The following is a 112,208-nucleotide window of genomic DNA, read 5'->3' on the forward strand; positions in this document are numbered from 1 at the left end:
CATGCTCCACCGCAGCCAGATCGAGATGATCAACGCCGCGGACGGCGCGCAGGCGATCCTCGAGCAATGCCTCAAGTCGAGCCACACGCGCCTGCCGGTCTTTCGCGACGAGCCCGACAACATCGTGGGCGTGGTGCACGCCAAGGACCTGCTGCGCGCGATGTACAAGCTGGTGCAGGCGGGCGACGAGATGGGCAGCGCGCTGGACGGGTTCGATATCCTCAAGGTCGCCAAGAAGCCCTATTTCGTGCCCGAGACCACGACGCTCGACGACCAGATGCGGCAATTCCTGCGGATGCGCAGCCATTTCGCGCTTGTCGTCGATGAATACGGCACCTTGCAGGGACTCATCACGCTCGAGGACATCCTCGAGGAGATCGTGGGCGAGATCACCGACGAGTTCGACAGCGACGAGGAAGGAATGATCCGCCGCGCCGAGGACAACAACGTGGTGGTGGACGGGGCGATGACGATCCGCGACCTCAACCGTGCGACGGACTGGTCGCTGCCGGATGACGAGGCGAACACGGTGGCGGGCCTCGTCATTCACGAGGCACAGATGATCCCGAAGGAAAGCCAGGTGTTCATCTTCCACGGCTTCCGCTTCGAGGTGATCGAGCGGACCGACAACCGGATCACGCGGCTGAAGATCCGCAAGCTCGAATAAAGGGGGCGACCCGTGCCCCCCCTGTCCTGTCAGGCGCGGAGGCGTTCGCCCTTGGGGTCGAAGGGCGGATCCGCGAGGATCGTGGCCTTGTGCGGACGGCCCAGGATCATGACCTCGAGCGCGTCGCCGGGAGCGGCGGCGCCGGCCTTGATGTACCCTAGCGCGAGGCTCATCCCGACCGTGTAGCCGTAGGTGCCCGAGGTGACGCGCCCGATGCCCTGGCCGTCGCGGAAGATGGGCTCGCCCCCCGTGGCGTCCGCGTTCGAGGCGCTGGTGTCCTCCTCGTCCACGTGCAGCAGGACCAGCTCCTCGCGCTTGGGCTCGGACACAACCTTCTGGGCCTCCGCCTTGTGAAGGAATTCCTTGTCCATCTTGCACAGCATGTCGAGCCCCACCTCGTGCGGGAAATACTCGGGGCTGTATTCGCGGCTCCACGAGCCGTAGCCCTTCTCGACCCGCATCGACATGAGCGCGCGCGCGCCGACGGGACCCGCGTCGAACTCCTTGCCGGCCTCGAGCAGGGCCTCGTAGAGCTTTTTCTGATCCTCGGTCCGGCAATGGAGCTCCCATCCCAGATCGCCGGTGAAGCTGACCCGGAGGGCCAGGCAGCGGACACCCGCGATGTCGATCATCTTCGAGCGCATGAAGGGGAAGTCCTCGGTGGCGAGGCTTTCATTGGTGAGGCGCTGCAGAAGCTCGCGCGATTTCGGGCCCGCGACGTTGAAGCCGCACATGGCTTCGGTCATCGATTCGAAGGTTGTGCCTTCGGGCAGCGGCACCATGTCGAAGAAGCGCTTGTGATACCGCTCGGCCATGCCCGAGGAGACGACCCAGAATTCATCCTCGGCCACGCGCGTCACGGTCGCGTCACCCGCGATGCCGCCGCGCACCGAGATGAGCGGCGTGAGACAGGAGCGGCCCACGGATTTCGGCATGTTGTTGGCGAAGACCGAGTTGAGCCAGTCGGCCGCGCCCTCGCCCTTCACGCGGTACTTGGCGAAGTTCGAGATGTCGATGATGCCCGCGCGGTCGCGCAGCATCCGGCACTCCTCGCCCACCGGCTCCCACCAGTTCTGGCGGGTGAAACCGTTGGTGTCCTTCGCGCCCTTCTCGTCGGCGAACCACTGGGGATGTTCCCACCCGTAGTTGAGGCCGAAGACCGCGCCCATGTCCTTTTGCATCCCGTAGACGGGACGGGTGCGCAGCGGCCGGCCAGCCGCGCGTTCTTCGTTCGGGTAATGGATGGCGAAGCGGTGGGAATACACGTCCTCGACCTTGGCCTTGATGAAGTCGCGGTCGTTGGCCCAGAGACCGAAACGCGCGATGTCCCATGCGAACATGTCGTATTTCATCTCGCCCTCGATCATCCATTGCGCGCACATGAGGCCCATGCCCGCCGATTGCGAGAACCCCGGAATGATACCGCCGCACATGAAGTAGTTCCTGAGTTCCGGCACCGGCCCGAGGATCACGTTCGAATCGGGCGACCAGATCATCGGGCCGTTGATCACGCGCTTGACGCCCGCTTCGGCGGCGACCGGCACGCGGTCCATCGCGCGCATCACGTTCTCCATGATCCGCTCGAGATCGTCGGGGAAGAGATCATGGGCGAAGTCGAGCGGCGTGCCGTCCTCGGCCCAGAACCGCATGTCGCGCTCGTAGGCGCCGATCAGAAGACCCTTGCCTTCCTGGCGGAGGTAATACTCGCCATCGCGGTCGGCCACCGACGGCAGGCGGCGGTCCATGCCGTCGATCTCGGCGATGGTTTCGGTCACGAAATACTGGTGCTCGGTCGGCTGGAGCGGCACTTCGATCCCCGCCATTTTCGCCACCTCGCGGCCCCAGAGGCCGGCGGCGTTGACGACCCATTCGGTGTGGATGTCACCCTTGGGCGTGCGCACGATCCAGGTGCCGTCCTTCTGCTGTTCGGTGCCGGTGACGGGGGTGAAGCGGTGGATTTCCGCGCCCCGCTGGCGGGCGCCGACCGCGTAGGCGTTGGTCACGCCCGACGGGTCCACGTTGCCGCCATCGGGTTCCCACATGATGCAGCGGATGCCGTCGAAATTGACCAGCGGATGCAGTTCCTCGGCGCGGTCGCGGTCAATCTCGGAGAAGTTCATGCCGTAGAGCTTGGCCTTCGCGGCCTGGAGCTTGAGCTGGTGCTCGCGCGCCTCGGTCTGGGCGAGGTAGAGCGAGCCGGGCTGGAACACGCCGCAGCTCTGGCCGGTCTCGGCCTCAAGCTCGTTGTAGAGCGTCATCGTGTAGTGTTGCAGGCGGCTGATATTGGCGCTGTCATGCAGACCGTGGATGTTGGCCGCCGCGTGCCAGGTCGACCCGGATGTAAGCTCGTCGCGCTCGAGCAGCACGACATCGCTCCAGCCCAGTTTGGTCAGGTGGTAGAGAATCGAGCAGCCGATGACACCGCCCCCGATCACGACTGCCTTTGCGTGGGTTTTCATGGGTCTTCCCTGTTGGTTCGTCCGGGCGCATCCTGCGCGGTTTCGGCTCGGGGGATTGCCGGTTTGCGACGGGGCGCGTCGCCCCGGGACAACCGGGAGGCTCGGTGGTCCGTCCCGGCTGCGCAAAACCGCCACTGGTTTAGTTTTGGCTCATCAAATCCCCCTATTTCCAATCCAAACATGAACCAATGACAGCACCAGTTGTCAATGAAAAACGCGCGGCATTGTCCCGGGGCGTGGCAAGGCCGTAGCGGTTTCCCGACACGATCTGTCGCAAACGCACGTGAAGAGGTGCGCGGGCGCGCCATGCTGGGCGGGATGGCGCAAGGAGAAAGAGAATGCAGACCACAACCCGCGTGGCGGTGATCGGCGGCGGAGTCGTCGGGTGTTCGGTGCTGTATCACCTGACGAAACTCGGCTGGTCGGACGTGATGCTGATCGAGCGCTCGGACCTGACGAGCGGCAGCACGTGGCATGCGGCGGGCGGGTTCCACACGCTGAACGGCGACACGAACATGGCGGCGCTCCAGGGCTACACGATCCGGCTCTACAAGGAACTGGAAGAGCTGACGGGCATGTCCTGCGGCCTGCACCACGTGGGCGGCGTGACGCTCGCCGACGATCGCGACCGCTTCGACATGTTGCTCGCGGAGCGGGCCAAGCACCGTTACATGGGGCTCGATACGCATATCGTGACGCCTGACGAGATCCGCGAGATCGCGCCGATCACCAACACCGAGGGCATCATCGGCGCGCTCTACGATCCGCTGGACGGGCATCTGGATCCCTCGGGCACCACCCACGCCTATGCGAAGGCCGCACGGATGGGCGGGGCCACGATCGAGACGCATTGCATGGTGCGCGAGACCAGCCAGCGCGCGGACGGCACGTGGGACGTCGTGACCGACAAGGGAACGGTGCATGCCGAGCACGTGGTCAATGCGGGCGGGTTATGGGCGCGGGAGGTGGGGGCGATGGCGGGTGTCTACCTGCCGCTGCACCCGATGGAGCACCAGTATATCGTCACCGACGCCATCCCCGAGATATACGATCGCGACAGCGAGCACCCGCATGTCATGGATCCGGCCGGCGAGAGCTATCTGCGGCAGGAGGGCCGCGGTCTTTGCATCGGGTTCTATGAGCAACCCTGCAAACCCTGGGCGGTGGACGGCACCCCCTGGGATTTCGGTCACGAGCTTCTGCCCGACGATCTCGACAAGATCGAGGACAGCATCGCCTTTGCCTATCGCCGCTTCCCGGTGCTGGAACGTGCGGGTGTCAAGTCGGTCATTCACGGACCCTTCACCTTCGCCCCGGATGGCAACCCGCTGGTGGGGCCGGTGCCGGGACTGCGCAACTACTGGTCGGCCTGCGGCGTCATGGCCGGGTTCAGCCAGGGCGGCGGCGTGGGGCTGATGCTGGCACAGTGGATGACCGAGGGCGAGTGCGAGCGCGACGTGACGGCGATGGACGTGGCGCGCTTCGGCGACTGGATCACGCCGGGCTACACGCGGCCCAAGGTCGTCGAGAATTACCAGACACGTTTCAGCGTCGCCTACCCCAACGAGGAACTGCCGGCCGCGCGCCCGTTCCGGCAGACGCCGATGTATGACATCTTCGACCGCATGGGCGCGGTCTGGGGTCAGCAATTCGGGCTGGAGGTGGTGAACTACTTCGCCGAAGGAGACGAGCCGCGATACGAGACGCCCTCGTTCCGCCGCTCGAACGCGTTCGAGGCGACGGCGCGGGAGGTCGCGGCGGTGCGCGAGCGGGTGGGCATCAACGAGATCCACAATTTCGGCAAGTATCTCGTCACGGGCACGGGCGCACGCGCCTGGCTCGACAGGATCATGGCGGGGCGGATCCCGAGGCCCGGGCGGCTGGCACTCACGCCGATGCTCTCGCCCAAGGGCCGGCTCATCGGGGATTTCACCGTGTCGTGCCTTTCGGAGGAGGCATTTCAACTGACGGCGTCCTACGGCGCACAGGCGGTGCACATGCGCTGGTTCGAGCGCAACGAGGCCGAGGGCGTGAAGGTCGAGAACATCTCGGACCGGCTGAACGGCTTCCAGATCGCGGGACCGCGGGCGCGCGACGTGCTGGTCTCGGTCACGCGCGACAAGGTGGGCGACATGCGTTTCATGGACCTGCGGCACGTGACCATCGGGATGGTCGACTGCCTCGTGCAGCGGGTGAGCTATACGGGCGACCTGGGCTTCGAGATCTACTGCGATCCGATGGCGCAACGCGCGCTCTGGGCGACCCTCTGGGCCGCGGGGCAGGATTTCGGGATGCGCCCCTTCGGGATGCGCGCGATGATGTCGCTCAGGCTCGACAGGTTCTTCGGCTCGTGGCTGAGCGAGTTCTCGCCCGATTACACGCCGGGCGAGACGGGCATGGACAGGTTCATCCACTGGGCGAAGGACGCCGATTTCATCGGCCGGGCCGCCGCCGAGGCGGAGCGGCAGAGCGGCGCCGCGCGCCGGCTCGTGGCCTTCGAGGTCGAGGCGGCGGACGCGGACGCGCATGGATACGAGCCTGTCTGGATCGAGGGCGACGTGCAGGGTTTCGTCACCTCGGGCGGGTATTCGCACCATGCGGGCAAGTCGGTCGCGCTGGCCCTTGTCCCGGCCGGGATGGCCGAAGCCGGCCGGAAGGCCGAGATCGAGATCCTGGGCGAGATGCGGCCCGCGCGCCTTGTCACGGAGCCGCTCTTTGACGCCGAGGGCACGCGGATGCGGGGGTGACGCCGCGCCATGCCGAGTGCAAGGGGCTTGATTACCGCGCAAGGGCGGCTTAGGCCCCTGCCCCATGGACAGCGCTTTCCTCATCACCGCCTTCTTCACCTTCTTCGTGGTGATGGACCCGCCGGGCCTTGCCCCGCTATTCGCGGCGCTCACGCAGGGGATGGATCCGCATCGGCGGCGGGTGATCGCGCTCAGGGCCTGCGTGGTCGCGGCGGGTGTCCTCGTCGCCTTCGCGGGGTTCGGCGAGCAGCTTCTGGAGTTCATCGGGATCAGCATGCCCGCCTTCCGTATCGCGGGCGGCATCATGCTTTTCCTCATCGCGCTCGACATGCTCTTCGAGCGGCGCACCAAGCGGCGCGAGCACCAGGCCGAGGAGGACGATCACGACGACCCGTCGGTCTTTCCGCTGGCCATCCCGCTCATCGCCGGGCCGGGCACCATCGCCACGGTGATCCTCCTGACCGGGCAGGCACCGGGCTGGGGCGGGTTCGCCGCCGTGCTGGGGGTGATGTTCGGCGTGCTCGCACTCAACTACATCTGCCTGCTGGCGGCGGGGTTCATCGACCGGCTGCTGGGCCGCACGGGTGTCATCGTCCTGACGCGGCTCCTGGGGATGCTGCTGGCCGCGCTCTCCGTGCAGTTCGTGCTGGACGGGTTGAAGAGCTTCGGCTTCGCCGGGTGATCTTTTCGCAGGACTGCCCGATGCCTATCTTGGGCGTGTAGCCGAAAGGAACCTTCCATGCAGGATTTCGACACCGCGAACCTTGTCTATCTCATCGTGCTGGGAAGCGCGGTGGTGGTGTGGTTCGTGGCGGCGAACCGCCAGTCGCTTGGCAAGGTCACGCAGCAGGCGCTGCTCTGGGGGCTGATCTTTCTCGGGGTCATCGCCGGCGTGGGCATGTGGGACCACGTGCGCGACACGGTGCTGCCGCGCCAGAGCGTGAGTGCCGATGCGGGCCGGATCGAACTGCCGCGCGGGAATGACGGGCATTACTACCTCACCGCCGAGGTGAACGGCGCGCCCATCCGCTTCGTCGTGGATACCGGCGCGTCGGACGTGGTTCTGAGCCGGAAGGATGCCGAGAAGGCCGGCTTCGACCCCGATACGCTCAGCTTTCATGGCCGCGCGGTGACCGCGAATGGCAGCATCCGCACCGCACCGGTCCGGATCGACAGCCTCGACGCCGGCGGGATCGAGGAGCGCGACGTGCGCGCGGTGGTGAATGGCGGGGAGCTTGATACGTCGCTCCTCGGCATGTCCTATCTCGAACGGTTCGGGAGCATCGAGATCGGCGACGGGCGGCTCATCCTGACACGCTGAACGCAGGGTGGCACGCGCTACTTCTCGGCTTTCTTCTCCCAGCGGCCGCTTTCCTCGGACCAGTATTGCGCCGCGCAACCCGCGGAAGTGAGCGCCTTCCATTGCGCGCGCGCGGTCTCGAGCGCCGCCTCGTCGTTGCCATCGAAGACCACGCATACCCGTTCGAGCGTCTGCACCTCTTCGGGGGAGACGGGCGCGCCGTCGATCGTCATGAGGCAGCGCGCGCCGTTCGGCATCTCCTCGGCGGTGGTGAGCAGCACGGGCTGATCCGCGTCATGGTCGCCCCCTGCGAGACCGTGGGGAAGAAACGCGTCATCGGGCCCGCGCCAGAGCGCCTCGTCGAGGGCCGCCATCCGGTCGGGCGCGACCCCGCGCACCGCGACACGCCAGCCCGCGCCCAGGGCCTTCTCGAGCAGCATGGGCAGCGTCGCCTCGAGCGGGCGGCGCGTCAGATGGTAGAAATAGGCGGCGCCCATCGGCGTCAATCGCCCTCGAACTGGTCGGCGACGAGCCGGTTGAGCGCCATCACGCCCCATCCCGAGGCGCCCTTGGGGCCGTGCGGCGGGTCGGACTTGACCGACGCCACACCCGCGATGTCGAGATGGATCCAGGGGCATCCTTCCTTGACGAAACGCTGGAGGAACTGCGCCGCGGTGATCGAGCCCGCCGGCCGGCCGCCCACGTTCTTCATGTCGGCGATCTCGCTCTTGAGCATCTCGTCATAGGCTTCGCCCATGGGCATCCGCCACGCGCCTTCGCCCTCGGCCTCGGCGGCGCGCAGGAACTTGTTGCAAAGCGGATCGTCGTTCGAGAAGACGCCTGCCTTCTCGTGGCCGAGCCCGATGATGATCGCGCCGGTGAGCGTGGCGAGGTCGATCATGCCCGAAGGCTTGTAGGTCTCCTGCGCATACCACATCACGTCGGCGAGGACGAGCCGGCCCTCGGCGTCGGTGTTGATCACTTCGACGGTGTCGCCCTTCATCGAGGTCACCACGTCGCCGGGGCGCGTGGCGGTGCCCGACGGCATGTTCTCGACGAGGCCCACGAGGCCCACGACGTTGGCCTTCGCCTTGCGCTTGGCGAGCGCGCGCATGGTGCCCGCGACGACGCCTGCGCCCCCCATGTCCATCGTCATGTCCTCCATCCCCGAGGCCGGTTTCAGGCTGATCCCGCCGGTGTCGAAGACGACCCCCTTGCCGACGAGAGCAAGCGGCGCATCGCCCTCGGTGCCGCCCATCCACTCCATCACGGCGATCTTCGACGGGCTGGCCGACCCCTGCCCCACCGACAGAAGGCAGCCCATGCCGAGCTTTTCCATCTCGGCCTCCTCGAGTATCTTCACCTTGAGGCCGAGGCTTTCCATCTCCTTGATACGGCGGGCGAACTCGGTGGTGGTGAGGTGATTGGCGGGCTCGCTCACGAGGTCGCGGGTCATGAACACGCCCTCGGCCACGGCCAGAAGCGGCGCGGCTGTCTCGCGCGTGGCGTCGGGATCGGACACGGCGACCGTCACCTCGCCCGGTTCATCGGTCTTGGGCTTGCTCTTGCGCGCCTCGAACTCGTAGGCGCGCAGCACGATGCCCTGTGCCAGGTCGGCCGGGCGGCGCAGCTGCGAGGCGAGCACGAGCACCGGATCGCGTTCCTTGAGCTTGCCCAGTGCGACGCCGGCCTTGCGCGCGGTGAGCGCGTCGGCATTGCGTTCGAGACAGACCACGTCCAGCGCCTTGGCCTCGAGCCCGCCGGGCCAGGCAAGCGTCTTGACCTCGCCTTCCTTCATGTCCTTGAGCGCCCCCTCCTCGACCATGCGGGCGAGCGCGCCCTTGGTCAGGCGGTTGACGCGGCGCGCGGGCTTGTCGAGCTTGCCGTCGGGGGTCACGAACACGGCGACGCGCCCCTTGGCCCCGGCGATGGCGTCGAGATCGAGATCGGTGAAGCGAACGGGCGCGAGGGGCGTGGCGGGCGTGGTCATTCAGGCTCTCCTTCCAGATGTCGGCCAAGAGGTAACGCCGTGCGCGGCGATTGGCCAGAGCGCGCGGTCATGCCCAGCCGTGACCGGCGGCGGATTTGGAGTTTTCCCCGGCCGCGATCTGGTCTAGTTTCGCCGCAGACAGAGCGTGTCCGGGGGGAAGCAGAGTGGCCAGATTCGACAGATACATGCTGTCGCAATTGCTGGTGCTGTTCGGCTTCTTCGCGCTGGTGCTCGTCTCGATCTTCTGGATCAACAAGGCCGTGCGCATGTTCGACCGGCTGATCAGCGACGGTCAATCGGCCTTCGTCTTTCTCGAACTCACCGCCCTGACCCTGCCGGGCGTCATCGCCGTCGTCCTGCCGATCGCGGGTTTCGCGGGCGCCGTCTACGTCACCAACCGGCTCAGCACCGAGAGCGAGCTGACCGTCATGCAGGCCACCGGTTATTCCCCCTGGCGGCTGGCGCGGCCGGTGTTGTTCTACGGCCTGATCGTGGGCGCGATGATGTCGCTCCTGTCACACCTGCTGGTGCCGGTGAGCCTGCACCAACTCGAGATGCGGCGCATCGAGGTGTCGCGCAACGTCACCGCGAAGCTGCTGACCGAGGGGGAATTCCTGCATCCCGCCTCGGGTGTCACCTTTTACATCCGCGAGATCACGCCGGAGGGCGAGTTGCGGGACGTGTTCCTGTCGGACCGACGCGATCCCGATGCGCCGGTGACCTACACGTCGAAATCCGCCTATCTCGTGCAGGAGGGCGGCGGCACGAAGCTCGTGATGGTGCGCGGGCTGGCGCAGACGCTCAGGACCAACGGCAACCGCCTTTTCACGACGTTCTTCGACGATTTCTCTTATGATATCAGCAGCCTGGTGTCGCGCGACGTCATCGAGCTCACGCGTGTCAACTTCCAGCTCACCCCGGCGCTCATCGCCGCGCCCGAGGCCGTCGCGGAGACGGCAGGCATCAGCAAGGGCGCGGTGATGATCGAGCTTCACAACCGGTTCGCGCAGCCGATCCTCTGCGTGGTGGCCGCGCTCATCGGGTTCGCGACACTCCTTCTGGGCAATTACAGCCGCTTCGGCGTCTGGCGCCAGATCCTTCTGGCCTTCGTGCTGCTGGTGGGCGTGAAACTGGTCGAAAGCGCGGTGGCGGCCCCGGTCCTTGGCAATGCCGCGCTCTGGCCGATCCTCTATGCGCCGAGCGTCGTCGGCTTCGCCATCGTCGGCGCGCTCCTGTGGCTCGCGGGACGCCCCGGCCTTCTGGGCAGGCTCGTCCGCTTCCCCCGGTTGCGGGAGCGGACGGCATGATCCTGCATCTTTATTTCGCGCGGAAATTCCTCTGGACGTTTCTCGGCCTCGCGCTGACCTTCGCGGTGCTTCTGGGCCTCATCGACCTGGTGGACGAGGTGCAGGACAATCCCAACCTGCCCTTCGGCGAAGTGCTCGAGATCGTCCTTCTGAACATGCCGCACGCGAATTACGAGATCATGCCGCTGGTTCTCATACTGGCCTCCGTCGGGCTTTTCGTGCGCCTCGCGCGGTCGTCGGAGCTTGTGGTGGTGCGCGCGGCGGGGCGCTCGGCGCTGGCCGGCCTGGCCGGTCCGGCGACGGTGGCCGCGCTGATCGGCGTGCTGGCGATCACGATGTTCAACCCGATCGTCGCCGCCTCATCGAAACGCTACAGCGATCTCAACAACCGCATCGCGGGGGTGGGCGAGAACGTGCTTGCCATCTCGGCCGAGGGATTGTGGCTGCGCCAGGGAACGGCCGCCGGACAGACGGTCATCCATGCCGCGAGCGCGAGCCCCGATCTCAGCGTGCTCTACGACGCGACCTTCATAGGTTTCAGCCCCGCGGGCGACCCGGCCTCGCGGGTGACGGCCGCCACCGCCGAGCTTGGCGCGGGAGAGTGGACGCTTCGCGACGCGAAATACTGGGACCTCACGACCGGGTCGAACCCCGAGGCGGGCGCGCGGTTCGAAGCGGAAATGACGATGCCCGCATCGCTCACCCGCGAACGGATCGTCGAGAGTTTCGGCAAGCCGGAGTTCATCCCGATCTGGGATCTGCCGCGTTTCATCGCGCAGCTCGAGACCGCCGGGTTCTCGGCGCGCCGCTATGCCGTCTGGTTCCAGATGGAGCTTGCCCAGCCGCTGTTTCTCATCGCGCTGGTGGTGATCGGGGCGGCATTCACGATGCGCCACGCGCGGCTGGCCAATACGGGCACGTCGGTGCTGGCCGCGGTGATGCTGGGCTTCGGCCTGCACTACATCCGGAACTTCGCGCAGGTGCTGGGGGAAAACGGGCAGATCCCCGTGGCGCTTGCCGCCTGGGCACCGCCGGTGGCGTCGCTTCTGCTTGCCTTCGGCATCTTCCTGCAGCGAGAAGACGCGTGAGGGCGGTGCGCGCGATATGGGCCGCTCTTCTGGGCCTTGCCCTGGGGATGGGGCCGGTGTCGCCTCTCGCCGCGCAGAGCGCGGATGCGGATCCGGCGGTTCTCGTGGCCGATGACGTGACCATAACCTCGGATCGCCGGTTGGTCGCGAGCGGCAATGTCGAGGCGCTCTATGACGGGCGGCGCCTGACGGCGCGGTCGGTGACCTATGACCGCACGACCGAACGCCTCGTCATCGAGGGGCCGATCACGCTTTCGGATGGCGATTATACGACCGTTCTGGCCGATGCGGCAGAACTTGACCGGGACCTGCAGAACGGCATCCTGCGCGGCGCTCGGGTGGTGATGGACGACCAGCTTCAGATGGCGGCGGTTCAGGCCAACACGGTCAACGGTCGCTACACGCAGCTTTACAAGGCCGCGGTCACGTCCTGCCAGGTGTGCCACGACGGCGGGCTCCCGCTTTGGCAGATCCGGGCACGGCGGGTGATCCATGACCGCGAGGAGCGGCAGATCTACCTCGATGACGCGCAGTTTCGCGTGCTCGACACACCGATCATGTATATCCCGCGCCTGCGCCTGCCCGACCCCACGCTCGAGCGGGCGACGGGCTTCCTCGTGCCGTCGCTCAAGAATTCGACGCTCCTGGGCTTCGGGGCGAAGATACCCTATTTCGTGCGGCTGGGTGACGACAAGGACATCACCTTCACCCCCTACATCTCGACCGAGACGCGCACCCTCGAATGGCGCTACCGGCAGGCGTTCCGCAATGGCGGGATCGAGTTCGAGGGCGCGCTGTCGAAGGACGATATCGGGCGGCCGCGGTCCTTCCGCAACTACGTCGCGGGTGCCGGTGCCTTCGCGCTCAAGCGCGATTTCGTGCTGCGCTTCGACGTGGAACTGGTGAACGACGACACCTACTTGGTGGATTACGACTATTCCGGCAAGGACCGGCTCGACAGCGAAATATCGGTCGAGCGCGTGCGCCGCGACGAATGGGTGCACGCGGCGCTCACGCATTTCCGCTCGCTCCGCGCGGGCGAGGCGGACAGCACCCTGCCGACCGTGGTGGGCAACGCCGACTACGAGCGGCGCGTCTTTCCCGCGCGGATCGGGGGCGAGTTGCGCTTTGCCGCGGCGCTGCACAGCCATTACCGCAGTTCCGACGACACGACCGACGGGCCGGATCTCGACATCTATGCCGACGGGCGCGATGTCACGCGGCTCACGGGCAGCGCCGACTGGCTTCGGACCTGGACGCTGATGGGTGGCGTCCGGTCGAGCGTTCAGACCGGCCTTGCCTTCGATGCGACGCGCGTGCACCAGGCCGGCACGACGAGCGCCTCGCAGGCGGCCGAGCTTACGCCGAGCGCCGCCGTCACGCTCCGCTGGCCCTGGGCGCGGCGCAGTGCGGGGAGCGGTGTGACGAACGTGATCGAGCCTGTCATGCAGCTTGCCTGGGTGGGCGGAAGCGACCCGGATATTCCGAACGACGAAAGCACGCGCGTGGAGTTCGACGAGGGCAACCTCCTGTCGCTGTCGCGCTTTCCCGAAACCGACCGCCGGGAGCGCGGCGTGATCGCCGCCTACGGGCTTTCTTGGGCACGGATCAATCCCAACGGCCTGCAGACCCGGCTGAGTGTCGGGCAGGTCTGGCGCGACGCGCGGCAGCTCGAGCGCACCGGCGCGTCGAGCTTCTCCGACACCTCGGGGCAACAGGGGCATTACTCGGACGTGCTGGTCGCCGCGCAGGTCGCCACGCAAAACGGCCTCAGCCTCACGGCACGGGGTCTTTTCGACGACCAGTTCGATACCACCAAGGCCGAACTGCGCGGCACCTGGCAGAACGCGCGCACCGACCTGAGCGCCACCTATGTCTGGCTGGGCCGCGATCCGGCCGAGAATCGGCCCGGCACCATTTCGGAATGGGCGTTCGACGCCTCCTACCGGCTGTCGCGGCATTGGACCGGAAGCGCCGAGTGGCGCTATGACGTGGCCAGCGACGAGAGCGTCAAGGGCGGTGTCGGCCTGACCTATACGAATGAATGCGTGGATATTTCGCTTAAGGCCTCGCGCCGCTTCACCTCTTCCACTATCCTGACGCCGTCGACGGACATCAGCCTGACCGTCGGCCTGCGCGGATTTGCCACCCGGACCGCCGACAAGAGCTATGTCCGGACATGCAGGAAATGACCGAAACGAGCAGGACGAGACCGAGCATGAAGACGAAGTTTTGCATCACGACCCTTTGCAAGAGCGCCGCGCTGGCGCTCGCCCTTTTCGCGACGCAGGTGCCCGAGCGCGCCGCGGCGCAATCGCTTTTCGAAGCGGTGATCACCGTCAACGATGCACCCATCACGCGGTTCGAACTCGAGCAGCGCACGCGCATGCTCCAGTTGCTTCGCGCGCCGGGGGATCCCCGCAAGCTCGCGCGGGAGCAGTTGATCGAGGACCGGCTCAAGCTCCAGGCCGCGCGGCGCGACGGTATCGAGGTCTCCGAGGAGGAGGTGCAGGCGGGTATGGACCGCTTCGCCTCGCAGGGTGGTCTGACGGGTGAGGAACTCGCGCAGCGGTTCGAGGGCGCCGGTGTCTCGGAGGAATCCTTCCGCGCCTTCATCCGGGCGGGCGTCACCTGGGCCGAGCTGACCCGTGCCAAGTTCGGACCGCGCGTGTCCGTCACCGAGGAAGACATCGACCGCGCGCGCGAGGCGATCGGTCGCGGGGGCGGGGTCGAGGTGCTGATGTCCGAGATCATCATCCCCTACACGCCGCAAACGCAGGAGCAGGTCGAGGAGACCGCCCGGCGGATCGCCGAAGTGACGAGCGAAAGTGCCTTCTCGGCCGAGGCGCGCCGGTATTCCGCGACACGCACGAAGGGCAATGGCGGGCGCCTGCCCTGGACCCCGATCAGCGATCTGCCCCCGGCGCTGCAAGGCATCGTGCTGAGCCTCGCGCCCGGTGACGTGACCGATCCCCTGCCCCTCGAGGGGGCGATCGCGCTTTTCCAGTTGCGCGACATTCGCGAGACCGAGGTGCCCGAGCCGACCTACGCCGCGATCGAATATGCCGCCTATTACATCGCCGGCGGCCGGAGCAAGGCGGCGATCGCCCGTGCCCAGCGGATCGAGGCCGATACCGATACCTGCGACGATCTTTACGGCATCGCCCAGGGCCAGCCCGAAAGCGTTCTGGAGCGCGGCTCGAAAGCGCCGGGGGAGATTCCGCAGGATATCGCCTATGAGCTGTCGAAGCTCGATCCCGGCGAGGTGTCCTATGCGCTGACCCGCGCCAATGGCGAGACCCTCGTGCTCCTGATGCTCTGCGGCCGGTCCGAGACCATCGAGGATGAAGAGCCGGTTGTCACCGCCGAGGACGAGACGACTGCCGACAGCGAGGCGGGCGAGCAACAGGCGCTGAGCCTGTCGGAGACCGAGCGCCTGTCGCGCCAGATCGGCGACCAGCGCCTCAATTCCTATGCGCAAGGCTATCTCGCCGAACTCAAGGCGGATGCCCGGATCGTCGAGAAGTGAAGCCCGTCGCGCTCACCTCGGGTGAGCCGGCGGGGATCGGGCCGGAACTCGCCGCGAAGGCGTGGACCGTGCTGAGGGACCGCTTCGCCTTCTTCTGGATCGGCGATCCTTCGCACCTGCCGCGTGGCACGCGGGCGGTCGAGATCGCCGCGCCCGACGAGGCCGGCGCGGCGATGGAGCGCGGCCTGCCCGTGCTACCGCAGGAGTTCGACGGGCCGCTCACCCCCGGCACGCCGAATCCGCGCCATGCCGCCTGCGTCGTCTCGGCCATCGAGACCGCCGTGCGGCTGGTCCGGGTCGGCGAGGCCTCGGCGCTCTGCACGGCACCCATCCACAAGAAAGCGCTTCAGGATGGCGCGGGTTTCGCATTTCCGGGTCACACGGAGTTCCTGTCGCATCTCGCGGGCGGCGCTCGCGCCGTGATGATGCTGGCGAGCGATCAGTTGCGCGTGGTACCGGTGACGATCCACATGGCCCTGGCCAAGGTGCCCGGCGCACTCACCCCTGCCCTTCTGGACGAGACCATCCGCATCACCCACGCGGCCCTCATCCGCGATTTCGGCCTGCCCGCCCCGCGTCTGGCGGTCGCGGGTCTCAACCCCCATGCCGGTGAAGGGGGAAACATGGGACGCGAGGAGATCGAGATCATCGCGCCCGTGCTCGAGACGCTGCGCCGCGAAGGTATCGGGGTGACGGGGCCGATGTCGGCGGACACCATGTTCCATGCTGCCGCGCGGACGGGCTATGACGCGGCGATCGCGATGTATCACGACCAGGCGCTCATCCCCATCAAGACGCTCGATTTCGATCGCGGGGTCAACGTGACGCTGGGCCTGCCCTTCATCCGCACGTCGCCGGATCACGGCACCGCGCTCGACATCGCGGGCCAGGGGATCGCGAACCCCACATCGACCGTGGAGGCCCTCATGATGGCGGCGCGGATGGCGGCGGCGCGCGCGGCATGAGCGGGATCGACGCGCTTCCGCCGCTCAGGCAGGTGATCGCGGATCACGACCTTTCGGCGAAGAAGGCGCTTGGGCAGAACTTCCTGCTGGACCTGAACCTGACCGCCAAGATCGCGCGGCAGGCGGGCGACCTGAGCGGGGCCGACGTGCTCGAGATCGGTCCCGGCCCGGGGGGTCTGACCCGCGGCCTTCTGGCGGAGGGCGCGCGCCGCGTGCTGGCCGTGGAAAAGGATGCGCGGTGCCTGCCCGCGCTGGCCGAGATCGCCAAGGCCTATCCCGGCCGGCTCGAGGTGGTGAACGCCGATGCGCTCAAGCTCGATCCGCTGGCGCATCTCTCGCCGCCCGTTCGCGTGGTCGCCAACCTGCCCTACAACGTGGGCACCGAACTTCTCGTCCGCTGGCTCACCCCGGCGGAATGGCCGCCCTTCTGGCAGAGCCTGACGCTGATGTTCCAGCGCGAGGTGGCCGAGCGGATCGTGGCGGTGCCCGGCTCGAAAGCCTACGGGCGGCTTGCGATCCTCGCACAGTGGCGGGCCGACGCGCGCATCGTGATGAGCCTGCCACCCGAGGCGTTCACCCCGCCGCCCAAGGTGTCGAGCGCGGTCGTGCACCTGACCGCCCTTCCCGCGCCGCGCTACCCGGCGGATGCAAAGGTGCTCGAGCGGGTGGTGGCGCAGGCCTTCAACCAGCGGCGCAAGATGCTGCGGGCCGCGCTGAAGGGGCTGGCGCCCGATATCGAGGACCGGTTGCGCGCGGTGGGGATCGACCCCACGCGCCGCGCCGAAACCGTGACGCTCGAGGAGTTCTGCGCGCTGGCGCGTGACATCGGCGGATGAGAGAGCGAAGGCCCGGCGATAATCCGGGCCGGCAGGGCGCGACCCGTCGCGCGCGTCAGATCACCGGCAGGTCGGGACCGGCGAAACGCGACAGCCGCTCGGCCCCGGCATCGCGGATCACGATGTTTTCCTCGTGCACCATGAGCCGGCCGGGCCCCGTCTCGACCCCCGGCTCGAGGGTGAGCATCATGCCCGGCTCGATCACCGTCTCGTCGCGAGGCGACAGCGACAGGCCCTCGGTCAGTTGCATCCCGAGCCCGTGGCCGAGACGGCCCGCCCCCTCGCCCGTGCCGGTGATCGCTGCCATGGCGGCGAAGACGTCGCACGCACGCGCCCCGGGGCGTGCGGCGCGGAACCCCGCCTCGGTCGCCTCCATCAGGCGGGCATGGGCGTCCTGCGCGATGGCTGTCGCATGACCAACCGCGAAGTTGCGATCGAAATCGCAGAAATACCCGTCCACGACCGCGCCGGTGTCGAGCATCAGCACATCACCCCCGGCCAGCGGCGCGGACGTGGCGGGCGAGATCACGCAGCCATAGCCCCCGGGCCCGGCCCCACCCGCGAGATAGGGCACCCAGTCGGCCCCCTCCTCGAGCAGGAGCCGCTGAAACCCGCGAAACACCTCGTCGAGCGGCGTGCCCTCGCGCGCAATCTCGCCCACACGGTCGAAAGCGCGGTTCGCCACGGTGCAGGCGGCGCGGATCTTCTCGATCTCCGCCTCCGACTTGATCGCGCGCAGGCGGGCCGTGATCCCCCCGTCATCGCGAAATCTCAGGCCGCTCATGGTCTTCACCCGCGCGAAATCGGCGAGCGGCATGCGCAGCGCGGTTTCCGGTCCCGAGGGCACGCCCACCGGGCCGCCCGCCTCGCGAAGGGCGTCGCTCACGAGGCTCACCCCGTCATCCTGCGGATCGGGTGCGGCCCAGGTGCGGATATCCTCGACCCAGGTCTGGCCCATGAGCGCCGCGCCGATGGAGGGTATGACCGCGATCGGTTTCCCGTCCGCGGGCAGGACCAGGAACCACGGACGGCTCGGGCTTTCCCAGAAGCGCGTGAGGAACCCGGAGAAATAGCGAAATTCCGGCTCGGTCGTGATCAATATCGCGCCGATATCCGCCTTGCCCATCATGGCCTGCGCGCGCGAGAGGCGCCGCTCGAACTCGGCCACGGCAAAGCCGCGTTCCATCAGGCGGGGCCTTCGCTGAGAATCGCGAGCACGCGGGCGTCCGGCCCCGGCTCCAACTGTGCAAGGGCGGCGAGGCCCGCGCCGCCGGAGGTCGAGGTGGGCAGGCCGATGGCCTCAAGCGGTTCCAGCACCGCGAAGGCCTCCTCCTCGGAGATGAGCGCGAAGGCGTCGGCGTCGCGCGCCAGCCCCTTGAGCGCGATGAGCGACGGCTCCTTGCAGTCGAGCCGGCCCATGTCGGACGTGGCGCCTTCGGTCAAGACCGAGCGCCCCTCGCGGATACTGTGATGAAGCGCGGGTGCGCGGTCGGGCTCGACCACGACGATGCGCGGGTCGTCGCCCCAGACCTTGCGGAAATAGGCGGCCAACGCCCCGGCCAAACCGCCGACGCCGGCCTGAAGCAGGATGTGGGTGGGCGGCTCGGGGATCTGGCGCGCGGCCTCGGCGGCCATGACGAGATAGCCCTCCATCAAGCGATGGGGAAGCTCGGTATAGCCGCCCCAGGACGTGTCGAGCAGGAGCGTCCAGTCATTCTCGCGGGCGGCGCGTTGCGCGGCCTCCATGCTCGCGGCGTAGTCCCTGCCCTCGCGCACAACCTCGGCGCCCTCCGCCTCGAGCCGGCGGGCGAACCCCTCGGGCACCTCGTGCGAGAGATAGATCACCCCGCGCGCGCCGAAAACACGCGCCCCCGCCGCGACCGAAAGGCCGTGATTGCCCGCGCTCGAGGTCACGAAGGTGCGGCCGCGCAGCGCCCCGGTCATGGGGGTGGCGCCGGTTTCCCGCGCGAGATGCGCGATCACGTAGGCCGCGCCAAGCGCCTTGAACGAGCCGAGCCCCATGCGCCCGCTCTCGTCCTTGATCCAGGCGCGCGTGCCGAACAGTTCATGGGTCACGAGCGGCGTTTCGCGCGCTTCGGGACAACGCGCGATGAGGGCAAGCGGCGTCTCGGCATCGGTGGAGGGATACGGGATGCCGGCCAGGTCGGGATTGTCCAGCCCGGCACCGCGATACGGGTTGTTCAGAATGTCCATGGCGCCACCTCTTGCGATCGCTACGTCACCGGCATCGGGTGACTCACTCGGACTATGCAGCGATTTACGAGGAGTTGGAAACTTCCCGCGCGTGAAAGTCTCCAGCGGGGAGAAAAATAGTCCGAATCGATGAAAACGAAGGAACGCAGAACCCATTCGATCATTGACAGGACAGAACGCGCCGCCCCTCGGACGGAAACTGCAAGAACGAGGACCCTGGCGCGACAGACACAAGTGTATAAGTGAAGGAGTACAACATGTTTTATCGCAACCTCGCCTTGAGCACCGCAGTCGCTGCCATGACGGCCTTCGCCGCACCGATGGCGACAGCACAAAGCGTTCCGGTCGTGCAAAGTGAAGGAGTTCTTGTGGATGGATCGTCCGCAGGCTGGGAAGCCGTGATTGCCGACGATGTGCTCAAGTCTGATCTTGGGCCGAAGGAAGAGGCAAATACGGACGAGAACGACAATTACGAGAACATCCTCGCCCATGCCGAACCCGGCAAGGAAGTGCGCACTTCCGACAACGAGTTGATCGGCACTGTCGTCGAGACGCGTAACTATCCCGAGCTTGGGCCGGTTCTCATGGTCGATGTATCTGCGATGGGCGATCTGCCCGTGGAAATGATCGGTCTCACCTATGATGTCGTCAACGTGATGGAAAGCGGCGAGCTTCAGTATCATTCCGAGATGGAGTTCCTGCGCGCCAACGCGCTCGACAAGCTGTGAAGCGTCCTGCCCGAGTATGTTCCCACGGCCCGGCCCCAGCGGTCGGGCCGTTTCTCGTTTTGCGCCCCTTTTCCCCATCAAGCCTTTCGCCTAAGTAGGGCGCGTATCGCCAAGCTGGGGAATCGAAGCCAATGCAGGAACCCGAAATCACGCGCGATCTGATCGAGGCGCATGGCCTCAAGCCCGACGAATACGAGCGCATCCTCGAGATCATCGGGCGCGAGCCCAGCTTTACCGAGCTTGGCATCTTCTCGGCCATGTGGAACGAGCATTGTTCCTACAAGTCGTCGAAGAAATGGCTGCGCACCCTGCCGACGGAAGGCCCCCAGGTCATCTGTGGTCCCGGCGAGAACGCGGGCGTCGTCGATATCGGTGACGGGCAGGCCGTGGTCTTCAAGATGGAGAGCCACAACCATCCCTCCTATATCGAGCCATACCAGGGCGCGGCGACGGGCGTGGGCGGCATCCTGCGCGACGTCTTCACCATGGGCGCGCGGCCCATCGCGGCGATGAATTCGCTCAGCTTCGGCGAGGTGAGCCATCCCAAGACGCGGCAACTGGTCAATGGCGTCGTGCATGGTATCGGCGGTTATGGCAACGCCTTCGGCGTGCCTACCGTGGGCGGCGAGGTCCGGTTCGATCCGGCCTATAACGGCAACTGCCTCGTCAACGCCTTCGCGGCGGGGCTCGCGGATGCCGACAAGATCTTCTATTCCGCCGCGTCGGGTGTCGGGATGCCCGTGGTCTATCTCGGGGCGAAAACGGGGCGCGACGGGGTCGGTGGCGCGACGATGGCCAGCGCCGAGTTCGACGAGACCATCGAGGAAAAGCGCCCCACGGTTCAGGTGGGCGATCCGTTCACCGAGAAGCGGCTCATGGAAGCCACGCTCGAATTGATGGCGACGGGCGCGGTCATCTCGATCCAGGACATGGGGGCCGCGGGCCTTACCTGCTCGGCGGTGGAGATGGGAGACAAGGGCGGCCTCGGCGTGCGGCTCGACCTCGACGCCGTGCCGCAGCGCGAAGAGAACATGACCGCCTACGAGATGATGCTTTCGGAAAGCCAGGAGCGGATGCTCATGGTGCTCAAGCCCGAGCTAGAGGCCGAGGCGCGCGCCGTGTTCGAGAAATGGGACCTCGATTTCGCCATCGTGGGCGAGACGATCGAGGAGGACCGGTTCCTGATCATGCACGACGGGCAGATCATGGCCGATCTTCCGCTCTCGAAGCTTTCCTCCACCGCACCGGAATACGACCGTCCGTGGGAAGAGACGCCCCCTGCCCCGCCGATCAAGAGCAACCTGCCCGATACCGACCCGATCGAGGCGCTGAAACGCATCATCGGCTCGCCCAATCATTGCGGCAAGCAGTGGGTCTACGAGCAATATGACACGATGGTCATGGCCGATACGGTGCGCGGCCCCGGCCTCGGCGCGGGCCTCGTACGGGTGCACGGGACCGAGAAGCTGCTGGCTTTCACCTCGGACGTGACGCCACGCTACGTCAAGGCGAACCCGGTCGAGGGCGGCAAGCAGGCCGTCGCGGAAGCCTATCGCAACCTCACCGCCGTCGGGGCGAAGCCGCTCGCCACGACGGACAACATGAATTTCGGCAACCCCGAGAAGCCCGCGATCATGGGTCAGTTCGTAGGCGCCATCAAGGGCATCGGCGCGGCCGTCGAGGCGCTCGACATGCCGATCGTGTCGGGTAACGTCTCGCTCTACAACGAAACGGACGGACGCGCGATCCTGCCCACGCCGACGATCGGGGCGGTGGGCCTCATCCCGCATATCGACCAGGCGATCACCGGCACGGCAGCCGAGGGCGATGCCCTTCTGCTCCTGGGTGCAGAAGGTGCGCATATGGGGCAATCGACCTACCTGGCCGAGGTTCTGGAGATTGCCGAGGGCGATGCGCCTGCCGTCGATCTCGAGGCCGAGGCGCGGCACGGCGACTTCATCCGCGCGCATCATGCCCGGATCCGCGCCTGCACCGACCTGTCCGATGGTGGCCTCGCCCTCGCCGCGTTCGAGATGGCGGAGGCGGCGGGTGTCGGTGTCACGATCGAAACGGGCCGCATCCCCGAGCTCTATGGCGAGGACCAGGCGCGCTATCTCATCGCTTGCGACGATGAAGCGGCCAAGGCACTGATGGATGCGGCGTCGAACGCGGACATTCCGCTCGCCCGCGTGGGCCGTTTCGGGGGCGACGATGTCACGCTGGGCACGTCCTCGGCGCCGCTGACAGATCTGGCGGCGATTTTCCGCAGCACGTTCGGCAAGCTGTTCGACTAGGCCGTCCTACCACGAAAAATCCCGCCGGCGAGGCACCGGCGGGATCCACGCCATTGACGCGATGCGGGATGGTTCAGGCATTCGCCTCACGGATTTTCTCGGCGGCGTCCTTGTCGTAGGCCACGCCGTTCTCCTCGAGAAGCGTGTCGAGTTCGCCCGACAGCGTCATCTCGGTGATGATATCGCAGCCACCCACGAACTCGCCCTTCACGTAGAGCTGAGGGATGGTGGGCCAGTCGGAATAATCCTTGATCCCCTGCCGGATGTCCTCGTCGGCGAGCACGTTCACATCGGTGTAGTCGACCCCCATGTAATTGAGCACCCCCGCCACGCGGCTCGAGAAGCCGCATTGGGGCATCTCCTTGGTGCCCTTCATGTAGAGCACAACGTCGTTGGCCTTTACGGTCTCGTCGATCCGGGTTTTCGCGTCGGTCATATCCGTCTTTCCTTTCATCTGGGCGGCGGTGGCCCGCAAGCAGCACCGGCGCCGACACATCTGGAATGCGCCTAGGTCCTTTTGTCGTCATCGGCATTGGCGGCCCGCGGGTCGAACTCCGCGGGGTCATAGCCGTCTTCATCCTCCGGGATGGAGGTCACGTGGGTCGTGCCGGTCTCATCATCATATTGCAGTCCGTAATCGGCGCGGCCCTCGGATTTGAACCGAAGGTACTCATGAAACCCCGCATAGATGAACGCCACCAGGAAGGGCGACAACACCGCGGCGAGAATCAATCGAAGTTCCATCGTTCCTTTCTCTTCTTCCGGTCATCGGTCCGACCCAAGGCCGGAGCGGCTCCCGAACGGGACAACCGCATGACCCGAGACCCGTCAGTCAGGCGCCCGCGTGGTCAGCGCCAGCGCGTGCAATTCACCGTTCGAGCCGTCCATCTTGCCCTTGAGCGCGGCATAGACCGCGCGTTGCTGCTGCACGCGGTTCTTGCCGCGAAAGCTTTCGTCGATGACCTCGGCGGCGAAATGCGCGCCGTCATCGCCCTGCACGCTGATCTGCGCGTTGGGAAAGCTCTCGCGCAGCATCGCCTCGATGTCACTTGCAAGAATGGCCATTGGCACCCTCCGTCGTGTCTTGCCTTCGAGATAGAACCTGCGCGGCCCGGTTGCAAGCCGCGGATGCCCCTTGCGCCGCGCGGGCGCCGCCGCCATCCTGTCGCGGGGCAGGACGGGACGGATCAGGACCATGAGACCGGCAAAATGGGGGATCGTCTCGACGGTCAGGGCCGAAACGCGGCCCATACTCGATTTCGTCGCGCATCATCTGTCGATCGGAGCTCACCGCATCCACATCTATCTTGACGAGGACAATCCCGAGGCGCGCGCGGCACTGGCTACGCAACCTCGCGTCATGGTGATCGTCTGTGACGACGACTACTGGGAGAACCGAGGCGGACGCCCGGACAAGCATCAGGCGCGCCAGACCCGCAACGCGACCAAGCGCTATCGCCGCAGGCCGGGCGTGGAATGGCTCGCGCATATCGACGTGGACGAGTTTCTGTGGCCGGAGACACCCATCGGAGAGCAGCTGAACAGCCTCAAACCGGATGCCGAGGTGGCGCGGGTATGGCCGATCGAGGCGCTGGCGAACCCCGGACCGGACCCCGAGCCCGGCACGTGGTTCAAGAGCTACAGCCGCCAGCAGCGCGTGCGCCGCGAACAGACGGCGGCCATCTATCCCGAGTTCGGCATCCACCTGAACGGTGGCTTCCTTAGCCACGTCGCGGGCAAGGTCTTCGTGCGCACCGGCATCCCGAAGGTCAATTTCCGCATTCACAACGCCTTCATCCACGGCGTCCAGATGGACCGCGAGGACGTGCTGAAGGGCGTGAAGCTCTGCCATCTTCACGCACCCGATTTCGAGCACTGGCAACGCGCTTATCGCTACCGGCTCGAGAAGGGTTCCTATCGCGCCGACCTCAAGCCCGCACCGAGCCCGGACGGGGCGGGACTCAACATGAACGCGCTGTTCTCGATGCTCGAAGCCGACGGGGGCGAGGAGGCCTTGCGCCGGTTCTACGACGAGGTCTGCACGGCAACGCCAGGTCTGCGTACGCGGCTCGCGGAATTCGGGCTGCTCCAGCGGGTCGATCTCGACCTTGACCGGAAGCGCGCCGAGGTCTTTCCCGATCACGCCTGAACCGTTGCGGAATAAGCAACAATTCGTCGCGCCTGAGGTGCATTGTCGCTTCCATGTCTCAGGACATTGACCAGACCGGCAAAACCCGTGTAAAGGCGGGCCATTGGATCGATACCGCGATGGTGTGCGGGGGCCGGACGGGCCTGATCCGAATCGAGACGGCGGGCCGAAGCAGTGTCCGCACAAAGCGGATACACATGACAAAATTCTCCGATCTGAATCTGAATCCCAAAGTTCTCAAGGCCATCGACGAGGCCGGATACGAGACCCCAACCCCCATCCAGGCGGGTGCCATTCCGCCGGCGCTTGAAGGGCGCGACGTTCTGGGCATCGCCCAGACCGGCACCGGCAAGACCGCGAGCTTCACGCTTCCGATGCTGTCGATCCTCGCCCGCGGCCGCGCCCGCGCACGGATGCCGCGCAGCCTGGTGCTGTGCCCCACGCGGGAACTGGCCGCGCAGGTGGCCGAGAACTTCGACACCTATTCCAAGCATCTCAAACTAACCAAGGCGCTGCTGATCGGCGGGGTGAGCTTCAAGGAGCAGGAACAGATCATCGACAAGGGCGTCGATGTCCTGATCGCCACGCCGGGCCGCCTGCTCGATCATTTCGAGCGCGGCAAGCTGATCCTGTCGGACGTCAAGGTCATGGTCGTGGACGAGGCCGACCGGATGCTCGACATGGGATTCATCCCCGATATCGAGCGCATCTTCGGCCTCGTGCCCTTCACGCGCCAGACGCTTTTCTTCTCGGCCACCATGGCCTCGGAGATCGAGCGGATCACCAACACCTTCCTCAGCAATCCCGCCCGCATCGAGGTGGCCCGCCAGGCCACCGCGTCCGAGACGATCGAGCAGGGTGTGGTCATGTTCAAACCCTCGCGCCGCGACCGCGAGGCCAGCGAGAAGCGCAAGGTCCTGCGGCTGCTGATCGACGGCGAGGGCGAGAAATGCACGAACGCGATCATCTTCTGCAACCGCAAGACGGATGTGGATATCGTGGCGAAGAGCCTCAAGAAATATGGCTATGACGCCGCGCCGATTCATGGCGACCTGGACCAGAGCCAGCGCACGCGCACCCTCGACCAGTTCCGCAAGGGCGAGTTGAAGTTCCTCGTGGCGTCGGACGTGGCCGCGCGCGGCCTCGATGTGCCGGCGGTGAGCCACGTGTTCAACTTCGACGTGCCCAGCCATGCGGAGGATTACGTGCACCGCATCGGGCGGACGGGCCGTGCCGGGCGCCAGGGCAAGACGCTGATGATCTGCGTGCCGAAGGACGAGAAGAACATGGCCGCGATCGAGGCGCTGATCCAGAAGGACATCCCGCGCCTGCCGAATCCGCTGGGCGAGAGCGTCGAGGCGGCGCCGGAAGCCGAGACCGCCGATACTGCCCCCGCCAAGCCACGCCGCAGCCGCAGCCGCCGCAAACCCGCGGGAGAGAAGGCCACCGAGACCGCGCATGAGAGTGCGGCGCCGGAGGCAGCCGCGGAAACGAGCGCCTCCGCCGATCCCAAACCCGCGCGCGACGCGCAGAAGCGGGAGCCGCGCGACGAGCCCCGCCACGCCTCGGACGACGGCGAGCAGCAACAAGAGGGTAAATCCTCGCGCTCGCGCAGCCGCGGCGGACGTGGCCGCTCGGGCGGTGGCAACGGCGGCGGCGACAAGGTCGTCGGCATGGGCGATCACCTGCCCAGCTTCATCGCCCTCAGCTTCGAAGAGCGCAGGGCCGGCTGATCCGGCCGGATATTGCAATGCCCGCCGCCGCCTGGTCGGTGCGGGATCGAACGGTCGCGCGTCTGGTGCTGTCTCGTCAGCGGCAAGTCACTACACTGCGCACGATATTCGCGGCGATTGTGGGTTCGGGGAACTGGACCTGCACTTCGCGCTGTCCGTTTTCCGAAACATTGATCCGCTGCACCTTGGTGAAATCGCCCTCGTTGGTTTCGAGCCGCGCTTCGATCGTCACCTCGCGACCCCGCCCGTCAAGCGCGACAACCGCCCGCGTCACGATGCCGTAATCCAACTCACCGTTCACGATAAACGCGTCCTCGGAATTCTGCACCGAGATTACCTTACACGTGCTGCCGGCCCCGCCCATGATGTAACCCACAACTACCAGAACCGCGAATACGCCTGCCGCTCCACCGAGGATTTTGGCTATGGTGGTCCCCCAGTATCCCGTTCGCGATGGGTTACGCACCCCGCAATGAGGACAAGTTTCCGCAGCGTCGGAGACCTCTCTGTTGCATTCCCGGCAGGTTGTCAGGCCCATGATACTCTCCCTTCGTTTCTCCGAAGTGGACCGCAATTCATGTCACCTGACAAGTCCGCCGTGAATCCGGAGTTAGCTCAAACGGCTGATCACCACCGTCACCTCGGGTTTCTTGCCGATCTCGTTCTGCGCCGTCTGGCGCACGATGCGGCGCATCGCGTCCTCGAGCTTGTCGTCATCGGCGAGTGTCTTGTCGTCGGCCCGGCCCAGGAACTGGTTGAGGTCCTCCTCGAGCACGTCGACCAGCGGAGCGCGGCTCAGGCCCGTTTCCGCCAGTCCCCGTGCTTCGCACCACGGCTCGCCCAGCGGCTCGTCCTCCTCGTCGAGGATGATGTTCACCATCACGTGCCCGTTGAGCGCCATGCGGATGCGGTCGCGCACCACGCCATCGAGCGCGCCGTATTTCACCGTCCCGTCGAGATAGGTCCGCCCTGTCTCGACATACTCGGCGACCTGCGGCGGCTCGGCCGAAAGGTCGACCATCGTGCCGTTCACGGCGAGGACACCCCGGATCCTGCGCTGCCCGGCAAGCTTCACGTGTTCGCGCAGGTGCCGGTGCTCGCCGTGCATCGGCACGAGGATGTCGGGGCGCAGGATCTCGTGCATCTCCTCGAGGTCGGGGCGGTTGGCATGGCCCGAGACATGGTAGAGGCCCGAGCCATCGTCGATCACATCGACCCCTTTCTCGCTCAGGGCGTTGACGATGCGCAGCACGCCACGCTCGTTGCCGGGGATGGTCTTGGACGAGAAAAGGAACATGTCGCCCTCGGTCAGGGTGATTCCCTGGTATTTACCGTTGGCTAGCTGAGCGCTCGCGGCGCGGCGCTCGCCCTGGCTTCCGGTCACGATGAGCATCAGGTTCTCGCGCGGGACGTCGCGGGCCTCTTCCGGGCTGATGACGGGCGGGAAGGACTTGAGCACACCTGTCTCGACCGCCGCCTCGATCATCCGCCGCATCGCGCGTCCCAAAAGGCAGACCGACCGCCCTGCCCGCTCACCGGCTTCGGCGAGGGTAAGAACGCGCGCGACGTTGCTGGCGAAGGTGGTGGCCACGAAGACGCCCTTGGCCGTTCCGATCAGCCGCTCGATTTCGGGGCCGACGGTCGCCTCCGAGCGTCCCTGGTGCAGGCTCATCACGTTGGTGCTGTCGCAGACGAGCGCCCGCACGCCGGGCTTCGCGATCTCGGCCCAGAGATCACGGTCGAACGGTTCGCCCACCAGGGGGGTCATGTCGATCTTGAAATCGCCCGAATGCACCACGCGGCCTGCGGGCGTGTCTATCACGAGGCCCGAGCTTTCGGGGATGGAGTGCGAAATCGGCACGAAGCCCACCGAGAACGGTCCGGCCTGCGTCATCTCGGGCCAGGGCGACACGGTTTCGACCGCGCGGGGGGGATGGCCGTGCTCCTCCATCTTGCGCCGCGCGATGTTGGCGGTGAAGGCGCGGGCAAAGATCGGCGCGCCGAGACGGTCATAGAAATGCGCCACGGCGCCCACGTGGTCCTCGTGCGCGTGCGTGACGAAGATCGCGTCCAGCCGGTCGCGCCGCTCGGCCAGCCAGCTTATGTCGGGCAGGATGAGATCGACGCCGGGCGTCGTGTCCATGTCCGGAAAGGTCACGCCCAGGTCGACGAGGATCAGGCGTTCCTGCCCCGGCTTTCCGTATCCGTAAACATAGGCGTTCATGCCGATTTCGCCCGCACCGCCGAGGGGCAGATAGATCAGTCTTTCGCTGCTCATGTGGCTTTCAGCCTTTCATCTTGTTATGCGCATGGATCACCGTCAGCCCATGCATGGTCAGATCGTCTTCGATCACGTCAAATAGCAGCCCGCCCTGCGCGAACAAGGGGGCGAGTCCGCCGGTCCCGATCACCTGCATCGGCGCGCCATATTCGTCACGAATACGCTCCGAGATGCCGTTCACGAGCCCCACGTAGCCCCAGAAGACGCCCGATTGCATGCACGCGACGGTATTGGTGCCGATCACGCGCTCGGGCTTGGTCACGTCCACATGCGGCAGGGCGGCCGCCGCCTGGTGCAGCGCCTCGAGGCTGAGATTGACCCCGGGCGCGATGACGCCCCCCACATATGCGCCGTCCGAGGCGACCACGTCGAAGGTGGTCGCGGTGCCGAAATCGACCACGATCAGATCGCCGCCATGCCGATCGAAGGCCCCCGCCGTGTTGACGAGCCGGTCGGGCCCGACATTCGTGCCGGGGTCGACCCGCGGGTCGACGGGCAGCGCGCAATCGGGCTTGCCCACGACCATCGGGCGACAACCGAAGAAGCGGTCGGCGAAGACGCGCAGGTTGAAGACCACGCGCGGCACGGTCGAGGAGATGATGACATCGGTGATGTCGACCTCGATCCCGTAATGTTTCACCAGCGTCGAATACCAGGTGAAATAGGCATCCGCAGTGCGTGCGTGGTGGGTCGAGGTCCGCAGCGTGCAGAGAAACCGCGTGCCGTCCCAGATCGAGAAGACGGTATTGGTATTTCCGCAATCGATGGCCAGGAGCATGGGGCGCCCTCCGTCCTTTTTTACCTAGAAGAATATGTCGGCGGCGGGGATCGCGCGCCGCCCCTGCGGGGTGGATAGAACGAGATTCCCGTTGGCATCGACCGTGTCGAACGTGCCGGTGATCTCCTCGGTCATGGTCCGGGCAGTCACCGCCTCGCCCAGACGCGCCGCCCGGTCGAGCCACGCGTCGCGGATGGGCGGGAAACCGTAGGTCGTGAACTGCGCCTCGTAGCGCGCGTAGGCGGGCGCGAGAAGTGACAGGAACGTCTCGGGCGCCACGTCGGCACCCGTGGCCGACATGAGCGAGACCGCCCCGACCGCCCCCGGTTCGAGCGTCGCGGGATCGGGCGCGGCCACGAGGTTGACGCCGAAGCCGATGGCAAGATGAACCGGGCGCCCGCCCTGCCCGGCGCTTTCGAGCAGGATACCGGCCAGCTTGCCGCCGTTCAGCACCACATCGTTCGGCCATTTGAGCGCAAGCCCCGCCGCGCGCCCGGTGGCCGCGACCACGGCGTCGAACAGCGCCAGCGACGCCACGAAGGAGCGCAGCGCGAGCCTCTCGGGCGGCTCGCCCGGATGCAGGAGAAGCGTGGCCGCGAAATTGCCCTCGGGATCTGCCCAGGCCCGTCCGCGCCGCCCCCGTCCCGCCGTCTGTCGACGCGCGAGGATCCATTCGGGACCCCGGAGCTCGGGCGCGCGGCGCAGAGCCTCGGCATTTGTGCTGTCCACCTCGTCCAGCACGCGCCGGCCATATCCCTCGGGCCAGTCCTTCATCTTGCCGAAAATATCCCCGCCGGAGGCGGAGTGAGAAACCGGCGCGCCCCGAATGACGCGCCGGCGGGTTTCGGAGCGCATCCGGTCACTTGAGCAGCGTCGCCGCCGCCGCCTGCGCCACGCTTTCGATGCCGAACAGGAACACGATGCCCACGACCATCACCCCTGCGCTTGCCACGAGAAACCCCCAGAGCACCGGCGATTGCGGCCGGTCGAGCGGCTCGCGCTCCTGGCCGAAATACATGTAGAAGACGATGCGCAGGTAATAGAACGCGCCGATGACGGACGCGACGACACCGGCCACGGCAAGCCAGGCCAGCCCGCCCTCATAGGCCGCGCGCAGCACGTAGAACTTGGCGAAGAACCCGAGGAACGGTGGCACCCCGGCAAGGCTGAAGAGGAGGATCAGCATCGAGAGCGCCCGTGTGGGATTGTTGCGCGCATACATGTTGAGGCTCATGATGTCGGTCACGGGCTGCCCGTCGCGCTGCATCGACAGGATGAAGGCGAAGGCGCCCACGCTCATCGTGACGTAGATCGCCATGTAGATCAGCATCGCCTGCACGCCGAGCTCGGTCCCCGCCGCGAGCCCCATCAGCGCATAGCCCATATGCGCGATCGACGAATAGGCCATGAGGCGCTTGATGTCGGTCTGGCCGATCCCGGCGATCGCGCCCAGGAACATCGAGAGCACCGCCAAGAGCGCCACGATCTGCTGCCAGTCCTGCACCACTCCGCCGAACGCGTCGAAGACCACGCGGGCGAAAAGCGCCATGGCGGCCATCTTGGGCGCCGTGGCGAAGAAGGCGGTGACGGGCGTCGGCGCACCTTCGTAGACGTCCGGCGTCCACATGTGGAAGGGCACTGCCGAGATCTTGAAGGCCATGCCCGAGAGCACGAAGACGAGCCCAAGGAGCAGCCCGAGCGACGCCTGGCCCTCGGCCGCGGCGATGATGCCCGCGAAGGACGTCGTGCCGGTGTAGCCGTAGACCAGCGACGCACCATAGAGCAGCAGCCCCGAACTGAGCGAGCCCAGCACGAAATACTTGAGCCCCGCCTCGGTCGACTTGACGCTGTCACGGCGCAGCGCAGCCACGACGTAGAGCGCGAGCGACTGAAGCTCGAGCCCCACGTAGAGCGCCATGAGATCGCCCGCGCTGACCATCACCATCATCCCCACGGCGGCAAGCGTGACGATCATCGGGAACTCGAATTTCAGCAACCCGCGGCGCGCCATGTATTCCTGGCTCATGACGAGGATGGCGGCGGCGCTCAAAAGGACGGTGATCTTGGCGAAGCGGGCGAAGCCGTCATCGACGATCATGCCGTCGAAGGCGGTCCTCGTGCCGCCGAGGGACGAGATGTAGAAGGCGAGCGCCAGCATCAGCGCGGCGGTCAGCCAGACCAGCATCCCCGCCATCTTGTCGCGCCCGGTATAGACCGCGCCCAAGAGGCCCAGCATCGCATAGATCGCGAGGATTATCTCGGGCAGCATGACATTCAGATCGGCCTGGATCATCTTTGCGTTCCCTTATTGCGATGCGGCGGCGGCGGCATGTTGCGTCGCGGCCTCGGCGGCGGCGCGCGCCGTGTCGTAATTTGCGATGAGGTTCTCGACCGAGGGGCCGATGATGTCGGTCACCAAGCTGGGATAGACCCCGAGCAGGAGCGTCATCACGACGAGCGGTGCGAAGATCGCGCGCTCGCGCCCGCCCATGTCGGAGATCGACTTGAGGCTCTCCTTCAGAAGCTCGCCCATCACCACGCGGCGATAGAGCCAGAGCGCGTAGGCGGCGCTCAGGATGACGCCGGACGCGGCCACCACGGCCACCCAGGTGTTGACCTGGAAGATCCCCATCAGCGTCAGGAATTCCCCGATGAAGCCCGACGTGCCGGGCAGGCCCACATTGGCCATGGTGAACAGCATGAAGATGAGCGCATAGGCCGGCATCCGGTTCACGAGCCCGCCATAGGCGTCGATCTCGCGCGTGTGCATCCGGTCGTAGATCACGCCCACGCAGAGGAAGAGCGCGCCGGAGATGAAGCCGTGGCTGATCATCTGGAAGATGGCGCCGTCGATGCCCTGCTGGTTCGCGGCGAAGATACCCATGGTGACGTAGCCCATGTGAGCCACCGAGGAATAGGCGATGAGCTTCTTCATGTCCTCCTGCGCCAGTGCCACGAGCGAGGTGTAGACGATGGCGATGGCCGACATCCAGAGCACGAGCGGCGTCATCACGTCCGCGCCCACGGGGAACATCGGCAGCGAGAAGCGCAGGAAGCCGTAGCCGCCCATCTTGAGCAGGATCGCGGCCAGCACGACCGAGCCCGCCGTGGGCGCCTGCACATGCGCGTCCGGAAGCCAGGTATGGACCGGCCACATGGGCATCTTGACCGCGAAGCTGGCGAAGAAGGCGAGGAAGAGAAGCGTCTGCATCCCGCCCACGATCTGCACCCCCAGAAGCGGGAAGCTTTCGGCAGCGAATTGATGCTGCATGAGCAGCGTGATGTCGGTCGTGCCCGCATCCGCATACATCGCCACCATCGCCACCAGCATCAGCACCGAGCCGAGGAAGGTGTAGAGGAAAAACTTGAACGAGGCGTAGATCCGCTCCTTGCCGCCCCAGATGCCGATGATGAGGAACATCGGGATGAGCCCTGCCTCGAAGAAGAGGTAGAAGAGCACGAGATCGAGCGCCATGAACACGCCCAGCATCAGCGTCTCGAGCACCAGGAAGGCGATCATGTATTCCTTGACGCGGGTCTTCACGCCCCATGATGCGGCGATTGTCAGCGGCATCATGAAGGTGGTCAGCATCACGAAGAGGATCGAGATACCGTCGACGCCCATCTTGTACTTGATGTCGAGAAGCCACGCGGCCTCCTCGACCATCTGGAAGTCGGGATTCGCGGGATCGAACTGCACGAGGATCGCGATCGAGACGAGGAAGGTCAGCACCGTGGCGACGAGCGCCACCCATTTCGCGGCGCGCTGCGCGAATTCGTCCTCGCCGCGCAGGAAGACTGCGAGGATCGCTGCCGCAATGAGCGGAATGAACGTGGTGAGCGAGAGAACGTTCGACATCATTCGGCCCCCCCGCCGATCGTAACCCAGGTGATGAGAACCGCGATCCCGATCACCATGGCGAATGCGTAAGTGAAGATGTAGCCCGACTGTGCCCGGCCCGCGAGGCGGGTGAAGAAGGGCACGATGCCCATGGCCACCCCGTTGATGGTGCCGTCGATCACGCTGCCATCGCCACGGCGCCACAGGAGGCGGCCGAGACCCTTGGCGGATCGCACAAAGAGGACGTCATAGACCTCGTCGAAATACCACTTGTTGAGGAGGAAGTTGTAGAGCGGCCGCTGGTTCGCCGCGAGCCGACCGGGGATCGTCGGGTTCACGATATAGAAGACATAGGCCGTCACCAGCCCGATCAGCATCGCCACGAAGGGCGCGACCTTGACCCAGATCGGCGCGTGATGCGCGTCGTCCAGGACATGGTTGTCCGGTCCCATGAAGATGGCCCCCTGCGGCGCTTCGCCGCCGATGGTCGTCGCCTGGACGGCCTCGGCCTCGTCATGAGCCTCGCCCGCGCCGGTGGCCTCGTCACCCGTGACGACATCCTTGACGAGCGCGTCGCCCGCCGCCTCGAGATCGCCCTCGGCCAGTTCCTCGCCCGCCGCGACGACACCCTCGCCATGGCCGGCGTCGTCGGTTTGCGCCGCCTCGTCGGCGTGATCCGATGCCTCGGCATGGGTGGGGATGCCGAAGAAGGCGTTTACCCTGTTGTGATCCCCGAAGAAGCTGCCGTACCAGATCATGCCCGAGAAGATCGCGCCCAGTGCCAGCACGCCGAGCGGCACCAGCATCACCATCGGCGATTCATGCGCGTGCTCGTGGGTGTGCGCGTCGCCGCGCGGGCTTCCCCAGAAGGTCAGGAACATGAGCCGCCAGCTGTAGAACGAAGTGAGCAGCGCCGCGATGACGAGCATCCAGAAGGCATAGCCCCCTTGCGTCCCGGCCCAGGCGCTCTCGATCACGGCGTCCTTGGAAAGGAACCCCGCAAAGCCGATATGGGTCAGCGGAATGCCCACGCCGGTGATGGCCAGCGTGCCGATCAGCATGGCCCAGAAGGTATAGGGCATCTTCTTGCGCAAGCCGCCATAGTTCCGCATGTCCTGTTCGTGGTGCATCCCGTGGATGACCGAGCCTGCGCCGAGAAAGAGCATCGCCTTGAAGAACGCATGCGTCAGCAGGTGGAACATCGCCACCGAGTAGACACCGACGCCCGCCGCCACGAACATGTAGCCGAGCTGCGAACAGGTCGAATAGGCGATCACGCGTTTGATGTCGTTCTGCACGAGACCCACGGTCGCGGCGAAGAACGCGGTGGTGGCACCGATGAAGACGACCACGGCCATGGCCTCGGGCGCGTATTCCATGAGCGGCGACATGCGGCAGACGAGGAACACGCCGGCCGTGACCATCGTGGCCGCGTGGATGAGTGCCGACACCGGCGTCGGGCCTTCCATGGCGTCGGGAAGCCAGGTGTGCAGGAAAAGTTGCGCCGACTTGCCCATCGCGCCCACGAAGAGAAGGAAGGCGATGAGGTTCGCGGCGTTCCAGCTTGTCCAGAGGAAGGTGAGCTGCGTCTCGGCAAGCTCGGGGGCGGCCGCGAATATGTCGTCGAAGCGGATCGAATCCGTCAGGTAGAAGAGCGCGACAATGCCGAGGACAAAGCCGAAATCCCCCACCCTGTTCACGATGAAGGCCTTCATCGCCGCGGCGTTGGCCGAAGGTTTGCGGAAGTAGAACCCGATCAGCAGATACGAAGCGAGGCCCACGCCCTCCCATCCGAAGAACATCTGCGCGAGGTTGTCGGCCGTCACCAGCATCAGCATCGCGAAGGTAAAGAAGGACAGGTAGGCGAAGAAACGCGGCCGGTAGCTCTCGTTCTCGCCGAAATTCTCGTCATGCGCCATGTAACCCATCGAGTAGAGATGGACGAGCGCCGAGACGGTCGTGACGACGATGAGCATGATCGTGGTGAGCCGGTCCACGCGGATCGACCACGCGGTGTCGAGGCTGCCTGACTGGATCCAGGTCAGAACATGGACCGGGTCGTCCGACTGCGCGCCCTGGAGGAACACGACCCAGCTCAGCAGGCAGGCCAGGAAGAGCAGCCCCGTGCTGACCCATTGCGCGCCCTTGTCGCCGATGAGCCGCCAGCCGAAGCCCGCGATGATCGCCCCGATGAGAGGCGCGAAGAGGATCGTCTTGAAAATCATCTGGCTCAGCCTTTCATCACGTTCACGTCTTCGACCGCGATGGTGCCGCGGTTGCGGAAGAAACACACGAGGATCGCGAGGCCGACAGCGGCCTCGGCCGCGGCCACGGTCAGCACGAAGAGCGTGAAGACCTGACCCACCATGTCGTCGAGGTAGCTGGAGAACGCGACGAGGTTGATGTTGACCGAGAGCAGCATCAGTTCGATCGACATCAAGAGGATGATGACGTTCTTGCGGTTGAGAAAGAGCCCGAAGACACCGATGACGAAGAGCGCCGCCGCCACCGTCAGGTAATGTTCAAGTCCGATCATGTCGTCCGTCCCTCCGGGTCTGTAGCCCGACTTTCCTGGCATCGTGCCCCGCGTTCGACGCGGGGCCCCTTGGTTCATGTCGTCGCCCCCGCGGAGCGAGGTCCCGGATCACGTCCGGGACGCGTTTCAAAGCCCCTGCCCCGGCTTCACGTCCTTGAGCTCCATCGCCTTTGCCGGATCGCGATACATCTGCGCCAGCACGTTCTGGCGCTTGATGTCGGTGCGGTGACGCAGCGTGAGCGAGATGGCCCCCACCATCGCCACCAGCAGGATGAGACCCGCAAGCTGGAAGAGCAGGATATACTTGTCATAGAGCAGAAGGCCGAGCGCCGCCGTGTTGTGGCTGTCCTCCGGCCGGGGCGCGGCACGCGCCGCCTCGGCACCCTCGCCGAATTCCCACGCGCCATAGGCAAGCCCGAGCTGCATCAGGAGCACCACGCCGATCAGCAGCGCGAGCGGCATGTATTTCGCCATCTCCGCCTTCAGCTCGGCGAAATCCACGTCGAGCATCATCACGACGAAGAGGAAGAGAACCGCCACCGCGCCCACGTAGACGATGATGAGGAGCATGGCCACGAACTCGGCCCCCAGGAGCACGAAGAGGCCGGCCGCGCTCAGGAACGAGAGGATCAGCCACAGGACCGAGTGCACCGGGTTGCGGCTGATCACCGTGAAAAGCCCGCCGGTCACGACGCAGATCGCGAAGAGATAGAATGAGAATGCGAAGACGGTCATTTGTCATCTCCCTTCGTGTCCCGGTCGTCGAACACCTCACGCGCGTAATCCATGGCGCGGGTCATCGACGGGATGCCGGCGAACATCGCCATCTGGGCGATGGTCTCGGCGATTTCGTCCTCCGTCGCCCCCGCCTCGAGCGCGTGGCGCACGGTCATGCGCATCTGCGTGTCGCTCTGCGCGCCGAGCATGGTCAGCCCCGCGAGGGTCAACAACAGCCGCGTCTTGGCGTCAAGCCCATCCTTGCTCATCCCCTTGCCGAAGGACATTTCCATGACCTCTTTGGGCATGGTCGGCCACAGTTTCTCGAACCCCTTGGGCGAGAACGACTCGAGCGCGGGATTGAAGGCTTTCGCCATTTCCTGCGCCTGCGCCATCATCTGTTCGAACGGGTTTTTCGGATCGGTCATCTGTAGGGTGCGTCCATCTCGAGGTTGCGGGCGATCTCGGCCTCCCAGCGGTCGCCGTTGGCCAGGAGCTTGGCCTTGTCGTAAAACAACTCTTCCCGCGTTTCGGTCGCGAACTCGAAATTCGGGCCTTCGACGATCGCATCCACCGGGCACGCCTCCTGGCAGAAGCCGCAATAGATGCACTTGGTCATGTCGATGTCGTAGCGCGTGGTGCGGCGCGAGCCATCGTCGCGCGGCTCGGCGTCGATCGTGATGGCCTGCGCGGGGCAGATCGCCTCGCAGAGCTTGCAGGCGATGCACCGTTCCTCGCCATTGGGATAGCGCCTGAGCGCGTGCTCACCCCGGAAGCGGGGGGAAAGCGGCCCTTTCTCGTGCGGATAGTTCACGGTTTTCTTGGGCGCGAAGAAATACTTGAGACCAAGGCCCAAGCCTTTCCACACATCGCTGAGCAGGAAATATCCCACCGCGCGTCCGTAGTCGATATTCGCCATGGTCAGCCTCCAATCGCCCAGCGGGCCCAGAAGCCCCCGAGCACTTCGAATTTCGCGAGGAACGACACGATCACCACCCAGCCCAGCGACAGCGGCAGGAACACCTTCCAGCCGATGCGCATGAGCTGATCGTAGCGGTAGCGCGGCGTGATCGCCTTCACCATCGCGAAGAGGAAGAAGAAGAAGCCCATCTTCGCGATCATCCAGAACGCGCCGTCGGGCAGGCCCGGAATGGGGCTCAGCCAGCCGCCGAAGAACAGCAGCGACGTGAGCGCGCACATGAGCAGGATCGCGATGTACTCGCCCGCCATGAACAGCAGGAACGGGGTCGAGGAGTATTCCACCTGGTAGCCGGCCACCAGTTCCGATTCCGCTTCGGGCAGGTCGAAGGGCGGGCGGTTCGTCTCGGCCAGGCACGAGATGAAGAAGAGGAACACCATCGGGAGATGCGGCAGCCAATACCAGTTGAACATGCCCCAGTCGCCATCCTGCGCCGCGACGATATCGCCGAAATTGAGGCTTCCGGTCGAGATCACCACGCCGATGATGATGAGACCGATGGACACCTCGTAGGAGATCATCTGTGCCGCCGAGCGCAGCGAACCCAGAAAGGGATATTTCGAGTTCGACGCCCAGCCACCCATGATCACGCCGTAGACCTCGAGCGAGGACATGGCGAAGACATAGAGGATCGCCACGTTGATATCGGCCAGCACCCAGCCATCGGCGAACGGAATGACGGCCCAGGCGACGACGGCCAGCACGAAGCTCAGCATCGGCGCGAGCATGAAGACGGTGCGGTCGGCGCCCGCGGGAATCACGACCTCCTTGAGAACGTATTTCAACGCGTCGGCCACCGATTGCAGGATGCCCCAGGTGCCCACGACATTGGGCCCGCGGCGCATCTGCACGGCGGCCCAGATCTTGCGGTCGCCATAGACGAGGAACAGCAGGCTTATCATCACGAAGCCCAGCACCGCGAGACACTGCGCGAGGATGATCACGAATGTGCCGAGCGGCGTTGTCAGAAATTCTCCCATGAGTCCCTCATACCATCGGTATTCCCTGTTCCGCGCAGTCGGCGGCGACGACTTCGGCGTCGATTGTCTTCAGGCCGCGCGGAAGCGCCGCCGAGATCGTATAAACCGCATCACCGCGCCAGACGCCACCCTCTTCCTCGACATTCGTGCGCACATGACGCGCGAATCCGTAGCCGCGGATAAGAGCATATTGCGCCGCGGCACAGGCGGCGTAGCGGTCGATGTCACCCGTATCGCGTGCGCCGCGCATCTGCACGTGGAAATTCACCAGATCCCCGTCGAGCAGTCGCGTCTCGACACCCTCGTATTCGGGTGCGAACCGCGTCACCTCCTCGCCGCTTCCGGCCTCGCACGCGGAAAGCCCCGCCAGCGCGGCGAGAAACGATATGGTGTTTCTCACATTCACTCGCACACCCAGCTAGGCTTTTTGAAACCCACAACAATCCAGTCTTTGCCTTTTGGCTTTCCGAACAATGTATAAAGGCAGCTTTGGCTGTAGGGCACATAGTCCGTCGAAGTAGTAGTGACCGATGTCCAACCATTTGCACCGTAGAGACTGGTGGTCGATGGATTCGACATGGGGATATAACCACTCTCGTCAATGCGCCATTGGAACGCGCGACGGCCATCCGGCAAGTCGAACACCGATGTAGGTTTCCCGTAATCCAGCATAGGGGCAGTAATTGACTTGCCCACATAGCCTTCCATCACCTGCGAAGCACAGCCGGAAACCACAAGAATGGCAAACGCACCGAGTATTGATGAAGCGATAGTCTTCATCGTCATTCCGCCGCGACCGGCTTCTCGGTGCGGGCGCGGGCGTTGGCGCTGAGCTCGGCCATGAGCTGGCTCGCCCGGGCGATGGGGTTGGTGAGGTAGAAATCGGCGATCGCGTTGCGGAACGTGGCGCTGCCCTTGCCGAGCTTGCCGGGCGCGAGCGGCTGCCACTCGTTCTCGGGCACCTCGTTGATCCGGGCCAGGTGCGGCACCTCGGTCACGAGCGCCTGACGCAGCTGCGCGAGGCTGTCATAGGGCAGTGTCGCGTCCATTTCGCCCGAGAGCGCGCGGAGGATGGCCCAGTTCTCCTTGGCGTCGCCCGGCGCGAAGCTGGCGCGAAGGGCCAGTTGCGGGCGGCCCTCGGTATTGACGAACACGCCCTGCTCCTCGGTATAGGCCGCGCCGGGCAGGATCACGTCGGCGCGGTGCGCGCCGCGGTCGCCATGGCTGCCCTGGTAGATCACGAAGGGACCATCGCCGATATCGATCTCGTCCGCGCCGAGATTGTAGATGACATCCGCGCCCTCCATCGCGGCGTTCATGCCGCCCTCGGTGACGCAACCGGCATCCATCGCGCCGACACGGGACGCCGCCGTGTGGAGCACCAGAAGCTTCGAATCGGTCTCGGTGGCGAGCTTCATGGCCGCGGCGAGCACCGCTTCGCCATCCGCCTCGGTCAGCGCGCCCTGCCCCACGATCACGATGCTGGGCTTGTCCTTCACCTCGTCGTGGCTCATCCCGACGATGCTGTCGAGCGCGTCCCTGTCGGTCCCGACATGGGTGTAGTCATAGGTCAGGTCCACCGCCTCTCCGACGAGGCCCACCTGCGCGCCGCGGGTCCAGGCCTTGCGGATGCGGGCGTTCAGCACCGGCGCCTCGTCGCGCGGGTTCGAGCCGATGATCTGGATGAACATCGCGTCGTCGATCTCCTCGATCCGCGCGTTGCCCACATAGGCCGAGCGGTTGCCGGCCGGAAGCCGGGCGCCGTCGGTGCGGCATTCCACCACGCCGCCCTGGCCCTCGATCAGCTGCTTGAGCGCGAAGGCCGCCTCGACCGGGGCCAGGTCGCCCACGAGGCCCACGGGTTTCGACGCACCCTTCAGCGCCTCGGCGGTCCGCGCCAGCGCCTCGGGCCATGTCGCGGGTCGCAGCTTGCCGTTTTCGCGGATATAGGGCCGGTCGAGCCGTTGCCGGCGCAGGCCGTCCCAGACGAAGCGCGTCTTGTCGGAAATCCATTCCTCGTTCACACCGTCATGGTTCACCGGCAGGAAGCGCATGACCTCGCGGCCCTTGCAGTCCACCCGGATGCTCGACCCGAGCGCATCCATCACGTCGATCGACTCGGTCTTGGTCAATTCCCACGGCCGGGCGGTGAAGGCATATGGCTTCGAGACCAGCGCACCCACGGGGCAGAGGTCGATGATGTTGCCCTGCAGGTTCGAATCGAGCGTGCCCGAGAGATACGTCGTGATCTCGGCATCCTCGCCGCGGCCGGTCTGGCCCATCTGGTGAATACCCGCCACCTCGGTGGTGAAGCGCACGCAGCGCGTGCAGGAGATGCAGCGCGTCATGTGCGTCTCGACCAGCGGGCCGAGATCGAGATCCTCGACGGCGCGTTTCGGCTCGCGGTAGCGCGAGAAATCCACGCCGTAGGCCATCGCCTGGTCCTGGAGATCGCATTCGCCGCCCTGGTCGCAGATCGGGCAGTCGAGCGGGTGGTTGATGAGCAGGAACTCCATCACCCCCTCGCGCGCCTTCTTGACCATCGGGCTGTTGGTGCGGACCTGCGGGGGCTGTCCTTCGGGTCCGGGGCGCAGATCGCGGACCTGCATCGCGCAGCTTGCGGCCGGCTTCGGCGGGCCACCCACCACCTCGACCAGGCACATGCGGCAGTTGCCCGCGATCGAGAGGCGCTCGTGATAGCAGAAGCGGGGAATCTCGATCCCCGCCTCCTCACAAGCCTGGATCAGGGTCATCGCCCCGTCCACCTCGATTTCGTTGCCGTCGATGATGATCTTGCGCGTGTCGGACATTGGCATTCACTTCGCTTTGAGAAGAACCCCTATGGCGCTCTTCTTGGACATTTCCGCGCGGCCCAGCACGCACAGGCTCTGTGCGTCCAGGTTGCTCGCGCCCTTGGACTTGAAATAGGCGTTGCGGCGTTCCCGCATCGCCCGCTGGTTGGCCTTGCTGTTCACGTAGGCGTCGATCTCGGCATCGGTGTATCCACGCTCCTTGGCCATGGCCTTGAGCTGGTTGGCATAGGCACGGGCGGTGAAGAACCGGCCCCCGATGCTGTCGCATTCGCGGCGGATCTTGTCCGCGGCGGCCACGGCCAGAAGCCCCGCGTTGATGTCTTTCTCGTTCTGCAACCCCGCCTTGGCCGAAACGGCGCCCATGGACCCCGCGACGAGCGCGAGGCTGAGTGTGAAAGTCTGGATCATACGCATATCGGTCTCCTTTTACCCAAGCGTCGCGGGGCGACGCAATGCGCCCCCCCGTTGACCCACAGGTGGGGATCCGGCCTGCTGTTATGCAATAACAGGTGGGCCTTTCCGCCGATATGCCCTCGGGGTGCTACCATTTGTTGCAGACGCCCCGAAGAACCAGGTTGCCGTTCTGAGCGATGATCCGCGCCGCCGGATCGTCGGGCCCCGGGTTCCACGCGATGGTGGAGTCGCCGAAATGCTTGATGCAATAGGTCGTGCCTGCATAGCGTCCCGCCTCGCGCGCGCCCGGCAATCCCTGGTTCACACGGCGCACGGTGACGGTGAAGACATGCCGTTCGCCGGCCTTCTTGGCCTTGGCGGGATAGTAATTGCCGGCAAAGCGCACGCGGTCGCCGGTTTTCGCACAGGCCGAGATGGCGAGCACGGCGGCAAGGCCAAGGATGAAGCTGGTCTTTCTGAGCATCGTTGTTCCCCTCAGATCGCCGCGATGATCGCGGTCAGGGCCAGCAGCACGGACATGAGCCAGCCGAATACGTAGATGAAGGACCGCACGCTCATGTCGGGCTTGCCGATGCCGCGCACATGCACGACCGCGAGCACGATCCGGCTCAGCAGGTAGAGCGACGCGAGCCAGTTGACCCACGTGGCCCCGCCACCCGCCAGGATCGCGGCGGCGGTGACCAGCGCGAAGGTGCCGGTGCTTTCGGCCGCATTGCCATAGGCGCGGTGCCAGCGGTAGGTCGCGCTCGTGTAATCCGGCGCCGGTTCCGACCCGGGCGCCAGCCCCAGCCGCGACTTCTTCATCGCCGAGAGCGGGCTCATCACCAGGGTGAGAAGACCCATGCCGGCCATCGCCGCTATCGCGTGCGCATATGGGGCGAACGGCTCCATGCCCTACTCCGCTGCCACGGCGCTCACGCGGCCGGTGCGCTTGTGCTTGATGCGATCCTCGATCTCGTCGCGGAAGTTGCGGATGAGGCCCTGGATGGGCCACGCCGCCGCGTCACCCAGGGCACAGATCGTGTGGCCCTCGACCTGCTTCGTCACGTCGAAAAGCATGTCGATCTCCTCGACTTCGGCCTCGCCGCGCACCAGCCGCTCCATGACCCGCATCATCCAGCCCGTGCCCTCACGGCAGGGCGTGCACTGGCCACAGCTCTCGTGCTTGTAGAATTTCGACAGGCGCCAGATCGCCTTGATGATGTCGGTATCCTTGTCCATCACGATCACGGCGGCGGTACCGAGGCTCGACCCAACCTCCCGCAGCGCGTCGAAATCCATGATCGCGTCCTTCATCTTCTCGCCGCGCACGCAGGGCACCGAAGAGCCGCCGGGGATCACGGCCTTGAGGTTGTCCCACCCCCCGCGGATGCCGCCGCAATGTTTCTCGATCAACTCCTCGAAGGAGATCGACATCGCATCCTCGACCACGCAGGGATTGTTCACGTGACCCGAGATCGCGTAGATCTTCGTGCCTGCGTTGTTCTGCCGGCCGAAGCTCGCGAACCACTCGGCGCCGCGCCGCAGGATCGTCGGCACGACCGCGATCGACTCGACGTTGTTGACCGTGGTGGGGCAGCCGTAAAGGCCCGCGCCCGCCGGGAAGGGCGGCTTCATGCGCGGCATCCCCTTCTTGCCCTCGAGGCTTTCGAGAAGCGCCGTTTCCTCGCCGCAGATATAGGCGCCCGCGCCGTGCGTCAGGTAGAGGTCGAAATCCCAGCCCGACTTGCAGGCATTGCGGCCGATGAGGCCGGCGTCGTAGGCTTCGTCGATCGCCGCCTGGAGCGCCTCGCGCTCGCGGATATATTCGCCGCGGATATAGATGTAGCAGGCATGTGCATTCATCGCGAAGGAGGCGATCAGGCATCCCTCGATCAGGGTGTGCGGATCATGGCGCATGATCTCGCGGTCCTTGCAGGTGCCCGGCTCGGATTCGTCGGCATTGACCACGAGATACGAGGGCCGCCCGTCGCTTTCCTTCGGCATGAAGGACCATTTGAGGCCGGTGGGAAAGCCCGCGCCGCCGCGGCCGCGCAGACCGCTCGCCTTCATCTGCTCGATGATCCACTCGCGCCCCTTGGCGAGGATGCCGGCGGTGCCGTCCCAGTGCCCGCGCGATTTCGCGCCCTCGAGGCTCCGGTCATGCATCCCGTAGAGATTGGTAAAGATGCGGTCTTCGTCTTTCAGCATGACGTCATTACCCCTGATTGTCCCGGCGCAGGCGCCAGATTTGAAAGATGATCCAGAAGGCGAACACGAACCCCGCGAGCGCCGCGAGGTCGAAAAAGGCAAGCGTGCGCTGGCTCCAGCCATATTGCGCCCCGATCAGGCCCGCAAGCACCCAGGCCACCGCGGTGATCGCGATGACAAGCGCCGCCTGGCGCCCCTTGCGTGCCTGTGCCTTCTCGTTGCTCATGCCACACGCCCATCAATAGACATCGCCATCCCCGACGCGCTTCGAGAACTCGGTCTCGCCACCTTCGGCCAGCGTGGCCGCCTGCGCGACCCAGTTGTCGCGGCTGACCCGGCCCTTGAACCCCTTCAGGTTCTCGTCGACCCAGGCCACCTCGGCATCGTTCCACCTGGCGATCTGGTCGAAGTGATAGAAGCCCAGATCGTTGAGAAGCGCCTCGAGCTTGGGACCGACACCCTTGATCTTCTTGAGATCGTCGGCGCCGGAGCCCCGCGGACCGCTCAGCGCTTCGGGGCGGCTTCCGGGGCCGACCGCGGCGCTGCCGCCGATATCCCCCGGCTTCTCGGCGCTCGTCGTCTTGGCGGTCGGAGCGGGAATGGCGGCGCCCGCACCGGACGCCACGGCAGGTTTCGTGCCTCCGGACGCCGGCTTGCCGTTCGCGGCTTTCGTCCCGGACGCGGGGGGCTTCTTCGCCGACGCCGGGTCCGCCTTGTCAGCTTTGGCCGGCGACGCGACCTTGGCGGTCGATCCGGTCTCGGACGAGGATGCGGACGCAGGCGCGGGCGTCTCCCGCGTTTTCTCGTCGGCCTCGGCCTTGCGGGCGACATCCTGCGCCTTCTGCGCGACGGGGCGCAGCGCGCTCGGGGCGGCGCCGGCCTCGGTATCGGCTTGGGCGGGGGCGGCCCCCACGGGGGCTTTCCCCGCGTCTTCCTTGCCGGCCTGGCTCGTGGCCTCGCGCGGGCTGTCGCCCGTCACCGGCGCAGCGGCCGCCGGGCGCGGCGCGGCACAGAACAGTTGCGTCAGGGCAAGTGCCACGAGCACCCCGAGCACCACCGCCACGAGGATCGCGGCCAGCGCCCCGAAGGACGCCCAGGCGAAGTAGGCGCACAGCAGACCGACCAGGGCGGCGATGAGCCAGCACACGAATGTGCAGGTATTGGATGGCATGGAATTCGACATGTCCTAGTCCCCCTGATGCGCCCGACTGCCTGTGGTCAGTAGACGTCTCCCTTTTTCACCCGGGACGAGAACTCCGTCTCCTTGCCCTCGGCCAGCAACTTGGCCTGCTCGACCCAATTGTCGCGGCGCACGCGCCCGCGGAACCCTTCGAGATGGTCATCGACCCATGTCTTCTCGGCCTCGCTCCACTGGGCGATCTGGTCGAAATGATAGAATCCCAGGCTGTGCAGCATCGCTTCGAGCTTGGGCCCCACACCCTTGATCTTCTTGAGATCGTCGGGACCAGACCCGCGCGGCGCGGTCAACGTGTGCGGTTTCTGACCGGTCACCTGGTCGGTTTCCATGTCCTCGCCCGCGGGCACGTCCTCGTCCTTTTCCGCGGCTTTCGCCTTGTCGAGCCGGGCGGGCTCCTGCGCGGCCTTCTCCTCGTCCGTCGTCTCGGATTTGGAGGCGGGCCGGCCCATGCCCTTCTTCTCGAGCTTGCGCGCGGCCTCGTCCGAAACCTCGCGCTGCGGCTCTTCCTTGGCGGCGGGGGGTTCCTTGACGGCCTTCTCGACCTTGCGCTCGGCCGTGGCGGGCGCCTTGCCGGTCACGACGGGGGACGTCTCGCCCGGTTTCTCGGGCTGGTGGTTGGCCCCGTGATCGCGCCACGAGGTCAGAAGCGGCACCTCGCTGCCGTCGATCCGCCTGATCGTGTCGCCGAGATCCACCGCGCGCTGCACGCTGGCATTGTATTGCGTGTGGCCGCTGTCGAACTCGGTCAGCGTGGTGAGGCCAGAGGCCGGTTCCGACGCATATCGCCCCTGCTGCGGGCCGGGCACGGGCACGTCACCCGCGCGAAGGCTGTCTATGATCTCGCCCATGCGCTCGGCGGTCAAATCCTCGTAGTAATCCTTGCCGATCTGCGCCATCGGCGCGTTGGCGCAGGCGCCGAGGCATTCCACCTCTTCCCAGCTCAGCTTGCCATCGTCACTCAGCTCGTGCGGGTTGGCCGCGATCTTCTCGCGGCAGACGCCGATCAGGTCCTCGGCCCCGCAAATCATGCAGGAGGTCGTGCCGCAAACCTGGATATGTGCCACCGATCCAACGGGTTGCAGCTGGAACATGAAGTAGAAGGATGCCACTTCGAGCGCACGGATATAGGCCATGCCCAGCATGTCGGCCACGTGTTCGATCGCCGGACGGGTGAGCCACCCCTCCTGCTCCTGCGCGCGCCACAACAGAGGGATGATCGCGCTTGCCTGCCGACCTTCGGGAAACTTGGAAATCTGTCCCTCGGCCCAGGCCCTGTTGGCATCGGTGAAGGCGAAACTCTCGGGTTGATCGTGATACAGACGGCGAAGCATTAGGCGCAGTCTCCTGTGCGTGTCTTGAGCGGTGCGGATACGGGCGCGATCGCGCGGCCGGCTTGAGCGGGAGCCTTCACCTGTCGATCTCCCCGAACACCACGTCCATCGTCCCGATGATCGCGGCCACGTCGGCCAGTTGATGCCCGCCCGCGACGTGATCCATCGCCTGCAGATGCAGGTAGCCGGGCGCGCGCAGCTTGGCACGGTAGGGCCGGTTCGTGCCATCCGCCACGAGGTAGACGCCGAACTCGCCCTTTGGGGCCTCGACAGCGGCATAGACCTCGCCCGCGGGCACATGGAAACCCTCGGTATAGAGCTTGAAGTGATGGATGAGCGCCTCCATGGAGGTCTTCATGTCGCTGCGCGAGGGCGGCGTGATCTTTCCGCGGGCGAGGATGTCGCCCTGCCCCTCGGGCGCGCGCAACTTCTCGATCGCCTGGAGGATGATCTTCGTGCTTTCGCGCATCTCGGCCATGCGGCAGAGATAGCGGTCATAGCAATCGCCGTTCTTGCCCACCGGCACCTTGAACTCGAACTCGTCGTAGCACTCGTAGGGCTGCGCGCGGCGCAGGTCCCAGGCAAGGCCAGATCCGCGCACCATGACGCCCGAGAAGCCCCAGTCCTGGATATCCTTCTCGGTCACGACGCCGATATCTGCGTTGCGCTGCTTGAAGATGCGGTTCTCGGTCAGAAGCCCGTCGATGTCGTCGAGCACCGAGGGAAACTCGTGGGCCCAGGCCTCGATATCGTCGATCAGGTCGCCGGGAAGGTCCTGATGCACGCCGCCGGGGCGGAAATAGGCCGCGTGGAGGCGCGCGCCACAGGCCCGCTCGTAGAAGATCATCAGCTTCTCGCGCTCCTCGAAGCCCCAGAGCGGCGGCGTGAGCGCGCCCACGTCCATCGCCTGCGTCGTCACGTTGAGCAGGTGACTCAGGATGCGTCCGATCTCGGAATAGAGCACGCGGATGAGGCTTGCCCGGCGCGGCACCTCGACCCCGGTGAGCCGCTCGATCGCGAGGCACCAGGCATGCTCCTGGTTCATCGGTGCAACGTAGTCGAGCCGGTCCAGGTAGGGCAGGTTCTGAAGGTAGGTGCGGCTCTCCATCAGCTTCTCGGTACCGCGATGCAGCAGGCCGATATGCGGGTCGCACCTCTCGACGATCTCGCCGTCCAACTCGAGCACAAGACGAAGAACACCATGCGCCGCGGGGTGTTGCGGGCCGAAGTTGATGTTGAAATTGCGGATCTGCTGCTCGCCCGTCTCGTAATCGCGCGAGCCGTCATCGTAGGTGTTGTTGCGGATATCGCCATCCATCATGAAAATACCTCGGGCTTGGGCGCAGCGTCACGAAGACGCGGCCACGATACGAAGGCGATGATCCACCACAGGATGATCGTTCCCCACAGCGGCAGGATCTGGAATGCGTTCCACCATGGCGACATGCCCGCCCTGTTTGCGACCAGCGCGGTCGGAACCGCCATGATCAACCATCCGATGATCAGCGGTATCAATCCGGTGCCTGACATCATTTCGATGCACCCTCTTTTTCGTCGCCGGGCAGGATGTATTCCGCACCCTCCCAAGGCGACATGAAGTCGAACTGCCGGTATTCCTGCACGAGGCTCACCGGCTCATAGACCACGCGCTTTTTCGCCTCGTCGTAGCGCACCTCGGTATAGCCCGTGGTCGGGAAATCCTTGCGCAGCGGATGACCGCGGAAACCGTAGTCGGTGAGGATGCGGCGCAGGTCCGGGTGGCCAGAAAAGAGGATGCCGAACATGTCGAACACCTCGCGCTCGAACCAGTTGGCCGACGGGTGGATGCCGGTGATCGAGGGCACCATCTCGTCCTCGCGCACGGCGACCTTCAGGCGGATGCGGTGGTTCTGGTACATGCTGAGGAAATGGTAGACCACGTCGAACCGCTTGGCCCGCGCCGGATAGTCCACGGCGGTGATGTCCACCAGCGTCGAGAAGCGGCAGGTCTGATCCGTCTTGAGGAAATCCACCAGCCCCACGATATTGGCGAGCGCCACGTCGACGGTCAGCTCGTCCCGCTCGACCTGCCAGCCCAGCACGCAGTCGTTCCGCTTCGCATCGAGATAGCCGCCCAGTTCCTTCATGGCGTCGCTCATGTCGTCATTCCCTTCCGGCGCCCTCAGCGCACGATCGTCCCGGTGCGGCGGATGCGCCGCTGAAGCTGCATGATGCCGTAGAGCAGCGCCTCGGCCGTCGGCGGACAGCCCGGCACGTAGATGTCGACGGGCACGATCCGGTCGCACCCGCGCACCACCGAGTAGCTGTAGTGGTAATACCCGCCGCCATTGGCGCAGGACCCCATCGAGATCACGTAGCGCGGCTCGGGCATCTGGTCATAAACCTTCCTGAGCGCCGGGGCCATCTTGTTCGTGAGCGTGCCCGCCACGATCATCACGTCCGATTGCCGCGGGCTGGCCCGCGGGGCAAAGCCGAAACGTTCGGCGTCGTAGCGCGGCATGGCGGTGTGCATCATCTCGACCGCGCAGCAGGCCAGGCCGAAGGTCATCCAGTGCAGGCTGCCCGTCCGGGCCCAGTTGATGAGGTCGTCGGTCGTGGTCAGCAGGAAGCCCTTGTCCTGAAGATCGGCGTTGAGCTTCTGCGTCGCCACCTCGCGCTCGTAGCCGGGCGCGCGTACTTCGGCAGGTGCGCTGGCCGAGGGTCCGCTCTTGACGCGCGGGGACTGGGCGCCCTGGCTCTGGACCTCGGTCACCATGGCGGCGTCCTGATTTTTCACTCCCATTCCATCGCCCCTTTCTTCCACTCGTAGGCAAAGCCGGCGGTCAGGACGGCGAGGAACACCATCATCGACCAGAACGCCACCATGCTGATGTCCTTGAACGCGACGGCCCAAGGAAACAGCATCGCGATCTCGAGGTCGAAGATGATGAAGAGGATCGACACCAGGTAGAACCGCACGTCGAACTTCATCCGCGCGTCGTCGAACGCGTTGAACCCGCACTCGTAGGCGCTCACCTTCTCGGGGTCGGGATTGCGCACCGCCAGGATGACGGCTGCCAGGATCAGCACGATCCCGAGGCCGATGGCGACGGCCAGGAATACGAGGATCGGAAGGTATTCTCTCAGCATCTCGTCCAAGGTGTGGCTCCTTTCACGCGCGAGGGGATCTGCCCACGCCGTCAGATGGCTGCATGGTGCTTGCAAGCCGGTTTAGCGCTGGCCCCCGGCATGGTCAACCAAGGCGCGCGGTTTTGACGCCCGTCGGACCGCAGACCCCAGACGCAACTCCCTGCCACTATAATTCTGTATTCCGGCCTGCATATCGAAGACAACGCTTGGGCGAAAAGCCGTAGATCGCCATCAGATGCGCCCGTCAGAGGTGTTCTTAAATACGCTGAGGGCTTCAATTCCATGAGGAATCCGATACCTGGCGTAAATCCCTTTGGGCAACGCACGGGTTTCACGGGCGCATCTCGAACTTTGGATAGCGACACGAGCGGGAGATCAAGGGTATGGGCCTTTGAACCTCCAGCCTCATCGTGCACAAATCACGCACCGAATTTAGCAGCGCGGGCCCTAATTGCTCCACCACGGCTTGCGCTTGTCGAAAAAGGCGCCGATCCCCTCGCGCGCCTCGTCGCCGGCCCAGCACCGCGCCAGTTCGTCCATCGTATGCGCGATGGTGGTCTCGTCGATGCGTGGTCCGAGGCTGCGCAACAGCGCCTTCGCGCGGCCAACCGCCCCGGGCGCGCAGGACAGGTAGGGCGCGACCTCCGCCTCGACCGCCGCATCCAGATCGTCCTCCGGCACCGCGCGCGCCAGAAGCCCGAGCCGCACGGCCTCGGCGGCGTCGAAGCGACGACCCGACATGAAGACGCGCCGCGCATTGGCCTCGCCCATCCGCGCCGCGACATAGGGGCCGATGGTGGCGGGGATGAGGCCGAGGCGCGTTTCTGTGAGCGCCATCGTGATGCCCTTGGCGCCCACGGCCACGTCGCACACGCTGGCCAGCCCCACACCGCCGCCGAACGCATTGCCATGCAAGCGCCCAATCAGCGGTTTCGGCATCGTGTTGAGCGCTTGCAGCATGTAGGCGAGCTTCCCCGCCTCCCGCGTCCGCGTCTCGGGCTCGGCTTCGAACTGCTCGCGCATCCAGCCGAGGTCGCCCCCCGCGCAGAAGGTCTTGCCCCGCGCCGCCAGCACGACCACCCGCACGTCCGGATCCTTGCCAAGCTCTTGCGCGGCGGCGTGCAGCTCCTCGATCATCTGACCGGACATGGCGTTGTGTTTCTCGGCGCGGTCGAGCCAGAGCGTGGCCACCCCCCGCGCATCGCGTTCTATCGTGATCGTCTCGGTCATCTGTCGCCCCCATTCCGCATTCCGCGCGCCATATCCGCCGCGCGCGCCAGGATCTCCCGGTCGAGCCCGGTCTCGTATCCCAGCGCCGTCAGCCGGTCATGCACGGCTTCGGTCGCGACGTTTCCCGCTGCACCCGGCGCGTAGGGACAGCCACCGAGCCCGCCCACCGCCGCGTCGAACACGCGCAATCCGCGGCCGAGCGACGCCTCGATATTGTCCAGCGCGTGGCCTCCTGTTGCATGGTAGTGTCCGGCAAGCCTTTCGGCGGGAATGACATCGCAGACCGCTGCCAGCATCGCCTCGATCCCCTCGGGCGTGGCGCGTCCGATCGTGTCGCCGAGGCTGATCTCGTAGCATCCCATGTCGTGCAGCGAGCCGGCCACTTTCGCCACCTGCGCGGGCTCCACCGGCCCGTCATAGGGACATTCCACCACGCAGGAGACGTAGCCGCGCAGGCGGATCCCCGCCTCGCCGGCGGCCTGGGCCACCGGGCGGAACCGCTCGAGGCTTTCTTCTATCGTCGCGTTGATGTTGGCGCGGCTGAACCCTTCGGAGGCCGAGCCGAAGATCGCCACCTCGTCGGCGCCCGCCGCCCTCGCATCCTCGAAGCCGCGCATGTTGGGCGTGAGCGCGGCATAGGAGACGCCCGGCGCGCGGTCGATACGCGCCAGCACCTCGGCCGATCCGGCCATCTGCGGCACCCATTTGGGGCTCACGAAACTCGCCACCTCGATGCGCCGGAAACCGGCCCCACTCAGGCAGTCGATCAGCGCGACCTTCTCTTCCACGGGAATTTCCCGCGCCTCGTTCTGGAGGCCATCACGAGGGCCGACCTCGAAAATTTCAACGTAGTCAGACATCTACACCTCCGGCACCGGATAGAAATCACGATCGTAGAACTCCTGCCGCCCCTCCCGCGCCAGCGCGCGCCCGTAGGCCTCCCGCCCGGCGATCCGTTCGGCGTAGGCCCGCAAGGCCGGAAAGGGATCGAGCCGCACGAAGAACGGCGCGGCATAGAGGTTGAAGCCCATCATCACATCCGCGCCCGAGAATTGCCCACCCAAGAGGTAGTCGCGCCCCTCGAGCCGCGTCTCCAGCCCGCCCAGCGTCGCGCGCAGGCGCGCAGTGGTGAGCTTGATGACCACGGGCGACGCCTCGGACGGGTCGCGCAGGAAGACGTGCTGCACGTTCAGGAACTCGATCAGGCTCGCCATCGTCTCGGCATAGCCCAGCGCCTCGAGAAATGGCGCGCGATCCGGCTCGCCGGGGGCCGGCATGAGGTCCGCCTCGGGATGGCGCTCGCAGAGATATTGCACGATCGCGCCGCTTTCGCAGATCGCCCTGCCGTCGATCTCGAGCGCAGGCACCCGGCCCCCCGGGGATTTCTCCAGAACCTCGGGCGCGCGCAGCGATCCATCGCGGAGCGAGTAGGTCTCGATCTCGTAGTCGAGCCCCAGTTCCTCGAGCAGCCACAGGATACGAAAGGAGCGCGAATAGGGAACGTGATGAAGCCGGATCATGCCTTTTCCCTCGATGCCAGTGCGCCCAGATCGGGACGTGTCGCCGCGACTTCCGGGCGCGCCTGCGACGCCGCGAGCCAATGCGCCAGCGCCGGGCGCGCCGCGATCATGTCCGCCCCTTGGGGCACGTGCCCGAAATAGTCCAGCATCGGCAGGAGATGGCAATCCGCCAGCGTCAGCGCATCGCCCGAAAGGCAAAGCCCCTCTTCCGCGATCGCCTCCAGCGCATCAAGTGCACGGGGTGCCGCCGCGAACCCCTCGGCAAGCCGCGCCGCATCGGGTGTCGCACCCTCCAGCGGTCCGAAGATCGTCTCCGACACGGCCCCACGGATAAGCGGCCAATAGACGTAACTGTCGGTGATCGAGATCACCTGCCGCATCCGCACCATTGCCCGCAGGCCGGAGGGCAGGAGGGACGGACCCGACATGCCCGCCACAAGCTCGAGGCAGGCGGCGGTTTCGTAGATGCGAAACCCGTCATCTTCGAGCGCCGGAACCCGCCCGAAGGGATGCACCTTTCCCAGGGCCTCCGCATCCGCCGGATCGAACGGATCGCGCTCGACACAGTCATACGTCGCCCCCTTCACCGCCAGCGCGATGCGCAGCGCGCGCGTATAGACGCTGAAGCGGTATCCGGTGAGCGTGAGCGTCACCCCTCGTCCTCCAGCCGGACCAGGGGCGCGCCCGCCTCGACCTGCGCGCCCGTCTCGGCCAGCACCTCGGCCACCACCCCGTCGCGTGCGGCCAGCAGGCTGTGTTCCATCTTCATCGCCTCGAGCACGGCGAGCCGGTCGCCCTCCTTCACCTCCTGGCCCGGCTTGGCGAGCATCGCTTTCACGAGCCCCGGCATCGGCGCCTCGATCACGCTCGCATCGCCATAGGCGCCGCCCGCACGGGCCAGCGGGTCGATGATCTCGAACCCGATACCGTAGTCGCGGAAGACGGTCACGAGATCGCCGGTGACGGCCACTTCCGGCGCGACCTCGCCGTCAAGCTGCCAGCGCCCACCGACGCGGCGCGCTTCGACGGTCCGCTCGCCCAGCACCACGTCGACCGCATCCGCCGAGAGCACACGGAGGTTCATCGCGACCTCATCCTCGCCCCGGCGCAGCACCACCTCGCGGTTGAGCGGCGTCCAGAGCGTGAAGCCCGTGTCCCGTCCACCTTCGGCCAGAAGCCCCAGCGCGGCCAGACCGGCAAGCGCCATGTCCGACGCGGTCGGATCCGCCCGTTCGGTGAGCGCGTCGATGTCGCGCGCGATGAGGCCCGTGTCGACCTCGCCCCGCGCGAACCCCTCGTGCCGTGCCAGCGCGCCGAGGAAGGCGAGATTGGTGACGGTTCCCGACACCTCGGTGCGCCGCAGCGCCGCGTCGAGCTTGCGCAGCGCAACGTCCCGGGTGGGGCCATGCACAATGATCTTGGCGATCATCGGGTCGTACCACGGGCTGATCTCGTCGCCCGCCCGCACGCCGCTGTCGGCGCGCGCGTCCCCAGGGAAGCGCAAATGGCGCAGCCGTCCGGTCGCGGGCAGGAACCCCTTGGCCACGTCCTCGGCATAGAGCCGCGCCTCGAAGGCATGGCCGGTGATCGTGAGATCCTCCTGCCGCGCCGGCAGCGCCTCGCCGCTCGCCACGCGCAACTGCCATTCCACGAGGTCCACACCGGTGATCGCCTCGGTCACGGGATGCTCCACCTGGAGGCGCGTGTTCATCTCCATGAACCAGAACCCGTCCTCGCGCAGCCCGTCCGAGCCGTCGACGATGAACTCGACCGTGCCCGCACCGCTATAGCCGATGGCCTCGGCGGCGCGCACCGCGGCGGCGCCCATCGCGGCGCGGACATTGTCGGGCATCCCCGGCGCGGGCGCTTCCTCGATCACCTTCTGGTGGCGCCGCTGCAGCGAACAGTCCCGTTCGAAGAGATGCACCGCGCCGGTGCCGTCGCCGAAGACCTGCACCTCGATATGGCGTGGTTTCTGGATGTATTTCTCGATCAGCACCGCCTCGTTGCCGAAGGCGGTCGCGGCCTCGCCCTTCGCGCTTTCGAGGGCTTCGGCGAACCGATCGGCGCTTTCGACGAGGCGCATCCCCTTGCCGCCACCGCCGGCCACGGCCTTGATGAGCACCGGGTAACCGATCTCGCGCGCGCGCTCGGCGAGATGGTCGGGATCCTGGTCTTCGCCGTGATAGCCGGGCACCACGGGCACGCCCGCCTCTTCCATCAGCGCCTTGGCCGCGTCCTTGAGGCCCATCGCCCGGATCGCCTTGGCCGACGGCCCGATGAACGTGAGGCCCGCCGCCTCGACCGCCTCCACGAAATCGGGGTTCTCGCTCAGGAAGCCATAGCCGGGATGAATGGCCTGCGCGCCCGTGGCACGCGCGGCCTCGATGATCGCCTCGCCCCGCAGGTAACTTTCACCCGGAGCCGCGCCGCCGATATGCACCGCGCGGTCGGCCATCGCCACATGCTTCGCCGCGCGATCCGCGTCGGAATAGACCGCCACGGTGCGCACGCCCATGGCCTGCGCGCTCTCGATCACGCGGCAGGCGATCTCGCCCCGGTTCGCGATCAGGATAGTGTCGAACATCTCACCTCCCCTGCGGCACCAGCCGCTCGAAACGATATCTGAAGATTGCGCGGCGGGGGCGGCAACAACCCACGACAAACCAGCGGAACGGCCACGGGCGAGTGCCGCACCAGCGCATGTGCGATTGCGACACGGAGGCCCGATGCAACGCCAAGGTTGCCTCCGTTCCTAGTCATCACCGCTCCAGTCCCGCGCCAGCCGCGCCTCTGCCTCGGCGACGATTCCCTCGACGATGGCGGCCGCCGGTTCAATGGAGCGGATGAGCCCCGCCACCTCGCCGACGAAGGTATTGGCGACGTCGATATCGCCCTCCGCCCACGCCTTCGCGTATCGCGCGCTCTCGCGCTCCGCGACCTGCCGCAGCCCCTCGAGATCGTCGTGCCAGCGATCGGTGTAAGCGTTGCGCAGCACCCGCGCGGTATACCCCTCGGGCCAGTCGAGCCGTCGCGCCACGTCCATGACGCTGGTGCGGATCGTCGCATCCCCGTCGGCCGCCACCGCGGCGGCGTGCATGTCGGGATGCACCAGCGCCTCCTCGCTTGCCCAGAGACGCGAGCCGACGAGCACGCCCTCGGCCCCCAGCATGAGCGCCGCGGCAAGACCGCGGCCATCCGCGATGCCGCCCGCCGCCACGGGCACCACGTCGGGCGCGCGCTGCGCCAGCATGTCGGCCACTTCCGGCACGAGCGTCATCGTGGCGCGGCGGCGCCCGTGGCCGCCCGCCTCGGCGCCTTGGGCGACGATGATCCCGGCCCCTGCATCAACCGCCGATTTCGCATGTTCCAGCGTTTGCACCTGCGCGATGAGGATCGCGCCCGCGTCGTGGATCGCCTGCGACCATGGCGCGGGATCGCCGAAGGACAGCATGATCGCGCGGGGCGCACGATCCAAAGCGGCCTCCAGTACCGCGCGCTCGAGGTTCCAGGTGATGAAACCGCATCCGACGGCGGCGTTGCCCGCCGCGTCGAACTCGCGACGCACCCAGTCGGCCTCGCCATAGCCGCCGCCGATGAGGCCAAGCCCCCCTGCCCCGCTCACCGCCGCGGCAAGGCGTCCGCCCGCCGCAAAGGCCATGGGCGCCGAGATGACCGGATGCGTACAACCCAGAAGCCGCGTCAGTCGTGTCGAGATGGTCATCCGCTCACCCTTCCTTCTTGCTCAATGCCCGGCGGTGTTGTTCCGCGCTTTCCTCCGAGAAGCAGCACAAGATGACGCGCTTGAGGTTCTCGCATCCCTCCAGCGCCTCCCGCAGCGCAGCCACGGCCACCCGCGCGGCTCGGTCCGGCGGGAACCCGTAGACCCCGGTCGAGATCGCGGGAAAGGCGAGGCTCTCGCAGCCCAAACCCTCCGCCTTCTCGACCGCCACGCGGTAGCATGAGGCCAGAAGGCGATCCTTCTCCTCCTTGTCGCCGCCCCAGACGGGCCCCACCGCGTGGATGACCCACGAGGCCGGCAACTCATGCCCGCCGGTCACCTTCGCATCGCCCGTCTCGCAGCCATTGAGCCGCTTGCATTCTTCCAGAAGCCCCGGTCCCGCCGCACGGTGGATTGCCCCATCCACCCCGCCGCCGCCCTTGAGCTGCTTGTTCGCCGCGTTGACGATGGCGTCGACCTCGAGTTCGGTGATGTCCGCCACGGTCACGTTGATCTTCGCTGTCATCTTGTCTCCCGCCCGCCGATCTTCTTCATGGCAGAAATAGTCATCAGGCGCCCGCCACCGCCACCGTCCTTCATCCTACATGCGGAACACGCCAAACCGCGTCTCCTCGATCGGGGCGTTGAGCGCGGCGCGCAACGACAGTGCCAGCACATTGCGGCTTTTTCGCGGGTCCACGATCCCGTCATCCCAGAGCCGTGCGCTGGCGTAGAGCGGGTGGCTCTGGCGTTCGAACATCTCGACGGTGGGGCGTTTGAACTCCGCTTCTTCCTCGGCGCTCCATTCGCCCCCCTTCCGCTCGATGGCGTCGCGCTTCACGGTGGCCAGGACTCCGGCCGCCTGCTCACCGCCCATGACGCTGATCCGGCTGTTGGGCCATGTCCACATGAAGCGCGGCTGGTAGGCGCGGCCGGCCATGCCGTAGTTCCCGGCCCCGAAGCTGCCGCCCACCACCATGGTGATCTTGGGCACGCTCGTCGTGGCCACCGCCGTCACCATCTTGGCCCCATGCCGCGCGATGCCCTCATTCTCGTATTTGCGCCCGACCATGAAGCCCGTGATGTTCTGCAGGAAGACAAGCGGCACCTTGCGCTGACTGCACAACTCGACGAAATGCGCGCCTTTCTGTGCCGCCTCGCTGAACAGGACGCCGTTATTGGCGACGATTCCCACGGGCATCCCCTCGACATGCGCGAAGCCTGTCACCAGGGTCTCGCCGAAGCGTGCCTTGAACTCGTCGAAGCGCGAGCCGTCGACGATGCGCGCGATCACCTCGCGGATGTCGTAGGGCGTCCGCAGATCCGCGGGCACGGCGCCGAGAAGCTCTTCGGGATCGTAGGCGGGCTCCTCTGGCGTCTCGACCGCCAAACCGGGCATCGGCCCGACACCGAGGTTCGACACCGCGCGCCGCGCGAGTGCCAGCGCATGCGCATCATCCTCGGCCAGGTAGTCCGCGACGCCCGAAAGCCGCGTATGAACGTCTCCGCCGCCCAGGTCCTCGGCGGTCACCACCTCGCCCGTCGCGGCCTTCACGAGCGGCGGCCCGGCGAGGAAGATCGTACCCTGCTCGCGCACGATGATCGTCACGTCCGACATGGAGGGCACGTAGGCGCCGCCCGCGGTGCACGACCCCATTACCACCGCGATCTGGGCGATTCCCCGCGCGCTCATCCGCGCCTGGTTGTAGAAGATGCGTCCGAAATGATCGCGGTCCGGGAACACCTCGTCCTGGTTGGGCAGGTTGGCGCCGCCCGAATCGACCAGGTAGATGCAGGGCAGATGACATTCCTCGGCGATCTCCTGTGCGCGCAGGTGCTTCTTGACGGTCATCGGATAATAGGTGCCGCCCTTCACCGTGGCATCGTTGCACACGACCATCACGTCGCGGCCATGCACGCGCCCCACGCCCGCGATGACGCCAGCGGCAGGTGCAGCATCGTCGTAGAGCCCATGCGCCGCGGTCGCCCCGATCTCGAGAAACGGGCTGCCGGGGTCGAGCAGGTTCGCCACGCGCCGGCGCGGCAGCATCTTGCCACGCCCCACATGCCGCTCACGCGCGGCCTCGCCTCCACCGGCGGCGGCGCGTTTCGCCGCGTCCTCGACCACTCGCAACGCTTCCAGATGCGCGGCGCGGTTCGCGGCGAATTCCTCGGACCCGGTGAGTATCCTGCTTTCGATCTTCATTGGACAGCAACCTTTCGGAACGGGGAGACCGGCCTTCGCGCCGCGAAAATGCCGCAACGCAGAATTTCCGGAGAAAACTGATTTATATCAAGGAATCGCCGGTGCGCACGGCGCAGAACGCGATCGAGCCACACACCAAGAAGGGACATCAGATGAAAACGCTCACGCTCCTCGCCTGCGGCGCCGCAATGGCGGCCCTCGGCGCCCCGGCCTTGGCCCAGTCCAAGGGCGACATGACGCTCGGTTTCGGCGTGCATTCCGTCATGCCGCGCTCGTCCAGCAGCACCACGACTGCCGGCCAGATCACCGTTGGCGACAATATCCGCCCCACCCTGACCTTCGAATATTTCGTCGCCGACAGGATCGGGATCGAGGTTCTGGCCGCATGGCCCTTCGAGCATGACATCAAGCTCGCCGGCGCCGGCAAGGTGGGCAAGACCAAGCACCTGCCGCCCACGGTCTCGGTGCAATACCACTTCGTCAACTCGAGCAGCATCACCCCGTTCATCGGCGCGGGCGTCACCTACGTGACCTTCTTCGACGACAAGGGCACGGGCGCGCTCGCGGGCACCGATATCGACCTCGACGATTCGTGGGGCTTCTCGGCCCATGCCGGGGTCGACATCGCGCTGAGCGAGCGCAGCGCGATCCGGCTCGATGCGCGCTACATGGACATCGACACCTCGGCAAAGGTCGGCGGTGCGAAGATCGGCACGGTGCATATCGACCCCTTGGTCGTCGGCGCGGCCTACGTGATGAAGTTCTGACATCAAGGGTGGAGGGGCGGCTCTCATGCTTGCCCCTCCGCCGCCGCGCGGGCCTTCAGTTCCTTGCGGATCACCTTGCCGGTGACGGTCATGGGCAACGAATCGAGGAAGGCGATTTCCCTCGGGTAGGAATATTTCGCGAGACGCTCCTTGACCCAGTCCTGCAATTCGCAGGCCAGGTGGTCGCTCGGCTCCACCCCGCTTCGCAGGACCACGTAGGCTTTCACGATCTCGTGGCGCAACTCGTCGGGCTTGCCGACGACGCCCACGGTGGCCACGGCGTCATGGGTGATCAGGCAATCCTCGATCTCCGCCGGCCCGATCCGGTAGCCCCCGGACGAGATCACGTCATCCTCGCGCCCCACGAAGCGCAGGTAATCGCCCTCCCAGACGCCCCGGTCCCCGGTCAGCAGCCAATCGCCGCGGAACTTCTCGGCCGTCTGCTCGGGACGGTTCCAGTATTCGAGCATCATCGACGCCGACCCGCGCCGCACGGCCACGTCGCCCTCGCCCCCGGTCGGCTTGCCATCGGCGTCGATCACCTCGACCTCGTGCCCCGGCACCACGCGCCCGATACAGCCCGGCTTGGGCTCGAAAAGCGCCGAGCAGGAGCAGGCAACGAGATTGCATTCCGTCTGGCCATAGAACTCGTTGATCGTGAGGCCGAAGGCCTTGCGGCCCCAGTCGAGCATTTCGGCGCCCAGCGGCTCGCCGCCGCTGCCGATGCTGCGAAGCCCGTCGATCCGCGCGCCTTCGGCCTTCAGCATCCTGAGCGCCGTGGGCGGGAAAAACACATTGCGAACAGAGGCTTCTCGAATGATCCTCGCACACTCTTCGACCGAGAATTTCGGCATCCGGGCGGCCACCACCGGCACGCCCAGCGCGAGCCCCGGCATCAGGATGTTGAAGAGCCCGCCAATCCACGCCCAGTCCGCAGGCGTCCAGAGGCAATCACCCTCCTGCCCGAGGAAGTCGCAGAAAAGCTCGGTGCCCGGCATATGGCCGGTCAGAACGCGATGCCCGTGCAGCGCGCCCTTGGCGCTTCCGGTCGTTCCGCTGGTGTAGATGAGCACCGCGGGCGTGTCGGGGCTCGTCTCCGCGGTCTCGAACCGTTCCTCAGCCAGCGTCAGATCCTCGGGGATCACCGCCTCCTGCCCATCAAGCATTTCGGCCCCCTCGGGGTCGGTCACGATGATCCGCGCGTCCGCATCGGTGACCCGGCTCAGCAGCGCCTCGCGCATGAAGAGCTTGAACAGGGGGATTGAAATCGCACCGATTTTCCAGATCGCGATATGCGCAGCCGCACACCAGGGTGACTGGCTGCGCAGCACGCCCACTCGGTCGCCCGGCTTCACGCCAAGCGACACGAGGTGATGCGCCAGACCATCGGCCATGCGCCGCAACTCGGCATAGCTCACGTCTCGCCGCGCGCCGGCGCTCAGGTCGATGATCGCCGTGCGGTCGGGATCGCGCGCGGCCCAGTCGTCGCAAGCCTGCGCCGCCATGTTGAGCGTGTCGGGCAGGTTCCAGTCGAATCCCTCGACCAGTTTCTCGTAAGTGTCGGCTTTCTCGAGCATGGCGGACCCTCCTCCGGTCGCGGGCTCAGTAGGACGCGAAGGCGTCCAGGTCGAAGAATTGCTCGGCGGTTTCTCGCATCAGGCACGAGGCGGTCGCGGGCCCGCCACCGGTGCCCCCGCCCCACTGTAGCCGCTCGAAGTCACAGGTGGCATCGCGATAGGCGATCCACGCACGCTGCATGTCGCGCAAGGCGGTGACGAGCGATCCCCGCACGAGTTCCTCGTTGGCGGTATCCATCCGTTTTGCCTTGGCTCGCGCGGCCTTGTAGGCGACGTTCAGCCTCTGGTCCCAATATTCGTACTCGGCATGGGCGCAGCCCCCCATCACCGCCGTGGCATAGCCTCTTGCCTTCATGCATTGCTCGGCGGCGATACCGATGCATTCGGGATATCTCTCGACAGGCTTGTCATAGAGGCATTGCGTGATCAGGCCCGGCGCGATCGTCACCTGTTGAGCGACGGCGGGGCCGGATGCAACGACGAGCAGGCCGCCCAGGCAGATCGGCCCGAGAAACCCTCTCGCGAGTCTCGCGACGCCGCTCCGAGCTTCGATGAGTGCATCGCTCATGCACATGCCGTCCGTCCGATCATCTTGTAGAACCCCTCACGCCATCGCCCCCATCAACTCACGCCCGACCAGCATCCGGCGGATCTCGCTCGTGCCTGCGCCGATCTCCATCAGCTTAGCGTCGCGGAAGATGCGTGCGACCGGCGCATCGTTCAGGAATCCCGCCCCGCCCATGGCCTGCACCGCCTGGTGCGCCTGCTTCATCGCCTCCTCGCTGGCGTAGAGACAGCACGCTGCCGCATCCTGCCGCGTCACATCGCCCCGGTCACAGGCCTTGGCGACCTCGTAGACATAGGCCCGCGCCGAATTCATCGCGGTGTACATGTCCGCGATCTTTCCCTGCATGAGCTGGAACGACCCGATGGGCTGACCGAACTGCTTGCGCTCGGCGAGATAGGGCATGATCTCGTCGAGACAGGCGGCCATGATCCCCGTCCCGATCCCCGCCAGCACGACGCGCTCGTAATCGAGGCCGGACATCAACACGGCAACGCCGCGCCCCTCCTCGCCCAGCACGTTGTCGAACGGCACCTCCACGTCCTCGAAGATCAACTCGGCCGTGTTCGAGCCGCGCATCCCGAGCTTGTCGAAATGGGGGCTGGTGGAGAAGCCGGCCATGTCCTTCTCGATCAGGAAGGCGGTGATGCCGCGCGCGCCGGCCTCGGGATCGGTCTTGGCATATACGACAAGCGTGTCGGCATCGGGCCCGTTGGTGATCCAGTACTTGCTGCCGTTGAGCCGGTAGTGATCGTTGCGCCGCTCGGCGCGCAGTTTCATCGAGACCACGTCACTTCCCGCACCCGCCTCAGACATGGCAAGCGCGCCGACATGTTCGCCGTTGATGAGCTTGGGAAGGTATTTCGCCTTCTGTGCCTCGTTCCCGTTCAGCTTGATCTGGTTGACGCAGAGATTGGAATGCGCGCCGTAGCTGAGGCTTACCGAGGCGCTGGCGCGCGCGATTTCTTCCACCGCAACCACATGCGCCAGGTAGGACATGCCCGCGCCGCCGTATTCCTCGGGCACGGTGATGCCCAGAAGCCCAAGCTCGCCCATCTCGGGCCAGAGTTCGGGGGGAAAGACATTCTCGCGGTCGATCTCCGCCGCCATCGGCTTCACGCGCTCCTGCGCCCAGCGATGGACCATCTCGCGCAGCGCGTTCACGTCCTCTCCCAGATCGAACTGCATCGCCGCGTTGAACATGGATTCCCCCCTCGGCATTTATTGAACACTTGTTCATTTATAGCGGGCCAAGCCGGTTCCGGTCAATCCCGCGCGTGCGCCCCGACTTGTTCTCCATCATGCCCGTGCTCGGCCGGGGCCGCAATGCGCGCGCTTCTTTTGCGGTCAGGTGTTTTCACGCACCGCACGGCTTGCGTCCTTGGCTGGCGGTGATCCGCCTGACGCGCCGCCGTCCCGCGCTTCCGCCGCTAAGAACAGCCTACCGGAACCAACCCTCTGACCGCACGTTGGGCGCAGGACGGACATATGGAAAGGAGCACCGAAATGAGCGACGACCTCAAGAAGATTTTCTGGGAGCGCATGGACGATATTCGCGCGGGCATGCTGTCGCCCGAAGGCGCCGAGCCGCGTCCCATGGCGCATACGCCGCGACCCGACGACCACGCGCTGTGGTTCATCACCGCCGACGGGACCGATGTGGCCGACGCCGCCAAGGCCGGCAAGACCGCGCGCCACATCGTCGCCTGTTCCTCGGGCAAGCTCTACGGCTGGATCGACGGCATCCTCGCCGCCGAGCAGAATCCCGAGAAGCTCGACGAAATCTGGTCGCCCATGGCCGCCGCCTGGTTCGAGGACGGAAAGGAGGACGAGGATATCTGTCTCGTCAGCTTCCGCCCGACCAAGGCCGAACTCTGGTCCACGGACGGCATGGCCAAGACGCTCTACGAGTTTTCCAAGGCGGGCCTGGGCGGAGGCAAGCCCGATGTCGGCCAGCACGGGCACGTCACGTTCTGATGCGGGCGGTTTACCACATCGTGGGGGCGGCGGCGTTCGCGCTGCTGCCCCTTTCGCTGTCGGCCGAGCAGGTCGGCGAGATCGGCGTGGACTGGGCCGGAAACGACATCGTCATCGAGGCCATCGAGGACCCCGAGGTTTCCGGCGTGACCTGTCACCTCGCCTATTTCAGCCGTGGCCTGCTCGACCGTCTCGCCAAGGGGAAGTGGTTCGAGGATCCCTCGAACAGCGCCATCGAATGCCAGCAGACGGGACCGATCCAAATCGGTGACATCGACCGGTCCCGAGACGGCGAAGACGTGTTTCGGACCAGCCGCTCCATCATTCTGAAGACCCTGCGGATCAAGCGCATCTTTGATGCCGAGAACCGCACGTTGATCTATGTCTCTCACGCACGCGAATTGACGGAAGGTTCGGCCAAGGTATCGATCTCGACGGTACCCCTGCCCCCCGAAGACTGATCGCCGCGCAACCGGAACGCGCCGAACGGAGGGCTGAGGGTCAGCCGCGCCGCTCTCGCGGTTCAGCCGGCGACCTGTCCTGCCTGCCACGCCGCCCCGACCTCGGCCCGGATGATCCGCGCGATGAGCGCGCAGTCGTCCGGGCTGAACGTCAGAGGCAGCCGCATGTCCACGATGCCCTTCAGGATCCGGTCCGTTTCCGGCATTGTCTGCGACGGGGCATAGCGCCAACTGTCATAGCGGCTGGTGAACCCCTCGGGTCGCGCGCCGCCGAACCATTTCAACTCCACGCCGCGGGTCTTGCAGCGCGACAGCACTTCCTTCACGCCCGCCTCGCTCCAGTCGAGAAGCAGGAACTGGATCGACGAACCGACGAAGCCCTCTTCCTCGGGGCGTTCGATGATCGTGAGCCCCGGCGTGCCCCTCAGACCATCCTCGACCACGCGATACCGCTCGTTCCACCGCGCGCATTGCGCCTCGAGTTGCGCAAGCTGCGGGCGCAGGATCGCCGCGCGCAAGTGATCCATCCGGCCCGAGATGTTGGGCGTGTCGTATTTCACCCGCTCGAACACCTCTTCGGGGGGCACCGTCCCGTTGCGGGGGTAAAGCATGTAGGAGCCCGACAGGATCGTGGCCCGCGCCATGACCTCCTCGTCATCGGTGACGAGGATCCCGCCCTCGCCCGAGTTCATGTGCTTGTAGGTCTGCGTGGAGTAACACCCGATCAGCCCGTCGCGCCCCGAGGGCCGCCCCTTCCAGGTGGCCCCCATCGTATGCGCGCAATCCTCGATCACCGTAAGCCCATGCGCCCGCGCGATCTCCAGCAGCCGGTCCATGTCGGCGAGATGCCCGCGCATGTGGCTCAGCATCAGCACCCGCGCCTCGCCGGCCTTGGCCTCGAGATCGGCAAGGTCGATGGTTAGATCCGCCGTCACGCCAACGAAGACCGGGACCGCGCCCACCCCGGCGATGGCGCCGGGAACGGGGGCGAGCGTGAAGGCATTGGTCAGAACCCTGTCGCCCGGCTTCACGCCCACGGCCCGCAGCGCGGTGGCCAGCGCGTATCCCCCCGATGCAACGGCAAGGGCATAGCGCGCACCCACGAAGTCCGCGAATTCCCGCTCGAGGAGAGCCACCTCGCCCACCTCGTCGCCCACCAGGTTGTAGCGATGAAGCCGCCCGCTGCGCAGCACGCGCAGTGCGGCCTCGATCGCCGCATCCGGGATCGGCTCCTGCTGGGTGAACACGCCCTTGAACACTTCGGTCATGGCGCAAGAGTGCCGGGGCGGCACCCACTCGTCAACCGACGCCGACCGGCCCTGCGCACGCCTGCCCTACCCGATGAACCGGCGCACCACGCCGGCCAGTTCATCGAAATGGCCGATCGTGGCCTCGGGTGCGAGCGCATGAATATCCTCGCCGCCGGGACCGAAACTCACGAGGATCGAGGGCACGCCCGCCGCCCGCGCGGTCTCCCGGTCGGTGACGGTGTCACCCACGAGAACGGCCCGTGCCGGATCGCCGCCCGCCCGCCGCGCGGCCTCGCGCAGGGGTTCGGGGTCGGGTTTGCGCACGTGCAGCGTATCGGCCCCGATAAGCGCGTCGAACGCATCGCGCACCCCCATCCGTGTCAGCAGAAGCTGGGCGAGATACTCTGGCTTGTTCGTGCAGATCGCCACCTTGTAGCCATCCGCGCGCAAGCCGGCCACGCTCTCGAGCGCGCCGGGATAGAAGGTCGTGTGGGCATCGATCGCCGTCTCGTAATGGTCAAGAAGCGGCTTGTAATGCCGATCGAGAAGGGCGTCGTCCACCGGCTTGCCCAACCGCTCGAACCCCAGGGTCAGCATGGCCCGTCCGCCCCGGAGCGCGGTCCCCGCGTCGCGCGCGGGATCAAGCTGATCGCCTTCGCCCATCGCGCGGAAACACGCGTTGGCGGCGGCGATGAGATCGCCGCTCGTATCGGCCAGCGTGCCGTCCAGATCGAAGATGACCGCGCGTCCCATTGAATGTCTCCCACCGCTCGCAGGCAGCTTCCCGCCCGATCTGTCACATACCGCAATCTCATGTGATGCGTAACCGCCTTGCGTCCACCCCGCCAGCAGATAAAAGGACGCGACTTCGGCGACCACGGGACTTTTTTCATGAGCTTAGCTTTGATCGTTCTGGCCGCGGGCAAGGGCACGCGGATGCAATCCGACCTGCCGAAGGTGCTTCACCAGATCGCCGGAGCGCCCATGCTGCATCACGCGTTGCGCACCGGCGGCACGCTTTCGCCCGACCGCACGGTCGTCGTCGCGGGTCACGAGGCCGAGGCGGTGAGCCACGCGGCGCGGGCCTTCGACGACACCGCGCAGGTGGTGCTCCAGCCCGAGCAGCTCGGCACCGCCCATGCCGTGGCCCAGGCGGCGCCCGCGCTCGACGGGCACGAGGGCGATGCCCTGGTGCTCTATGGTGACACGCCGTTCATCAGCCCCGAGACACTTGCGCGGATGGCCGAGGCCCGGCAGAGCCACGACATCGTGATCCTCGGCTTCGAAGCCACCGATCCGGGTCGCTACGGGCGGCTGGTGATGAATTGTGACACGCTCGAAAAGATCGTCGAATTCAAGGATGCCGGCGTGCGCGAGCGCGCGATCACCTTCTGCAATTCCGGCGTGGTCATGGCTGCCACCGAAACGCTCATGTCGCTCGTGGATGCGGTGGGCAACGACAACGCATCGGGCGAATACTACCTCACCGACATCGTCGAGGTGGCCCGCGCGCGCGGCCTGTCGGCCACCGCCATCGCCTGCGACGAGGCCGAGACGCTTGGCGTCAATTCCCGCGCCGACCTCGCCGTCGCCGAGGAGGTGTTCCAGTCCGCGATGCGCCGCGCCGCGATGGAGACCGGCGTGACGCTCACCGCCCCCGGCACCGTCTTCTTCGCCTTCGACACGGTCATCGGCCGCGACACCATCGTCGAGCCGCATGTCGTGTTCGGCCCCGGCGTCAGCGTCGAGACGGGCGCGCATATCCGCGCGTTCTCGCATCTCGAAGGCTGTCACGTCTCGCGCGGTGCGGTCGTGGGGCCCTATGCGCGCCTGCGCCCCGGCACCGAGCTGGCCGAGGACGTGCGGATCGGCAACTTCGTCGAGATCAAGAACGCGACGCTGGACGAGGGTGCCAAGGTCAATCACCTGAGCTATATCGGTGACGCCTCGGTCGGGGCCGCCGCCAATATCGGCGCGGGCACCGTCACCTGCAATTACGACGGCGTGATGAAGCACCGCACCGAGATCGGCCCGCGCGCCTTCATCGGGTCGGACACGATGCTGGTGGCGCCGGTCCGCGTGGGCGCGGGCGCCATGACCGCCTCGGGTTCGGTCATCACCCGCGACGTCGCCGAGGACGCCCTCGCCATCGGCCGTGCCCGGCAGGTCGAGAAACCGGGGCTCGCGCGAAAGATGTTCGAGATCCTGAAGATGAAGAAACGCAAACGCGATGGAGGTGAGGCATAATGTGCGGCATCGTCGGTGTGCTCGGTCAGCACGAGGTGGCTCCCATTCTCGTCGAATCGCTCAAGCGGCTCGAGTATCGCGGTTATGACAGCGCGGGTATCGCCACCGTGAACGAGGGCCGGCTCGACCGGCGCCGCGCGGTGGGCAAGCTCGTCAATCTCTCCGATCTCCTGGTGCATGAGCCTCTCGCCGGGAAGGTCGGGATCGGCCATACCCGCTGGGCCACCCACGGCGCTCCGACGCTGGGCAACACCCACCCGCATCGCGCCGGTCCGGTCGCCGTCGTCCATAACGGCATCATCGAGAACTACCGCGAGCTTCGCGCGATGCTGGCCGAGGCGGGCATCGGCCACGAAACCGACACCGACACCGAAACCGTCGCTTTGCTCGCCAACCACTTCCTCGACCAGGGGATGTCGCCCGAAGAGGCCGCCCGCGCCACCGTGGCCAAGCTGGAAGGCGCCTATGCGCTCTGCTTTCTCTTCGACGGTGAGGACGACCTGCTCATCGCCGCGCGCAAGGGCAGCCCGCTGGCCGTCGGCTATGGCGAGGGCGAGATGTTCGTGGGCTCCGACGCCATCGCGCTCGCGCCGATGACCGATCGGATTTCCTATCTCGAGGAGGGCGACATCGCCATCGTGACGCGCGAGACCGTGCGCGTGATCGACGCGAAAGGTGCCGAGGTCAGCCGCGAGATACGCCGGATCCGCATCGACAACAGCTCGGTCGACAAGGCCGGGCACAAGCATTTCATGGCCAAGGAAATCGCCGAGCAGCCCACGGTCATCTCCGAGGCGCTCGCGCATTACATCGACCCCGAGGCGGGCGAAATCGTGCTCGGCGCCGATATCGACTTCCGCGCGCTCAACCGCCTGACCATGGTGGGTTGCGGCACCGCGTTCTACGCCTGTCTCACCGCGAAATACTGGTTCGAGCAACTGGCAGGCCTGCCGGTCGAGGTCGATATCGCGTCGGAGTTCCGCTACCGGCAGCCCCCCGTGACCGAAGGCACCGCCGCGCTTTTCGTGAGCCAATCGGGCGAAACCGCCGACACGCTCGCCGCCCTGCGTTACTGCGCGGGCAAGGCGGACATGATCCTGTCGGTCGTGAATGTCGCCGAAAGCTCGATCGCGCGCGAAAGCGACGTCGCGCTCCCCATCCTCGCGGGGGTCGAGATCGGCGTGGCCTCGACCAAGGCCTTCACCTGCCAGTTGACCGTGCTGCTGCTCATGGCGCTCAAGGCGGCCCATGCCCGCGGCCGGCTCAGCGAGGACGAACTCGCCGACATGATCTCGAACCTGCGCAGCCTGCCATCCGCGCTCAACCTCGCGCTCGAGACCGAGTCGGAGATCGCGGCAGCCGCGCAGCAGCTCTCGAAGGCGACCGACGTGCTCTTTCTCGGGCGCGGCATGATGTATCCGCTGGCGCTCGAAGGCTCTCTGAAACTAAAGGAAATCAGCTATATACACGCCGAAGCTTATGCGTCAGGCGAGTTGAAGCACGGCCCCATCGCCCTCATCGACGAGAAGATGCCAGTGGTGGTCATGGCCCCCAAGGACGCGCTGTTCGACAAGACCGTCTCGAACATGCAGGAGGTGATGGCCCGCGGCGGCAAGGTGCTGCTCATCACTGACGAGGCGGGCCGCGCCGAGGCAAGCGATGGCGTCTGGCGAAGCCTCGTCATGCCCACCGTCCGCGAGGTCATCGCGCCGATCATCTACGCGATCCCGGCGCAGTTGCTGGCCTATCACACCGCGGTCGCGAAGGGCACGGATGTGGACCAGCCCCGCAACCTCGCCAAATCCGTCACCGTCGAATGACGCCCGATTCGGTCCTTGCGCGGCTCGAGACCCTGGCCGAGCCGGGCCGCGCCGAGGGCATGGCCGACTATCACAAGGTGCCGCGGCGTTATGTCGGCGTTCCTAATCCGGCCCTGAACGACCTTGCGCAGCAGTTGCGGCAGTCCCTGTCGGTGGCCGAGCGCACGGCGCTTGCCGATGCACTCTGGCAGACGGATATCTTCGAGGGTCGGATCCTCGCGGCGAAGCTGCTCACGCAGGCGCGGATCGCGCCCGACGCCGGGGTCTGGCGGCTCATCACGTCGTGGCTTCCCGACCTCGACAGCTGGGCCATTGCGGACGCGGCCATGACGGCGGGCCAGAAACGCCTCGTTGCCGATCCCAGCCGCATCGACGAGATCGAGGGCTGGACCTCGAGCCAATCGCATTGGATCCGCCGCGCCGCCATGGTCGTCACCCTGCCCTATACCAAGCAGAACCATCCCAAGCCCGAGGAGCGCGCCATTCGCGAGCGGGTGCTGGGCTGGGCCGCCGGTTATGTCCATGACGATCAGTGGTTCATCCAGAAATCCGTCGCCTGGTGGTTGCGCGATCTGTCGAAACACGATCCCGCGCGGGTCGAGGCGTTCCTGGCCGAACACGCGCCCGCGATGAAGCCTTTCGCCCGGAAAGAGGCGCAGAAACACATGCCGCCGAGGGCATGATCCGCGCCTTTCTCCGCGAACGCCCTCACTCGGAATAGACTATCACCTCGGGCAGATCCGTCAGTTCCGCGCCGATCAGGCGCATCGCCGACAGCGAGATGCGGCTTCCGGCCGTGTCCGGCCCGTCAAGCGGGATGAGGTCGACCTGGGCCGATTGCCCCGTCGCCGGGTTTTCGACCCGGCCCTTGCCCGGCGCATCGGCCAGCGGCGTCTTGATCCAGAACCCCGGCTCGGCCACGTCTCCAAGCGACACGATCGTGCGCCCCAGTTGCGCTCCGCCAGATGCCGATGCCGCCTCCGCGCGTTCCGCCGCGCTCGTGGTATCGAGGGCCTCGGCGGTGTTCCCAGTCGCCCCGATGGCCGCGGGCGCAGCGCCTGCCCCTGCGGCTTCGGTAGCCGGGGCCGACGCGGGCTCGGGTGCGGGTTCGGCCTGGCCGCCGGGCATCGGCAATCCCAACTGGGCGCATCCACCCAGCATGACGAAGGAAGATAACAAGACGATCTGTCGCATGAAATACAGCCTAGAACCTGCCCGGTCACGCCGCAACGCCCAAGATCGCCCTTGTGCCTCATTCCGCGCAGGCTTACCTTCCGCCCCATGACGGCACCACTCATAGACCCCTTTCAGCGCGCGATTTCCTACCTGCGCGTGTCGGTTACCGACCGATGCGATTTCCGTTGTGTCTATTGCATGTCCGAAAACATGACGTTCCTTCCCAAGAAGGAACTCCTGACGCTCGAGGAACTGGATCGCCTCTGCTCAAGCTTCATCCGCCTCGGTGTCGAGAAGCTTCGCATCACCGGGGGCGAGCCGCTGGTGCGGCGTGACATCATGACCTTCTTCAACGCGATGGGCCGTCACCTCGAAAGCGGCGCGTTGCGCGAACTCACGCTCACCACCAACGGCAGCCAGCTCGCGCGCTTCGCAGATGACCTCTACGCGGCGGGGGTACGGCGCGTGAACATCTCGCTCGATACGCTGGACGAGCAGAAATTCGCGGACATCACCCGTTGGGGACGCCTTCCGCAGGTTCTGAAAGGCATCGACGCAGCACAGGCTGCAGGGCTCAGGGTCAAGATCAACACCGTGGCCCTCAAGGGCTTCAACGAGGATGAGCTTTTCACGCTCACCCGCTGGTGCGCCGAACGCGAGATGGACCTCACCTTCATCGAGGTCATGCCCATGGGCGACATCGGCAACGAGGACCGGCTCGACCAGTATTGGAAGCTCTCGGATCTCCGCGCCCGGCTCGGCACCGAATACACGCTCACCGACCTGCCCCTGCGCACGGGTGGCCCCGCGCGCTATGTCCGGCTCGAGGAAACCGGCCAGACGATCGGCTTCATCACGCCGCTCACGCATAATTTCTGCGAAAGTTGCAACCGCGTGCGTCTCACCTGCACCGGCGAGCTTTTCATGTGCCTGGGACAGGAGGACATGGCCGACCTGCGCCCTGCCCTGCGCAACAATCCCGGCACCGACGCGCCCCTTGAGGAGGCCATTCGCGCGGCCATCGCGCTGAAGCCCAAGGGTCACGATTTCGACTACTCCCGCCAAGATGTCGCGGGCCGCATGTCGCGTCACATGAGCCACACGGGCGGCTGATGTCAGGCGGCGGGCGGCGGCCTTTGGCCCTCTGGCTCTATTCCGGGCTTGCCCCGTTCATTGCCCGCGCCGCCTGGGGCGGCGTCCGCCGCAAGCTCACGGCGGGCGGCACCGATCCCGCCCGGTTCCGCGAACGTCTAGGCCACGCGACCGCGCCCCGCCCCGAAGGGCGGCTTCTCTGGTTTCATGCGGCAAGCGTCGGTGAAAGCCTTTCGATCCTGCGCCTTATCGAGCACATGGGCGCGCGCGACCCCGATCTGTCCTTTCTTATCACCTCCGGCACCGCCACCTCCGGCGCGGTGCTGTCGAAACGGCTTCCGCCGCGCACGATCCACCAGTTCGCCCCTCTCGACACCCGCGCGGCGTTGCGCCGGTTCCTCGCGCATTGGCACCCCGATGCGGGGCTCTTCGTCGAATCCGAGCTCTGGCCCCACATGATCGAGGAGGCGGACGCCGCAGGCGTGCCCCTCGGTCTCGTCAACGCGCGCATCTCGGACGCATCGGCGCGGGGCTGGCGGCGCTTCGCCGGAAGCGCGCGCCATATCCTCGGGCATTTCCGCCTGATACACTGCCAGGACATCCGCACCGAGCAGCATCTGCGCACCCTCGGCCTCGATCACGCCCGCGCCGGCGGCAACCTCAAGGCCGCCTCCGGCCCCGCGCCCTTCGACGCGGCCGAACTCGACGCCTTGCACGCGCGGCTCGGCGCCCGCCCGGTCTGGGTGGCAAGCTCCACGCATCCCGGCGAGGAGGAGATCGTGCTCGCCGCGCATCGTCAGCTTCTGGTGGCGCATCCCGACCTTTTGCTCATCCTCGTGCCGCGCCATCCCGACCGCGCCGGGGCGATCATGGCGGCGGGCACCGACATGATACCGACATGGCACCGACGCAGCACCGACGGCGCTTTCGAGCCCTCGTCGCAGGTCTACATCGCCGACACGATGGGCGAGACCGGGCTCTGGTATGCGCTCGCTCCCATCGTGTTCCTCGGAGGCTCGCTCACTCCCGTCGGCGGCCACAATCCCTACGAACCCGCCCACGCGGGCGCGGTCGTCCTGCACGGCCCGCTTTACGCCAATTTCGCACAGGCCTATGCCGAGATCGACGCCCATGGCGGCGGGGTGGAGGTGCGCGACGCCCCGGAGATGGCCGATCAGATCCGTCACTTTCTGACCGACCGGCAAGCGCTTGATAATGCTCGTGAGAAGTCGCGCGACTTCGCACGCGCGCAGACCGAGATCCTCGACGACATGGCCACGCGGATCACCGCCGCGCTGCTCGAAGCGCCCTCCTGATGGCGCAGGTTTTCGTCACCAATTTCAACCGCAATTTCACCGGCGTTTCCGCCACCGCGGCTGGCGTCACGCGCGCGCATCTCTCCCGCTATGACCTGGCGCTGGTGGGCCACCCCCTGCCCGGCTGCCCCGCGCCCATCACCCGCACCGCCGCGACCCGCGCGTCGCGCACCCCGCCGGCCGACGCGCCCGTCTCGATCTGGCACGTCCGCCGCAACCCCGAGATGCGCGCGGCGCTCTGGGCACGCGACGCGCTGCGCCTGCCGATCCGCATCGTGTTCACGTCCGCCGCGCAACGGCGTCATTCCACCTTCCCCCGCTGGCTCATCTCGCGCATGGACGCGGTCATCGCGACGACCGAGGCCGCCGCCGCCTACGTGCCGAACGTCCACGCCGTCGTTCCCCACGGTGTCGATTGCGCCACCTTCACCCCCGCCTCCAACCGCGCCGCCGCCTGGGCCGCGACGGGCTTTCCGGGGCGGCGCGGGATCGCCACCATCGGTCGCATCCGTCCCGAGAAGGGCACCGACCGCTTCGTCGAGACCATGATCCGCCTGCTTCCCGACCATCCCGACACGACCGCCCTCGTCATCGGCCGCGCGGGCGGCAAGCACGAGAGCTTCCTGTCGGATCTCAAGGCCCGGATCGCGCAGGCCGGCCTAACCGACCGCATCCTCTTTCCCGGCGAGGTTGCCGCGCCCGATCTTCCGGCCATCATGCGCGGTCTCTCCGCCGTCGCGCAACTGCCCCGCTACGAAGGCTACGGCATGGCGCCCCTCGAAGGCATGGCCTCGGGCGTGCCATTCGTCGCCACCGACGCGGGCTATTACCGCAGTTTCTCGGACAATGGGCGCGCGGGGCTCATCATCACCGACGATAGCCCCTCCAGCGCGGCAGAGGCGTTCGACGCGCTCCTCCGCGACGCCGACCGCCACGCCGCGATGTCCCGCGCCGCGCGCCAGCTTGCAGAAACCCGCTTCAGCATAGAGACCGAGGCAGATGGCATCGCCCATGTCTACGAGACGCTGCGCCACGGCTGACCTCTTGCGCCGCGCGGGTCTGCGGCCCAGAGTGCCGACAATCACCACCTAACCGGAGCGCGGAACATGCCAGCCGATCTCATCATCCTAAACGGCCATCTCAAGACCATGGACCCCGCGCAGCCCACCGCGCAGGCGCTCGCCATCGAAAACGGCTGCATCGCCGCCGTGGGCCGCGACGACGAGATCGAGGCGCTCGCAGGTCCCGAAACGCGCATGATCGACGCTCAGGGCGGCACGGTCCTGCCGGGCTTCATCGAGAGCCACATCCACCTCTTCTCCGGCGGGGTCGAGCTCGATCTTCTGAACCTCGCCGGCATCGCCGACGCCGACAGCGCCGCGCGCCTTATCCGCGACCGCGCCGATGCCGATCCCGAGGCCAGGGTGTTGTTGGCCGTGGGTGCCGAATACGGCCTTCTGGGCGACGCACCGATCACCCGGCAGGGCCTTGACGAGATCATCGCCGACCGACCCATCGCGGTCATGGCCGCCGACCATCACACGGTCTGGGCCAACACCGCCGCGCTCGAGTTGGCGGGACTCTTGCACGGCGCCGAGATGCCTGCGGGCAGCCGGGTCGAGATGGCCCCGGACGGCACCGCCACCGGCGCGCTCCTGGAATTCGCGGCATTCCAGCCGCTTCTTGCGCATATGCCCACGGGCGGGCGCGAATATCTCGGGCTCACCACCGGCCACGACCCGGCCACGAGCCCCGACGCGGCCGCGCGCGAGATGGACAAGGCGGCGCTCCTGCGCGGGCTGAACCATCTCGCCGCCAACGGGATCACGACCTATCACAATATGGACGGCAACCTCTATCAGCTCGAACTCCTGCAAGAGCTGCTGGACGAGGGCCATCACGTCGCCCGCGGCGAGGTGCCGATCCACGTGGTGAACACCGATCCCGTCGACCGCATTGACGAGGCGGCGCAGTTCCGCCGCTACGACACACCCTGGCTCTGGTCACGGCGGCTCAAGCTCTTTGCCGACGGCGTGCCGGAAAGCGGCACCGCGCTGATGACCGAGCCCTATCCCGACCACGAGGGACAAGGGCAACAGATTTTCTCGCCCGAACACATGAACGAGTTGGTCGCGCGCGCCGACGCGATGGGGCTCCAGGTGTCGATCCATTGCTGCGGCTGTGGCGCCGTGCGCCAGGCGCTCGACGCATATGAACACGCGCGCAAGGTGAACGGCCCGCGCGACAGCCGCCATCGCATCGAGCATATCGAATCGCTCCACCCCGACGACCTGCCACGCTTTGCCGAGTTGGGCGTCGTGGCGTCGATGCAGCCGCTTCATTCACCGCGGGCCGGATTTTTCCCGGCACCGCCCCCGGGTCAGATCCTCCACGCGCATCAACGCCCCCGCGCCTATGCGTGGCGCGACATCCGCGACAGCGGCGCGCATCTGATCTTCTCGACCGACTGGCCCGTTGTCCCGGTGCCGGTCATGCCTACCATCCAGGGCGCCGTCGCCCCCCACGCCATCGGCGAGGATTGGGGCCCGGATCAGCGCCAGACCCTCGACGAAGCCCTGGCGAGCTACACGCGCGACGCGGCCTGGGTCGAGTTTCACGAGGACGAGAAGGGACAGCTCAAGCCCGGCATGTTGGGCGACGTGGTGATCCTCTCGCGCAACCTCGATCAGCTTGCAGCGAACGAACTCGCGCAGGCAAGCCCGCTCGTCACGATCTGTGGCGGGCACGTGACCTATCAGGCGTGAGAGAGGAACAATCCATGCAACCCGGCGCATTCTCCCGGCCCGGCCGCTTCTTCCGCGGCAACCTGCACACCCATTCCACCCGTTCGGATGGCGAACTGTCCCCCGAAGACGTCTGTCGCCGGTACCGCGCCGAAGGCTATGATTTCCTCGCGCTGACCGACCACTTCCTCGGACAGTACGACTACCCGCTTACCGACACGACGCCCTTTCGCGGCGAGGGTTTCACCACCATCCTCGGAGCAGAACTGCATTCGGGCACCATGGAAAACGGGGAGCTTTGGCACATCCTCGCCGTGGGCCTGCCACCGGATTTCGCGCCGTCCAACTCTCCGCATTTTCGTCCCGTTGCGGACCAGGAAACCGGCCCCGAGATCGCCGCCCGCGCGCGCGAGGCCGGCGCCTTCGTCGCCGTGGCGCATCCGCAATGGTCCGGCATGACTCTCGCCGATGCGCGCAGCATCGAGGCGGCACACGCGGTCGAGATCTACAATCACGGCTGTGCCACCGGCTGCGACCGTCCCGACGGGATGCACACGGCCGAACTCCTGCTGAGCGAGGGCCGGCGTCTCACCTTCTGCGCCACCGATGACGCGCATTTCTCGGAGCCGGATCATTTCGGTGGCTGGGTCATGGTGAAGGCGGTCGAGAACGACCCCGAGCACCTTCTCGCGGCACTGAAGGCGGGCGAATTCTATTCGTCCCAAGGCCCCGAACTCCACGACATCCGGGTCGAGAAGAACCATGTCTTCGTCGAATGTTCGGCCGTGACCACGGTGATCGTGTCGGGCCATGGATCGGCCAGCGAGGGGGTTCACGGCCGGTCGATGACCCGCGCGACCAAGCGGCTCGACCGGTTCGCGGCCTCCCCGTGGATCCGTGTCACCCTCATCGACGCCGCGGGACGCCGCGCCTGGAGCAACCCGATCTGGCTCGGCGATGAATGACGGGGCGGCCGCGGCTCAGAGATAATCCGACCGTTGCAGCCCGTATTTCGCCATCTTCTCGTTAAGCGTGCGGCGCGGCAGGCAAAGCTCTTCCATGACACTCGCGATGCTGCCCTTGTGGCGCCGCATCGTGTTGTCGATCAGCATCCGCTCGAAGGCCTCGACATATTCCTTGAGCGGCTTGCCCTCGGTGGTCATCACCGGCTGCATCTCCTGGTGATCGCTCATCAGGAGCGAGACGATCGTGCCGGACCCGCGCCGCGATTGCAGCACCGCGCGCTCGGCCACGTTGAAAAGCTGTCGGACATTGCCCGGCCATGGTGCCTGGAGAAGCTGCGCGGCCTCCTGCGCGCTCACCTGCGGCGCGTCGCAGCCGTAATCGTCGGCGAATTCCTCGGCAAAGCGGGTGAAGAGCGTCAGGATATCCTCGCCGCGCTGGCGAAGCGGCGGCACCGTGATGCGAAGGCTCGCGAGGCGATAGAATAGGTCCGAGCGGAGCACGTCCTCGCTCGTCTTGCCCTCGTCCTGCAGGTTCGAGATGGCCACGATCCGCGTCTCGGGCGGCGTGCCCTCCTCGTTCATGAAGGTCAGAAGCCGCGCCTGGGCGGTATCGCTCAGCGCTTCGATATCCTCCAGCACCAGCGTGCCGCCCCGCGCCTCCTCTACGGCCGGAAGCCGCGTGTCGTCGGGCTGCATCGGGCCGAAGAGCCGCCGCATCAGAGCGCTTTCCTCGTGCGCCGCACAGGAGAGCAGCACGAACTTCTTGCCCGCGCGGGCGCCCACCGCGTGCAGCGCGTGGGCCACCAGCGTCTTGCCGGTGCCCGTCTCTCCGTCGATCAGGACATGTCCATCGGCTTGTCCGAGGTCGAGTATGTCCTCCTTCAGCCGCTCCATGGCCGGACTCGAGCCGATGAGCTTCTTCATGATCTGGCCGCCATCGGACAGCTCGCGCCGCAGTGCGCGCGCGTCGAGCGTCATGCGCCGCGCATTCGCGGCCTTCTTGGCAAGTTCGTTCATCCGGTCGGGGTTGAACGGCTTCTCGAGGAAGTCGAATGCCCCCACGCGCATCGCCTCGACCGCCATGGGCACGTCGCCATGTCCGGTGATCAGGATCACCGGAAGCGTCGAATCGGCTCCCATGAGCTTCTTGAGGAACTGCATCCCGTCCATGCCGGGCATCTTGATGTCGCTGACCACGATGCCGGGATAATCCGGCCCCAGCTTCTTGAGCGCCTCCTCGGCGCTCGCGAAGGTCTCGGTGTCGTATCCCGACAGGGCCAGCCATTGGCTGATCGACTGGCGCATATCCTTTTCGTCGTCGACGATCGCGATCTTCATGGCTTTGGGCATGTTTCTTTCACTCCGCTGCGCGCGCCTCTTCGGGCAAGATAGGCAGTTGCATCTCGAATACAGCCCCCCCGTCCGCGGCATTGCGGGCGGTGAGGCGTCCGCCAAGGTCGTTCACGATCCCCGAGGAAATGGCAAGACCCAGGCCCACGCCGTCGCCGGGCGCCTTCGTGGTGTAGAAGGGCTCGAAAAGATTGTCGATGTTTTGCAGCCCGTGCCCGTTGTCGCGCACCGTGAGCGTCGCGGTCTCGCCCGCGGCGAGGATGAGGTCTATCTCGGCCTCATCGACCCCCTGCGTGGCGTCCATGGCATTGCGCAAAAGGTTGATCATGACCTGTTCGATCCGCACCCGGTCGCCCATGACCATCACCGGATGATCGGGCAATGTCCGGGTGATCCGGACCTGCCGCTGGCGCAGTTGCGGCTCCATCATGGCGAGGGCGGAATTGAGCGATTCCCCAAGTTCCACGGGCGCGAGCTGCGTGCCCCCGTTGCGCGCATAGCTCTTGAGCTGCCGCGTGATGGCCCCCATCCGCTCGATCAGGTCGTCGATCCGCTGGAACGAGGAAAGCGCCTCCTCGGGGCGGTTGCGCTTGATCAGAAGGCGCGCGCCCGCGAGGTAGGTCTTCATCGCCGCCAGGGGCTGGTTCAACTCGTGGCTTACCGCCGCCGACATCTCGCCCAGCGCGGCCAGCTTCGAGCTTTGCGCGAGCGTCTGTTCCGCCACGGCGAGGTTCTCCTGCACTCTCTCGCGTTCGGCGATTTCCCGCTGGAGCCTTGCGTTCAATGCGCGAAGCTCTGCCGACTCGCGCTGAAAGATAGCCATGCGGACGGCCGTCTTCCTGTTGAGGAAATAGAAGGCCAGCGCCAGCAGGATCGCGAAGCCCATGATCTCGAGCGCGAGAAAGCCGTTCACCTTCTCGCGGACGCTGGCGTAATTGGTGAAACTCGCGATCCGCCAACCACGAAACGCGATCCGCCCCTCGACGCGCATCACCGCCTCGCCCTTGAGATAAGCATCCGCGGGAAGCGCGGTCCAGTCGGCGGTCGCCTGGATCGCGCGCTCGATTGCACCGATGGGGGTTTGCCGGGCAAGCGCCTCGGCCTCGGTCAGGCCGCGCCAGCGCGGTTCGGTCGACAGGATGATCGTGCCCGAGCTGTCCGTCACGAGCACCGCATCCGAGATCCCCGCCCAAGCGCGCTCGAACTTCCTCAGGTCGACCTCGACGACGATCACCCCGACAAGCGTGCCCTGGCTCTCGATACGGCGCGAATAGTAGAAATCGTAGCGCCCCGTTTCGCGTTGCAGAACCTTGAACACGGTATCCTTCGATCGCACCGCGTCCACGAAATAGGGCGCCTGCTTCTGCGTCTCGCCAAGCGAGTTGCGGTCGGTCGAGGCCACGATCCGCCCATCCCGATCCAGAAGAGTGAGCGAGGCCGCGCCGATCTCGTCGAGAAAGGAAATGAGCCGCTGCGTCGATTGCTGGTAATCGCCGGAATTCAGTGCCGCGATCAGCGCCGGATCGCGCGCCAGAAGTTGCGGCACGATGGCGTTTTGGCGAAGCTCGCTCAGAAGGTTGCCCGAATATAGAACCAGCCGCAATTCCGCGCGGTTGCGCGTCGTCTCGGTAAAGCGGTCGGTAAGAAGGCGGTTCGTCACGATGACCGTGGCGATGGCAAGCGCGGTCAGGATGACAAGAGCCATCCGCACCCGCCAGCCGGTCGTGCGCGTCCGTTTTCGGGTCGCCGGTTCGGTGTTCATCGCCATGGGCGCGATATTACAGCAATTTCACGGCGCGACGCGACCGATTTCGATCGGCCCGCCGGCAGAGCCTTGCCTATGCCTCCGCCAGCACATCGACCAGTCCGCGGAACATGGCCGCGCCGTCGGTACCGCCATGGGCGGGCTCGGCCATGCGTTCGGGATGGGGCATCATGCCCAGGATCCGGCGATTTTCCGACAGGATACCCGCGATGTCGTCTTTCGAGCCATTGGGGTTCTCGACATAGCGAAAGGCGATGCGATCCTCGCCCCTCAGCCGAGCAAGCGTATCGTCATCGGCATGGTAGTTGCCGTCGTGATGCGCGATCGGCACCGTGATGGTCGATCCCGCCTCGTATTCGCGCGTGAACGGGCTGTCCGATGTCTCGACTCTCAGATCGACGGGCTTGCAGATGTATTTCAGCGCCGCATTACGCAGGAGCACGCCCGGCAGCAGCCGCGTCTCGCAGAGAACCTGGAACCCGTTGCACACCCCCAGGACATAGCCCCCCCGCTCGCCATGCGCCTTCACCGTCCGGCAAATGGGAGAGTTGGCCGCGATCGCACCGCACCGCAGGTAGTCGCCGAAGGAAAACCCGCCGGGCACCGCCACAAGGTCCACGCCCTTCGGCAGGTCCGTGTCCTTGTGCCAGACCATCGAGACCTTGGCGCCCGCCTTCTCGAAGGCCACGGCAAGGTCGCGATCACAATTGGATCCGGGAAAAACGATGATGGCTGCATGCATGTCGATGGTCCCCGCCACGGGCCGGCCTCAGCCGGCCATCTCGATCTGGTAGCTTTCGATCACGGTATTGGCGAGCAGCTTCTCGCACATCTCGGCCACCTGAGCCTCGGTCGTGCCAGGTGCGAGGTCGAGCTCGATCACCTTGCCCTGCCGCACCGCTTCGACGCCCTCGAACCCGAGATTGCCCAAAGCGTGCCGCACCGCCTCGCCCTGCGGGTCGAGAACCCCCGATTTGAGCATCACCTGAACCCTTGCCTTCATCGGCCTACCCCCTCGACTGCGCGCGCACCGCGCTCAATTGATCAACGTGGGCTTCGCCATGGGCGTCGCCCCTTTCGGCAGCACGCCAAGGCGCTTGGCCACCTCGGTATAGGCATCCGTCAGGCTGCCCAGATCGCGACGGAACACGTCCTTGTCGAGCTTCTGACCCGTCTCGATGTCCCACAGACGGCAGGAATCCGGGCTGATCTCGTCGGCAACGATGAGGCGCATGAAGTCGCCGTCGTAGACGCGGCCGATCTCGATCTTGAAATCGACGAGCTTGATGCCCACCCCGTACATGACCCCCGACAGGAAATCGTTGACCCTGAGCGCGAGGCTCACGATGTCGTCCATGTCCTGCTGGCTGGCCCAGCCGAATGCGGCGATATGTTCCTCGCTGACCAGCGGATCGCCCAGCGCGTCGTCCTTCAGGCAGTATTCCACCACCGGCCGCGGAAGCTGCGTGCCCTCATCCATGCCAAGCCGCTTGGCCATCGACCCGGCGGCGAAGTTGCGCACGATGATCTCGAGCGGGATGATCTCGCAGGCGCGCACAAGCTGTTCGCGCATGTTGAGCCGCTTGAGGAAATGCGTGGGTACGCCGATGTTGCCGAGCCCGACCATGAAATACTCGCTCAGGATGTTGTTGAGAACGCCCTTGCCCTCGATCACATCCCTTTTCTGCGCGTTGAAGGCGGTCGCGTCGTCCTTGAAATACTGGACGATCGTCCCCGGCTCCGGCCCTTCGTAAAGGGTCTTGGCCTTGCCTTCGTAGATTTTCTTGCGCCGTGCCATGGGGACTCCGTCACCGGGCCCGGGGAATCTCCCGGGCGGTTTGGGCACTCCATAGTGCAAGGGGCCCGGTGCCGCAAGGTCGCTCGGGGCTTGTATCGCGGGGGCCGTGAGGGCATATCGTGATGCAACGAGACCCGTTTCAACAAGGGAGCCGACCCCGTGACAACCTTCGACGACCGCAAAGACGCATTCGAGAACAAGTATGCCCACGACCAGGAGATGCAGTTCCGCGCCGAAGCGCGCCGCAACAAGCTTCTGGGTCTCTGGGCCGCCGAGCTGATGGGCAAGACGGGCGAAGAGGCGGATGCCTATGCTCGCGAAGTGGTCAAATCCGATTTCGAAGAAGCCGGTCACGAGGATGTCGTGCGCAAGGTGGCAGGCGACCTGGGCGACCGCGCCGACCCCGACACGATCCGCGCCAAGATGACGGAACTCATGAACGTGGCGAAGGTCCAGCTCATGAAAGAGCAGGAATAACCACCGCCGATCGCCGCGCGGATCCCAAGATCGCTACGCGGGGCGGTTTTTCGGCGGCGCCACGGGGCACCGTCAATCCCAATCCGGTCAAGGCAGGTAGATGAGCAGCAGTTTTTCCGATTTTCTCGACGCGCGCGACTGGCTTCTGGCCGATGGCGCGACGGGGACGAACCTTTTCAACATGGGTCTGCAATCGGGTGACGCGCCCGAGCTCTGGAACGTCGATCACCCCGACCGCATCCGCAAGCTCTACCGGATGGCCGTTGACGCGGGCAGCGACGTGTTTCTCACCAACTCCTTTGGCGGCACCGCCGCCCGGCTCAAGCTGCACGGCGCCGAAAAGCGCGTGCGAGAGTTGTCGCGCGTGGCCGCCGAGCTTGGCCGCGAAGTGGCCGACAGATGCGACCGCACCGTGATGGTCGCGGGCTCCGTCGGGCCCACGGGCGAGATCATGGCGCCCATGGGCAACCTCACCCACGAGATCGCCGTCGAGATGTTTCACGAGCAGGCCGACGGGCTCAAGGAAGGCGGCGTCGATGTGGTGTGGGTCGAAACCATTTCGGCCCCCGAGGAATTCAAGGCCGCCGCCGAGGCGTTCCGGCTGGCCGACATGCCCTGGTGCGGCACGATGAGCTTCGACACCGCGGGGCGCACCATGATGGGCTTCACCTCCGCCGACCTGGCCGACCTTGTCGAGAAACTCGACCACAAACCCATTGCCTATGGCGCCAATTGCGGCGTGGGCGCCTCCGACCTCATGCGCACCGTGCTTGGCTTCGTGGCGCAGGGGTCGGAAAGGCCCATCATCGCCAAGGGCAATGCGGGGATCCCGAAATACGTCGATGGGCACATCCACTATGACGGCACGCCCGAACTCATGGCCGAATATGCCTGTCTGGCTCGCGATGCGGGCGCGCGCATCATCGGCGGCTGCTGCGGCACAATGCCCGAACATCTGTCCCGTATGCGCGAGGCGCTCGAGACGCGGCCCAAGGGCGATATTCCCGCGCTCGAGGAGATCGCGGCCAAGCTGGGCGCATTTTCCTCCGATGCCGACGGCACCGGCGACGACGAAAGCTCCGGTCGCCGCACTCGGCGTGGGCGCCGCCGCGGCTGACGGGTGCGGCGCGCGCTGTTCATCCTGCTGATCTGTCTCGGGGTCGCGGCATTGTGTCTGTGGGCGATCGGCTATATCTACATCCATGCGCTCGCCTGCGGCTTCGCCGATACCGGGCAAGGCGCCTGCCGCATCAGGATGCCGTGGGAACTCGTGGAAAGCGACCGTCCCATGATGGTCTACACGCCCCTCTCCGTGACGCTCGCCATCTTCGGCGCCGCCTTCCTCGTCCGGCCCCGCGCCAAGGGTACCGACACGCGCTGAGCGGTGGCGCTCAAGGCGGCGGACGCTCCGTGACTGCGCGATCTTCACTGCCGGCGGGCGCGTTATCGCCGACCGCTCGTGCCGCTTACGCGCACCGATTGCATTCGCCGCGGGACTTTGCGAATTGCGCGACACCCGCCGCCCTGACGAGATGCCCGATGCCCACCACCCCCCGTGCCAAATTCCACCGGTTCCTGTGGTGGGTCTGTGCCCTCTACCTGGCCCTCTGGGCCCTGCTCTACTACCACGCCGGGCCGCCCGGCTGTGGCTCAGTGAACCGCGTCGAGATCTGCTCCCGCCTGCAGATGCCCTGGGAATTCGGTGGCGAAGATTTCTCGATCTTCGTGGGCTTCCCGGCCATCGTGTTCCTCCTTCTGGCCGGGTTTACCCTGATGATGCGTCCGTCGAAGCGCTAGAACGCTCATTCTGCCGTCCTGAACAGCTCCATCTGGTCGCTCGGCCGCGGCGGCACACGGAACAGGTCGGTTCTCAGCGGTGGCAAGCGTTCCTCGAGGCCGAGCCGCCGGCGCGCGACATCGAACCGCGCGGCGATCACGTGCGCATAGGGCCCCGTCCCGCGCATCCGGCGACCCCATTCGGCGTCGTATGTCTTGCCGCCATGCATGTCCCGCACGTGGCCCATCACCCGCGCCGCCCGGTCGGGCACATGGGTGGCCAGCCACTCCTGGAAGAGTTCCGACACCTCGCGCGGCAAGCGCAGCATGATCCAGCTGGCCGATGTCGCTCCCGCGTCGCGCCCCGCCTCGAGCATCCGCTCCAGCTCGTGATCGGTAAGCCCCGGCACGAGCGGCGACGTCATCACCCGCACCGGGATACCCGCCGCGCTCAGCCGCGCGATGACGGCCAGCCGCCGCGCCGGCGCCGGTGCACGCGGCTCCATGCTGCGCGACAGCTTCGCATCGAGTGTCGTCAGCGAAATGCCGACCCGCGCCAACCCGCGCGCGGCCATACGTCCCAGGATGTCGATATCCCGCTCGATCAGCGCCCCCTTGGTCACGATCGCAACCGGGTGGCCATGCGCCTCCAGCACTTCGAGACAGCCGCGCGTGACCCGGTGCTCGCTCTCGATCGGCTGGTAGGGATCGGTGTTCGTTCCCATGGCGATGGTGGCCACCCGATACGACCGCGCCGACAGCTCACGCGCCAGCACCTTGGGCGCCTCGGGCCGCGCGATAAGCCGCGTCTCGAAATCGAGACCCGGCGAGAGGCCGAGCCATGCATGAGAGGGCCGCGCGAAACAGTAGACGCACCCGTGCTCGCAACCCCGGTAGGGATTGATCGACCGGTCGAAAGGCAGATCCGGCGAACGGTTATAGGTGATGACGCTGCGCGGCCGCTCGATCCGTGTCTCGGTGCGCAGGATGGCGGTGTCATCCTCCGCCGCCTCCCAGCCATCGCTCTCGTAACGGCGCGCCAGCCGCTCGAACCGCCCCGCCGCGTTGCTGACGGCGCCGCGACCTTTCGGCACGCTTTTCGGATCGACGGTACTCCCTGACATGATCGAATTCTGGAACAAAACAAGAACACATGCAATAACCGCATTATAATCATGCAGATTTACCATGTTGCCGCAGCCGTTTTGCAGGTGACAGGTCGCACCCATTCCGCCAAGTGTCGGTAATCGAACAGTCGCCACCCGACAAATCGCCGAAAGGTGGCGCCAGACCGTCTCGCGCGCCCTGCGCCCCAGAATCAGGAAGTGACCGCCATGTCAGACGAAGAAGACGACATCATCCTGTCGGAACTGGACGACGAAGAGCTTGTCCAGCAGATGTTCGACGACCTCTACGACGGTCTCAAGGAAGAGATCGAAGAAGGCGTGAACATCCTGCTCGAACGCGGCTGGGCCCCCTACGACATCCTGACGAAGGCCTTGGTCGGCGGCATGACCATCGTGGGCAAGGACTTCCGCGACGGCATCCTCTTCGTGCCCGAGGTGCTGCTGGCCGCCAACGCGATGAAGGGCGGCATGGCCATCCTCAAGCCGCTCCTGGCCGAGACCGGCGCGCCCCGCGTGGGCAAGATGGTCATCGGCACGGTCAAGGGCGACATCCACGACATCGGCAAGAACCTTGTTTCCATGATGATGGAAGGCGCGGGTTTCGAGGTTGTGGATCTCGGAATCAACAACCCTGTCGAGAACTACCTCGAGGCGCTCGAAACGGAAGGCCCGGACATTCTCGGCATGTCGGCGCTCCTCACCACGACGATGCCCTACATGAAGGTCGTGATCGACACGATGGTCGAGAAAGGCATCCGCGACGACTATATCGTGCTGGTGGGTGGCGCCCCCCTGAACGAGGAATTCGGTAAGGCCATCGGCGCCGATGCCTATTGTCGCGACGCGGCCGTGGCGGTCGAGACGGCCAAGGAGTTCGTGGGCCGCAAGCACAATCAGGGCGCCACCGGGTAGCGTGGTACCCGGCGCAACCGCGTAGCAGCGCCATCCTTGTTGCCGGGCAGCGAAGGTCGCACCCCGCCGTTCCACGGCGGGGTTCTCTCTGGCGTCCTCCGTCGTTAGGCTAATGCCGGAAGGGAGCGTCTATGCCGCTTGACCGTATCGTTCTGATCATCGTCTGTGTCACCGCCGCCGCCGGCGCGACCGTCTGGCTGGCAACGCTTCTCATTGCGGCGATCGAGCTTCCATTCGGCTGGGTCGTGCTGATCCCCGCCGCGCTGGTGGGCTATGTCGTGTTCCGCGTGATCGCGGAACGCGTGGGCAACGCCGAGGAAGATCATTACGACAACATGGACCACTGAGATGCTCATCACCACGACCCCGGACATCGCCGGGCACACGATCACGGAAACCCTCGGTCTCGCGCGCGGCTCGACCGTGCGGGCCAAGCATATCGGCACCGATATCGTGGCCTCGCTCAAGAACCTCGTCGGCGGCGAGGTCCGGGGCTATTCCTCGCTCATGGCCGGCGCGCGCGAACAGGCGCTCGACCGGATGATCGAGGATGCGCGCCGCATGGGGGCCGATGCCGTGGTCGCCATCCGCATCGAAACCGCAACCATTGCCCAGGGGGCCTCCGAGATCGTCGCCTACGGCACCGCGGTCCGCCTGGATCCTCCCCTCCCGGGGCGCTGACCGGCCCCGGCATTGCCGCATTTGGTCCCGATTTTCTCCATCATGGCGCGTTAGAGACGTCCGCGAACCGGGCGAGACGCAACATGATCCTGACCATAACAAGCAGACGGCTCTACCTCTGGGCTCTTGCCCTTGTGGCGGTGAACGGCACGTTTATCCTGGTGACCGGGGCGCAGGTCGATACGTCCGCCCTGCCCCGCCGCCTCGGGCTCGCGGCGCTCTACGGCGTGCTCTTCGCGGGCTTCTGCCATCTGTCGCGCAATCCGCGGCACGCGGGCCGCTACATGGTCGCGATGCCGCGGCACGTGCTCGAATTCGTGTTCTTCATGACGCTCTTCGCCTTCAACCTGCAGTTCCTGAACTATCTCAGCATGGACCTGCTCGCGGCGCTTCCGCTTCAGGACGATTTCCTGCACGGGATGGACCTTTGGCTGGGGATCGACTGGATGGCCTATTTCGAATGGGTCCACGCACGCCCCCGGCTCATCTCCGTCATGGAATGGTGCTACAATCAGCTCGCGCCGGTGAGCTTCGCGGCGATGATCTATCTCATCGTGGCGAACCGGGTGCGCCGCGCGCGGCTCCTGCTCGAGACGATGATGATCACCGCGGTCTTCTGCATCTCGGTCGGCGCCTTCTTCCCCGCCGAGGCGGCCGTGCAGGTGCTCGTCGCCGAGCCCGAGCGCTACACGAATTTCGCGACCGTTCCGGGGATCTATCACCTCGCCGATCTCGCGATGCTGCGCGATCCCACGACTCCGACCGTCGTGGCCTTCGAGGGGATGCAGGGGCTCGTGACCTTCCCGTCCTATCACACCGCGTCCGGCATCCTGCTTTGCGTGTTCCTTTGGCGGACATGGGCTTTCCTGCCCTCCCTCGCCTATTCCACGCTGATGATCGCGGCCTCCCCCATCTTCGGTGGCCATTACATCGTCGACCAGATCGCGGGCGCGCTCGTCGCGCTGGCCTTCGCGGCGCTCTTCCTGCGGATCGAGGGGCGGGTGCCGCGCGGGGAGCGCAACGCACTCCCGGCCACTGCCTGACCTTCGAAGTCGCATCCCGTCGAGCGGGTGCCGCGCATCCGCTCGCATCCCCGTCGATCTTCGCGTAGGAAAGTCGCGACAGGAACCCGCGCTGCAAGGCCGCCATGACCGATCCGCTTCCCCCCGACCGCACGCTCACCGAGCAGGGCCTCGCCCCGCGCGGCCAAGGGCGGCTTCTGCTCATTGCCTGCGGTGCACTCGCGCGCGAGATCATGGCGCTCAAGCGCATGAACGGCTGGGATCACATGGATCTCCAATGCCTGCCCGCCAAGCTTCATCTGCACCCCGACCGGATTCCCGACGCGGTCGAGGCCGAGGTCACGCGCCATCGCGACAGCTATGACGACATCTTCGTGGTCTACGCTGATTGCGGCACCGGCGGCCTTCTCGCCGCACGCTGCGCCGCGCTTGGTGTCGAGATGGTCGAAGGCCCGCATTGCTACTCGTTCTTCGAGGGAAACGAAGCGTTCGCGACCCACGAGGACGAGATCACGGCGTTCTACCTCACCGACTTCCTCGTGAAGCAGTTCGACGCCTTCGTATGGAAGCCGATGGGTCTCGACCGCCATCCCGAATTGCGCGACATGATCTTCGGTCATTACACGAAGCTTGTCTTCCAGGACCAGGCAGGCGATCCGGCGCTTCTCGAGAAGGCCCGCGACTGTGCCCGCCGCCTCGGCCTCGACTTCGAACACCGCCGCACCGGCTATGGCGACCTCGAAGTCGCCCTTCGCCGGAAATCGGGCACGAACTGATTCCTTGCGCCCAACCGGGAAGCGTCACCCGGCCGCGGCGGCCACCTGCCGGATCCGCTCGACCATCGCGCGAAGCCCGTTCGAGCGCTGCGACGACAGATGCTCGTCGAGCCCGAGCCGCGCCAGTTCCCGGCCCGCGTCCACCCGCGGCACCTCGTCCACCGGCAACCCGTCGTAGAGCCTGCGCAGCACCGCGATCAGGCCGCGCACGATCATCGCGTCGCTGTCGCCCTCGAAATGGAATCGCCCGGCCTCGATCCTCGGGTGAAGCCATACCTGGCTCGCGCAGCCCTCGACCTTGGTTGCAGGCACTTTCAGGGCCTCGTCCAGCGGATCCATCGCCCGCCCTTCCTCGATCACGAGGCGATAGCGTTCCTCCCACTCCTCGAGAAATTCGAAATCCTCGACCAGCTCCTCGAATGCTGCCTGCGCCATGCGTCTCTTCCTCCTCTGGTGAACGACCTAAGGCGCAGCCCCGCAAAGGTCCAGCCCCCGCTTGCGCCGCATTCCGATGCGTCCTACTGTGCGGCGCAAGAACCGCCCGGCGGCACAACAACGACAAGGCTCGACATGCGCATCATCGTGGCACTAATGGTGGTCTCCTCGCTCACGCTCGCCGGCTGCGCGGGCTGGCGCGACAGCCGCGTCAATCCCGGCAACTGGTTCGGTGGCGGCGCGCCCAAACGCGCCGCTCAGCCGACCACCTCCACCGCCGCGTCGAACCCGCTCATTCCCGATCAGAGCGGCAGCATCTTCCGCCGCAAATCGGCCGTCGAGGTATACGAGGGGACGCCCATCCACTCCGTCACCAGTCTCGCGCTCGAGCCCAGCTCCGGCGGCGCGATCCTGCGCGTGACCGGCGTGCCTCTCCGGCAGGGCGCCTTCGATGTCCGCCTCACCCCGGTCTCGGGCCGGATCGACCAGCCGGTCAACGGCGTCCTCGCCTATCGCCTCGAGGCGATCCAGCCCACGACGACGCCGCAAGGCCCCGAACGGACCCGCCGCGTCCACGCGGGCCGCTTCCTGACCGACGAGACGCTGCGCGACGTGCGCGTGATCAGCGTGCGTGGCGCGGGCAACGTCATCACCACCCGTCGTTGACGGTGGACCCGATCCCCACCACGCCGCGGTCCCGCACCGGCCACCTTTCATGCGGCGGCTCCCATGGGTGACTTCTTCCGCATGCCCGTCGCCATCTTGCGGCGCTACTACCGAAAGCTCTGGGTGCGCGTGTCGCTCTACGCGCTCCTTTCGCTGATCGTCGCCGTCATCGAGCCGATCATCGCGCGCTGGATCGACATCGACGCCGCCCCAAAGATCGAATCCGGCGCGGTCATGTCGGTTCTCTCTATCCTCGCCTCCTCGATGCTCGCGGTCTCGACCTTCTCGCTCAACGTCATGGTGACCGCGCATCGTGGCGCTGCGCAGAATCAGACGCCGCGCATCCATCGCCTTCTGCTCGAGGACACGACCACGCAATCGGTCCTTGCCTCCTTCATCGGCGCCTTCGTCTATTCGCTCACCACGATAATCCTGATCCAGTCGGGGCTCTACGCGGACAATTCGACCTTCATCACGATGTGCGTGACCGTTCTCGTGGTGGTGCTCGTGATCGCGGCGATGCTGCGCTGGATCGACCACCTGAGCAAACTTGGCAGCCTCGATGACAGCATGCGCAATGTCCACGATCTGGCGCAGGACGGGCTTTGTGCCTTCGCCCGCACGCCGGCTCTCGGGGGCAACCCCATCACTTCCGATACGGTGCTCCCCGAGACGCTCACCGACGTCCGCGCGCCCGGCTCGGGCTACATGCAACTCATTGATGCGCCGGGGCTCGAAGAAGCGCTGTCAGGCGGCTCCTGCATCTACGTCACGCTGAGCCCGGGCTCGCCGGTCCTTCGCGGCCAGCCCATCGCGCAGGTCTCGGGCCATGTGAGCGACGAGGATCTCGAAACCCTCGCCCGCTGCTTCGTGATCGGCGACATGCGCACCTACGAACAGGACCCGGCCTTCGGCCTCAGCGTTCTGTCGGAAATCTCCTCGCGGGCACTTTCGCCGGGGATCAACGATCCCGGCACGGCGATCGAGGCGGTGACACGGCTCGAATCCCTCCTTTGGGAATACGCGCAGGAAACCGGGGACGATGACGGGGTAGATTATCCGCATGTATTCATCGCCGTGCCCAGCGCGCATGATCTCATGGACGCGGCCTTCGCCGGCACCGCCCGCGACGGAGCCGCGATGATCGAGGTGGCCACTCACCTGCGCGGCGCGCTCAAGCGGCTTGCCATGTCGCCCGATGAGCGCGTGAACGAGGCCGCTGTCGCCATGTCCCGCCTCGCCCATCTCCATGCCGAGAAGGCCCTGCCGCTCGACGCCGAGCGCAAGCGTCTCGAGAACGTCTGAGCCGGCCGCCGGCGGGCCCGGCAACCGCGATCAGAGCGCCACGGCCTCGATGCGGTTCCCGGCCACCCGCAAGCCGATCCTGCCCTCGCAAAGCTTCAGTGCATCGCGTCCGAACACCTCGGCGCGCCAGCCGGTCAGGGCAGGCACGTCGCGCTTGCCCGCGGCGATCTCGTCAAGCTCCGATGACGTGGCGATCAGCTTCGTGGCCACGCCGAATTCCTCGGACTTTCCCTTCAGCAGGACCCGCAGCATGTCCGCCACCGCCGGATTGACGTTCAGCTTGCCATCGGCGCCGTTCTTCGACGGCAGTTCCTCCGGCGGGCACTCGAGCCCACGCTTCACGGCGTCAAGGATGCCCTGCGCGACATCTCCCTTGCGCGCCTCGCGCAGGAGAAGCCGCGAGCGTCCCAGATCCTCGGTGGTCGTCGGCTTGGTCGCCGCCAGTTCCAGAAGCGCGTCGTCCTTGAACACGCGGTTGCGGGGGACGTCGCGGGCCTGTGCGTATTCCTCGCGAAACCGCGCGAGTTCGCGCACGATGGCCAGGTATCTCCCCGACGTGTTCCGCGTCTTGATCCGCTCCCACGCGTCCTCGGGCCGCGTGATATAGGTCTCGGGCTCCATCAGGGTCGCCAGTTCCTCCTTGACCCAGGCATCCCGGCCCGTCTTCTCGAGTTCGGCGGCGAGGTATTCGTAGATCCGCCGCAGATGCGTCACGTCGCCCAGCGCATATTTCTTCTGTGCCTCGCTCAGCGGCCGGCGCGACCAGTCGGTGAATCGCGACGACTTGTCGAGGCTCTCGCGCGCGATCCGCCGCACCAGCGTCTCGTAGCCGGCCTGTTCGCCAAAGCCGCAGACCATCGCGGCGATCTGCGTGTCGAAAAGCGGCGCGGGAATGACCCCCTCTTCGACATAGAAGATCTCCAGATCCTGCCGCGCGGCATGAAAGACCTTCACGACACCCTGGTCGCGGAACAGTTCGTACAGCGGATCGAGTGACAGCCCCTTCGCCAGCGGATCGACCAGAACGGCCCCCTCGTCGTCCTTGCCCGGCATGGCAAGCTGCACCAGGCAGAGCCTGGAGTAATACGTCCGCTCGCGCAGGAATTCGGTATCGACGGTGACGTAGGGATGGCGCTGCGCCTCGGTGCAGAAGGCGGCAAGTTCTTCGGTCGTGGTGATGGTTTTCATGAAAGCTCGCGATTGCGGAATCCGGGGCGCCGGGGGCCGTGGCCCCGTATAGGGAAGACAGCGGGAATTGCAAGAAATGCCCGAAACTTCGCGGCGAGGACGTCAGGCCGCTCTCGCCTTCACTCCAGGAAGATCGGTGTCTTTTCCCCTTCCGCGAACCGGCGCAACACCTTCGGGTAAAGCACATGCTCCTGCCGGAGAACCCGGGCCGCCAGCGTCTCGGGCGTGTCGCCCGGCTTGACCGGCACGCGCGCCTGGCCAAGGATCGGCCCTGCGTCAAGCTCGGCCGTCACCTCGTGCACGGTGCACCCCGCCTCCGCGTCGCCCGCCTCGAGCGCGCGGGCATGGGTATCGAGGCCCGGGTATTTCGGCAGGAGCGACGGGTGGATATTCAGCATCTTCCCGTCCCAGCGCGCGACGAACCAATCCTCGAGGATGCGCATGAACCCCGCAAGACAGACGATGTCAGGCTCGGCCTGCTCCAGCCGCTCGTGCAAGGCCTGCTCGAACGCGGTGCGGTCGCCGTGGAACTTGCGGTGATCGACCACTGCTGTCTCGACCTCCCGCGCCTCGGCCTTCGCGAGCCCCCCGGCACCGGGAACGTTCGAAAGGACGAGAACCGGACGCGCCGGATGGTCGCCCTCCATGCTGTCGAGAAGCGCCTCCATGTTCGAGCCGCCGCCCGAAATGAGTATCGCCACCCGTTTCGTCACCGAAGCGCACCCTCGTAGGCGACGCCGGTGCCCTCGACCACCTCGCCCAGCCTGACGACCCGCTCGCCTGCCTCTTCCAGAAGCGCGGTGAGCGGCCCGGCACGGTCCGCTTCGACCACGAGGATCATGCCGATTCCGCAGTTGAACGTCTTGAGCATTTCCGCGGCATCCATGCCGCCCTGTTCCCGCAGCCAGGCAAAGACCCCCGGCAACTCCCAGGCGGACAGGTCGATCCGCGCGCCGAGCCCCTTTGGCAGGACACGCGGCAGGTTCTCGGTCAGGCCCCCGCCGGTGATATGCGCGAGCGCATGAACGCCACCCGCGCGCACCGCTGCAAGCGCCTGCGTCACGTAAAGCCGCGTCGGCGTCAGGAGCGCCTCGCCAAGGCTGCCCTCGCCCCAGGGGCAGGCGGCGTCCCAGCCGAGGCCCGACATCTCGACGATCTTCCGCACGAGGCTGAAGCCATTCGAATGCACCCCGTCGCTCGCGAGACCCAGCAAGATGTCCCCCTTGCCCACGCCCGCAGGCAGCGCCGCACCGCGTTCCATCGCGCCCACTGCGAAGCCGGCGAGGTCGAAATCGCCCTCGGGATACATCCCCGGCATCTCGGCCGTCTCACCGCCGATCAACGCACAACCGGAGCGCACGCAGCCCTCCGCGATGCCTTCGATGATCCGCGCGGCGGTCTCGGTCTCGAGCCGCCCGGTGGCGAAATAGTCGAGGAAGAAAAGCGGCTCGGCCCCCTGGCAGACGAGGTCGTTGACGCACATCGCCACGAGGTCGATTCCCACGCCCTCCACGTGACCCGTGTCGATCGCGATGCGCAGCTTCGTGCCCACCCCGTCCGTCGCCGCCACCAGCACAGGGTCCGCGTATCCGGCCGCCTTCAGGTCGAAAAGCGCGCCGAACCCGCCGAGGCCGGACATGACGCCGGGCCGGTCCGTCCGCTTCGCAGCGGGTTTGATCCGGTCGACTAGCGCGTTGCCCGCGTCGATGTCGACACCCGCATCCGCATAGGTGATGCCGTTCTTCTTCTGGCTCATGCGAGGCCCCCTCTCTGACGCAGATCGCCCCTACCCGATAGACCGCCCGCTCGCAATCGTCAAAGCCTTGCCGCTCGCATGCGGCCGGGCGCCGGCGTTATCGTAACCCCGGAATACCTGCTGCTCCGCTTGCCCATCGCGTTCATCGCCTACCGCCGTTCATCCGATCGCGCCGGATCCTGGCGCTGGCCGACCTCGCAGGCTCTCTATCGCCATCTGCCACCACTCGCATATCTGGGTGAGCTTCCGGCCGGCCCTCGACCGGGCTTCCTCTCGTCCCCCCCGGCAAGCCCAACCTCTCAAGCGCGGCTCTCGGGCCTTGACCCGCTTCCGAACCCGCCCTATCCCCATCCGCGGCGGGCCTGTAGCTCAACTGGTTAGAGCAGAGCGCTCATAACGCTTTGGTTGGGGGTTCAAGTCCCTCCGGGCCTACCAAAACAACTCTTTGAAATGAAACGGCTCTTTCAAGCAAGAGCATGAAAACGCGGCGCGCGTGTCGAAGAAAGACCTGCTGAGCTGGCGCATGCCCGCGAACTCGGCGCGCTGACCCGAATCCACCGCAGGCCCGGCCGCGTCGTCAGCGACGATGGAAACTGGTTCACCAGCGAGGCCACCCAGAAATGAGCCGTCGAGAATGCGTGATCCCTGGCCGGTTACCCAATGCGTAACCGGCCCCCTTCCCCCGTGGGGAGGGGTCACTATGGAAAATACCCCCCCCTCTCGGCGCAGCCTCTCTTCTCGCGGGACGCGCGGACGGTCTCAGCCGTCCTTGCGGATCACCTCGTTCTTCGGGTCATAGGGGCTGTCGCAGGTCACTTCCGCGTCCCACAGCTCTCCCATGATCCGCACCTTCAGCTTCGTGCCTTCCTCCGCAAGCTCCGGCGTCACGTAGCCCATCCCGATGGACTTGCCGAAGGCCACCGAATAGCCACCCGAGGTCAGCCGCCCGACCCGCGTGCCCTCCGGCGTATAAAGCGCCTCGCGCCCCCAGGGATCCGCGTCGTCCGGCCCGTCGATCAGAAGCGTGCAGCACTTTGCGCGCACCCCTGTCTCGAGCATGGCCTCCTTGCCGTGGAAGTCCTTGTCGAGGTCCACGAAACGAGGCAGATCGGCCTCGAGCGGTGTCGCGTCCCGGCCAAGTTCGTTGCCGAAGGCGCGATAGCTCTTTTCCTGCCGCAGCCAGTTCTGCGCGCGGGCACCGACGAGCTTCATGCCGTGCTTCTCCCCAGCCTCTTCAAGCAGGTCGAACAGGTAGTTCTGCATCTCGATCGGGTGATGGAGCTCCCAGCCCAGTTCGCCGGTATAGGCAACGCGGATCGCGTTGACCGGGCACATGCCCAGCTCGATCTGCCGCGCGCTGAGCCATGGGAAGCGCTTATTGCTGAGCGCCGTCGCCGGATCGGCGTCCTTGATCACCTCACGCAGCACGTCGCGCGATTTCGGGCCCGCGATGGCGAAGACGCCCCATTGCGTGGTCACGTCCTGGATCTCGACATAGCCGAACGCGTCCGCCTTGTCCTCGGCGGCCTTGCGCAGGAAATCGGCGTCGTATTCCGTCCACGCGCCCGCCGAGACGAGGTAATACTCGTCCTCGCCCAGCCGCACGATAGTATACTCCGTCCGCGTGGTGCCCTGCGCGGTCAGCGCATAGGTCAGGTTGATCCGTCCCACCTTGGGCAGTTTGTTGCAGGTGAACCAGTCGAGAAACTGGGTCGCGCCCGGCCCCCTCACCACGTGCTTGGTGAACGCGCTCGCGTCGATGAGGCCCACGCCCTCGCGCACGGCCTTCGCCTCGTCCACGGCATATTGCCACCATCCGCCCCGGCGGAAACTGCGCGCGTCGTGGTCGAACGTCTCGGGGGCATCCAGCGGCCCGAAATAGTTGGGCCGCTCCCACCCATTCACCCAACCGAACTGCGCGCCCCGCGCCTTCTGCCGGTCATAGGCGGGCACCGTGCGCAGCGGGCGGCAGGCGGGCCGCTCCTCGTCGGGGTGGTGCAGGATATAGACGTGCTCGTAGGCTTCCTCGTTCTTGCGCGCCGCGAACTCGGTGGTCATCCAGCTCTGCGAATACCGCTTGGGGTCGAGGCTCGCCATGTCGATCTCGGCCTCGCCCTCGACCATGAGCTGCGACAGGTAATGCCCCGTGCCCCCCGCCGCCGTGATGCCGAAGCTGAAGCCCTCGGCCAACCACATGTTGCGCAGGCCGGGTGCCGGACCGACAAGCGGGTTGCCATCGGGCGTGTAGCAGATCGGCCCGTTGAAATCGTCCTTGAGTCCCACCTCCTCGGATGAGGGGATGCGGTGGATCATGCTCATGTATTCCTCCTCGATCCGCTCGAGATCGAGCGGGAAGAGGTCGGCGCGGAAACTGTCGGGCACACCATATTCGAACCGCGCGGGCGCACCCCGCTCATAAGGCCCGAGGATCCAGCCACCCCGCTCTTCGCGCACGTACCACTTGGCATCCGCGTCGCGCAGGACCGGGTGCTCGGGGTTGCCCTCCTTGCGCCAGGCTACCAGCGCCGGATCGGGCTCGGTCACGATATACTGGTGCTCGACCGGAATCGCGGGCATCTTGATGCCAAGGAGGCGTGCGGTGCGTTGCGCGTGGTTGCCGGAGGCTGTCACGACATGCTCGGCGCTGATCACGATCTGCTCGTCCGAGGGCACGAGGTTGCCGCCCTTTTCCACCATCTTCGTGCAGGTCACGTCCCAGTGATCGCCCTTCCACGCGAAGCCGTCCGCCTGCCATTTGCGCTCGATCGTGACGCCGCGCTGGCGCGCGCCCTTGGCCATGGCCATCGTCACGTCCGCGGGGTTGATGTAGCCATCCGTCGGGTGATAGATCGCGCCCTTCAGATCCTCGGTGCGCACGAGCGGCCAGCGGTCCTTGATCTCAGCGGGCGACAGCCACTCGTAGGGCACGCCCACCGTCTCGGCGGTCGAGGCATAGAGCCGATACTCATCCATCCGCGCATCGCTCTGGGCCATGCGCAGGTTGCCCACCACGTAGAACCCGGCATTGAGCCCCGTCTCCTCCTCGAGCGTCTTGTAGAACTTGATCGAGTAGTCATGAATCCACGTCGTCGCGTAGCTCATGTTGAAATAGGGTAAAAGGCCCGCCGCGTGCCAGGTGGAGCCGCTCGTCAGCTCGTCACGCTCGAGCAGCATCACGTCGTCCCAGCCCGCCTTGGCCAGGTGATAGGCAATCGAGGTTCCGACGGCGCCGCCGCCCACGACCAATGCTTTGACTTGGGTTTTCATGTGCTGCGACTCTCCCGTGCGCGTAAATGCTTCGCCGCCCTCAATATCAGCCATGAAATTCCGCGCAGGGTTCATCCGACCAAAGAAGCGCCAAAACCGACCTGCCCCTCGCCAGCCCGCCCCGGATCACCCCCCCGACTCCGAGCCGGAGCCTCGCGCATTCCCCCGCGAGATCCCGAGTCAAGCCCGGGACGGATCAACTCCACTCCCGCCCCGGCCTCGAGCCGGGGCCCCGTCCCGCATTCATCCCGTGCCCGAGCGGATGCGAAACGCCCCACCCGTCACTCCCCCAACGCCACTCCCTCACGCCGGGGGTCCGCACCGCCCTGAAGGCCGTCGCGCAAATCAATGACGTGCAGCCCAGAGTTCAACTCCCGCACCATCGTCTCGAACCCCATCGCCCGCAGCGCGGGTTCCAGCGCCTCGGCCCCGGTCCCTGCCTCGATGTCGTAGGTGCCGAAGCGGTTCACGAGATGCGGCAGATCCACCGCCGCCTGCGCGTCCATCCCCCAGTCGACCATCGCCACCAGCGTTTGCGTCACGTAGGGGATGATCCGGCTGCCGCCCGGACTGCCCAGCACCATGACCGGCCGCCCGTCCCGCAACACGATGGTGGGCGACATCGAGGATCGTGGCCGCTTGCCCGGCGCCGCCGCGTTGGCGATCGGCACACCGTCGCGATGCGTGCGGAACGAGAAATCCGTCAACTCGTTGTTGAGCAGGAAGCCCCGCACCATGAGCCGCGAACCGAAGGCGTTCTCTATCGTCGTCGTCATCGACAGCGCGTTGCCATACCCGTCCACGATCGAGATATGCGAGGTCGATGGCAGTTCGAGCGATCCATCCTCCGCCCACCGCGCCGCATGGTCGAACTCGGGGTTCCCCACCGGCGCTTCGCCGAGCGCGCGCGTGCCGCTTAGAAATTCGGCACGTGTTGCGAGATATTCTTCGGCCAGCATCCCCGCGACAGGCACCGGCACATGATCCTCGTCCGCCACGTATCGCCCCCGGTCTGCAAAGGCGAGGCGGCTCGCATCCCCCAGGAGCCGCCACGCCTGCGCGCTTTCCGGTCCGAGCGCGCCCAGGTCGTAAGACTCCAGAACGCCCAGCGTCTGCCCCACGGCCAGCGCGCCGGAACTCGGTGGCCCCATGCCGCAGACCTCGTATCCGCGATATGCAGCGCACACCGGCTCACGCTCCTTCACGCGATAGAGCGCGAGGTCGATCTCCGAAAGCACGCCGGGATTGCCCGGCGCCTCCTGCACCGTCCGCACGATATCCCCCGCGATCTCGCCCTCGTAGACGACACCGGCACCGCCTTCCGCGATTTTCTTCAACGTCTCGGCATATTTTTCGTTGCGCAGCGTCGCGCCCGCGCCAATCGGCGCGCCCTGGGGAAGGAAATAGGCGGCCGTCTCCCCGAAACGCGCAAGGCTCTCCGCGTTCGCCTCGACCGACCGTGCCATGCGTTCACTGACCGCAAATCCTTTCTCGGCATGCTGGATCGCGTCGGAGAAAAGACCGTCCCAGGGGAGTTTTCCCCATCGACCATGCGCGGCCTCCATCAACGCGGGTGTCGCCGGCGTGCCCACGCTCAGCCCGCCCACCACCGCGTCGAAGAACTCCAGCGGCTGTCCGTTCTCGTCGAGGAAAAGCTCCGGCCTCGCCGCCACCGGCGCGGTCTCGCGCCCGTCGAGCGTGGTCAGCCGTTCACCCTCGGCATCCCACCAGACAAGGAAGGCACCACCTCCCAGCCCGCTGCTTTGCGGCTCCACGAGGCCCAGCACCGCCTGCACCGCCACCATCGCATCCGCGGCGGTCCCACCTTCGCGCAAGACCCGCGCCCCCGACTCGACGGCGAGCGGATGGGCCGCGACGATCATCCAGCGTTCGGCGCGGACGGGCCGGCCCTCCGCCTTCGCCGTCTGCGCCGCCGCCACCTCGGGCGAGGTCGCCGCCACGCCGGCGCCGGGCGCTTCGGGCGCCACAGCGTCCGCCGCCTGCTGCGCGTCAAGCCCCAGCGGGATCCCCGCGAAAACGAGCGGAAACAGGAGCTTGTGCAGCATTCTAGAAGTAACCCGGAAGCACTTGATCGGGTGGGCGATGCCCGTCCTCCAGCACCTTGATATTGATGATCACCCGCTCGCCCATCTCGATCCGTCCCTCCCGCGTGGCCGACGCCATGTGCGGCAGGAGCACGACATTGGGCAGCGCCCGAAGACGCGGGTTGACCCCGCTGTCCTGCTCGTAGACATCGAGCCCCGCACCGGCCAACTCGCCCGTGCGCAGCATCCGGGTCAGCGCGTTCTCATCCACCACTTCACCACGTGAAGTGTTGATGATAACTGCCTCTTTCTTCATGAGTTTCAGGCGTCGCGCGTTCATCAGGTGATAGGTCGAGGGGGTGTGCGGGCAATGCAGGCTCATCACGTCCATCCGCGCCACCATCTGGTCAAGGCTCTCCCACCAATGCGCGCCGAGCGCCTCCTCCGTCTCCCGCCGCAGGCGGCGGCGGTTGTGGTAATGCACCTCGAGCCCGAAGGCCCGCGCCCGTCGCGCCACTTCCTGCCCGATCCGGCCCAGCCCCAGGATGCCGAGTTTCTTCCCCGAAAGCCGCATCCCCAGCAGCGCCGAGGGCGACCATCCGCTCCAGATCCCCTCCTGCATGACGGCCATCCCCTCGGGCACCCGGCGCCCCACCGCGAGGATCAGCGCCATCGTCATGTCCGCCGTATCGGCGGCCGAGACACCCGGCGTGTTCGACACGATGATGCCCCGCTTCCGCGCCGCCGTCACGTCGATATGATCCACGCCCGCTCCGTAATTCGCGATGAGTTTCAAACGGTTGCCCATCTTCTCGAGCATCTCGGCGTCGATCACGTCGGTGATCGTCGGGACCAGCACGTCGGCCTGCTGCCCCGCCCGGATCAGCGCCTCGCGCGTCATCGGGCGGTCCTCGGTGTTGAGCGTCGCTCCGAACAGCTCCCCGAGCCGCGCCTCGATCCGCTCGGGCAGGCGTCGCGTCACGACAACACTCAGGCGCTCAGATCGCATCGAAGCCCTCCCCGGCCTTTTCAATTGGTCCACTCGCTGCCAGAGTGGCGCAGGTGAGACCGAGGCACAAGAACCCCGGCCCCGCAGACAGGCAAAAAATCGGGCCCTTGCATGAGACTGACGCTGTTCATGACCGCCCTCGTGGCGCTTCTCCCCTCGCTGCCGCTGGCCCAGGAACGCGGCCCCGTCACAAACCTTCCCATGCCGCGCTTCGTGTCGATGAAGACGAACGAGGGCTATGTCCGCCGTGGTCCCAGCCGCACTCATCGCATCGACTGGATTTTCAAGCATCCGGGCCTCCCCCTCGAAATCACCGCCGAGCACGGCCATTGGCGCCGGGTGCGCGACCGAGACGGGATGGGCGGCTGGATGCATTATTCACTGCTCTCCGGCGCGCGCACCGTCCTGATCGAGACCGACATGCTGCAACTGCGCAACGCCCCTCTCCCCGAGGCCCCGGTCGTGGCCCAGCTCGAGCTCGGGGTCGTGGCTCGCGTGCGCGAATGCACGGCGCAATGGTGCGAACTTTCGGTGCAGGGCCACCGCGGCTGGGCGCCGAAGTCGGGCCTCTGGGGCGTGCGCCCCGACGAGACCATCGACTGAAGCGGTCCCCTGCCGCCGCTCACCCGCCACGCCGATTTTTTGCGCCGAAGGGTCTTGCACCGCCCCCGGTCACCGGCTAATTACCACGCCACGTTGGGGTGTAGCCAAGTGGTAAGGCAACGGTTTTTGGTATCGTGTACCGTAGGTTCGAATCCTACCACCCCAGCCAGACCTTTCGCTGATTCAAGACGCTGAGATGTTGCCGCGAAATCGTCGCGTGATTTCGGGTGCTTGGTATTTGGCGGCTATTTTTCAAGAGACGCAGGACTGGGCATCTCCCGGGCCGGCCGAAGTTCCTCGCGCACCTCGGTTAGCACAGCCTCGTGTGATGTTGCGTATCCGCTGACGAAGCTATAGCACTCGATCACTCTCATACCGAGATATCGCAAATGCTGATTTCGATTGTCATACCGACCAGGGACCGAGCGCGGTATCTTCGTCATTCGCTGGCTACGGCCACAGCGATTGATGACGACGCCATCGAGATCCTGGTGAGCGATAACGCCTCGATCGACGAGACGCGTCAGGTCGTCTCGGAGGTGCAGGATCCCAGGGTGCGCTATGTGAATACAGGGGCGCGCGTGTCCATGCGCCAGAACTTTGAGTTCGCCCTCCATCAAAGTAAGGGTGAGTACGTCATCTTTTTCGGAGATGACGATGGCATGATTCCGGGGCAGTTTCCCTTTCTACGCAGCATCTTGGAAGATCGCCATCCCGACGCGCTGAGTTGGGATTATCCGGTATATGGCTGGCCAGTGGCGGGATATGGAAATCGCGTTGGCGGGCTGAGGTTTGTTAGAGATCATGCGTTTGGGAAGCCACGCGCACTTGATGTAGGGGAACGTGTTCAAGTTGCCGAAACTGGCCGTTTGGATCTGTTTCATCCAATGCCCGCGATATACCACGGCTGCATTTCACGTCGTTTCCTGACGAATCTGGCGCGCAAAGATGGTACAGTTTTTCTGGCTCGAAGCCCCGATACCTATGTCAACTACCGTGCCATTCAACACGGTGGAATGTTCCTACACTGTCATCATCCGTTCTCGATCAACGGCCACAGCCCGGCCAGCAATGGCGGCAATCTGGCAGCGCAAGGAACGAAAGCGGAGAAGAAAGAACTGGCCGAGCGGTTTTCCAAGGAGAGGGCAACCGATCCCGTAGACGATGTCGTTCCACTTTCCAAGTCGGTCCCATTCGGCTTTCTCGGGACGCTGGAAACGGTGCGCGCGCATTTCCCTGAACCTGCCATGAGGCCGGATTATAAATCATGGTACCTGAGCGTTCTGTTGGACATCAGAAAGAAAGACACCGAGACGCAGCGCGAGCTTCATGGCATGCTAGAGGATCATGCACGCAAGACCGATAGCGAAGACGCCCTGAATGCGGCCAAATCTCCGATGGCGGCACATCTGCGCAAGTTAGCGATGACCTGGACAAAGAACCGCTCCAAGCTGCACAGCTTCCGAACCTCGACCGAAATCGACGGAGCCAACAACATTCTGACTGCCGCACTAACTTGCGACCGACTTTTGGCCGACGACTACCATGCGGTACTACGTGACGAACTCACGCAGAAGAACGCATGGTCAAAGTTGAAAGCACGCCGATGAGGTTTTGGGCTTCAGCCTATATGAGCCTTTCCTGCAAACTCGACAATAACTGCTAAACCTAGGATCAAGAGCATGACACATTCGGACGACCGTGAGGATTTCGAGCAGCATAAGGAACGGCAGTCCATCGAACTTGGCAAGGACAGCGGCCTGTTTGGAGAGGCAAAGGAGCTGACACTCAAGCTTGATCGCTACGATTATTCGTATCTGTGGAGCTGGATGGGCGTACCGGTCATCCAGCTACCGGCCGATATCATGGCGACGCAAGAAGTGATCTGGCAGACCAAGCCAGATGTTATCATTGAAACCGGCGTGGCGCGTGGTGGCTCTGTCCTGTTCATGGCCTCCTTGTTGGAAATGATGGGCAATGGCAAGGTTATCGGCATCGATATCGACATTCGCGCGCATAATCGCGAGAGCATCGAAAACAATCCGATGTCCAAGCGTGTAACCTTGATCGAGGGCAGCTCGATCGATGAGGACTTGGTTGCCAAGGTTCGTGCGGAGATTCCCGACGGCGCGCGCGTGATGGTGGTACTGGACAGCGACCACAGCCGCGATCACGTCTTGGCGGAATGCCGCGCCTACGGGCCAATGGTGACAGAGGGCTGTTATCTGGTGGTCGCTGATACGCTTGTTGGGCATCTGTCCGAAGAGGAAGCCCCGAAGAAGCGCTCTCAGATTTGGTATAAGGGCAATGAACCCCTTTCTGCCCTCAAGGATTACATGCAGGAAACCGACCGGTTCGAGATAGACCCGGTGATCAATGGCAAGCTGGTCCTCTCCTCGTCGCCGGGCGGTTATCTGAAATGCCTCCAGAGATAGTAACTGCACTACGCCCGGTCGCCCCGCGCGATCACGCAGCTTTGGCCACATTGCGCAAAGATGTCGACCTGCAAAAAATGCTGCTTGGCGCACGTGACATTATCGAGGAACCGGTGGGCGAATGGCTGGACCGGCGTGACGCGGACGGCTGGATCAGAAGCATAGTGGACGGCAAAGATTCCTGTTTGGGTTATGTTCAACTCAGCGATATACACCGCAACAACCGTACCGCTTGGTTTGGCATTTGCTTGCTGCCCGATGTACGCGGACGGGGACATGGTATGACCGCCACGATGCAGACACTTGAGATTGGTCGGAAAGAGATGGGTTTGCGCAAGGTTTCGTTGAAGGTGCGCGCGGACAATCCCGCATGTCGCTTGTATAAGAGAATTGGCTTCCGACTGGTCGGAACACAGCGTGCGGAATATGATGACGGCAAGACGCTTCATGATGTGACTATCATGGAGTTTATCTTCAGCGAGCATGGGAACTGATGAGCCGGGTCGTGATCTCGCAACCCATGTATTTTCCCTGGGCCGGATTCATGGCTCAGATGGCGCTGGCCGACGTCATGATCTGGCTCGACGACGCGCAATTTTCCAAGGGGTCGTTCACCAACCGGGTGCAGGTCAAAACGCAGTCGGGCAGCAAATGGATGAGCGTGCCATTACAGAACAAGGGCAACCGAACGCGAATTCGGGATTTGAAGCTGGCCGATCCAAGCATCGTCGAGCGTCATCGCTCCCTCTTGTGGGCCTCCCTCAACTCTGGAGAGCAATACGCGGAGGCCCGGAAGGTGTTTGACCAGGCATGGCAGCAGCCAGACCTCGTGGATGTCCTGATTTCCAGCGCCGAGGAGCTGTCGACGGCCATCGGTCTGCCCCCTCGAACTTCCCTGAGAAGCTCTGACCTGAACGTATGCGGGCGAGGATCGGAGCGGGTCATGAAACTTGTCCAGGCCGTCGGTGGCCAAAGCTACATTACCGGACATGGCGCGAGGAATTATCTGGACCACGAGCGTTTTGAGGACGCTGGAATTGCGGTCGAATATATGAAATATCAAACCTTGCCTTGGCCACAGGCACATGGCGCCTTTACGCCTTACGTCACCGCTTTGGACCTTGTTGCGCAGGTGCCCCGTGCCGAGCGAAGTGCGCATCTGGCTCCCGCGACCGAAAACTGGAAGACTTTCGTAGACGCATAGAAAGGGCATGACATGACCGCGGATTTCCAAGATGAGGGATATGCCATCTTTCCGGACTTCTACGATTTCGAGTTGCAGATCGCACCGATCCAGACTGGTATCCGACGAATTATCGAACTGGTGGCCGCAAAATACGGGATAGATGCGCCGTGCAGCGTGCCGAAACAGGCCATGACTGATGGGATTATGGCGATCGCCGCGGCCAACCGCGCTTGGGCCGGGGAGGTCTATGACGCGGTCAAGCAGATCCCTGCCTTCATGCAACTCGTCTGCCATCAGGACAATGCGGACCTCTTCAAGAAGTTGCGGCCTGGGTCCGAGCCGGGCGTGGCGGCTGGCGGCTATGGTATCCGGATGGATTTTCCCTCCGAGGACAAGTATCGGGCCAATTGGCATCAAGAGTTCCCAGCCCAGCTTCGTAGTCCTGACGGTCTCGTCTATTGGACGCCACTTCTTCCGGTGACCGAGGACATGGGGCCGGTCGAGATCTGCCCTGGGTCGCAAAAGGAAGGTATCGTGCCTGTCGCGAAGGATGATGGCGGTGTGGGAAAAAGTGGTGCTTATGCCCTGCGGTTGCACAATGAAGAAGAGCGGTTGGCCAAGTACGAGCGTATTGCGCCGCTGTCAAAACCTGGCGATCTGATCGTCATGGATTTCCTGACGCTCCATCAATCCGGTGCCAATCGCGCCGCGCATCCGCGCTGGTCCATGCAATTTCGATGGTTCAATTTCAATAACCCGGTGGGCACGCGCATCGGTTGGAAAGGCTCTTTCGCAGCTGGGATCAAATTCGAGGATGTTTTTCCCGAGTTGGCCGTATGACCCCGAGCCGGACCAAATGCCGCGTCTGCGGTGTTCTGATCGAGACGCCTGCCTTTGATGATCCCGGTCCCTCGCTGAGTTCGATCCGGACGGTGCTGCCAGTCCGCACGCAGGTCTACCTGTGCAACCAATGTGGCCATGCACAAAGCCCCGACCTGCCGGATCTCGAGGAGTTCTACGATACCCAGTATCGAATATCTCTGGATGTGGACGGGCACGACCAACTCTACGAAAACCGCGAGGGCGAACGCGTCTTCCGCACCGATTACCAAGCGGAACTGGTTTTGGCACTTGAGGTCGAGAAGGGCGCCAAGGTTCTGGATTTCGGAGCTGGCAAGGCCACGACGCTGCAAAAGGCTCTTGCTCAGCGGCCCGATCTAGTGCCGCATGTTTTTGATGTTTCGGAGGACTATCTCGATCATTGGCGAGACTGGATCGCGGCGGAAAATCAGGCCACCTATGCCATGCCCGAACGCTGGACGGGGCATTTCGATCTGATAACCGCTCATTTCGTGATCGAGCATGTGCCTGATCCGGTGGCCGTCCTTGCCGATTTGCGGCGGTGCCTTGCGCCGGACGGGCGGCTTTTCCTGTCGGTACCCGACGCGGAGGCGAATTCCGGCGACCTGCTTGTCGTGGATCACTTGAACCATTTTTCGCAAGATAGCCTCGAGCGGGCATTGAACCTGGCCGGGTTGTCGGTCCAAGGCATGGATCGAGAGGCTTTCCATGGTGCATTCGCGGTAACAGCCACAAGCGGGGCGCGCAACCTTCCAGCGGCCAAGGGTAATGCTTTCAAGCAATCCTTGGATGAATGGCGGAGCATATTGGATCGCATCGCGGCAAAGGAACTGTCCGCACCAGTTGCGATCTACGGGGCGGGGTTTTATGGCAGCGTAATTGCAGCGCGGCTCAATCAGCAGCTCAGCTGTTTTCTGGATCGCAACCCTTTCCTGCAGGGACAGACACACCTTGGAGTCCCCGTTCTGATGCCGGAAAACTGCCCGGCAGACATTCGTTCAGTAATCGCCGGCCTCAATCCTGCCCGGGCGCGCGATATCCTGGGCAGCAATATCGAATGGATGCCCCCTGGTGCCTCGCTGGTCTTCCTGGACGCCTAGGCCTCTGATCAGCCCTGAACCAGATCCTCGACCACCCGGCAGACCCGAAAGATATCGTGGTCGGTCATATCGTGGAAACTTGGGAGGTTGATCGCGCGTTCGCAGATCGACCAAGCGGTCTTGTTCTCGCGAACTGGTTCGAACATCGGCTGGGCCGACAGCGGATAGAAGAACACGCGCGCGTCGATCCGCGCTGACTTGAATGCGGCTTGGATTTGATCGCGTCTGATACCGAGGTTGTCGTCGAAAACAACGGTCGGCATCCACGCTCCGCTGAGCACGTGGCCGGGTTCGGGGTTCATGGAAACGCCGTTCAGTGATCCCAACTCGGCCTTATAGGCGTGCAGGATCGCGCGCTTGCGGTCCGTCAGTTCCGTGATCCGCTCCATCTGGCCACAGCCCAGGGCAGCTTGGACGTTCGACATCTTGAACTTGTAACCAACGACATCCGCCCAGAATTGCTTGTCCTGCTGCCGGGCGCGCCCGTGGTTGGACAGGGTCAATACCTTCTCGTAGAGGTCGGCATTCGATGTCAGAAACATACCACCTTCACCCGTCGTGAGGGTCTTGGTCCCATGAAACGAAAAGGTCGAGAACAAGCCCATCGACCCGGCGGCGCGACCACGATAGCGCGCGCCGATGGCTTCGGCGGCGTCTTCGATAATGGGAATGCCGTGACGATCACCCAACTCCAGGAGCGCATCCATGTCGCATAGATTGCCATACAAGTGGGTGGCGATGATGGCACGTGTCCGGGGTGTAATCGCCTTCTCTGCAGCCTCGGGATCTATGCACCAACTGTCGGCAAGTATATCGACGAACACCGGGGTCGCGCCGAGATGCACGATCGGTGCGGCGGTCGCGATCCAGTTTGTGTCGGCGAGGATCACTTCGTCTCCATGGCCTATGTCCATGGCCGCAAGTCCCATCTGCATCGCCCCGGTACAGCTCGAAGTCGCAATTCCGTAGGCGACGCCTATATGATCGCGGAACAGGGCCTCGAACTTGATGATGTAGTCATAGCATTTCGATCCCCAGCCATGACGCGCGGCGTCTTCGGCGTAGGAGACCTCCAGCTCGGTGATCGAGGGCTTGGTATAGGCAATAGTCTCCGTCATGTGATGTGCAGTTCAGGTATGGCAGTGACGAAACGGCTGCCTTGGGCGGCAAGGTGTGAGAGCTGCGCCTTGACCTCCTCGGCGATATTCCATGGTAGGATCAGAACGTAATCCGGAGGATCCGCATCGAGTGCCTCGGGCGGCAGGATCGGGATGTGGGAGCCTGGCATGAACTTCCCTTGCTTGGCCTTGGCGGCATCGCACACGAAGGGGATGAGATCCGGTCTCACACCAGCGAAGTTGAGTAGCGTATTGCCTTTGGCAGCGGCGCCATATGCGGCCACGGACTTCCTGTCGGCATGGGCTTGAAGAAGGAAACGCATGAGATTGTTTTTGATCTCTTCGGCCTTCGATTGAAAGGCCGTATAAAAATCGTCGGTATCAACACCGACCGCGCGTTCCCTCTCGATGCAGGCGCCTACAGCGGGCGTCGTGTCCAGAGGCGCATGGGCATGACAGCCGTAGATGCGCAGGCTCCCGCCATGAGTCGACAGATGCTCAAGGTCGAAGATCCGCAGACCAGCGGCCTCGAAAATCTTCGATGCGGTGAGCAGAGACAAATACGAGAAATGTTCGTGGTAGATGGTGTCGAACTGGGTTTGTTCGACGAGGCGCAAGAGATGCGGGAATTCTAGCGTGATGACGCCATCGGGTTTGAGCACTGAGGCAAGACCCCGGGTGAAGTCGTTGATGTCGGGTACATGCGCGTAGACATTGTTGCCACACACGAGATCCGCCATCTTCCCCTCCCGGGCAAGTCGCCGGCCCACGGCTGCACCGAAGAATTCGCGCAGGACCGGAATGCTCAGAGCCTCGGCGGCCTCGGCTGTGCTGGCGGTCGGTTCGATCCCGAGACACGGGATGCCGGCCTCGACGAAATTGCGCAACAGGTACCCGTCGTTGCATGCCACTTCGATCACGTGACTGTCACCGTTGAGACCGAGGCGGTCCACGATCATAGTCACGTAGCGCGACGCATGCTCGAGCCACCCGCGCGAGGTGGATGAAAAATAGGCGTAGTCGCTGTTGAACAACTCTTCGGCTTCCGCGTAGTCCTCGGTCTGGACCAGCCGGCATTTCTGACAGACCTTCACCCGCAACGGATAGGTCTTTTCCGGTGCGTTCAGCGCGGCCGGATCGAGATAGGCATTGGAAGGCGGCGCATGCCCGAGGTTGAGAAATTCGAGCTCCAAGGGCGCCCGACAGTGCCGGCAATTCATAGTTCTATGGGCTCCAGGTCGGTCAGAAACGGAAATCCCTGATCGCGCTCGGAAAGCTGCTCAGGGGGAAGTGGCCACGCTATGGCGAGTCGGCCGTCGGCATGATGAAGTCCGCCCTCATGCCGGGGGTCGTAGGCCGCGCTGTGGAAGTACAGAAGTTCGACATCGTCGGTGAGTGTCTGGAACCCGTGTGCGAAGCCCGGAGGGATGTACACCATCGCGCGTTTCTCATCGTCGAGATGCAGGGTCTCGTGCCGGCCATATGTCGCGGAGCCAGCGCGTAGATCAACGATTACATCGAAAATCGCCCCTCTGAGGCAGCGCACAAGCTTTGCCTCGGCACTTGGCGGTCGTTGGAAGTGCAGCCCGCGCAAGGTGCCCTTGGCGGCGCTGTACGAAGAATTGACCTGCACCCACCGCGTGGCCAGCCCGTGCTGCGCAAACTCGTTCTCGCAGAACATCCGCGCAAAGAAACCCCGGTCATCCCCGCGTTTCTCCAACTCGACGCGGTAGGCACCGGCAAGGGAAAGAGGAGTGAATCTCACGGAAGGACCTTCTCGAACTCGGCAATCTGTTTCAGGCTCAAGTCGCGCGGACAGGCGCCCGCATGGTTGGCCCGGTACCAGTCGATCGTGTAACCAACCGCCTGACTGAATGACCATCGGGGGCGCCATTTCAGTCGGCTCCGCGCCTTGTCTGTGGACAGCGTCAGGTGTCCGGCTTCGTGCGCCTGAGAAGAGGCGGAAGCACAGTGCCACCGTCCTGGCCAATGGCTCATCGCCGCCTCGACCAGATCACGAACCGGTCTTTGGTCGGCGGGGTCCGGACCGAAGTTGAACGCCTCGGCAAGCGTGGCGTCGTGCCATAATTTCTCGGCAAGACATAGGTAGCCCGCCAGTGGATCAAGCACATGCTGCCACGGCCGCACGGCGTCGGGATTACGGACCTCGAGGTCGTCGCCACGGGCGATGGCCCGGACAATATCAGGCATGATCCGGTTTTCCGCCCAGTCCCCCCCACCAATCACGTTACCCGCCCGCGCCGTCGCGATGCGTACGGGGGAGTCGGCGAAGAAGGATTTCCGATAGCTGTCAACCAATAGCTCGCAAGCGGCCTTGCTGGTGCTGTAAGGATCGTGCCCGCCGAGGCGATCAGTTTCGCGATAGGCATGAACCCATTCGCGGTTATCGTAGACCTTGTCAGTGGTAACCATAATGACCGCCATCTGCCGCTTGCACCCCTTCAGGGCGTCAAGAATATGCGCGCTTCCCATCTCCAGCGGATCACGATAGCTGCGCAGTACAAGTGCTTGTGCTGCCAGATGTAGGATCACATCGGGTTCGACCTCGTCGATCCTCTGCTTCACGAGGGCGGGATCACGAATGTCGCCAAGGTACTGTCCGGAAGCGTCGCATGGAAAAAGCTGCTCGAAAAGACATGGCGTTGTCTCGCAGTTTAGAGCCATGCCGAATACCTGTGCGTTCAGCTGTTCCAGCCAAAGCATGAGCCAGCTTCCCTTGAATCCGGTCTGCCCGGTCAGGAGCACTCTTTTCCCTTGCCAGAATCCCGGATCGGGCATGCAGGTCACCATACCTTCCAAGGCGCATCACCGGTGGCCCAGAGCGCTTCGAGGTGGTTCTTGTCGCGCAACGTGTCCATCGCGGACCAGAAACCTTCGTGGCGATAGGCCGAGAGCTGTCGGTCCCGGGCCAGCCCGGTGAGCGGGTCGGCCTCGAAGGACATCTTGTCGCCTTCGATACGGTCGAGAAGCGATGGCTCACACACGAAGAACCCACCATTGACCCATTGCCGGTCGCCTTTCGGTTTTTCGACGAAACCTTGCACGCGGTCGCCCGCAAGATCGAGTGCGCCATAGCGCCCCGTCGGCTGAATGGCGGTAACGGTCGCCTCTGTGCCGGCATTTTCGTGATAGGCGATCAGCGCAGCGATATCGACATTGGCGACGCCATCGCCATAAGTCAGACAAAAGGTGTCGTCGATGTAATCCCGAGCGCGCAGGATCCGGCCCCCCGTCATCGTGTGCTCGCCGGTATCCAAGAGTGTGACGCGCCAAGGCTCTGCTGATTTGCGATGCACATGCATGCGGTTATCACGCATGTCGAAGGTGACATCCGACATGTGAAGGAAATAGTTGGCGAAATATTCCTTGATCACGTATCCCTTGTAACCGCAGCAGATCACGAAATCCGTTATGCCATGGGCACCGTAGATCTTCATGATGTGCCACAATATTGGTCGACCGCCGATCTCGATCATCGGTTTCGGGATGGCATACGTTTCTTCACTGATACGCGTGCCCAATCCACCAGCTAGTAGAACCGCTTTCAAATGCTCGCCCAATCGTCGAGTCCGTTCATAGTGCCAACTAAACTATGAAAGTTCACTTTGAAACGGGAAATGGCGCCGAGGTCCTGTCGGAGCAATTTGGCGCTTGCTGGCTCTAACTGGTGCTAACCCTGCGCAGGACAAACGTGATCCTTTCAGAAAACGTCAATCCAGTCCCGAGCTCATCCGCAGCGGCTCTCACTCGCTCTCTCCCGACCACGACGTGGGACTCCGCGTTTTCGTGATTATCCACCTCTTCGCGCGACGATACCTCTGTGGCATAGGATCACGTCATGGCACGGATTCCCCTTCGATATCTTTCGATCCTGGTCAGCGTCGCATTTCTCGTCGTCGGCAACGGGCTTCAGCAGACGCTGATCGGCTTGCGGGCCGGCATCGAAGGCTATGCCGACGAAACGGTGGGCGTGATGATGTCGGCCTATTTCGTGGGCTTCGTCCTCGCCTCTGTCCACGCCCCCCGGGTGATCCAGACGGTGGGGCATATCCGGTCCTTCGCGGCCTTCGCCTCTGCCGGGTCCGCCATCGCGCTCTGCTTCGCGATCTTCGTCTCGCCGCCGGTCTGGACGCTGCTGCGCATCCTTCAGGGCGCGTGCTATGCGGGGCTGATCATCGTCGTGGAAAGCTGGCTCAACGCCTCGGCGGAGCGCAGTTGGCGCGGGCGCGTGCTCGCCATCTACTCGATCGTGATGTATGCGGCCTGGGCCGTCAGCCAGCCCATGGTGGCCCTGGCCCCGGTCTCGGGATTCGTGCTCTTCGCGCTGGTCTCGATCTGCCTCTCGCTGGCGCTGGTGCCGATCACGCTGAGCCACGCCGGCGATCCCGGCGTTGTCCTCGCCACGCGCCTCGGACTACGCCGGCTCTTCGCGATATCACCGACGGCGCTCGCAGGTGCCTTCATTCTCGGCGCGGCCGTTGCGGCCTTCTTCGGCATGGCCCCGGTGGCCAGTCAGCAGGCCGGGTTCAGCGATGCCGAGACCGGCACCATCCTCTCGGCGGCACTTGTCGGGGCATTGGTATTCCAATGGCCGCTCGGCTGGTTGTCGGACAAGGTCGATCGCCGGCTCGTGATCCTGGCAAGCAACCTCGCCGGTCTCTGCGCGGCGCTCCTCTTCGCCGCGGTTCTGCTCCGCGGCGACCACCTGCCCGTCATCGCAGCCGCCTTCTTCCTTGGTGCTGCGCTCCTGCCGCTCTACTCGGTCTGCCTTGCGGAAGTGAACGACCGGGTGGACGAGACCGAGCTGATCGCAGCCGCGAGCGGCTTCGTACTGGTTTACGGCGTGGGATCGGCGGTCGGCCCCTTCGCAGCCGGTCTCGTCATGGGGCTCACCGGTCCGACCGGCCTCTCCTGGTTCATCGCCGCGATCCTGGGTCCGTTCGCCGCCTATGGCGCCCTCCGCATTCGCCGACGGAAAGAGACGGCGGCGAGCGAAAAACAGGGCTTCGTCCCGACGCCCAGCACCAGCCACGCGGCCCTGCCCTTGCATGAACACGGCCCCGACCGGGCCGAGGGCCAGGCCGCGCCGCGCTAAGCGGACGTCACGCGGCCTCGGCCGGGCGCCGAACCTCGCCGGCGATGCGCTTCAGGTCGGCATCCTCCAGTGTTTCGCGTTCCAGCAACTCGGCGGCGCTGCGTTCCAGAAGGTCGCGGTTATCCTCCAGCAGCGTGAGGGTGCGGTCGAACACTGTCTCGATGACCTCCTTCACCGCCTCGTCCATCCGTTCCGCCGTGGCCTCGCTGTAGCGCCGGTTGAGCCAGGATCCCTGCTCCGACTGCCCCAGGAAATTCGGTCGGTCGCTATCATAACTCACATGCCCCAGGTCCGCGTCCATGCCGTAGCGCGCCACCATGGAGCGCGCGATATCGGTGGCACGCGCCAGATCGTCGGACGCCCCGGTGGAGAGATGATCATAGACGATCTTCTCGGCCGCGCGCCCGCCCAGCAGCACCGCGATCTTGTTCTCCAGCTCCTCGCGCGTCATCAGGTAGCGGTCCTCGGTCGGGCGCTGGATCGTGTAGCCGAGTGCGCCGATGCCGCGCGGAATGATCGAGACCTTGTGCACCTCGTCCACCCCCGGCAGCGCCATTCCGACGATGGCATGGCCCATCTCGTGATGCGCCACGATCTCGCGTTCACG

General features: G+C 65.4%; 112 protein-coding genes and 2 tRNA genes (2 of these 114 only partly in view). 46 read left to right on the forward strand and 68 right to left on the reverse strand.

Features of this window, described 5'->3' with window-relative positions:
- Positions 1-667 carry the 3' portion of an HlyC/CorC family transporter gene (locus K1T73_RS10835; RefSeq protein WP_220600719.1) on the forward strand. It extends 644 nt beyond the left edge of the window, so 667 of the gene's 1,311 nt are visible here — the last part of the coding sequence; its start codon lies beyond the left edge, outside the window; the stop codon is at positions 665-667.
- Between the two features lie 29 nt (positions 668-696).
- Here the strand turns inward: K1T73_RS10835 and K1T73_RS10840 are convergent, their stop codons facing one another.
- Positions 697-3,126, reverse strand: coding sequence for an FAD-dependent oxidoreductase (locus tag K1T73_RS10840; protein WP_220600720.1), 2,430 nt, complete (start codon positions 3,124-3,126; stop codon positions 697-699).
- A 338-nt stretch (positions 3,127-3,464) separates the two neighbouring features.
- Here K1T73_RS10840 and K1T73_RS10845 point away from each other — a divergent pair, with 338 nt between their 5' ends.
- The 3 genes from K1T73_RS10845 (at position 3,465) to K1T73_RS10855 (ending at position 7,194) form a co-directional block, all read left to right on the forward strand.
- Positions 3,465-5,873, forward strand: a complete 2,409-nt coding sequence (locus tag K1T73_RS10845; protein WP_220600721.1) for an FAD-dependent oxidoreductase — start codon at positions 3,465-3,467, stop codon at positions 5,871-5,873.
- Positions 5,874-5,937: 64 nt separating this feature from the next.
- On the forward strand, positions 5,938-6,555 hold the full coding sequence (locus tag K1T73_RS10850) for a MarC family protein (protein ID WP_220600722.1): 618 nt from the start codon (positions 5,938-5,940) through the stop codon (positions 6,553-6,555).
- Between the two features lie 57 nt (positions 6,556-6,612).
- Positions 6,613-7,194, forward strand: coding sequence for a TIGR02281 family clan AA aspartic protease (locus K1T73_RS10855; protein ID WP_220600723.1), 582 nt, complete (start codon positions 6,613-6,615; stop codon positions 7,192-7,194).
- Positions 7,195-7,211: 17 nt separating this feature from the next.
- On the opposite strand, the gene K1T73_RS10860 is transcribed toward K1T73_RS10855, so the two are convergent.
- Positions 7,212-7,670, reverse strand: coding sequence for a DNA polymerase III subunit chi (locus K1T73_RS10860; protein ID WP_220600724.1), 459 nt, complete (start codon positions 7,668-7,670; stop codon positions 7,212-7,214).
- Positions 7,671-7,675: 5 nt separating this feature from the next.
- A complete protein-coding gene (locus tag K1T73_RS10865; protein WP_220600725.1) occupies positions 7,676-9,163 on the reverse strand; it encodes a leucyl aminopeptidase in 1,488 nt (495 codons plus the stop codon).
- A 185-nt stretch (positions 9,164-9,348) separates the two neighbouring features.
- Here K1T73_RS10865 and lptF point away from each other — a divergent pair, with 185 nt between their 5' ends.
- The 6 genes from lptF to rsmA are packed head-to-tail and all read left to right on the forward strand — an operon-like array spanning position 9,349 to position 16,888.
- Positions 9,349-10,470: an LPS export ABC transporter permease LptF gene (gene lptF, locus K1T73_RS10870; protein WP_220603709.1), complete on the forward strand. Its 1,122-nt coding sequence runs from the start codon at positions 9,349-9,351 to the stop codon at positions 10,468-10,470.
- Entirely contained in the window at positions 10,467-11,558 is a 1,092-nt protein-coding gene (gene lptG / locus K1T73_RS10875) for an LPS export ABC transporter permease LptG (protein WP_220600726.1), read from the forward strand. Before lptF ends, lptG begins: the two co-directional genes overlap by 4 nt.
- A complete protein-coding gene (locus tag K1T73_RS10880; RefSeq protein WP_310794389.1) occupies positions 11,555-13,750 on the forward strand; it encodes an LPS assembly protein LptD in 2,196 nt (731 codons plus the stop codon). Before lptG ends, K1T73_RS10880 begins: the two co-directional genes overlap by 4 nt.
- Positions 13,751-13,776: 26 nt before the next feature.
- A complete protein-coding gene (locus K1T73_RS10885) occupies positions 13,777-15,087 on the forward strand; it encodes a peptidylprolyl isomerase (RefSeq protein ID WP_259400220.1) in 1,311 nt (436 codons plus the stop codon).
- Complete coding sequence (gene pdxA, locus K1T73_RS10890) at positions 15,084-16,052, forward strand: 4-hydroxythreonine-4-phosphate dehydrogenase PdxA (protein WP_220600728.1); 969 nt, start codon at positions 15,084-15,086, stop codon at positions 16,050-16,052. The genes K1T73_RS10885 and pdxA overlap by 4 nt, the downstream gene beginning before the upstream one ends.
- Positions 16,049-16,888 (forward strand): 16S rRNA (adenine(1518)-N(6)/adenine(1519)-N(6))-dimethyltransferase RsmA, encoded by an 840-nt coding sequence (gene rsmA, locus K1T73_RS10895; RefSeq protein ID WP_220600729.1) that lies wholly within the window; start codon positions 16,049-16,051, stop codon positions 16,886-16,888. Before pdxA ends, rsmA begins: the two co-directional genes overlap by 4 nt.
- A 55-nt stretch (positions 16,889-16,943) precedes the next feature.
- Here the strand turns inward: rsmA and K1T73_RS10900 are convergent, their stop codons facing one another.
- Both K1T73_RS10900 and K1T73_RS10905 read right to left on the reverse strand, forming a co-directional pair.
- Complete coding sequence (locus tag K1T73_RS10900; RefSeq protein ID WP_220600730.1) at positions 16,944-18,074, reverse strand: Xaa-Pro peptidase family protein; 1,131 nt, start codon at positions 18,072-18,074, stop codon at positions 16,944-16,946.
- On the reverse strand, positions 18,074-19,102 hold the full coding sequence (locus K1T73_RS10905; protein ID WP_220600731.1) for a pyridoxal-phosphate dependent enzyme: 1,029 nt from the start codon (positions 19,100-19,102) through the stop codon (positions 18,074-18,076). The genes K1T73_RS10900 and K1T73_RS10905 overlap by 1 nt, the downstream gene beginning before the upstream one ends.
- A gap of 257 nt (positions 19,103-19,359) precedes the next feature.
- Here K1T73_RS10905 and K1T73_RS10910 point away from each other — a divergent pair, with 257 nt between their 5' ends.
- Positions 19,360-19,830 (forward strand): hypothetical protein, encoded by a 471-nt coding sequence (locus K1T73_RS10910; RefSeq protein WP_220600732.1) that lies wholly within the window; start codon positions 19,360-19,362, stop codon positions 19,828-19,830.
- A gap of 131 nt (positions 19,831-19,961) precedes the next feature.
- The gene (purL, locus tag K1T73_RS10915; RefSeq protein WP_220600733.1) at positions 19,962-22,124 is read left to right on the forward strand and encodes a phosphoribosylformylglycinamidine synthase subunit PurL; all 2,163 of its coding nucleotides are present in this window, start codon (positions 19,962-19,964) and stop codon (positions 22,122-22,124) included.
- Positions 22,125-22,197: 73 nt separating this feature from the next.
- Here the strand turns inward: purL and grxD are convergent, their stop codons facing one another.
- The 3 genes from grxD to K1T73_RS10930 all read right to left on the reverse strand — a co-directional run bounded on the left by grxD (position 22,198) and on the right by K1T73_RS10930 (position 23,189).
- Positions 22,198-22,560 (reverse strand): Grx4 family monothiol glutaredoxin, encoded by a 363-nt coding sequence (grxD, locus tag K1T73_RS10920; RefSeq protein WP_220600734.1) that lies wholly within the window; start codon positions 22,558-22,560, stop codon positions 22,198-22,200.
- 71 nt (positions 22,561-22,631) lie between these two features.
- A complete protein-coding gene (locus K1T73_RS10925; RefSeq protein WP_220600735.1) occupies positions 22,632-22,868 on the reverse strand; it encodes a hypothetical protein in 237 nt (78 codons plus the stop codon).
- Positions 22,869-22,952: 84 nt separating this feature from the next.
- Positions 22,953-23,189, reverse strand: coding sequence for a BolA/IbaG family iron-sulfur metabolism protein (locus K1T73_RS10930; RefSeq protein ID WP_220600736.1), 237 nt, complete (start codon positions 23,187-23,189; stop codon positions 22,953-22,955).
- Positions 23,190-23,319: 130 nt separating this feature from the next.
- Between K1T73_RS10930 and K1T73_RS10935 the strand changes: the two genes are divergently transcribed.
- Positions 23,320-24,273: a glycosyltransferase family 2 protein gene (locus tag K1T73_RS10935; protein ID WP_220600737.1), complete on the forward strand. Its 954-nt coding sequence runs from the start codon at positions 23,320-23,322 to the stop codon at positions 24,271-24,273.
- A gap of 197 nt (positions 24,274-24,470) precedes the next feature.
- Positions 24,471-26,006 (forward strand): DEAD/DEAH box helicase, encoded by a 1,536-nt coding sequence (locus tag K1T73_RS10940; protein WP_220600738.1) that lies wholly within the window; start codon positions 24,471-24,473, stop codon positions 26,004-26,006.
- A 76-nt stretch (positions 26,007-26,082) separates the two neighbouring features.
- Here the strand turns inward: K1T73_RS10940 and K1T73_RS10945 are convergent, their stop codons facing one another.
- The 35 genes from K1T73_RS10945 to K1T73_RS11115 form a co-directional block, all read right to left on the reverse strand.
- Positions 26,083-26,544, reverse strand: a complete 462-nt coding sequence (locus K1T73_RS10945) for a hypothetical protein (protein WP_220600739.1) — start codon at positions 26,542-26,544, stop codon at positions 26,083-26,085.
- Between the two features lie 72 nt (positions 26,545-26,616).
- Positions 26,617-28,284 carry a ribonuclease J gene (locus K1T73_RS10950; protein WP_220600740.1) on the reverse strand — a complete coding sequence of 556 codons (1,668 nt, stop codon included), beginning with the start codon at positions 28,282-28,284 and terminating at the stop codon, positions 26,617-26,619.
- Positions 28,285-28,291: 7 nt separating this feature from the next.
- Positions 28,292-29,065, reverse strand: coding sequence for a type III pantothenate kinase (locus K1T73_RS10955; RefSeq protein WP_220600741.1), 774 nt, complete (start codon positions 29,063-29,065; stop codon positions 28,292-28,294).
- A gap of 24 nt (positions 29,066-29,089) precedes the next feature.
- Positions 29,090-29,839, reverse strand: coding sequence for a biotin--[acetyl-CoA-carboxylase] ligase (locus K1T73_RS10960; RefSeq protein ID WP_220600742.1), 750 nt, complete (start codon positions 29,837-29,839; stop codon positions 29,090-29,092).
- A gap of 85 nt (positions 29,840-29,924) precedes the next feature.
- The gene (gene nuoN / locus K1T73_RS10965) at positions 29,925-31,358 is read right to left on the reverse strand and encodes an NADH-quinone oxidoreductase subunit NuoN (RefSeq protein WP_220600743.1); all 1,434 of its coding nucleotides are present in this window, start codon (positions 31,356-31,358) and stop codon (positions 29,925-29,927) included.
- Positions 31,359-31,370: 12 nt separating this feature from the next.
- Complete coding sequence (locus tag K1T73_RS10970) at positions 31,371-32,924, reverse strand: NADH-quinone oxidoreductase subunit M (RefSeq protein ID WP_220600744.1); 1,554 nt, start codon at positions 32,922-32,924, stop codon at positions 31,371-31,373.
- Positions 32,924-35,131, reverse strand: a complete 2,208-nt coding sequence (nuoL, locus tag K1T73_RS10975) for an NADH-quinone oxidoreductase subunit L (RefSeq protein WP_409077703.1) — start codon at positions 35,129-35,131, stop codon at positions 32,924-32,926. The genes K1T73_RS10970 and nuoL overlap by 1 nt, the downstream gene beginning before the upstream one ends.
- Before the next feature lie 5 nt (positions 35,132-35,136).
- The gene (gene nuoK / locus K1T73_RS10980; RefSeq protein WP_220600745.1) at positions 35,137-35,442 is read right to left on the reverse strand and encodes an NADH-quinone oxidoreductase subunit NuoK; all 306 of its coding nucleotides are present in this window, start codon (positions 35,440-35,442) and stop codon (positions 35,137-35,139) included.
- A 126-nt stretch (positions 35,443-35,568) separates the two neighbouring features.
- On the reverse strand, positions 35,569-36,177 hold the full coding sequence (locus tag K1T73_RS10985; RefSeq protein WP_220600746.1) for an NADH-quinone oxidoreductase subunit J: 609 nt from the start codon (positions 36,175-36,177) through the stop codon (positions 35,569-35,571).
- Entirely contained in the window at positions 36,174-36,587 is a 414-nt protein-coding gene (locus tag K1T73_RS10990; RefSeq protein WP_220600747.1) for a carboxymuconolactone decarboxylase family protein, read from the reverse strand. The genes K1T73_RS10985 and K1T73_RS10990 overlap by 4 nt, the downstream gene beginning before the upstream one ends.
- Complete coding sequence (gene nuoI, locus K1T73_RS10995; protein WP_220600748.1) at positions 36,584-37,078, reverse strand: NADH-quinone oxidoreductase subunit NuoI; 495 nt, start codon at positions 37,076-37,078, stop codon at positions 36,584-36,586. The genes K1T73_RS10990 and nuoI overlap by 4 nt, the downstream gene beginning before the upstream one ends.
- A 2-nt stretch (positions 37,079-37,080) precedes the next feature.
- The gene (gene nuoH / locus K1T73_RS11000; protein WP_220600749.1) at positions 37,081-38,118 is read right to left on the reverse strand and encodes an NADH-quinone oxidoreductase subunit NuoH; all 1,038 of its coding nucleotides are present in this window, start codon (positions 38,116-38,118) and stop codon (positions 37,081-37,083) included.
- Positions 38,119-38,125: 7 nt separating this feature from the next.
- Positions 38,126-38,518 (reverse strand): hypothetical protein, encoded by a 393-nt coding sequence (locus tag K1T73_RS11005; protein WP_259400221.1) that lies wholly within the window; start codon positions 38,516-38,518, stop codon positions 38,126-38,128.
- Positions 38,519-38,520: 2 nt separating this feature from the next.
- Positions 38,521-38,898 carry a hypothetical protein gene (locus tag K1T73_RS11010; RefSeq protein ID WP_259400222.1) on the reverse strand — a complete coding sequence of 126 codons (378 nt, stop codon included), beginning with the start codon at positions 38,896-38,898 and terminating at the stop codon, positions 38,521-38,523.
- Between the two features lie 2 nt (positions 38,899-38,900).
- Positions 38,901-40,928, reverse strand: coding sequence for an NADH-quinone oxidoreductase subunit NuoG (gene nuoG, locus K1T73_RS11015; protein ID WP_220600751.1), 2,028 nt, complete (start codon positions 40,926-40,928; stop codon positions 38,901-38,903).
- Between the two features lie 6 nt (positions 40,929-40,934).
- Complete coding sequence (locus tag K1T73_RS11020; protein ID WP_220600752.1) at positions 40,935-41,345, reverse strand: DUF5333 domain-containing protein; 411 nt, start codon at positions 41,343-41,345, stop codon at positions 40,935-40,937.
- A 127-nt stretch (positions 41,346-41,472) separates the two neighbouring features.
- Positions 41,473-41,808 (reverse strand): hypothetical protein, encoded by a 336-nt coding sequence (locus K1T73_RS11025; RefSeq protein ID WP_220600753.1) that lies wholly within the window; start codon positions 41,806-41,808, stop codon positions 41,473-41,475.
- An 11-nt stretch (positions 41,809-41,819) separates the two neighbouring features.
- Positions 41,820-42,236 (reverse strand): MAPEG family protein, encoded by a 417-nt coding sequence (locus K1T73_RS11030; RefSeq protein ID WP_220600754.1) that lies wholly within the window; start codon positions 42,234-42,236, stop codon positions 41,820-41,822.
- Between the two features lie 3 nt (positions 42,237-42,239).
- Positions 42,240-43,535: an NADH-quinone oxidoreductase subunit NuoF gene (gene nuoF / locus K1T73_RS11035; protein WP_220600755.1), complete on the reverse strand. Its 1,296-nt coding sequence runs from the start codon at positions 43,533-43,535 to the stop codon at positions 42,240-42,242.
- Positions 43,536-43,542: 7 nt separating this feature from the next.
- On the reverse strand, positions 43,543-43,761 hold the full coding sequence (locus tag K1T73_RS11040) for a DUF5337 domain-containing protein (RefSeq protein WP_220600756.1): 219 nt from the start codon (positions 43,759-43,761) through the stop codon (positions 43,543-43,545).
- 12 nt (positions 43,762-43,773) lie between these two features.
- A complete protein-coding gene (locus K1T73_RS17925; protein WP_259400223.1) occupies positions 43,774-44,718 on the reverse strand; it encodes a hypothetical protein in 945 nt (314 codons plus the stop codon).
- Positions 44,719-44,753: 35 nt separating this feature from the next.
- Positions 44,754-46,064 carry an NADH-quinone oxidoreductase subunit E gene (locus K1T73_RS11050; RefSeq protein WP_220600757.1) on the reverse strand — a complete coding sequence of 437 codons (1,311 nt, stop codon included), beginning with the start codon at positions 46,062-46,064 and terminating at the stop codon, positions 44,754-44,756.
- A 76-nt stretch (positions 46,065-46,140) separates the two neighbouring features.
- Complete coding sequence (locus tag K1T73_RS11055) at positions 46,141-47,385, reverse strand: NADH-quinone oxidoreductase subunit D (RefSeq protein ID WP_220600758.1); 1,245 nt, start codon at positions 47,383-47,385, stop codon at positions 46,141-46,143.
- Complete coding sequence (locus K1T73_RS11060; protein WP_220600759.1) at positions 47,382-47,597, reverse strand: hypothetical protein; 216 nt, start codon at positions 47,595-47,597, stop codon at positions 47,382-47,384. Before K1T73_RS11060 ends, K1T73_RS11055 begins: the two co-directional genes overlap by 4 nt.
- The gene (locus K1T73_RS11065; protein WP_220600760.1) at positions 47,594-48,202 is read right to left on the reverse strand and encodes an NADH-quinone oxidoreductase subunit C; all 609 of its coding nucleotides are present in this window, start codon (positions 48,200-48,202) and stop codon (positions 47,594-47,596) included. The genes K1T73_RS11060 and K1T73_RS11065 overlap by 4 nt, the downstream gene beginning before the upstream one ends.
- A gap of 23 nt (positions 48,203-48,225) precedes the next feature.
- A complete protein-coding gene (locus K1T73_RS11070; RefSeq protein ID WP_220600761.1) occupies positions 48,226-48,846 on the reverse strand; it encodes an NADH-quinone oxidoreductase subunit B family protein in 621 nt (206 codons plus the stop codon).
- Positions 48,837-49,202, reverse strand: a complete 366-nt coding sequence (locus tag K1T73_RS11075) for an NADH-quinone oxidoreductase subunit A (protein WP_220600762.1) — start codon at positions 49,200-49,202, stop codon at positions 48,837-48,839. Before K1T73_RS11075 ends, K1T73_RS11070 begins: the two co-directional genes overlap by 10 nt.
- A gap of 438 nt (positions 49,203-49,640) precedes the next feature.
- Positions 49,641-50,423 (reverse strand): crotonase/enoyl-CoA hydratase family protein, encoded by a 783-nt coding sequence (locus K1T73_RS11080; protein WP_220600763.1) that lies wholly within the window; start codon positions 50,421-50,423, stop codon positions 49,641-49,643.
- Positions 50,420-51,283, reverse strand: a complete 864-nt coding sequence (locus tag K1T73_RS11085; RefSeq protein WP_220600764.1) for a hydroxymethylglutaryl-CoA lyase — start codon at positions 51,281-51,283, stop codon at positions 50,420-50,422. Before K1T73_RS11085 ends, K1T73_RS11080 begins: the two co-directional genes overlap by 4 nt.
- On the reverse strand, positions 51,284-51,943 hold the full coding sequence (locus K1T73_RS11090; protein WP_220600765.1) for a glutathione S-transferase family protein: 660 nt from the start codon (positions 51,941-51,943) through the stop codon (positions 51,284-51,286).
- A complete protein-coding gene (locus K1T73_RS11095) occupies positions 51,940-52,596 on the reverse strand; it encodes a glutathione S-transferase family protein (RefSeq protein WP_220600766.1) in 657 nt (218 codons plus the stop codon). The genes K1T73_RS11090 and K1T73_RS11095 overlap by 4 nt, the downstream gene beginning before the upstream one ends.
- Positions 52,593-54,530 (reverse strand): acetyl/propionyl/methylcrotonyl-CoA carboxylase subunit alpha, encoded by a 1,938-nt coding sequence (locus K1T73_RS11100; protein WP_220600767.1) that lies wholly within the window; start codon positions 54,528-54,530, stop codon positions 52,593-52,595. Before K1T73_RS11100 ends, K1T73_RS11095 begins: the two co-directional genes overlap by 4 nt.
- A 168-nt stretch (positions 54,531-54,698) precedes the next feature.
- Positions 54,699-55,667: a nitronate monooxygenase gene (locus tag K1T73_RS11105; RefSeq protein WP_310794390.1), complete on the reverse strand. Its 969-nt coding sequence runs from the start codon at positions 55,665-55,667 to the stop codon at positions 54,699-54,701.
- Positions 55,668-55,671: 4 nt separating this feature from the next.
- Complete coding sequence (locus K1T73_RS11110) at positions 55,672-56,190, reverse strand: O-acetyl-ADP-ribose deacetylase (RefSeq protein ID WP_220600768.1); 519 nt, start codon at positions 56,188-56,190, stop codon at positions 55,672-55,674.
- 75 nt (positions 56,191-56,265) lie between these two features.
- Positions 56,266-57,870: a carboxyl transferase domain-containing protein gene (locus K1T73_RS11115; protein WP_220600769.1), complete on the reverse strand. Its 1,605-nt coding sequence runs from the start codon at positions 57,868-57,870 to the stop codon at positions 56,266-56,268.
- 152 nt (positions 57,871-58,022) lie between these two features.
- On the opposite strand from K1T73_RS11115, the gene K1T73_RS11120 reads away from it, so the two are divergent.
- On the forward strand, positions 58,023-58,637 hold the full coding sequence (locus K1T73_RS11120; RefSeq protein ID WP_220600770.1) for an OmpW family protein: 615 nt from the start codon (positions 58,023-58,025) through the stop codon (positions 58,635-58,637).
- A gap of 23 nt (positions 58,638-58,660) precedes the next feature.
- On the opposite strand, the gene K1T73_RS11125 is transcribed toward K1T73_RS11120, so the two are convergent.
- From K1T73_RS11125 to K1T73_RS11135, 3 genes are read right to left on the reverse strand one after another with little or no spacing between them, the layout of a single operon-like run.
- Complete coding sequence (locus tag K1T73_RS11125; protein WP_220600771.1) at positions 58,661-60,214, reverse strand: AMP-binding protein; 1,554 nt, start codon at positions 60,212-60,214, stop codon at positions 58,661-58,663.
- 25 nt (positions 60,215-60,239) lie between these two features.
- Positions 60,240-60,782, reverse strand: a complete 543-nt coding sequence (locus K1T73_RS11130) for a lysozyme inhibitor LprI family protein (RefSeq protein ID WP_220600772.1) — start codon at positions 60,780-60,782, stop codon at positions 60,240-60,242.
- A gap of 36 nt (positions 60,783-60,818) precedes the next feature.
- The gene (locus K1T73_RS11135) at positions 60,819-61,982 is read right to left on the reverse strand and encodes an isovaleryl-CoA dehydrogenase (RefSeq protein WP_220600773.1); all 1,164 of its coding nucleotides are present in this window, start codon (positions 61,980-61,982) and stop codon (positions 60,819-60,821) included.
- A gap of 303 nt (positions 61,983-62,285) precedes the next feature.
- Here K1T73_RS11135 and K1T73_RS11140 point away from each other — a divergent pair, with 303 nt between their 5' ends.
- Both K1T73_RS11140 and K1T73_RS11145 read left to right on the forward strand, forming a co-directional pair.
- Positions 62,286-62,756, forward strand: a complete 471-nt coding sequence (locus tag K1T73_RS11140) for a pyridoxamine 5'-phosphate oxidase family protein (protein WP_220600774.1) — start codon at positions 62,286-62,288, stop codon at positions 62,754-62,756.
- Positions 62,756-63,217 (forward strand): CreA family protein, encoded by a 462-nt coding sequence (locus tag K1T73_RS11145; RefSeq protein ID WP_220600775.1) that lies wholly within the window; start codon positions 62,756-62,758, stop codon positions 63,215-63,217. Before K1T73_RS11140 ends, K1T73_RS11145 begins: the two co-directional genes overlap by 1 nt.
- A gap of 62 nt (positions 63,218-63,279) precedes the next feature.
- On the opposite strand, the gene K1T73_RS11150 is transcribed toward K1T73_RS11145, so the two are convergent.
- Positions 63,280-64,485 (reverse strand): DegT/DnrJ/EryC1/StrS aminotransferase family protein, encoded by a 1,206-nt coding sequence (locus tag K1T73_RS11150; protein ID WP_220600776.1) that lies wholly within the window; start codon positions 64,483-64,485, stop codon positions 63,280-63,282.
- Positions 64,486-64,551: 66 nt separating this feature from the next.
- Positions 64,552-65,220, reverse strand: coding sequence for an HAD-IA family hydrolase (locus tag K1T73_RS11155; RefSeq protein ID WP_220600777.1), 669 nt, complete (start codon positions 65,218-65,220; stop codon positions 64,552-64,554).
- A gap of 138 nt (positions 65,221-65,358) precedes the next feature.
- Here K1T73_RS11155 and glmU point away from each other — a divergent pair, with 138 nt between their 5' ends.
- Genes glmU through K1T73_RS11170 form a run of 3 tightly spaced genes read left to right on the forward strand, consistent with a single transcriptional unit; the run spans position 65,359 to position 69,217 of the window.
- Entirely contained in the window at positions 65,359-66,714 is a 1,356-nt protein-coding gene (gene glmU, locus K1T73_RS11160) for a bifunctional UDP-N-acetylglucosamine diphosphorylase/glucosamine-1-phosphate N-acetyltransferase GlmU (protein WP_220600778.1), read from the forward strand.
- Entirely contained in the window at positions 66,714-68,534 is a 1,821-nt protein-coding gene (gene glmS, locus K1T73_RS11165) for a glutamine--fructose-6-phosphate transaminase (isomerizing) (RefSeq protein WP_220600779.1), read from the forward strand. The genes glmU and glmS overlap by 1 nt, the downstream gene beginning before the upstream one ends.
- Positions 68,531-69,217, forward strand: a complete 687-nt coding sequence (locus K1T73_RS11170) for a DNA alkylation repair protein (RefSeq protein WP_220600780.1) — start codon at positions 68,531-68,533, stop codon at positions 69,215-69,217. The genes glmS and K1T73_RS11170 overlap by 4 nt, the downstream gene beginning before the upstream one ends.
- 25 nt (positions 69,218-69,242) lie before the next feature.
- On the opposite strand, the gene K1T73_RS11175 is transcribed toward K1T73_RS11170, so the two are convergent.
- A complete protein-coding gene (locus K1T73_RS11175) occupies positions 69,243-69,728 on the reverse strand; it encodes a hypothetical protein (protein WP_220600781.1) in 486 nt (161 codons plus the stop codon).
- An 87-nt stretch (positions 69,729-69,815) separates the two neighbouring features.
- Between K1T73_RS11175 and moaA the strand changes: the two genes are divergently transcribed.
- The 5 genes from moaA to K1T73_RS11200 all read left to right on the forward strand — a co-directional run bounded on the left by moaA (position 69,816) and on the right by K1T73_RS11200 (position 75,827).
- Positions 69,816-70,823 (forward strand): GTP 3',8-cyclase MoaA, encoded by a 1,008-nt coding sequence (gene moaA / locus K1T73_RS11180; RefSeq protein WP_220600782.1) that lies wholly within the window; start codon positions 69,816-69,818, stop codon positions 70,821-70,823.
- A 23-nt stretch (positions 70,824-70,846) separates the two neighbouring features.
- Positions 70,847-72,118, forward strand: a complete 1,272-nt coding sequence (locus tag K1T73_RS11185; RefSeq protein ID WP_259400224.1) for a 3-deoxy-D-manno-octulosonic acid transferase — start codon at positions 70,847-70,849, stop codon at positions 72,116-72,118.
- Entirely contained in the window at positions 72,118-73,158 is a 1,041-nt protein-coding gene (locus K1T73_RS11190; protein ID WP_220600784.1) for a glycosyltransferase family 4 protein, read from the forward strand. Before K1T73_RS11185 ends, K1T73_RS11190 begins: the two co-directional genes overlap by 1 nt.
- Positions 73,159-73,224: 66 nt before the next feature.
- Positions 73,225-74,883 (forward strand): amidohydrolase, encoded by a 1,659-nt coding sequence (locus K1T73_RS11195; RefSeq protein ID WP_220600785.1) that lies wholly within the window; start codon positions 73,225-73,227, stop codon positions 74,881-74,883.
- A gap of 14 nt (positions 74,884-74,897) precedes the next feature.
- On the forward strand, positions 74,898-75,827 hold the full coding sequence (locus K1T73_RS11200) for a PHP domain-containing protein (protein ID WP_220600786.1): 930 nt from the start codon (positions 74,898-74,900) through the stop codon (positions 75,825-75,827).
- A 15-nt stretch (positions 75,828-75,842) separates the two neighbouring features.
- Here the strand turns inward: K1T73_RS11200 and K1T73_RS11205 are convergent, their stop codons facing one another.
- From K1T73_RS11205 to purC, 5 genes are all read right to left on the reverse strand, one after another.
- Positions 75,843-77,177 (reverse strand): sigma-54 dependent transcriptional regulator, encoded by a 1,335-nt coding sequence (locus K1T73_RS11205; protein ID WP_220600787.1) that lies wholly within the window; start codon positions 77,175-77,177, stop codon positions 75,843-75,845.
- Positions 77,178-77,184: 7 nt separating this feature from the next.
- On the reverse strand, positions 77,185-78,945 hold the full coding sequence (locus K1T73_RS11210) for an ATP-binding protein (protein WP_220600788.1): 1,761 nt from the start codon (positions 78,943-78,945) through the stop codon (positions 77,185-77,187).
- A 70-nt stretch (positions 78,946-79,015) separates the two neighbouring features.
- Entirely contained in the window at positions 79,016-79,684 is a 669-nt protein-coding gene (gene purQ / locus K1T73_RS11215) for a phosphoribosylformylglycinamidine synthase subunit PurQ (RefSeq protein ID WP_220600789.1), read from the reverse strand.
- A 27-nt stretch (positions 79,685-79,711) separates the two neighbouring features.
- Positions 79,712-79,945, reverse strand: coding sequence for a phosphoribosylformylglycinamidine synthase subunit PurS (gene purS, locus K1T73_RS11220; RefSeq protein ID WP_220600790.1), 234 nt, complete (start codon positions 79,943-79,945; stop codon positions 79,712-79,714).
- 33 nt (positions 79,946-79,978) lie between these two features.
- Positions 79,979-80,740, reverse strand: coding sequence for a phosphoribosylaminoimidazolesuccinocarboxamide synthase (purC, locus tag K1T73_RS11225; RefSeq protein ID WP_220600791.1), 762 nt, complete (start codon positions 80,738-80,740; stop codon positions 79,979-79,981).
- 159 nt (positions 80,741-80,899) lie between these two features.
- On the opposite strand from purC, the gene K1T73_RS11230 reads away from it, so the two are divergent.
- The 4 genes from K1T73_RS11230 (at position 80,900) to K1T73_RS11245 (ending at position 83,014) form a co-directional block, all read left to right on the forward strand.
- Entirely contained in the window at positions 80,900-81,217 is a 318-nt protein-coding gene (locus tag K1T73_RS11230; protein WP_220600792.1) for a DUF1476 domain-containing protein, read from the forward strand.
- Between the two features lie 100 nt (positions 81,218-81,317).
- The gene (gene bmt, locus K1T73_RS11235) at positions 81,318-82,334 is read left to right on the forward strand and encodes a betaine--homocysteine S-methyltransferase (protein WP_220600793.1); all 1,017 of its coding nucleotides are present in this window, start codon (positions 81,318-81,320) and stop codon (positions 82,332-82,334) included.
- Between the two features lie 3 nt (positions 82,335-82,337).
- The gene (locus K1T73_RS11240; protein WP_220600794.1) at positions 82,338-82,598 is read left to right on the forward strand and encodes a hypothetical protein; all 261 of its coding nucleotides are present in this window, start codon (positions 82,338-82,340) and stop codon (positions 82,596-82,598) included.
- A 158-nt stretch (positions 82,599-82,756) separates the two neighbouring features.
- Positions 82,757-83,014 (forward strand): hypothetical protein, encoded by a 258-nt coding sequence (locus K1T73_RS11245; RefSeq protein ID WP_220600795.1) that lies wholly within the window; start codon positions 82,757-82,759, stop codon positions 83,012-83,014.
- 5 nt (positions 83,015-83,019) lie between these two features.
- Here the strand turns inward: K1T73_RS11245 and K1T73_RS11250 are convergent, their stop codons facing one another.
- A complete protein-coding gene (locus K1T73_RS11250; RefSeq protein WP_220600796.1) occupies positions 83,020-84,117 on the reverse strand; it encodes a PA0069 family radical SAM protein in 1,098 nt (365 codons plus the stop codon).
- A gap of 210 nt (positions 84,118-84,327) precedes the next feature.
- On the opposite strand from K1T73_RS11250, the gene K1T73_RS11255 reads away from it, so the two are divergent.
- From K1T73_RS11255 to K1T73_RS11275, 5 genes are all read left to right on the forward strand, one after another.
- Positions 84,328-85,032 carry a B12-binding domain-containing protein gene (locus K1T73_RS11255; protein ID WP_220600797.1) on the forward strand — a complete coding sequence of 235 codons (705 nt, stop codon included), beginning with the start codon at positions 84,328-84,330 and terminating at the stop codon, positions 85,030-85,032.
- A 131-nt stretch (positions 85,033-85,163) separates the two neighbouring features.
- Positions 85,164-85,379 (forward strand): hypothetical protein, encoded by a 216-nt coding sequence (locus tag K1T73_RS11260; protein WP_220600798.1) that lies wholly within the window; start codon positions 85,164-85,166, stop codon positions 85,377-85,379.
- 1 nt (position 85,380) lies between these two features.
- A complete protein-coding gene (locus K1T73_RS11265) occupies positions 85,381-85,713 on the forward strand; it encodes a YbjQ family protein (protein WP_220600799.1) in 333 nt (110 codons plus the stop codon).
- 83 nt (positions 85,714-85,796) lie between these two features.
- Positions 85,797-86,756, forward strand: coding sequence for a phosphatase PAP2 family protein (locus K1T73_RS11270; protein WP_220600800.1), 960 nt, complete (start codon positions 85,797-85,799; stop codon positions 86,754-86,756).
- A 104-nt stretch (positions 86,757-86,860) separates the two neighbouring features.
- On the forward strand, positions 86,861-87,511 hold the full coding sequence (locus K1T73_RS11275; protein ID WP_220600801.1) for a DUF1638 domain-containing protein: 651 nt from the start codon (positions 86,861-86,863) through the stop codon (positions 87,509-87,511).
- Positions 87,512-87,535: 24 nt separating this feature from the next.
- Here K1T73_RS11275 and K1T73_RS11280 read toward each other — a convergent pair whose 3' ends face one another.
- Complete coding sequence (locus tag K1T73_RS11280) at positions 87,536-87,946, reverse strand: SufE family protein (RefSeq protein ID WP_220600802.1); 411 nt, start codon at positions 87,944-87,946, stop codon at positions 87,536-87,538.
- A 135-nt stretch (positions 87,947-88,081) separates the two neighbouring features.
- On the opposite strand from K1T73_RS11280, the gene K1T73_RS11285 reads away from it, so the two are divergent.
- On the forward strand, positions 88,082-88,612 hold the full coding sequence (locus K1T73_RS11285; RefSeq protein ID WP_220600803.1) for a hypothetical protein: 531 nt from the start codon (positions 88,082-88,084) through the stop codon (positions 88,610-88,612).
- A gap of 63 nt (positions 88,613-88,675) precedes the next feature.
- On the forward strand, positions 88,676-89,917 hold the full coding sequence (locus tag K1T73_RS11290) for a DUF2254 domain-containing protein (RefSeq protein WP_220600804.1): 1,242 nt from the start codon (positions 88,676-88,678) through the stop codon (positions 89,915-89,917).
- Between the two features lie 30 nt (positions 89,918-89,947).
- On the opposite strand, the gene rnd is transcribed toward K1T73_RS11290, so the two are convergent.
- The 3 genes from rnd to purM all read right to left on the reverse strand — a co-directional run bounded on the left by rnd (position 89,948) and on the right by purM (position 92,861).
- A complete protein-coding gene (gene rnd, locus K1T73_RS11295) occupies positions 89,948-91,105 on the reverse strand; it encodes a ribonuclease D (RefSeq protein ID WP_220600805.1) in 1,158 nt (385 codons plus the stop codon).
- A gap of 119 nt (positions 91,106-91,224) precedes the next feature.
- Positions 91,225-91,818, reverse strand: a complete 594-nt coding sequence (gene purN, locus K1T73_RS11300; RefSeq protein ID WP_220600806.1) for a phosphoribosylglycinamide formyltransferase — start codon at positions 91,816-91,818, stop codon at positions 91,225-91,227.
- A complete protein-coding gene (purM, locus tag K1T73_RS11305) occupies positions 91,815-92,861 on the reverse strand; it encodes a phosphoribosylformylglycinamidine cyclo-ligase (RefSeq protein WP_220600807.1) in 1,047 nt (348 codons plus the stop codon). The genes purN and purM overlap by 4 nt, the downstream gene beginning before the upstream one ends.
- 358 nt (positions 92,862-93,219) lie before the next feature.
- Between purM and K1T73_RS11310 the strand changes: the two genes are divergently transcribed.
- A tRNA-Ile gene (locus K1T73_RS11310) sits at positions 93,220-93,296 on the forward strand.
- A 324-nt stretch (positions 93,297-93,620) separates the two neighbouring features.
- On the opposite strand, the gene K1T73_RS11315 is transcribed toward K1T73_RS11310, so the two are convergent.
- The 3 genes from K1T73_RS11315 to K1T73_RS11325 all read right to left on the reverse strand — a co-directional run bounded on the left by K1T73_RS11315 (position 93,621) and on the right by K1T73_RS11325 (position 99,182).
- Entirely contained in the window at positions 93,621-96,128 is a 2,508-nt protein-coding gene (locus K1T73_RS11315) for an FAD-dependent oxidoreductase (protein ID WP_220600808.1), read from the reverse strand.
- Positions 96,129-96,409: 281 nt separating this feature from the next.
- Positions 96,410-98,194: a gamma-glutamyltransferase gene (gene ggt, locus K1T73_RS11320; protein ID WP_220600809.1), complete on the reverse strand. Its 1,785-nt coding sequence runs from the start codon at positions 98,192-98,194 to the stop codon at positions 96,410-96,412.
- A gap of 1 nt (position 98,195) precedes the next feature.
- Entirely contained in the window at positions 98,196-99,182 is a 987-nt protein-coding gene (locus K1T73_RS11325) for a D-glycerate dehydrogenase (protein ID WP_220600810.1), read from the reverse strand.
- Between the two features lie 111 nt (positions 99,183-99,293).
- Here K1T73_RS11325 and K1T73_RS11330 point away from each other — a divergent pair, with 111 nt between their 5' ends.
- The 8 genes from K1T73_RS11330 to K1T73_RS11365 all read left to right on the forward strand — a co-directional run bounded on the left by K1T73_RS11330 (position 99,294) and on the right by K1T73_RS11365 (position 105,367).
- Positions 99,294-99,785: an SH3 domain-containing protein gene (locus K1T73_RS11330; protein ID WP_259400226.1), complete on the forward strand. Its 492-nt coding sequence runs from the start codon at positions 99,294-99,296 to the stop codon at positions 99,783-99,785.
- A 94-nt stretch (positions 99,786-99,879) separates the two neighbouring features.
- Positions 99,880-99,954 (forward strand) — tRNA-Gln (locus K1T73_RS11335).
- Positions 99,955-100,174: 220 nt separating this feature from the next.
- Positions 100,175-101,395, forward strand: a complete 1,221-nt coding sequence (locus K1T73_RS11340) for a glycosyltransferase family 2 protein (protein ID WP_220600811.1) — start codon at positions 100,175-100,177, stop codon at positions 101,393-101,395.
- A 72-nt stretch (positions 101,396-101,467) separates the two neighbouring features.
- On the forward strand, positions 101,468-102,220 hold the full coding sequence (locus K1T73_RS11345; protein WP_220600812.1) for a cephalosporin hydroxylase family protein: 753 nt from the start codon (positions 101,468-101,470) through the stop codon (positions 102,218-102,220).
- On the forward strand, positions 102,205-102,714 hold the full coding sequence (locus K1T73_RS11350; RefSeq protein ID WP_259400227.1) for a GNAT family N-acetyltransferase: 510 nt from the start codon (positions 102,205-102,207) through the stop codon (positions 102,712-102,714). The genes K1T73_RS11345 and K1T73_RS11350 overlap by 16 nt, the downstream gene beginning before the upstream one ends.
- A complete protein-coding gene (locus K1T73_RS11355) occupies positions 102,714-103,424 on the forward strand; it encodes a WbqC family protein (RefSeq protein WP_220600814.1) in 711 nt (236 codons plus the stop codon). The genes K1T73_RS11350 and K1T73_RS11355 overlap by 1 nt, the downstream gene beginning before the upstream one ends.
- Positions 103,425-103,436: 12 nt before the next feature.
- Positions 103,437-104,246, forward strand: coding sequence for a phytanoyl-CoA dioxygenase family protein (locus K1T73_RS11360; protein ID WP_220600815.1), 810 nt, complete (start codon positions 103,437-103,439; stop codon positions 104,244-104,246).
- Positions 104,243-105,367 (forward strand): methyltransferase domain-containing protein, encoded by a 1,125-nt coding sequence (locus K1T73_RS11365; protein ID WP_220600816.1) that lies wholly within the window; start codon positions 104,243-104,245, stop codon positions 105,365-105,367. The genes K1T73_RS11360 and K1T73_RS11365 overlap by 4 nt, the downstream gene beginning before the upstream one ends.
- Before the next feature lie 8 nt (positions 105,368-105,375).
- Here K1T73_RS11365 and K1T73_RS11370 read toward each other — a convergent pair whose 3' ends face one another.
- Genes K1T73_RS11370 through rfbF form a run of 5 tightly spaced genes read right to left on the reverse strand, consistent with a single transcriptional unit; the run spans position 105,376 to position 110,054 of the window.
- Positions 105,376-106,485 carry a DegT/DnrJ/EryC1/StrS aminotransferase family protein gene (locus tag K1T73_RS11370; protein ID WP_220600817.1) on the reverse strand — a complete coding sequence of 370 codons (1,110 nt, stop codon included), beginning with the start codon at positions 106,483-106,485 and terminating at the stop codon, positions 105,376-105,378.
- The gene (locus tag K1T73_RS11375) at positions 106,482-107,705 is read right to left on the reverse strand and encodes a class I SAM-dependent methyltransferase (RefSeq protein WP_220600818.1); all 1,224 of its coding nucleotides are present in this window, start codon (positions 107,703-107,705) and stop codon (positions 106,482-106,484) included. Before K1T73_RS11375 ends, K1T73_RS11370 begins: the two co-directional genes overlap by 4 nt.
- A complete protein-coding gene (gene rfbC, locus K1T73_RS11380) occupies positions 107,702-108,250 on the reverse strand; it encodes a dTDP-4-dehydrorhamnose 3,5-epimerase (RefSeq protein ID WP_220600819.1) in 549 nt (182 codons plus the stop codon). The genes K1T73_RS11375 and rfbC overlap by 4 nt, the downstream gene beginning before the upstream one ends.
- On the reverse strand, positions 108,247-109,284 hold the full coding sequence (gene rfbG / locus K1T73_RS11385; RefSeq protein WP_220600820.1) for a CDP-glucose 4,6-dehydratase: 1,038 nt from the start codon (positions 109,282-109,284) through the stop codon (positions 108,247-108,249). Before rfbG ends, rfbC begins: the two co-directional genes overlap by 4 nt.
- Positions 109,285-109,289: 5 nt before the next feature.
- Positions 109,290-110,054 (reverse strand): glucose-1-phosphate cytidylyltransferase, encoded by a 765-nt coding sequence (gene rfbF, locus K1T73_RS11390; protein ID WP_220603715.1) that lies wholly within the window; start codon positions 110,052-110,054, stop codon positions 109,290-109,292.
- A 290-nt stretch (positions 110,055-110,344) separates the two neighbouring features.
- Between rfbF and K1T73_RS11395 the strand changes: the two genes are divergently transcribed.
- Positions 110,345-111,601 carry an MFS transporter gene (locus K1T73_RS11395; protein ID WP_220600821.1) on the forward strand — a complete coding sequence of 419 codons (1,257 nt, stop codon included), beginning with the start codon at positions 110,345-110,347 and terminating at the stop codon, positions 111,599-111,601.
- 7 nt (positions 111,602-111,608) lie between these two features.
- On the opposite strand, the gene ftsH is transcribed toward K1T73_RS11395, so the two are convergent.
- Positions 111,609-112,208: the final stretch of an ATP-dependent zinc metalloprotease FtsH gene (ftsH, locus tag K1T73_RS11400; RefSeq protein WP_220600822.1), read on the reverse strand. The gene runs 1,230 nt beyond the window's last position; the window shows 600 of its 1,830 coding nt (coding positions 1,231-1,830); its start codon lies beyond the right edge, outside the window; the stop codon is at positions 111,609-111,611.

The organism is Roseovarius sp. SCSIO 43702 (assembly GCF_019599045.1).
In the GTDB taxonomy this organism is placed as follows: domain Bacteria; phylum Pseudomonadota; class Alphaproteobacteria; order Rhodobacterales; family Rhodobacteraceae; genus Roseovarius.

Coding starts and splice junctions, on each gene's coding strand:
- K1T73_RS11115 (WP_220600769.1), bottom strand. CDS start 57,870: ATGAAGATCGAAAGCAGGATACTCACCGGGTCCGAGGAATTCGCCGCG.
- K1T73_RS11030 (WP_220600754.1), bottom strand. CDS start 42,236: ATGGAGCCGTTCGCCCCATATGCGCACGCGATAGCGGCGATGGCCGGC.
- K1T73_RS11105 (WP_310794390.1), bottom strand. CDS start 55,667: ATGACCATCTCGACACGACTGACGCGGCTTCTGGGTTGTACGCATCCG.
- K1T73_RS11340 (WP_220600811.1), top strand. CDS start 100,175: ATGCTGATTTCGATTGTCATACCGACCAGGGACCGAGCGCGGTATCTT.
- K1T73_RS11120 (WP_220600770.1), top strand. CDS start 58,023: ATGAAAACGCTCACGCTCCTCGCCTGCGGCGCCGCAATGGCGGCCCTC.
- K1T73_RS11010 (WP_259400222.1), bottom strand. CDS start 38,898: ATGAAGACTATCGCTTCATCAATACTCGGTGCGTTTGCCATTCTTGTG.
- K1T73_RS11245 (WP_220600795.1), top strand. CDS start 82,757: ATGCCCACCACCCCCCGTGCCAAATTCCACCGGTTCCTGTGGTGGGTC.
- rnd (WP_220600805.1), bottom strand. CDS start 91,105: ATGAAAACCATCACCACGACCGAAGAACTTGCCGCCTTCTGCACCGAG.
- K1T73_RS11395 (WP_220600821.1), top strand. CDS start 110,345: ATGGCACGGATTCCCCTTCGATATCTTTCGATCCTGGTCAGCGTCGCA.
- K1T73_RS10930 (WP_220600736.1), bottom strand. CDS start 23,189: ATGGCCATTCTTGCAAGTGACATCGAGGCGATGCTGCGCGAGAGCTTT.
- K1T73_RS11065 (WP_220600760.1), bottom strand. CDS start 48,202: ATGAGCGACGCCATGAAGGAACTGGGCGGCTATCTCGATGCGAAGCGG.
- nuoH (WP_220600749.1), bottom strand. CDS start 38,118: ATGGGAGAATTTCTGACAACGCCGCTCGGCACATTCGTGATCATCCTC.
- purM (WP_220600807.1), bottom strand. CDS start 92,861: ATGAGCCAGAAGAAGAACGGCATCACCTATGCGGATGCGGGTGTCGAC.
- K1T73_RS11285 (WP_220600803.1), top strand. CDS start 88,082: ATGCGCATCATCGTGGCACTAATGGTGGTCTCCTCGCTCACGCTCGCC.
- K1T73_RS11170 (WP_220600780.1), top strand. CDS start 68,531: ATGACGCCCGATTCGGTCCTTGCGCGGCTCGAGACCCTGGCCGAGCCG.
- K1T73_RS10905 (WP_220600731.1), bottom strand. CDS start 19,102: ATGGACATTCTGAACAACCCGTATCGCGGTGCCGGGCTGGACAATCCC.
- nuoK (WP_220600745.1), bottom strand. CDS start 35,442: ATGATCGGACTTGAACATTACCTGACGGTGGCGGCGGCGCTCTTCGTC.
- K1T73_RS11085 (WP_220600764.1), bottom strand. CDS start 51,283: ATGTCTGACTACGTTGAAATTTTCGAGGTCGGCCCTCGTGATGGCCTC.
- nuoN (WP_220600743.1), bottom strand. CDS start 31,358: ATGATCCAGGCCGATCTGAATGTCATGCTGCCCGAGATAATCCTCGCG.
- K1T73_RS10850 (WP_220600722.1), top strand. CDS start 5,938: ATGGACAGCGCTTTCCTCATCACCGCCTTCTTCACCTTCTTCGTGGTG.
- lptG (WP_220600726.1), top strand. CDS start 10,467: ATGATCCTGCATCTTTATTTCGCGCGGAAATTCCTCTGGACGTTTCTC.
- K1T73_RS10845 (WP_220600721.1), top strand. CDS start 3,465: ATGCAGACCACAACCCGCGTGGCGGTGATCGGCGGCGGAGTCGTCGGG.
- K1T73_RS11290 (WP_220600804.1), top strand. CDS start 88,676: ATGGGTGACTTCTTCCGCATGCCCGTCGCCATCTTGCGGCGCTACTAC.
- K1T73_RS11270 (WP_220600800.1), top strand. CDS start 85,797: ATGATCCTGACCATAACAAGCAGACGGCTCTACCTCTGGGCTCTTGCC.
- K1T73_RS11260 (WP_220600798.1), top strand. CDS start 85,164: ATGCCGCTTGACCGTATCGTTCTGATCATCGTCTGTGTCACCGCCGCC.
- rsmA (WP_220600729.1), top strand. CDS start 16,049: ATGAGCGGGATCGACGCGCTTCCGCCGCTCAGGCAGGTGATCGCGGAT.
- rfbG (WP_220600820.1), bottom strand. CDS start 109,284: ATGCCCGATCCGGGATTCTGGCAAGGGAAAAGAGTGCTCCTGACCGGG.
- K1T73_RS11040 (WP_220600756.1), bottom strand. CDS start 43,761: ATGAGCAACGAGAAGGCACAGGCACGCAAGGGGCGCCAGGCGGCGCTT.
- purQ (WP_220600789.1), bottom strand. CDS start 79,684: ATGCATGCAGCCATCATCGTTTTTCCCGGATCCAATTGTGATCGCGAC.
- K1T73_RS10990 (WP_220600747.1), bottom strand. CDS start 36,587: ATGACCGATCCGAAAAACCCGTTCGAACAGATGATGGCGCAGGCGCAG.
- K1T73_RS10910 (WP_220600732.1), top strand. CDS start 19,360: ATGTTTTATCGCAACCTCGCCTTGAGCACCGCAGTCGCTGCCATGACG.
- K1T73_RS10985 (WP_220600746.1), bottom strand. CDS start 36,177: ATGACCGTCTTCGCATTCTCATTCTATCTCTTCGCGATCTGCGTCGTG.
- grxD (WP_220600734.1), bottom strand. CDS start 22,560: ATGACCGACGCGAAAACCCGGATCGACGAGACCGTAAAGGCCAACGAC.
- K1T73_RS11275 (WP_220600801.1), top strand. CDS start 86,861: ATGACCGATCCGCTTCCCCCCGACCGCACGCTCACCGAGCAGGGCCTC.
- nuoI (WP_220600748.1), bottom strand. CDS start 37,078: ATGGCGAATATCGACTACGGACGCGCGGTGGGATATTTCCTGCTCAGC.
- K1T73_RS11175 (WP_220600781.1), bottom strand. CDS start 69,728: ATGCGACAGATCGTCTTGTTATCTTCCTTCGTCATGCTGGGTGGATGC.
- K1T73_RS11135 (WP_220600773.1), bottom strand. CDS start 61,982: ATGTTCAACGCGGCGATGCAGTTCGATCTGGGAGAGGACGTGAACGCG.
- K1T73_RS10885 (WP_259400220.1), top strand. CDS start 13,777: ATGAAGACGAAGTTTTGCATCACGACCCTTTGCAAGAGCGCCGCGCTG.
- K1T73_RS10960 (WP_220600742.1), bottom strand. CDS start 29,839: ATGAAGGACTGGCCCGAGGGATATGGCCGGCGCGTGCTGGACGAGGTG.
- K1T73_RS11110 (WP_220600768.1), bottom strand. CDS start 56,190: ATGACAGCGAAGATCAACGTGACCGTGGCGGACATCACCGAACTCGAG.
- purL (WP_220600733.1), top strand. CDS start 19,962: ATGCAGGAACCCGAAATCACGCGCGATCTGATCGAGGCGCATGGCCTC.
- K1T73_RS11155 (WP_220600777.1), bottom strand. CDS start 65,220: ATGGGACGCGCGGTCATCTTCGATCTGGACGGCACGCTGGCCGATACG.
- K1T73_RS11060 (WP_220600759.1), bottom strand. CDS start 47,597: ATGATGTCAGGCACCGGATTGATACCGCTGATCATCGGATGGTTGATC.
- K1T73_RS11145 (WP_220600775.1), top strand. CDS start 62,756: ATGCGGGCGGTTTACCACATCGTGGGGGCGGCGGCGTTCGCGCTGCTG.
- K1T73_RS10940 (WP_220600738.1), top strand. CDS start 24,471: ATGACAAAATTCTCCGATCTGAATCTGAATCCCAAAGTTCTCAAGGCC.
- K1T73_RS11070 (WP_220600761.1), bottom strand. CDS start 48,846: ATGGGAGTGAAAAATCAGGACGCCGCCATGGTGACCGAGGTCCAGAGC.
- K1T73_RS11150 (WP_220600776.1), bottom strand. CDS start 64,485: ATGACCGAAGTGTTCAAGGGCGTGTTCACCCAGCAGGAGCCGATCCCG.
- glmU (WP_220600778.1), top strand. CDS start 65,359: ATGAGCTTAGCTTTGATCGTTCTGGCCGCGGGCAAGGGCACGCGGATG.
- K1T73_RS11280 (WP_220600802.1), bottom strand. CDS start 87,946: ATGGCGCAGGCAGCATTCGAGGAGCTGGTCGAGGATTTCGAATTTCTC.
- K1T73_RS11125 (WP_220600771.1), bottom strand. CDS start 60,214: ATGCTCGAGAAAGCCGACACTTACGAGAAACTGGTCGAGGGATTCGAC.
- K1T73_RS11365 (WP_220600816.1), top strand. CDS start 104,243: ATGACCCCGAGCCGGACCAAATGCCGCGTCTGCGGTGTTCTGATCGAG.
- K1T73_RS11050 (WP_220600757.1), bottom strand. CDS start 46,064: ATGCTTCGCCGTCTGTATCACGATCAACCCGAGAGTTTCGCCTTCACC.
- K1T73_RS11355 (WP_220600814.1), top strand. CDS start 102,714: ATGAGCCGGGTCGTGATCTCGCAACCCATGTATTTTCCCTGGGCCGGA.
- bmt (WP_220600793.1), top strand. CDS start 81,318: ATGAGCAGCAGTTTTTCCGATTTTCTCGACGCGCGCGACTGGCTTCTG.
- K1T73_RS11265 (WP_220600799.1), top strand. CDS start 85,381: ATGCTCATCACCACGACCCCGGACATCGCCGGGCACACGATCACGGAA.
- K1T73_RS11130 (WP_220600772.1), bottom strand. CDS start 60,782: ATGAGCGATGCACTCATCGAAGCTCGGAGCGGCGTCGCGAGACTCGCG.
- K1T73_RS10935 (WP_220600737.1), top strand. CDS start 23,320: ATGAGACCGGCAAAATGGGGGATCGTCTCGACGGTCAGGGCCGAAACG.
- nuoG (WP_220600751.1), bottom strand. CDS start 40,928: ATGTCCGACACGCGCAAGATCATCATCGACGGCAACGAAATCGAGGTG.
- lptF (WP_220603709.1), top strand. CDS start 9,349: ATGCTGTCGCAATTGCTGGTGCTGTTCGGCTTCTTCGCGCTGGTGCTC.
- K1T73_RS11370 (WP_220600817.1), bottom strand. CDS start 106,485: ATGACGGAGACTATTGCCTATACCAAGCCCTCGATCACCGAGCTGGAG.
- K1T73_RS11375 (WP_220600818.1), bottom strand. CDS start 107,705: ATGAATTGCCGGCACTGTCGGGCGCCCTTGGAGCTCGAATTTCTCAAC.
- K1T73_RS11205 (WP_220600787.1), bottom strand. CDS start 77,177: ATGCCCAAAGCCATGAAGATCGCGATCGTCGACGACGAAAAGGATATG.
- purC (WP_220600791.1), bottom strand. CDS start 80,740: ATGGCACGGCGCAAGAAAATCTACGAAGGCAAGGCCAAGACCCTTTAC.
- nuoL (WP_409077703.1), bottom strand. CDS start 35,131: ATGATTTTCAAGACGATCCTCTTCGCGCCTCTCATCGGGGCGATCATC.
- purS (WP_220600790.1), bottom strand. CDS start 79,945: ATGAAGGCAAGGGTTCAGGTGATGCTCAAATCGGGGGTTCTCGACCCG.
- K1T73_RS11190 (WP_220600784.1), top strand. CDS start 72,118: ATGGCGCAGGTTTTCGTCACCAATTTCAACCGCAATTTCACCGGCGTT.
- K1T73_RS11025 (WP_220600753.1), bottom strand. CDS start 41,808: ATGCTCAGAAAGACCAGCTTCATCCTTGGCCTTGCCGCCGTGCTCGCC.
- nuoF (WP_220600755.1), bottom strand. CDS start 43,535: ATGCTGAAAGACGAAGACCGCATCTTTACCAATCTCTACGGGATGCAT.
- K1T73_RS11100 (WP_220600767.1), bottom strand. CDS start 54,530: ATGTTCGACACTATCCTGATCGCGAACCGGGGCGAGATCGCCTGCCGC.
- K1T73_RS10925 (WP_220600735.1), bottom strand. CDS start 22,868: ATGGAACTTCGATTGATTCTCGCCGCGGTGTTGTCGCCCTTCCTGGTG.
- K1T73_RS11315 (WP_220600808.1), bottom strand. CDS start 96,128: ATGAAAACCCAAGTCAAAGCATTGGTCGTGGGCGGCGGCGCCGTCGGA.
- K1T73_RS11325 (WP_220600810.1), bottom strand. CDS start 99,182: ATGCGATCTGAGCGCCTGAGTGTTGTCGTGACGCGACGCCTGCCCGAG.
- K1T73_RS11350 (WP_259400227.1), top strand. CDS start 102,205: ATGCCTCCAGAGATAGTAACTGCACTACGCCCGGTCGCCCCGCGCGAT.
- K1T73_RS11090 (WP_220600765.1), bottom strand. CDS start 51,943: ATGATCCGGCTTCATCACGTTCCCTATTCGCGCTCCTTTCGTATCCTG.
- K1T73_RS10970 (WP_220600744.1), bottom strand. CDS start 32,924: ATGTCGAACGTTCTCTCGCTCACCACGTTCATTCCGCTCATTGCGGCA.
- K1T73_RS11080 (WP_220600763.1), bottom strand. CDS start 50,423: ATGACCGAGACGATCACGATAGAACGCGATGCGCGGGGGGTGGCCACG.
- K1T73_RS10840 (WP_220600720.1), bottom strand. CDS start 3,126: ATGAAAACCCACGCAAAGGCAGTCGTGATCGGGGGCGGTGTCATCGGC.
- K1T73_RS10950 (WP_220600740.1), bottom strand. CDS start 28,284: ATGAGCAGCGAAAGACTGATCTATCTGCCCCTCGGCGGTGCGGGCGAA.
- K1T73_RS10865 (WP_220600725.1), bottom strand. CDS start 9,163: ATGACCACGCCCGCCACGCCCCTCGCGCCCGTTCGCTTCACCGATCTC.
- K1T73_RS11250 (WP_220600796.1), bottom strand. CDS start 84,117: ATGTCAGGGAGTACCGTCGATCCGAAAAGCGTGCCGAAAGGTCGCGGC.
- ggt (WP_220600809.1), bottom strand. CDS start 98,194: ATGCTGCACAAGCTCCTGTTTCCGCTCGTTTTCGCGGGGATCCCGCTG.
- K1T73_RS10955 (WP_220600741.1), bottom strand. CDS start 29,065: ATGCTCCTGGCCATCGATTGCGGAAATACCAATACCGTCTTCTCGATC.
- K1T73_RS11360 (WP_220600815.1), top strand. CDS start 103,437: ATGACCGCGGATTTCCAAGATGAGGGATATGCCATCTTTCCGGACTTC.
- K1T73_RS10860 (WP_220600724.1), bottom strand. CDS start 7,670: ATGGGCGCCGCCTATTTCTACCATCTGACGCGCCGCCCGCTCGAGGCG.
- glmS (WP_220600779.1), top strand. CDS start 66,714: ATGTGCGGCATCGTCGGTGTGCTCGGTCAGCACGAGGTGGCTCCCATT.
- K1T73_RS11210 (WP_220600788.1), bottom strand. CDS start 78,945: ATGGCGATGAACACCGAACCGGCGACCCGAAAACGGACGCGCACGACC.
- K1T73_RS11255 (WP_220600797.1), top strand. CDS start 84,328: ATGTCAGACGAAGAAGACGACATCATCCTGTCGGAACTGGACGACGAA.
- K1T73_RS11345 (WP_220600812.1), top strand. CDS start 101,468: ATGACACATTCGGACGACCGTGAGGATTTCGAGCAGCATAAGGAACGG.
- K1T73_RS10945 (WP_220600739.1), bottom strand. CDS start 26,544: ATGGGCCTGACAACCTGCCGGGAATGCAACAGAGAGGTCTCCGACGCT.
- K1T73_RS11200 (WP_220600786.1), top strand. CDS start 74,898: ATGCAACCCGGCGCATTCTCCCGGCCCGGCCGCTTCTTCCGCGGCAAC.
- K1T73_RS11330 (WP_259400226.1), top strand. CDS start 99,294: ATGAGACTGACGCTGTTCATGACCGCCCTCGTGGCGCTTCTCCCCTCG.
- K1T73_RS10900 (WP_220600730.1), bottom strand. CDS start 18,074: ATGGAACGCGGCTTTGCCGTGGCCGAGTTCGAGCGGCGCCTCTCGCGC.
- K1T73_RS11140 (WP_220600774.1), top strand. CDS start 62,286: ATGAGCGACGACCTCAAGAAGATTTTCTGGGAGCGCATGGACGATATT.
- K1T73_RS11020 (WP_220600752.1), bottom strand. CDS start 41,345: ATGCGTATGATCCAGACTTTCACACTCAGCCTCGCGCTCGTCGCGGGG.
- K1T73_RS11195 (WP_220600785.1), top strand. CDS start 73,225: ATGCCAGCCGATCTCATCATCCTAAACGGCCATCTCAAGACCATGGAC.
- moaA (WP_220600782.1), top strand. CDS start 69,816: ATGACGGCACCACTCATAGACCCCTTTCAGCGCGCGATTTCCTACCTG.
- K1T73_RS11055 (WP_220600758.1), bottom strand. CDS start 47,385: ATGATGGATGGCGATATCCGCAACAACACCTACGATGACGGCTCGCGC.
- K1T73_RS10855 (WP_220600723.1), top strand. CDS start 6,613: ATGCAGGATTTCGACACCGCGAACCTTGTCTATCTCATCGTGCTGGGA.
- K1T73_RS17925 (WP_259400223.1), bottom strand. CDS start 44,718: ATGTCGAATTCCATGCCATCCAATACCTGCACATTCGTGTGCTGGCTC.